Raw genomic sequence first — 114322 nt, 5'->3', positions numbered from 1 at the left:
ATGCGAGAATTTCATTCTCGCCCGTTGGATTGCGCTTGGAGATGCGGTCCAACGCGCAGCACACGACCCACACCGATGGCAGTGCACGACCGAGCGAGGAGTCCCGTGAAGACCGACGACCTGATACTCGTGAGCATCGACGACCACGTCGTCGAGCCACTGGACATGTTCGACAACCACGTCCCCCGCAAATGGGCCGAGTACGCACCCCGGGTGGTCGCGGACGAGAAGGGCATCGACCGCTGGATTTACCGCGACCGGCCGACCGGCGTCGCCGGACTCAACGCCGTGGTCACCTGGCCGGCCGAGGAGTGGGGCCGCGACCCGGCCGGCTACGCCGAGATGCGCCCAGCCGTCTACAACGTGCACGACCGGGTGCGCGACATGGACGTCAACGGTGTGCTCTCCTCCATGTGTTTTCCCACCTTCACCGGCTTCAGCGCCGGACACCTGAGCCGAGGCGGCCAGGACGAGATCACCGTCGCGATGATCTCGGCCTACAACGACTGGCACATCGAGGACTGGGCGGGCGCGTACCCGGGCCGCTTCATCCCGATCGGCATCCTGCCCATGTGGGATCCGCAACTGGCGGTGGCCGAGATCGAGCGCCTCGCCGCGCGCGGTTGTCACTCGGTGACCATGCCGGAACTACCGCACATCGACGGCCTGCCCAGCTATCACGACATCGACTACTGGGCTCCGGTGTTTCATGCCCTGCAGGACAACGACACCGTGATGAATCTGCACATCGGACAGGGTTTCGGCGTGCTGCGGCTGGCTCCGGACGCACCGATCGACAACCTGATGGTGCTGGCGCCGAGCATTTCCCTCATCGCCGCCCAGGATCTGCTGTGGGGACCGGCTTTCCGTCGCTTCCCGAACCTGAGGGTCGCGCTGTCCGAAGGCGGTGTCGGCTGGATCCCGTTCTTCCTCGACCGCTCGGATCGCCACTACACCAATCAGCGCTGGCTGCGTCGCGACTTCGGCGGCAAGCTGCCCAGTGAGGTCTTTCGCGAGCATGTCCTCGCCTGCTATGTCACCGACCGGACCGCGCTGAAGTTCCGCCACGACATCGGCATCGACAACATCGCCTGGGAATGCGATTACCCGCATTCGGATTCGATCTGGCCCAATGCCCCGGAATTCGTGCTCGAGGAGCTCCTCGCCGCAGGTGCCTCCGACTCCGATATCCACCAGATCACCTGGGAGAACGCTTGCAGGCACTTCCGATGGGATCCGTTTCAGGTCGTCCCACGCGAACGCGCCACCGTCGGCGCGTTGCGCGCCACCGCCACCGATGTGGATGTCTCCACCCGCTCGCGCGCCGACTACGCGGCCGCCTACACCCGACAGAACGGATGACCCGACGATGACTACCCGCCTGATGGTTTTCGCGACCCCGCACGACGGCATGGACGACGAGTACAACCGCTGGTACACCGAGGTGCACATCCCCGACATGCTCGCCATCCCCGGTGTGGTCTCGGCCGAACGGCATCAGCTGGTACGCGGTGCACCCGACGAGATGCGCTACCTGTCGGTGTTCGTCCTCGACGCCGAGCCGTCCGCCGTGCTGGCCGAGATCGGCGCGCGGGCCAAGGACGGGCGCATGACGATGTCGGCCTCGGCCGACCCCGCCCGCACCCGCATCACCGTCTGGGACTCGCTCTAACGCTCGCCCCACGCACAGAAGAGCCCGGCACCGTCAGGTGCCGGGCTTCTTCCTTGGGTCACACCGACCGGGCGGGACCCTCGAGGATCGTGACCGCCGCTACCGCCGTCGGCCCACCCAGGTTGTGCGCCAACCCGATTCGCGCACCGTCCACCTGGTTCACCGCGGTGCCGCGCAGTTGCTCGAACAGCTCGACACACTGGGCGATTCCGGTGGCGCCCGGCGGATGACCCTTGGTCTTGAGACCGCCGCTGGGATTGACCGGCAACACACCACCGAGAGCGGTCGCCCCCGTCTCGACGAGCTTGTAGCCCTCGAACCGGTCCGCGAACCCGAGGTCCTCATAGCTCATCAGCTCGATGCCGGTGAAGTAGTCGTGCACCTCGGCCACATCGATATCGGTCGGCGCCACCCCGGCCATCGCGAAGGCACGCCGCGCCGCCCGCAGGGTGGCCGGAAAGGTGGTGAGGTCCGGGCGGTGTTGCAGCATGGTCGAATCCAGCCCAAGCCCCACCCCGCGCACCCACACCGGCGCGTCGGTGTAGCGGTCGACCACGTCCTCGGCGGCGAGCACCAGTGCCGCGGCGCCGTCGCTCTGCGGTGCGCAGTCGTAGACCCCGAACGGGTCGGCCACGATCGGGGCGGCCAGCGCTTGTTCGACGGTGATCTCGAACGGCAAGCGCACCTTCGGATTCCGCGCACCGTGGCGATGATTCTTCACCGCGATCATGGCCAGGTGCTCCCGGGTGGCAGGCGACTCGTGCAGGTACCTGCTCACGTGCAGAGCGAAGCCCGCGGGCGCGAACAGACCGAGCTCGTAGTCCCAGGCGCGGTACCTGGTCATCGACTCCCATTCGCGCAGCATGTCCTTCTCCGCGGTCTCGCGCAGCTTGTCCGCACCGATCACCAGCGCGACGTCCACCGCCCCGGAAGCGATGCCGTACAGGGCATTTCGCACTGCATCGTTGCCTGTGGCACACGAATTCTCGATGTGGGTGACCGGTAGATCGGGCAGGCCGAGCGACTCGGCGAGGATTCCGGCGGCGAACCCGTCGGTATTGCGCAGCGCACCGAACCACGCGGCGTCGATATCGGCGACGCGTAGGCCCTTGTCGACGGAGGCGGCGCACTCGGCGAAGGCCATCGGCAACAGGTCGCCCAATCCGAACGCGAAATGCTCGGCGAACGGGGTCATCCCCGCGCCGACGACGGCAACTCTTCTCATGCCGATTCCCTTTCCGGCCGCACAGCCTGATCTGCGGGCTCGAACGCGTAGCCGTAGTCCGGGACGCCCGAACGAATCGCGACCCGGCGCAACACCATTCGGCCCCGGGTGCCGATATGGATCGTGTCCGCGTCGGCTCCGGTCACCTTCGCCAGGGCGCGCACACCCACGTCGTCGAGTTCCACGATCACCAGCGAGTACGGGCTGCGTTGGCCGGGCACCGGCAGGCGAACGGTGGTGGTGGCGTATACCGTGCCGGTGCGGGGCAGCGGCACCAGGGTGTAATCGGTGGCGAGGGTGCCGTCGGGGCCCAGCCGGTAGCGCGGCGGGAAATTCAGCTCGTCGCTGCCGTCGTGCCTGCCTGCCTCCCAGCGCACCTTGGCTTCGAAGGCGCGTTCGTAGGCAGCCAGCGACAGCGGCAGGTCTGTGCCCGGTTCGACGAGTCCGGCCGGGGGTGCGTGCGTCGGACCCTCCAACCGCCGTACAGGCAGCTGACCGGCGCCGACCGTCACACCGGACAGGCTGGCCTGTTCCACCCCGACCAGCAGTCCGGTGGCGTCGCGATCCACCATCGCGGCCAGCGCGAACAGTGCCGAGGATGCCCCACAGGTCGGCAGCTGCGGTGGCGCGCCACACAGCGCCACCGCCTGCTTGTGTTCCACGCCCGCCACAGCCACCGGGGTGTCGAGCCAAGCCGCCGACAGTGACGCCACCAGGCCGCGCTCGCGCAGCAGCCTGGGGTCGCCATAGTCGTGGACACCGTCGGCGTGCCGGGTGCGCACCGGCAGACTGCGCGCCACCCGCGCGGTGGTGCGCACCTGCACCCCACCGTGGTCGGAGATCCAGGCGGCCGCCGCACCGGCCGGCTCCAGATCGACCCCGATCACCAGGGTGCGCGGCCGCGCCGAGCTCAGCGCGTCCAAGGTCGCCGGGGCGCCACCGAGCCGTTCGGTCACTTCGAGTTCGGGATCGAGGCCGAGTCCGGCGAGCAACACCGCGGTGTTGCTGCTCTCCACCAACGGCAGATCGCGGCTGACCAGCACAACCCGCTCCACCGGCTCACTGCCGCCGAGGGCGGCCCGGCCCGCCGCCACCGCCAAGGTGACCGCGTCCTCGTCGTCACCGACGACCCGGCGGTACCGCTCACCCCAGCACGGTAGATACGTCCCCATCGACGCGATATGCGGCATTGTCGTTCCCTTCCGCCACGGCTAGGTGACCGCGCCCGCGGTCTTGAGCGTGATGATGCGATCCCAGTCGAGCCCCAGCTCGAGCAAGATTTCCTCGGTCTGCGCGGCGAACTCCGGCCCCGGCCGCAGCTGGGGCGGGGCGACATCGAATTGCACAGGGCTGCTGACCAATTCGAGCTCCCCGGCGGGCAACAGGTAGTCGTTGGCCCGGATCTGGGCGTCCGACTGCAGCTGCAGCGAGTCCTGCACCGGTGCCCACGGGCCGGCCAGGGTGGCGAGCCGTTCGGTCCACTCGGCAAGGGTGCGCGTGCCGATCACCTCGCGCAGGATCGCCACCGCCTCGGCGGTGTGCTCGGCGATCGAATCGGCATCGGCGAAACGCGGATCCTCGGCGAGCTCGGGTCGGTCGATATGCCGGCACACATCGGCCCAGAACTTGGCCGGCTGCAGCATGACGAACGACAGATACCGCTGATCGGAGGTGGCGTAGAGACCCGACAGCGGATTGGTCGGGGCACCGTGGACGCCGGGCCGCGGCGCGCGCATCGGCTGCTGCTGCGAGGCCGACAGCGCGATCGTGTGCCCGAGCGCCCACAACCCGCTGCCGAGCAGCGACACATCGACCACCGAGGTCTCGCCCGTGCGTTCACGTTTGAGCAGTGCCGCGGCGATCCCCCCGGCCAGATTGGTGCCGGAGATGGTGTCGCCGAAGGCCGGTCCGGGCGGCTGGATCAGCCCGTCGATGCCCTCCGGGGTGATGGTCGCGGCGATCCCGCCGCGACACCAGAAGGCCGTCATGTCGTAGCCACCCCGAGCGGATTCGGTGCCACGCGGTCCGAGCGCGCTCCCCCGCGCGTAGACGATCCCAGGGTTGACGGCGCGGATGTCGTCGACATCGATGCCGAACTTCGTCCGTGCCGAGGGCAGGAAACTGGTGAGGAACACATCCGCGCCCTTGGCCAGTTCCCGGACCACCTCGCGACCCTCCGGCACCGACATGTCGATACCGATGCTGCGCTTGCCCCGATTGGCGTGTTCCACATTGGGATTCGGATCACCCTCGACGGTGAAGGGACCGACCCGGCGCAACCCGCGCTGCGGATCGCCACCGCTGGCGTGCTCCACCTTCACCACATCGGCGCCCCAATCCGCGAGCACCGCCCCCGCCGACGGCACGAACCCGTACATCGCGACCTCGAGCACCGTGATGCCCGCCAGCGGCCCCCCGCTCATGCGACCACTTCCGCCAGGGTCTTGTACTCGAGGAATTCCTCGAGCCCGGCCACGCCCATCTCCCGGCCGATGCCGGACTGCTTGTAGCCACCGAACGGCGCGTCGGCGTGAAAGTAGTTGCCGCCGTTGATGCTGAAGGTGCCGGTGCGCACCCGCCGCGCCACCGCCTTGGCCCGCTCGGAGTCGGCGCTGAAGACCGCTCCCGACAAACCGTAGATCGAATTGTTGGCGATACGCACGGCGTCGTCGTCATCGGTGTAGGGAATCAGCGCCAGCACCGGACCGAACACCTCTTCCTGCGCGATCTCGCTGTCCGGATCGACGTTCGCCAGCAATGTCGGTGCGTAGAAGAAGCCCGGATCGATCTTCTCGCCGCCGGTGACCAGCTTCGCTCCCGCCGCGACCGCGCGCTGCACCATGGCGTGTACCTTGTCGCGCTGTTTCGCGCTGATCAGCGGCCCCATGTAGGTCTGCGGGTCGTTCGGATCGCCGTGGCGCACATGGGCGAAGTTCGCCGCGACCAGTTCGGCCACCTGATCATGGTCCGCGGCGGGCACCAATAGCCGAGTGGTGAGCGCGCACCCCTGCCCCGCATGGGTCACCACGCTGAACGCGGCGAACATCGCCGAGCTGGTGTAGTCGGCGTCGTCGAGCAGGATCATCGCCGACTTGCCACCCAGCTCGAGGAACACCTTCTTCAGGGTCGCGCTGGCCGCTGCCATGATCTCGCGGCCCACGGGCGTCGAGCCGGTGAAAGTCACCACGTCCACGTCGGGATGGGTGGTCATCCGCTTGCCCACCTCGATGTCGGAGGAGGTCAGCACGTTCACCACCCCCGACGGGATCTCGGTCTCCCCGGCGATGAGCTCACCCAGCGCCAGCGTCGTCAACGGGGTGTCGGGTGCGCCCTTGAGTACCAAGGTGCACCCGGCGGCCAGCGCGGGCGCCAGCTTGGCGAGGGCGAGCTGGTAGGGATAGTTATAGGCGGCGATCGCGGCGACGACACCTGCCGCTTCCTTCTCCACCCAGCGGTGGTGCTGTCTGCCCCGGATCTCCACATTGCCGAGATCCTGTGTCCAGGAATAGGTGTCGAGCAGCTCGGCGTAGTAGCGGACGATCTCGAACGGAGTTTCCAGCTGATTGCCCGCGGTGAGCGATCGGGTGGCGCCGACCTCGGCGATCGTCAGTTCGCGCAGTTCCTCCACATTGGCCCGGAGTGCGCGGTAAAGCTGTTTGAGGCAGCGTGCCCGGAACCGCGGGTTGGTTGCCCAGGTGGTCTCGTCGAAGGCGCGCCGCGCCGCGGCGACAGCGTCGTCCACGTCGCCGACTCCCGCCTCGGGCGCGTACCCGTACACCTCGCCGGTCGCGGGATCGAGCGAAGCGAGCGTCTGCCCGGTCTCGCGCAACTGCCCGTCGACAAGCATCCGCCGTGTCGCCGTCCCCGCCACTTCCTGCGTTGACATCCGGCCTCCTCCTGGGACCACAGTCCCTTGGAAATATCATTCTCTCTTTCGAGAATGATACATACACTCGGGGGAACTGTAGCAAGGATCGGCCACTTGAAGCGGGTGATTCGATCACCATCCCCCACCCGGATCGAATTCCATCTACAACCCTTGCCAACCAGAATCGAGCGAGAGTACGATTCTCATAATCGAAATGGAGATTCTTTGTGAAGACAGCGGTTGTCACCGGGGGCGCCTCCGGTATCGGGCTCGGAATCGCCGAACGCCTGCGCGGCGACGGATTCCACGTCGCCACCCTCGACCTACAGCCTGCGGCCGACGACGACTTCGGCTTCCGGGCCGACGTCACCGACCCCGCCCAGGTGGCGGCGGCACTCGACGCGGTGCGGGCGAAGTTCGGCCCGGTCACCGTGCTGGTGAACTCGGCGGGCCTGGACGGTTTCAAGCGATTCTCGAAGTTGTCGTTCGCGGAATGGCAGCGCGTCATCGATGTGAATCTGCACGGTGTCTTCCACACCATCCAGGCCGTGCTGCCGGATATGGTCGACGCGGGCTGGGGCCGCATCGTCAACATCTCCTCCTCGAGCACCCACTCCGGCCAGCCCTTCATGGCGCACTACGTCGCGGCCAAGTCGGCCGTCAACGGCCTCACCAAAGCCCTCGCGCTGGAGTTGGGCCCGGCAGGCATCACCGTCAACGCGGTGCCGCCGGGGTTCATCGACACCCCGATGCTGCGCAAGAACGAACAGGCGCAACGACTCGGCGGGACGGTCGAGGAACACATCGAACGCACTCCCGTGCGCCGGGTCGGCACGCCCGCCGATATCGCCGCCGCCTGCGCGTTCCTGATCTCCGAGGAAGCCTCCTACATCACCGGGCAGATCTTCGGTGTCAACGGCGGGCGCAACACATGAACACCGAACACTGTGAACGAGAGGAACTTCCGTGGGACGCGTAGCAGGCAAAGTCGCCTTCGTCACCGGGGCCGCCCGCGGTCAGGGCCGCAGCCATGCGGTCCGGCTGGCCGAAGAGGGCGCCGACATCATCGCCGTGGACATCTGTCAGGACGTGGACACCATCGGCTACGCGCTGTCGCGGCCCGAGGATCTGGAGGAGACGGCGCGGCTGGTCGAGAAGACGGGGCGCCGAATCCTGGCCCAGCAGGCCGACGTTCGCGACGCAGGCGCGTTGCGCGCCGTCGTCGAACAGGGGGTGGCCGAATTCGGTCACCTCGACATCGTGATCGCCCAGGCAGGCATCGCGGGAATGAAGGGCACGCCGCAGTGGCAGGCCTGGTCCGATGTCATCGACACCAACCTGATCGGCGTCATCAACACCATCCAGGTCGCGCTGCCGCACCTGCGCGAAGGCGCGTCGATCATCGCGACCGGTTCGGTCGCCGCTCTGATGGACATCGGCAAGGTCGACCAGCCCGGCCGGGATCCGGGCGGGGTCGCCTATGTCGTCGCCAAGCGTGGCCTGTCGGAGTACGTGCACCATCTGGCGCTGCACATCGCGCCACAACGCATCCGTGCCAACGTGATCCACCCGACCAACTGCGACACCCCGATGCTGCAGAGCGAACCGATGTACCGCTCGTTCCGCCCCGACCTCGAACACCCGACGCGCGCCGACGCCGAACCCGTGTTCAGCGTGCAGCAGGCGATGCCGATCCCGTTCGTCGAACCCCGCGACATCAGCGACGCCGTGCTGTTCCTCGCCTCCGACGAGTCGCGGTTCGTCACCGGGACGCAGCTGCGCGTCGACGCCGGCGGCTACCTGAAGTGGTACGAGTACCACATCTGAGAGGAAGATCCATCGTGAAGGTCCACGTCGACCCGCAGCGCTGCCAGGGGCACACCCTGTGCGCCATGATCGCGCCGCAGTCGTTCGAACTCAGTGACATCGACGGCCACTCCACCCCCGTCACCGAGCAGGTACCCGCCGACCAGCTCGAGCAGGTCCGTGAAGCCGCGCACTCGTGCCCCGAGCGCGCTATCTCCCTGGCAGAACACGAGGTCACCACATGACCGACGACGACCGCAAACAGCCCCGATTCCATTTCGACCGCTACGCACCGGAATACCGCGAACAGTTCCAGGACATCACCGAGACCATGCATCGCGAGTGCCCGATCGCCTGGACCGACACCTACGACGGTCACTGGGTCGCCGCCGGCAATCGTGAGGTCTTCGAACTGGCGCGGTGCCCGCACGTGTCCAACGACCACGATCCGCACGGCGACCGCAAGGGCTACCGGGGAATCTCCATCCCGCCCGCACCCCGGGCCCGGGGTATCCGCGGCGGCATCCTCGAAATGGACGAACCCGAACACAGGGAACTGCGTTCGGCCCTGAACCCCTATCTTTCGCCTGCCGCCGTGCGGCGCTGGGAGCCGTTCGTCGACGAAGTCGTGCGGGCGGCCATCGACGAGCACATCGAAAGCGGCCGTATCGATTTCGTCGACCATCTGGCCAATGTGGTACCCGCCGTGCTCACCCTCGGCATGCTCGGGGTGCCGCTGGCGAAGTGGACCATCTACAACGAGCCGGTGCACGCCGCCGTCTACACTCCACCGGATTCGCCGGACTATCCGCGCGTCGCGGAGATGCACCGGACCATGGGCCTGGACCTGCTCACCACGATGGCCGAGATCAGGGCGACGCCACGTCCCGGCCTCATCCACGCGGTCTGCGCCGCCCAGGTCAACGGGGAACCGTTGCCGGACATGGAGATCCTCGGCATGCTCAGCCTGCTCATCGGCGGCGGCTTCGACACCACGACCGCGCTCACCGCGCACGCGCTGGAATGGCTGTCGGAGAACCCCGACGAGCGCGCCGCGCTCAGCCGCGACCGTGACGCGCTGCTCGATTCGGCCACCGAGGAATTCCTGCGCTACTACACGCCCGCACCGGGTGACGGGCGAACCATCGCCGCCGACTTCGAGGCGGCGGGTGCCTCGTTCCGCGAGGGTGAGCGCCTGTGGCTGTCCTGGGCGATGGCCAACCGCGACCCCGCGGTGTTCACCGACCCGGAGAAGGTCGTGCTCGACCGGAAGGGCAACCGGCACTACAGCTTCGGGCTCGGCATCCACCGCTGCATCGGTTCCAATGTGGCGCGCACGGTGTTCAAGCGGATGCTGCTCGCGGTGCTGGACCGGATGCCCGACTACCAGGCTGTAACCGAGGAGACCGTCCACTACGACACCATCGCGGTGATCCAGGGTATGCGGCACCTCCCGGCGACCTTCACCCCCGGCCCGCGCCTCGGGCCGGGACTCGACGAAACGCTGGCGAAGTTGCAGCAGGTCGTCGACGAACAGCGGCTCGCCGAGCCGGTCACCCAGAACCGCGCCAGCGCACAGATCTGAAACTCGGACACACAAAGGAGACGGCGGTGGCGGTGGACAGCACCGAGGGGCCAGGCGGCGAACCGGCCGCACCCCCGTCCGGGCGGCCGCTGCCGCAACTCGGCCCCGACAACGAATTCTTCTGGACCGCAGGCGCCGACGGTGTCCTGCGGATCCAGGAGTGCCGGTCGTGTACCGCGCTGCTGCATCCCCCGCAGCCGGTCTGCCGCTACTGCCGCGGCCGCGACCTCGGGATCCGCGCGGTCTCGGGCCGCGCCACCCTCATCGCCTTCACCGTGAACCACCGCTTCGCCGTGCCGGGGCTCGACCCGCCGTACGTGGTGGCAACCGTCGCGATCGCCGAGGACCCTCGGGTGCGGCTGACCACCAATATCGTGGCAGCCGAACCAGATTCGCTCGAGCTCGGGATCCCGGTGGAGGTGACCTTCCAGCCCGACGGCGACGTCTGGCTGCCCCTGTTCCGGCCGGCGCCGGGTGAGCACGCGCCGCAACCGCTCCCGGTGGACGAGATAGCCCCCGAGACCTATGCCACCCGGATGCGACCGATGTTGCGCGGCACCAAGTTCGAGGACAGCGTCGCCCTCACCGGGATCGGCATGTCCCAGCTCGGGCGGCGTCTCATGGTGCCCGCGCTCTCGCTCACCGTCACCGCCTGCGAGCGTGCGGTCGCCGATGCCGGGCTCACCTTCGACGACATCGACGGTCTGTCGTCCTATCCCGGTGGCGGCAATCTCGGCGGCTTCGGCGAGGGCGGCGTGAGCGCCCTCGAAGCCGCGCTCGGCATCCGGCCGACCTGGCACAACGGCGGCATCGAGACCTTCGGCCCCGGTGGTTCGGTGATCGCCGCCATGACCGCGGTCGCGGCGGGCCTGGCCCGGCACGTGCTGTGCTTCCGCACGGTCTGGGAATCCACGTTCACCGAACTGATGAAGGCAGGCCGGATCAGCACGAGCGGCGGCCGCACCACCAGCTGGCTGACACCGTTCGGTGCCACCTCCGCCGCACACACCCTCGCCCAGAAGGCCCAGCGCCACTTCCACGAATACGGCACCAGCAGACAGACATTGGGTTGGATCGCACTCAATCAGCGGGCCAACGCCGCACTCGACCCCACCGCGGTCTATCGCAGCCCGATGACCATGGACGACTACCTCGGCGCCCGGCCGGTCACCAGCCCGTTCGGGCTCTACGACTGCGATGTGCCGTGCGACGGCGCGGTCGCGGTCGTCGTCTCCGCCGCCGACACCGTAAGCGACCTGGCCGCCACCCCGGTCTTCGTCGAGGCGGTCGGCACCCAGATCGTCGAGCGCATCGAATGGGACCAGAGCACCCTCACCCACGAGCCACAGGTACTCGGCCCGGCCGCGCACCTGTGGACACGCACCGATCTGCGCCCGCGCGATGTCGACGTGGCCGAACTCTACGACGGCTTCACCTTCAACTGCCTGTCCTGGCTCGAGGCACTCGGCTTCTGTGGCATCGGCGAAGCGGCCGACTTCCTCGACGGCGGCAAGAACATCGCCCGCGACGGGCTGATCCCGGTGAACACGCACGGCGGGCAGCTCTCACACGGCCGTACCCACGGAATGGGGCTGCTGCACGAGGCCATCGTGCAATTACGCGGCGAGGCCGGCGCGCGGCAGGTGCCCGACGCCAGGGTCGCGGTGGTGTCCAGCGGTGGGCTCACGCCCGGCGGTGCGATGTTGCTGCGCTCGGATTCATGACCGCTGTGGTTCAGAACCAGGAAAGCGAGAAGACGTGACGCTCACGCACTCCGAACTCCGTGCCGCCGACGGCGACGCCCCGGCGACGGTGATCGTCGAGGTCGACGGTGTGCCGGTGTCCGCGCTGCTCGCCGAGGCACCGTCGGCGCGGGCGGTGTTGATCGCCTTGCACGGCGGCTCGACGACCTCGGCCTACTTCGACTGTCCCGGCCATCCCGAGCTCTCGCTCGTCCGGCTGGCCGTGCGGCTCGGCTATACCGTGCTCGCCGTCGACCGACCCGGTTACGGCGCTTCGGCCCCCCACGCCGAACAGTTGGTCCCGGCACCGGTCCGCGTGCAGCTGATGTTCGACGCGATCGCCGCTTTCCTGCGTGATCGTCCGCGTGGTGCGGGCGTCGTGCTCACCGCCCATTCGGCGGGCGCGGAATTGGCGATGCGGATGGCGGGTGATCCTCGATTCGCGGATCTGCTCGGTGTGGAGCTGGCGGGCACCGGCTGCCGCTATCACCCCGAGGGTGCGGGGATTCTGCGGACGGTCGGCCCGGATTCGCCCCGGCCGCCGGGTGTCGGTGACTTGATCTGGAATCCGGCTTCGCTCTATCCGCCCGACGCCCGGCGTGGTGCCGCGATCGCGGTTCCCGCGCCACCGGCCGAAACGACGGCGGTCGTCGATTGGCCGTCGAGGGTCTTCCCGGAGCTGGCCGCCGGGATCGGCGTGCCGGTGCGGTTCACCGTGGGCGACCACGAACGGGTCTGGAGCAACGACGTGGCAGCCCTGGCAGAAGTGGGCGCGATGTTCACCGCCGCACCCCGGGTCGTGCTGAACATCCAGCCCAACAGCGCGCACAACATCAGCGTGGGCAATACGGCCACCGCCTATCACCTGGGCTTGCTCGCCTTCGCCGAAGAATGTCTCGTCGCCGCCGAGCACGGCGGATTCTCGGGTCCCACACCACAATTGGACGGCGGCACCGTGCCGCCGAGGAGGTGAACGCCATGGACGCGACCGATATCGCGCTGCTCCTGCTGCGGGTGGTGGTCGGCGGCACCATAATCGCGCACGGGGTCAACCACTGGCTCGGCGGCGGCGGGATCGCAGGCACCGCGGGCTGGTTCACCGGGCTCGGCCTGCGCCACGGGGTACTGCAGGCGTGGGCGAGTGTGGTCACCGAGATCGGTGCGGGTGTGCTGCTCGTCCTCGGGTTGTTCGTGCCACTCGGCGCCGGTGCGGTGGTGGGCGTGATGCTCGTCGCCGGCCTGCTCGCCCACCGCACACACGGCTTCTTCGTCTTCAAGGAGGGCTACGAATACGTGCTGGTGCTCGCGGTGGTCGCGGTCGCCCTCGGAATCCTCGGACCCGGCAGTGTCTCGCTCGATCACGCACTCGACATCACCGTCACCGGCTGGGCGGGCGGCATTCTCGCGCTCGGCCTCGGTGTCGCCTCGACCATCGGCCTGCTCGCGGCGTTCTATCGCCCGGTGCCGGCTCCTGTCTCGACCGGAACGGAGGCGCACTGATGCGCGTCGGCTTCATCGGACTCGGCAGCCAGGGCGGGCCGATGGCCCGCCGGATCATCGACGCGGGCTTCGCGACCACGCTCTGGGCGCGCCGGTCCGCCTCGCTCGACCCCTACGCCGACACCGCGGCGGCCACCGCCGACTCGCCCGCCGCGCTGGCCGCGGCCAGCGATCTGGTCTGCGTGTGTGTGGTGGGTGACGACGATGTCCGCGAGGTCGTCACCGGCGAGAACGGACTGCTGGCGGGCATGAAGCCCGACACGACCCTGGCCGTGCACTCCACCGTGCACCCGGACACCTGCCGTGATCTCGCGACTCTCGCCGCACGCCAGGGTGTCTCGGTGCTCGACGCTCCGGTGAGCGGTGGTGGTCCGGCTGCCACCGAGGGCAGGCTCCTGGTGATGGTCGGCGGCCCGAGCGCGGCCGTCGAGTTCGCCCGCCCGGTCTTGGCCACCTACGCGGACCCGATCGTGCACCTGGGCGACGTCGGCGCGGGCCAGTGCGCGAAACTGCTCAACAATCTGCTGTTCACCGCGAATCTCGCCACCGCGCAAGGCACTTTGCGACTCGGCGCCGAACTCGGGCTCGACATCGGCCGCCTCGGCGAGGTGATCACCCACGGCACCGCCGACAGTTTCGCTCTCGGCCGAGTGGTGGCTTCGGGCGGCACTCTCGACGGTTTGGCCGCTCGCGCAGGCGATCTGCTCCGTAAGGATGTCGGCCTGCTCGCCGAACTCGCCGCCGCCGCGCACGCAGCACCCGGCATCGAACTGCGTGCCGCCGATGCGGCGCTGGCGGTGATGAACCGCGAACGAACCGCGCGTCGGTAGACAGCCCCGCCATAGTTTCCGACATCGCCGGGTGTGCTGTCGCGTATCGATCGAGGAGAACAGCATGCGCGTGGGATTCATCGGGGCGGGACGGATGGGCGGACCGATGATCGCCCGGCTCGTCGCCGCGGGCCACCCGGTGCGGGCGCTGGCCCGCAATGCCGAGACACGAGCCGCATTGCTCGCCGTCGGTGCCGCGGCCGCCGCGTCCCTCGAGGAGGTGGCCCGGGACGCGCAGGTGCTGATCGTCTGCGTCTTCAGCGATGATCAGGTGCGCGAGATCTGCCTGGACACACCACTTCTCGCTCACCTACCCACAGGCGCACTCGTCCTCGTCCACACCACAGGCAGCCCGGACACAGCAGTAGCCGTCGCGACCGCCGCCACCACCCGGGGCATCGGTGTCGTCGACGCCCCGGTCAGCGGCGGCCCGCACGACATCGCTACGGGCACGCTGACCGTCTTCCTCGGCGGTGCCGACGCCCATCGCAACACCGCGACCGACGTCCTGCGCGCCTACGCCGATCCGATCCTGCCCGTCGGCCGGCTCGGCGACGGGCAGCGCGTGAAGCTGGTCAACAATGTCTTGTTCGCGGCGCAGATCGGTCTCGTCGCCGAAGCTGTCCGTCTCGGCACCCACCTCGGTGTCGCCGAATCCGCGCTCCTGGCCGCACTCCCCCACGCCAGCAGCAGCGGCAACGCCCTCACCCGAATCGCCGCGAAGGGCTCGGTAGCCGAATTCCGTTTCAGCGCCGGTGAATTCCTGCGCAAGGACATCGCTGTGGCGAACGCGGTCATCACCGCACTCGGCGCGGAACTCGGCCTGCTCGAAGCCGCGATCCGCGCCGGTAGTACACAGTCGACGTCTGCCAACCCCAACGCCTGACAATCCGGCATACATAGTGGATTCCGCTGCCTGACACCGGAATCCACCACACTCACTCCACCACGATCGCCTGTTCCGGGCACGCGGATACGGCCTCTTCCACCGCATCGACCAGATCCTCCGGCACCGCGCCCGCCCTCGCCTCGGCATAACCGTCGTCGGTCAGCGTGAAGACCTCCGGGCACGAGCCGAGGCACGCACCGTGGCCACGACAGCGATCGGTATCGACACGCACCTTCATCGGGCCTCACCTTCCACATCGAATTCCAGGTGCAGCGAGGTGAGCCCGCGCAGGATGAAGGTAGGCAGGTAGTGATAGCGCCTGGCCTCGGCAGGCCCGTGCACACTCTCATCGATCCGCAGGTCGGTGGTGCGGTCGAGCAGGCGCTCGATGGCGATCCGAGCTTCCGCGCGCGCCAGCGGTGCGCCGGGGCAGGTGTGCGCGCCGCGGCCGAACGCGATGTGCTGGCGGGCATTCGGCCGCGCGGGGTCGAAGGTGCTCGGGTCGTCGAAACGGCGTGGGTCACGATTGGCGGCGCCGTTGACGACCATCAGCACCGACCCCACCGGCACCTCTACCTCGCCGACGGTCGAGGTCGACTTGGCCAGCCGGAAGTCGCCCTTCACCGGGCTCTCCATCCGCAGCGCTTCCTCGATGAAGTTCTGGATGCGACTCTTGTCCTCGCGCAGGTACTGCTGGATGTCGGGGCGTTCGGCGATCAGTTTCAGCGCCGAACTCAGCAGCCGGACCGTGGTCTCCTGCCCGGCCGAGAACACATTCGCCGCCACCCGCACGACGTCGAGCACCGTCGGCTGCGAGCCGTCCGGGAACGTCGCGGCGGCCAGACTGGTGAGCACATCGTTGCGCGGAGCGCGGCGCCGGTCCTCGATGTAGTCCGAGAACCTGCCGTACAGGAACTCGATCGGGTTGTGCGCCATGCCCTCACCCTCGGTGGAGCCCACGCTGGCACCCTCGCGGTGGGGGTCACGCTGCAGGGTGTGCAGGAACTCGTCCTGGTCGTCCTTGGGCACACCGAGCAGGTCGGCGATCACATAGAGGGTGAAGGGCCCGGCGAACTCGCGCATGCAGTCGCCACCGGTGGCCAGGTAGTGATCGAGCATGCGGTCGGCGATCGACCACATCGCCTCCTCGTTCTCCTTCAACCGCTTCGGCGTGATCAACCGCATCAGCAGCGCCCGGTGGTCGGTGTGCGCAGGCGGATCGAGGGTCGGCAACTGGTCGCTCATCGGCAGGCTGTCGCGATGTTGTGCGATCAGTGCGTCGACGTCGCTGTTCTCGTCGAGTGGAACAGGGAAACCGGGGAACGGACCGGTGACGGCGATACAGGAGGAGAACCGGCCGACATCGTTGTATACCTCGAGCGCCTCGTCGTAGCCGGTCACCATCATCACCTCGTGATGCGGTTCGCGGGCGACCGGGCACTGCTCGCGCAGCGCGTCGAAGTAGGGATAGGGATCTTCGACCAGCTCCTGCCCGAGGAAGAAGTCCAGGTCCTGGAAGTTGTTCACCACGTGACGGTCCCTTCGAGATTCCGGTCGAGGCCCCCAGCGGCTGTTGGCGCCAATCGACATTCCGTGATTGAGAATATGCCTCTCACATGTGAGTATGAGATTTCCACACTGCTCGTCGCACGTCAACCGGAGGACCGATCCCATGCCCGACGACCCCACCGCCGACCAGCGGTTTTTCCAGGCGACCACCCACGATTTCCTCGCCGCGACCGTGCCGACGACCACCGTGCGCGCCCTCGCCGAGGCGCGCGTCGGGTTCGACAAGCACTGGTGGCGCCGCGGCGCCCAGCTCGGCTGGACGGCGATGCTGATTCCCGAAAGTCTCGGCGGCGGTTCGGTATCCGGCCATCCGATGACCGAACTCGTCCTGGTCGCCGAGGAACTGGGGCGGGCAGCCGCACCCGGCCCGTTCGTCACCACCACCGCGGCCCTGGCCGGTCTGCGCACCGCCCACCAGCACGCCGAGACGCTCGCCGCGATCGTGGCAGGCGAGGTCGTGGTGGCCTGGGCGGTGTACGAACCGGGCGCAGGCTTCGACGTGCTCACCGGTGCGGTCACCGGCACCCAGGCGACGCGCACCGCGACCGGTTACCGGCTCAGCGGGGTCAAGGACCGGGTGGAGGCCGCCGATCAGGCCGACCTGTTCCTGGTGACGGCAACCAGCGCCGACGGGCCGGTCCAGCTGCTTGTACCCGCCGAAACACCTGGTGTCACCGTCAGTCCCACCTGGACCATCGATCTCACCCGCCGTACCGGCCGAGTCACCTTCGATGACGTCGAGCTCGGCGCCGACGCGGTGACCCACACGGGCGCCGAGGCGGCGGCCGCGGTACGCGCGCAGGCCGGGGCCGCCGCGCTGGTGACCGCTGCCGAGTCCGCCGGAGCCGCCGACCACGTCCTGGCGCGCACCCTCACCTGGTTGTTCGAGCGCTACACCTTCGGCAGACCGCTGGCCTCGTACCAGGCGCTCAAGCACCGGATGGCCGACAACAAGACGTGGCTGGAGGCCTGCCGGGCCACCTCCTTCGCCGCCGCGGCCGCCTGGGACGCCGAGGCGACCGAGACCGGCGAGTACGTCAGTGTCGCGAAATCGTATGTGGGAGCGAAGGCTCCGGTGATCGCGCAGGACTGCGTGCAACTGCACGGCGGGATCGGTGTCACCTGGGAGCACGACCTGCACCTTTACCTGCGCCGGATCACCCTCGGCCGCGCGCTGTACGGGACACCGGAGGAACACCGCCGTCACATCACCGATCTGCTCGACGCCGCCGCGTGACCCGCACCCACCGAGAGAGGCACACCCGATGACTGCCATCGAAACCGTCGAGGAATTCCGCACCCGGGCGCGGACCTGGCTGAAGGAGCACATGCCGCCCGCCCCGAGCCCCCTGCCCGCATCCGATGAGGAGTTCGCCTGGGACCGCGCCCGCGAACTGCAACGTCTGCTGCACGACGGGGGTTTCGCCGGCATCTGTTTCCCCACCGAATACGGCGGGCTCGGTCTGACCGCCGACCATCAGCGGGCGTTCACCGAGGAGTCGTTGCCCTACGAGATGCCGTTGCTGCTCAATGTGCCGACCCTGTCCATCTGTGCGGCCAGCCTGCTCGATCTGGGCTCCGAGGAGCAGAAGCGGGCGCACCTGCCCGCGGTGCTGCGCGGCGAGGAGATCATGGTGCAGTTCCTGTCCGAACCGCGTGGCGGCTCGGACCTGGCGGGGCTCACCTCACGCGCCGACCGCGACGGTGACCAGTGGATCCTCAACGGCTCCAAGATCTGGAGCTCGGGCGCCTACGCCGCCGACTACGGGCTGTGCCTGGCACGCACGGACTGGTCGGTGCCCAAACATCAAGGGCTCACCCTGTTCCTGGTGCCGGTGCACGCCGAGGGTGTCACCGTGCAGCGCATCAAGCAGGTCACCGGGTCGACGGAGTTCTGTCAGGAGTTCTTCGACGATGTGGTGCTGCCCGCCGACGCGGTGGTCGGTCAGGTGGACGGTGGCTGGGAAGCGGCCTCGCGCTTGCTTTTTCACGAGCGCGCGGCGCTCGGCGGCGCTTCCCCCTATTCCAGCGGGGCCCGCCCCTACCTCGGCGGCGAGGCCGACCGGCTGTTCGACATGGCGAAAGCGATGGGACGCCTGAGTAATTCGGGCGTGCGCGAGGACATCGGCGAGGCGAGGGCGATGAACGTCGTGCGCGACCAGCTCATCGCCCACGTCACCCAAGCGATCACCACCGGCGCCCTGCCGCCCGCCGCCGGTGCCATCCCGCGTCTGTTCTCGGCCGAGAACGGCTGGCTGCAAACCGACACGGCCCTACGCATCGCCGGTGCCGACGGCGCCACCTATACCCCCGGCGCCGCGGCGGACACCGAAACCGTCGGTCTTGACTACCTGTTCCGCGCGGCTTGGAGCTTGGCAGGCGGCAGCACGGAGATCGCCCGCAACGTCATCAGCGAGCGAGTCCTCGGCATGCCGCGCGAGGCCACCGGCGACCGTGACGTGCCCTTCGACCAGGTTCCCCACGGACGATGAGCTCGGGTGGGCGGATGGCTGCGCATGGTCCTCCGCCCACCGGGCGGAGGTGCGCTACGGGCAGGTCAGCGGTCGGCCCAGCGGGAGTTCGCCTCTGGGCGAAAGCGCGTGGGCCCTCCTGCGCGTCCGCGCTGCGATAGCAGGCTTCGGCGGCGCAGCGGGCGGCCTGTAGCGCGGCGGAGCGGCCCATTTCGGTGGCAAGCATGACGGTGTCACGCGCCGCGCGCACCGAAAGCGGCGATCACGCGAGCCAAGTCTAAGGCGATCGAGAGCAGGTCCTCAGGTTCGGCATGTCGGTTCACCAAGCCGAATGTCGTAGGCGCGTCGCCCACCGGATCCGTGCCTGGTACGTCTCGATCAACGACGGCTTCGACTTCGGTTGTCCTTCGGCGGTTGCCGCAAGAGTGGCAACGGGCGCGAGTGGGGTGCGTTCGAGTTCGACGATTATCTCGAGGTGAAAGGCATCCTCGGATACGCATCCGCGGAATAGCGCGCGGGTCAGATCCCCGCGCCCGGATCGAGTAGCTGTTCCCGGACTTCCATCCAGTTCTGTGCTGTCAGCCGACGGAAGGCGGAGACGACGAGTTCGCCGAGTGGCAGCGCCGGGTCGATGAGCCACTGGGCTTGTAGCTCGTCCCACGCGGCAAGGAACTGGCGGGCAGCGGCACGCGGATCGAGGTGCGGATGGGCACTGCCCCTGTTCTGACGGTGCCAGATCAGTTCGGCCCAGGTCTCGACCGCGCGGGCGTAGTGGCCGGTGAAGAATTCGTGCGCCGGATGGTCGGGGGTCGGTGGCCTGCGCGGCCAGCACGGTGTAGAGCCGGGGGATTTTGGCCGGCGCTGCCCAGTTGTCGAGGAAGCGGCCCCACCTCAAAGGCAAGATCTGCGAGTGCATCTCGCTCTGACTGGGAGGTCATCTGCGACGCTGTCCAGGGTTCAAGCGCACTATGACGGGTTCCGCTGCAATGGCTTCGGCGGAACCCGTTGAGCTGTCGACTGTTTGAGCTGCCAGCGGAGGGTCGCGTGGAATGATCAGACGACGTATCCCATCCGGCAGCGGCAACCGAGGAACATCACGCGCGTGAGCACACCACCGTCTAGTCCTGCACCTGCTGCGTCGCCCGACCCGGCGGCGCCACCAGCACCCGACCCCACGCCGGAGAATTCACCTGCGCCGGCTTCGCCCTCTCCGGGAGGCTGGCGGGGTGTAGCACTGTCCACCGGTCGCGCGCTGCACAAGATGATGGTGTGGGACGGGTGGGTGAAAGCCGCGGCGTTGGCCACCGCTGCGACCGCCGTGGCGGCGGTGCTGTTCACCGGAAAGTCCCTGCGGGCGACAGAGAATCAGTACGGGCTCACACAGCGGACGTGGTTCACCGACCGATTCACCAAGGCAACCGAGCAGATCGGCAGCGAAAAGTTGAACGTCCGGTTGGGTGGCATCTACTCGCTGGAGTGGCTGGCTCGGGACTCCTCATCTCCCGAGCAGGCATCGAATCAGTCGATGATCTTCGAGGTCATTAGCGGTTTCGTTCGCACTCACCGTGCCCCGCCCAAGTCTGATCTCGGTCCTTGCGAGGTCAGCGGCATCGTCGACCTCGACGTCCAGGCGGCATTGACGGTCATCGGTCGACGGAACACCGCCCATGACGGCCCGGACCCCATCAACCTTGCCGACAGCAACCTGCGATACGCCTCGATGCGGTCAGCCAAGCTGCGCGGTGTGATCCTCTCCGGCACCGACCTGACGTGTGGGCAGGTCGTAGACGTGGATTTGAGCTGACCAACGTGAAGCTGCACAACGTTCGTCACAGCCCGAAGACCAAATGGCCGATCGGATTCGAACCTCCACCGAGCCGTTGAAAGTGGGCAGCTGACCCCAGGTCAACGGGCGATCGGTTTTCCGTCCCAGTGCCCGCCTTCACACCGGGCGTAGTTCCAGTCGTCGCCGGGCGCGATGATGGTGCCATCATCGCGGACCGCCTCCCCGCCGTACCTTTCGCACTCCTCGACCGTCACTGCGGGCGGGTCGCTGGCGACAGCTACGCCGCTCCCGAGCGATGCCACCGCTACGACGGCGAAAATTCCGACCATGAACGAGCGCGTCTTGTTCATAAGCTGTCCTCCCGAACTGCGATCTGGATCACAAAGGTACTTGCAAATGTAAGTGCATATGAACGCCCCCTCCTGAGCTGCGGCTGACAAAACCCGGGCTAACGGAGCCACGAGCGTGATGAGGCTTGCGGTCACGACTTCGGCCGGTAGCGCTGCCGCCCAGCACTGGCCCTCAGGCCCGATCCAGACGAGCGCAGCCGCGCGAGGTCTTCGGGCGCGAACAGATTCGCGGCCGGGCCGCTGAGCCGCGGAGCGGGCTCGGCCACGAACCCGGCGAGCACGCGGGCGATCTCATGGTCGTAGCCGTGCTGGATGATCGGGCGGATCCGCGTCACGGTGCGCTGATATACCGAGGTAGCGACAGCCCGGAAGTCCTCGTGGAGAACGGCAATCGGCAGTTGTTCCGGGATCCGTTTCGGTCTGCCGGGTCAGGAGAGGCCGAGATCCCTGGCGATGATCATTTTCATCACCTCGCTGGTGCCCGCGTAGATTCTGGCTACGCGGGCATCGGTGTAGAGCCGACTGATGGGGTATTCCATCATGTAGCCGTAGCCGCCGAACAGTTGCAGGCAACGGTCGACGGTGCGGGCCTGGACCTCGGTGCAGAACAGTTTCGCGCGGGCGGCGTCGGCGCCGGACAGGACGCCGTCGACCAAGTCCGCGACGGCTCGGTCGACCATGGTCTGGGCGGCTTCGACCTCGGTGGACAGGGCGGCCAGTTCGAATTTGGTGTTCTGGAACGAGGCGACCGGGGTGCCGAAAGCCTTACGCTCCCTGGTGTATTCGACGGTGGCGGTAATGGCGGCGCGGGCCTGGGCGACCGAGCCGACCGCGACGGTGATCCGTTCCTGCGGCAGATTGTGGCCGAGGTAGCCGAACGCGGCGCCCTCCTCGCCCAGCCGGTTGGTCACCGGCACCAGGACATCGGTGAAGGATAGTTCCATGGTGTCCTGGACCTTGCAACCCATCTTCTCCAGTTCGCGGCCCCGCTCGAAGCCGGGCATGCCGTCCTCGACGACGAGCAGGGTGAGCCCCGCCCTCCGGTTGCCGGGGTCGGTGGCGGTGCGGGCCACGACGATCACCAGGTCGGCGAGCAGACCGCCGGTGATGAAGGTCTTGGCGCCGTTGAGGACGTAGTGGTCGCCGTCGCGAACGGCACTGGTACGCATGCCCGCCAGGTCCGAGCCAGTGCCGGGTTCGGTCATGGCGACGGCGGTGAGCAGGGTGCCGTTCGCCAGGCCGGGGAACCAGCGCTGCCGCTGATCCGCGTCGGCGTACTCGAGGAAGTAGGGCAGGATCACGTCCAGCTGGGTGCGGACGGTGCCGAGGGTGACCAGGGCGCGGGCCGCCTCCTCTTGCAGGACCACGTTGTAGCGGTAGTCGCGCAGGCCCGCGCCGCCGAATTCCTCGGGCAGCGCGATGCCGAGCAGGCCCAGTTCGCCCATCTCACCGAAGACCTCGCGGGGCATGCGGCCGTCGCGCTCCCACTGCGCGTAGTTGGGTGCGATGCGCTTTTCGATGAAACCGCGTGCCAGTTCGCGGAAGGACTCGTGGTCGGGGGTGAACAGTTCGCGGCGCATGAGGCTCCCTCAGACGAGTTCGACGATGGTGGCGTTGGCGGTGCCGCCGCCCTCGCACATGGTCTGCAGGCCGTAGCGAATCCCGTTGTCGCGCAAGTGATGCACCATGCGGGTCAGCAGGATCGCACCCGAACCGCCGAGGGGATGACCGAGTGCGATGGCCCCGCCGAGCGGGTTGAGCCGGGCGGGATCGGCGCCGGTTTCGGCGAGCCAGGCCAGCGGCACCGGGGCGAAGGCCTCGTTCACCTCGTACACACCGATCTCGTCGAGGGTGAGCCCGGCTCGGCGCAGCACTTTCTCGGTGGCCGGGATCGGGCCGGTCAGCATGAGCACCGGGTCCGACCCTGCCACCGCGCCCGCGCGATACCGGGCCAAGGGGGTCAGGCCGAGTTCGCGGGCCTTCTCCGGGGTGGTGAGCAGCAGGGCGGCGGCACCGTCGGAGATCTGGGAGGAGTTGCCTGCGTGGATGACTCCGTCGTCGCGGAACGCCAGCTTCAGTTTCGCGAGCTTGTCGACGGTGCTGCCCCGACGGATGCCCTCGTCGGTGTCGACGACGCCGTCCTCGGTGTGCACGGGCACGATCTGCTCGGTGAAAGCGCCCGCATCCTGGGCCGCGGCGGCACGCTCGTGCGACAGCACGGAGAACTCGTCGAGCCGGGACCGATCGAAGCCCCATTTCTGCGCGATGAGTTCGGCCGAGATGCCCTGGTTGAAGGCGAATCCATCGTAGCGAGCCAGGGCCTGCAGACCATACGGCGCGCCACCGGCTTTCGCCGCACCGAGGGGCACCCGGCTCATCGACTCGACGCCACCGGCGACCACCACATCGGCCATCCCCGACATCACCGCCTGCGCGGCGAAGTCGACGGCCTGCTGGCTGGAACCGCAGGCACGGTTGACGGTGGTGCCGGGCACGCTCTCGGGCCAGCCCGCCGCCAGCACCGCGTAGCGGCCGATATTGCTCGACTGGTCGCCCACCTGGGAGACGCAACCCCACACCACGTCGTCGACGACGGCCGGATCGAGGCCGGTGCGTTCGGCCAGCGCGGTGAGGACGTGGGCGGACAGGTCCGCCGGGTGGACCCCGGCCAGTCCGCCGTTGCGTTTACCAACCGCGGTGCGGGCGGCACCGGCGATGACTACTTCGGGCATGTCTATCTCCCGTTCTCGGAACTCGTGGGACGGATCGGTGGACGGTGCACCGTCCAGCGCCCGGTGAACTGTGGTTCGCGCTTCTCGGCGAACGCGGCGAACGCTTCCGGGGCGTCGGCGGTGGCGAAATTCAAGCCCTGGGCACGGGCTTCGGCGGCGACTGCCTGGCGCAGCGTGGTGTCGACACCCTCGTGCAGCAGGGCTTTGGACTGGGCGAGGGCGACCGGTGCTCCTGCGGCCAGCCGGGACGCGAGTTCGTCGGTGAAAGTGTCGATCTCGCCGGCGGACCGCACCCAGGTGACCAAGCCGAGTTCCAATGCCTCAGTGGCACCGATGGTTTCGGCCAGCAGGGTCAGCCGCTTGGCCTGCTGCATGCCGACGAGCCTCGGCAGCAGCCACGAACCACCCAGGTCCATCGTCAGTCCGCGGGCCGTGAATACCTGAGCGAAGGTCGATTCCGGAGTGGCGACCACCAGATCGCAGCCAAGTGCCAGATTCCAGCCCGCGCCGATCGCCGGGCCGCGCACCTTGGCAACCGTAGGCAGCGGCAGTTCGTGCAGCAGTGTCGCCACGTCGCTGAGCGGGCGCATCCGGTAGACGGGGTGGGTGTTGTCGGGGACCGAGATATCGGCACCAGAACAGAACGCGCTCCCCGACCCGGTGAGGACCAGCGCGCGCACGGTGCGGTCGGTCGCGACCGCGCGCAGCGCGTCGGCCAATTCGGCGAAGAGGTTGGCGTCGATGGCGTTGCGCCGGTGCGGGCGGTTCAGCGTCAGCGTGCGCACGCCCGCGTGGTCGGTGCACAGCAGGACCGAACCCGACGCTTCTTCGTCGCTCACCGGACGGCCTCCGACTGCGCAATGACTGTTCCTGCGCCGGGGCGCGGTTCAGGTGTGAGGACGAACTCGAGGGTCGATCCGCCGATTCGTCGATCGCTCGACGCCAGGCGCTTGCTCCCGATCATGTGGACATCCCGATCCGGGTGGGGCCGCCGATCACGCCGGCCCTGCGCAGTTCGTCGATATCCGTTGCAGCGCAGCCGATCTCCGTTAGGAGACGGTCGGTTTCGGCACCGAGGGCTGGGACCGGACCCATCGGGGGGTCGTAGTCGGCGATCACGGCGGGCGGAAGCAGGGACGGGATCGGTCCTGCCGGGGTGTCGATGTCGCGCCAGCGGTCACGCTCGGTGAGTTGCGGGTGGTCCAGCACCTCGCTGGGGCGGTTGTAGCGGGCGTTGCCGATGCCCGCGTCGTCGGCGATGCGCTGGATGTCGGCCAGATCGTGACGGATGCACCAGGCGGTGATCGCGTCGTCGAGTGCGGCGCGGTGGCGTGTGCGGCCGGGGTTGGTGTGAAATCTCGGGTCGGCGGCCAGGTCGTCGCGTTGCAAGATGGTGGTGGCGAGGCGCTGCCATTCGCGGTCGTTGGTGGTGCCGAGGACCACGGTCTGGCCGTCGGCGGTGGGGTAGGCACCGTAGGGGGCGACCGCCGGTGAGCTCATGCCGAGCGGTTCCTGGTCGATACCGGCGTGGCGAGCGTAGGTCAGGTGATAGCCCATCATCTCGGCCATGGTGTCGAACAGGCTCAGGCCGATGCTCGCCCCCGCCGGTTTCAGCGAACCCCGAGCCGTGTCGCGGCGGTACAGGGCGGTGACGATGGCCAGCGCGGCGTAGAGACCGGTGGTCACATCCGCCACGGGTGGGCCGGGTTTCGCCGGCTGACCGGCTGTCCCGGTAACCGCGCAGACACCGGCCTCGGCCTGCACGAGCAGATCGTAGGCACGTTTGTGCGACAGCGGACCGGACCGCCCGAAACCGTCGATCTCGAGTGCGACCAGGTCCGGGTAGCGGTCGGCCACCTCCTCGGGTGCCAGGCCGAGACGGGCGGTGGCGCCGGGGGCGAGATTGGACACCAGCACGTCGGCGCGCTCGAGCAGGCGGTGCAGAATTTCCAGTCCCGCAGCGGTTTTCAGGTCGAGCGCCACCGATTCCTTGCCGCGGTTGACCCACACGAAATGCGCCGCCTGTCCGTGCACGACATCGTCGTAGTGCCGGGCGAAATCGCCACCGGCCGGGTTCTCGATCTTGATCACCCTGGCCCCGAAATCGGCCAGCGCCCGCGTGCACATCGGCGCCGAGACGGCCTGCTCGAGGGTGACGACGGTGATCCCGGCCAGTGGCGCGGGTCGCTGCGACATCAGATCACCGTGCCGCCGTCCACCGGCAGCACCTGCCCGGTGATGAAGGAGGCGGCGTCGGAGGCCAGGAACACGAACGCGCCCGCGACTTCCTCCGGTTCGGCCCAGCGGCGCAACAGGATTCGATCCAGCATCTGGGGAGCGAACCGGTCGTCGGTGCGAATGGTGTGCGTCATCGGGGTCGCTGCGAGCGGGGCGAGCGCGTTCACCAGGATCTGTTTGCGGGCCAGTTCCTTGGCCAGGGACTTGGTGATGCCGATGACTGCGGCCTTGGCCGCCGAGTAGTTGACCTGGCCGAGCGTGCCGACCAGGCCCGCCGCCGAGGTGACGTTGATGATGCGGCCGGTGCCATCGGTGGGCAGGTACGGCAGCGCGGCCTGCACGCACCCGATCGTGCCGAGGGCGTGGATGTCGAACAGGCGCCGCACCGATTCGGCGGTGGTTTTGGCAATCATGGCCGGTGCGGTGACACCCGCATTGTTCACCAGGATGTGCAGCACGCCACCGGTCAGGCTCGCCGCCCGTTCCGCCGCCTCGGCCGCGGCCGCGCTGTCGGTGACATCGAACGCGAAACTGGCTGCGGTGCCACCGTTTCTGGTGATCGTCTCCGCGACGGCGGCCGCGGCCGCGGCGTCCAAGTCGGTGACGAGGACAGCGGCGCCTGCGGTGGCCAGCGCTTGGGCGACCGCGGCGCCGATACCGCCCGCCGCGCCGGTCACCAGGGCGGATCGGCCGGTGAGGTCGAACAGGGTCGATGGTGCCATCAGTAGCTCCTCGGCAGTCCAAGGGCGTGGGTGCCCAAATAGTTCAGGATCATTTCCTGGCTGACCGGCGCGATCCGCATCACGCGCGCCTCCCGGAAGTAGCGGGCAACGTGGTACTCCTCGGCGTACCCCATCCCGCCGTGGGTCTGCAGGGCTCGGTCGGCGGCGGTGAAACCGGCGTCGGCGCACAAGTATTTGGCCGTATTCGCCTCGCGCCCAGCGGGTTTGCCGTTGTCGTAGCGCCAGGTCGCCTTGCGCAGCATCAGTTCGGCGGCGTCGAGGCGGGCCACGGAATCGGCGAGGGGGAACTGGATGCCCTGATTGCTGCCGATGGGCCGGTCGAAGACTACCCGTTCCTTGGCGTAACGCACCGCCCGGTCCAGCGCGACGCGGCCGAGACCGAGCGCTTCGGCCGCGATAAGCATGCGCTCGGGGTTGAGTCCGTCGAGCAGATAGCGAAAGCCCTGCCCCTCCTCCCCGACCCGGTCCTCGACGGGGACGCGCAGGTCGTCGATGAACAGCTCGTTGGAGCTCACCGCGTTGCGGCCCATTTTGGCGATCGGCCGGATGTCGACGCGGGCGCGATCGAGATCGGTCAGGAACAGCGTCATCCCGTCGGTCTTCTTGGCGACGTGGTCGTACGGGGTGGTCCGGGTGAGCAGCAAGATCTTCTCGGACTCCAGGGCCTTGGAGATCCACACCTTGCGGCCGTTGATCACGTAGTGGTCGCCGTCGCGGCGCGCGGAGGTGGTGATGCGCGGAGTGTCCAGTCCCGCACCGGGTTCGGTGACACCGAAGCACACGTGCAACTCCCCCGCCGCCACCCGCGGCAGGGTGCGCCGCTTGAGCTCCTCCGAGCCGTGCACCACCACCGGCTGCATCCCGAAGATGGACATGTGGATCGAGCTCGCGGCGTTCATCCCGCCGCCGGAGCGCGACACCTCCTCGGCCAGCAGGGTGGCCTCGGTGATGCCGAGACCGTGCCCGCCGTACTCCTCGGGAATGGTGATGCCGAGCCAGCCGCCGCTCGCGATGGCCTGGTAGAACTCGACCGGGAATTCGTGCTCGCGGTCCTTCTCCAGCCAGTACTGGTCGTCGAACTTGCGACATAGTTCGGCAACGGACGAGCGGATTAGTTCCTGGTCCTCGGACAGGTCGAAATGCATGCCGTCGGGCACGGTGGAGTCCCTTCTGTCAGTCGGACGAGCCGGACTGCACCGGCTCCCGGTTCCATCGCTGCGCCGCGCCGTCGAGGTCGTAGGCCTGGCGCGCCAGCCAGAACCGCAGGAAGTTGGTCAGCGAATAACGCAGGAACAGCGCGGATCCGGCGACGGTCGCGCTCACCGCGATCAAGGCGAGCACGATGGCGTCGCGCTGAGCGAGCGGATCGGTGGTGCCGTGCGACATCAGGTAGGCGAGCACGGCCAGCACCGGCCCGGCCACCATCAGCACGGCGCCGGTGCGCAACCACAGCCCGGAGCGGCCTGCCGCTGGGTCGGGGATGTCGAGGTCAGCCAGCTCGCGGGCGAAACGCTCCGCGCGGGATTCGGTCATGAGGGGTCACTTCCTAGATAGAGCGCAGCCAGTTCGCTGCGGATTCCGCTGTCCGGGTGTCCTTGGCGCACAACGCGTCCGCGCACCAGGACCGCCGCGTGGTCGGCGATGTCGAGCACCGCGGCGGCGAACTGCTCGACCACGAGTACCGCCACACCCGATCGCGCGATCTCGGCGACCTGCGCGTAGAGCCGTTCGACCACGAGCGGGGCAAGTCCCATCGAGAGTTCGTCGAGCAGCAGCACCGCCGGGTCGGTGGCCAGACCCCGTGCCAGCGCGAGCATCTGCTGCTCGCCGCCGGACATGGTGCCCGCAACCTGGCTCGCCTTGGTGTGCAGGACCGGGAACCGGTCGAACGCGATCTGCTCGATCTCGGCGCGCCGCCTGCCGGTGCCGGTCATCATCCACAGGTTTTCGCGCACAGTGAGATTCGGGAAGATGCCGCGGCCTTCGGGAATGAGGCACACCCCTGCGGCCGCCAGATCGCGGGCGGCCGCGCCGGTGACCTCGCGTCCGCCCAGGTGCAGGCTGCCGCCGATGAGTGCATGGATACCCGCCACGACGTTCAGCGCGGTGGACTTGCCGGCACCGTTGGGTCCGAGCAGGGCGAGGACCTGTCCTGGTGCGACCGCGAGGTCGACACCGTGCAGGACGGTGATGGCGCCGTAGGCGGCGCGCGCACCGCGCAGCGCCATCAGTGCGGCCTGCTGTCCTGTCGTCATCGTGGTCACAGGTCCCCCAGGTACGCGGCGAGTACCGCGGGGTCGGTTCGGATGGTCGCGGGTGGGCCTGCGGCGATGATCTTGCCCAGATCGAGGACATAGACCTGGTCGCAGACGTTCATCACCAGGCCCATGTCGTGTTCGACCAGCAGGACCGCGGTGCCCTCGTCGGCGAGGGCGCGCAGCAGTTCGCCGAAGCGTTCGGTCTCGGTGTGGTCCTGGCCCGCGGCGGGCTCGTCGAGCAGGATCACGCTCGGCCGGGCGGCGACCGCGCGCCCGACTTCGACGAGTCTTGCTGTGCCGGTGGGTAATTCGTCAGCCGAGGTGTCGGAAACGGCGGCCAGACCAAACCGGTCGATGATGTCGTCGACGAGTTGCCCGGCGCGGCGGCGGTCGGGACCGAGCTCGGCGGCGACCAGGAGGTTGTCGCGCACGCTGAGCCTGCCGAACAGTTCCAGGCGCTGGAATGTGCGGGCCAGACCGTGCCGGGCCCGACGTGCCGGGCCGAGCCGGGTGACATCGCGGCCGCCGAGCGCGACCCGCCCCTGCACGGGGGTACGCAGCCCGCAGATCACATCGAACAGCGTGCTCTTGCCCGCCCCGTTGGGGCCGATCAAGCCGGTGATCGTCCCGGCTTCGGCGCACAACGCCGCCGAGTCCAGGGCGAGGTGACCGCCGAAGGCGACGGTGACCTCGTCAACTCGCAGTAGCGACGGCACGGTCGAGCACCTCCCTGTCCTCGGCGTTCCACGGCCGCCGGATCCCCCACCACTCGACCGGCACGACCGCCGGGTCGACCGGCGGCCTGGTCCGGGCCGCGTGCCAGATCCGCGCCGCCACGATGGCGAGTGCGGCACCGCCGGTGAAGGCCCAGCCGTCGATCGTGTCGAGCAGACGCAACCCCCACAGCGCGAGCACGGTGACGCCGAGCAACGGCGCGACCAACGGGTCGCGCAGCATGGGGAACCACTCGCGCCGCATCGGGGCGATCGCGCCGTCCTTCAGCACGCCGCCGCCGAAGAGGATCCCGCCGAGGGCGGGCAGCACCTGCGACAGGTTGAGCAACCCCGGCCACAGCACCGGGATGACATTGAGCGGGCCCGCGAACACCAGGCCGGTGAACAGGCCCGCCCCGATCGCACCGAGCCCGGCGATGGTGACGATCAGGAAGATCGGCAGCCCGGCGACCATGTTGAACTGGTCGGGTGCCACGGCCTGGTGCTGCATCCCGTAGAGCGCACCGCCCAGTCCCGCGATCGCCGCCGACAGCGCGAACACCGCCACCCTGGCCAGCAGCAGGCTGCCGCCGAGGGTCGCGTAGGCGGCCTCGCTGTCGCGCAGCGCGATCAGGCGCCTGCCGAACCGGCTGCGCCGCAACAGCGCGACCCCGAACCCAGCCGTCGCAAGGCAGACCGCCGCGAACACGGTGATCCCGGCGGTGGTGTCCACCCGCCAGCCGAACAGATTCGGCCCGGCGATCGACACCGAGCCTTGATCGAACAGGGCGATCCGCACACCGAGCACCTCGAACGCAGGCAGCGTGAAGATCCAGCGATCGAGGACGACAGCGAAGGCCGCGGTGGCCAATGCCATGTACACACCCGAGAGCCGAAGCGCCGGAATCGCGATCACGGCACCGACCAGCCCGGCCACACCCATGGCGGCGAACAGTGCCCACCACTGCCCGTCCGGCCCCAGGTGTCCGTAAGCCACCGCGCCGATCCCGGCCAGACCCAGCTGGCACAGCGAGATCTGGCCGGCGAACCCCAGCAGCGGGACGTACGACAGGGCGATCACGCCCCAGGCGAACATGGCGCCGTAGGTGATCAGGTCCGGCTCGCTGAGCATCGAAGCCAGCAGCAACCCCAGCGCGACCACGACCGCCGCGAATGCCACCGAGCCGCCGATCGTGGGTAGCGGCACCGCACCCACCTTCCGGTCGCGCCCACGCAACCGTCCGTGCGGGAACAGCATCAGCGCCGCGAACAACAGCAGGGCAGGAGCGGCCAGGCGCAGACCCGGCAGGTACTCGTTCTGCGGGAGATACCCGGTGAGGTAGCTCTCCAGCAGGCCGACCGCCACCGCGCCGACGAACACCATCGGCAGATTGCGTAACCGGCCGAAAATGGCCGCGGTGTAGGCGCTCACGATGAGCAGCGACAGTTGCGCCGCGTCGAGGGTGACCATCGGGGCGATGAGGATGCCGCCGATCGCGGCCAGTTCGATGCCGAGGATCCAGGCGATCCGGTTGGCGCGGCGCGGGTCGGCACCGGTGAGCCCGACCAGCGCTCGGTCATCCACGGTGGCCCGCATCTCCACCCCGGTCCTGGTGCGGTACAGCAGGATTCGCAAGCCAAGCGCCACGGCGATCGCGACCACGATGGTCAGCGCCTGATGCCAGGTCAGCGTCACCACGCCGAGGTCGATCGACGGCTGGTCGGCGAAGAACCTTGGTAGCGAACGGGATTCGTTCGGGTTCCAGATCCAGCGGGCCACCACGATCAGTCCGCTGAGCAAGGCGATCGTCATCACGAGCTTCTCCGCGTCCCCCAGCCCCAGGGTAGGGGCCAGGGTCCGGCCGAAGAACAACCCGAACGCCGGGGCGAACACCAGCAGCACCGCAGCCAGCGCCAGTGGGACCGGCCAGCCCCAGCCGACCGACAGCTGCCAGTAGACGAAGGCCGAGACCATCCCCGCCGCTCCGTGGGCGAAGTTGAACACCCCGGTCGTGGTGTAGGTGAGCACCAGGCCGCTGCCGATCACAGCGTAGATCGCGGCCGTGCTCAGGCCGACGATGCCGAAGGCGAGGAACTGTTCCATCGGTGGTTGGTTCCCGCTACTTCAACTCGGCAAGCGTCTTGCCGACATCGGCCAGCTTCGCCGGCTGACCGAAATCGCCGCGATACCGGTACGGGGTGAAGCCACACCGGTACAGACCATCGGTGTTCGGCGCGAACTTCGCCGACTTCCAGCCGTCGGGGCCCGCCTGCACCACATTGAAGCAGCGAGTCTGCTCCGACATCGGCTTGGACAGATCCACCGGTGCCTGCAGACCGCCCGCCGTCCATGCGGTCTCCTTCGCCGCGGCGTTGTACACGCACGCGCGAGTCAGTTCAGCGCCGCAACTGGTGGCCGCCTTGGCGAACAGCAGCCAGGACTGGAACGAGCGCAGCACCTGGAAGGTGATGTCGCTGCCCGGAGAGTACTGCTGGAACAGGTCTTTGACCTTTTGCACCGCGGGGACCCGGTCGGCCGCGTCCAGCGGTGCCGTTCCGCTCATGTCCAAAAAGTTGTTCTGCGTGCCGAGCGAACTCTTGGCACCGTCGAGGAAGACCTTGTTGTAGGAGTTGGCGTTGGCGTCGACCCAGTCGAGCTTGTAGTTCATGCTGGTCAGCACGTCTTGCAGTTTGGCGAGGTAGCGGAAGTCGCCGTAGAAGATGAGGCCCTTCACCCCGGCCGACTTGATCGCCTGGGCGTAGGGGGTCCAGTCCGAGACACCGGAGATCGGGTACAGGTCGCTGTAGGTGATCGTGGCGCCCGCCGCGGTGAGCGACTCGGTGAGCTTCTCCCCCATGACCTTGGTGATCGGCGAGTCGCCGTTGATCATGCCGATGGCGCCCTTCGACCCGGGATACGCCTCGTTGATCAGCCAATCCTGAAATCCCGTATAGGGATTCACGTTCTCCGACACGGCCGAGCCGAAGCCGAGCTGCAGATCCGAGCCCGTGTTGGCGGTCTGGGAGACCTGGGCGGGAAACTCGGGCAGCAGACACGACAGCCGGTCCTTGACGCCGAGGCCGTCGAGCGCGGCGCTGCCACCGACCAGCACGAAGTCCTCCCGGCACGCCTCGAGCATGCGCTGACGGACCTCCATGAGCTTGGTGTCGCGCAGGTTGGTGACGATCCTGCGGCCGTTGATCCCGCCCGCCGCGTTGCACCAGGACGTGAAAACCTTGGCGGCGTCGACGAAGTCGGGGTTCTTGGTGAAGCCGATGTCGGAGAAGACGCCCACCTCGATCTCGGTCGCGGTGACGCCCTGCGCCTGCGAAATGCCCGGTGTGCCCGGGGAGCAGACATCGGTGAGCGTGCCGAAGTCGCCGGAGGCCGCCGGTGCCGGAGCGCCCGGCCCGTCCTCGCGTGCACCGCTGTCGCGGCCACAGCCCGCCGCCAGAAGCGCGACCGCCAGCAGGGCGACAACTGTTCGCTGTGGTTTCACGGTTTCCTCCTCCATGGGTGGCTCGGCACGCCGATCGGCCGCCGCACACCCGTGCTCCTCATCGAGCAGCGCGGGCTCCAGCCCGCTACTACGGAAACTATCTTCTCAGAATCGGATAATCAATATGCGGGTTTGAGAGAGTAGGAATCTGTCAGGTCGGCGACCACAGGGCACCGATTACAGTCTCGACGCCCGCGCTACTCGCGTTGACAGGCGCAGACCTGCCTGGAAACCTGTTAGCCAGTTTTGGAGAATGCTATTCTCATTTCGGCGCCGCGGTCCGGTGCCGTCACGAAAGGGAGTTCCTTGGCACACTTCACCAAACCAGCGGCGGGGAGCTGGACACAGAACTATCCGGAGCTGGGTACCGCCCCGGTGGACTACACCGACTCCATCGACCCGGCCTTCTACGAGGACGAGCGCCAGGCGATCTTCCGCAAGAGCTGGCTCAATGTGGGCCGGGTGAACAAGCTGCCCAAGGTGGGCAGCTACTTCACCAAAGAGCTTGCCTGCGTGGGCACCTCGCTCATCATCGTCAAGGACAAGGACGCGGTGGTTCGCGCGTTCCACAACATCTGCCGCCACCGCGGCAACAAGCTGGTGTGGGACGACTACCCCAACGAGGAGACCGCGGGCACCTGCAGGCAGTTCACCTGCAAGTACCACGCCTGGCGCTACGGCCTCGACGGCGAACTCACCTTCGTGCAGCAGGAAGGCGAGTTCTTCGACCTGGACAAGAGCAAATTCGGGCTCAAGCCGGTGCGCTGCGAGGTGTGGGAGGGCTTCATCTTCGTCACCCTCGACGACAACGCCAAGCCGCTCACCGAGTACCTGGGCCCCATGATCAAGGGCCTCGAGGGCTATCCGTTCGCCGAGATGAGCGAGGTCTACAGCTACAAGGCCGATATCGGGGCCAACTGGAAGCTGTTCATCGACGCCTTCGCCGAGTTCTATCACGCACCCGTGCTGCATCAGAAGCAGGCGGTCAAGGACGAGGCCGACAAACTGGCCGGGTACGGCTTCGAGGCGCTGCACTACGAGATTGCCACCCCGCACTCGATGGTGTCGTCATGGGGTGGCATGGCCCCGCCGAAGGACCCGATGATGGTCAAACCGCTCGAGCGTGAACTGCGCAGCGGGCTGTTCGGACCATGGGACCGCCCCGATATCGAGGGCCTCGACCCGCTGCCGCCCGGCCTGAACCCGGCCGGCCACAAGGCCTGGGGAGTGGACGAATTCGAGATCTTCCCGAACTTCTCCCTGCTGTTCTGGGCACCGGGCTGGTTCCTGACCTACCACTACTGGCCGACCGCGGTCGATCGCCACATCTTCGAAGCGAATCTGTACTTCGTGCCTGCCAAGAACGGACGCGAACGGCTCGCCCAGGAGCTGGCCGCGGTCACCTTCAAGGAGTACGCGCTGCAGGACGCGAACACCCTGGAAGCCACCCAGACCATGATCGCCACCCGTGAGGTCACCGACTTCCCGCTCAACGATCAGGAGATCCTGCTCCGCCACCTGCACAAGACCGCCCAGCAGATCGTCAAGGAGTACCGCGATGGCGCCAACTGACCAGACCAAGCCGCTGCCCGCCGAGTTCGCCGACCTGGAACGGTTCGCCGACTGGATCCTGGCCACCGAACCCGAGCGCTACGCCAAGCGGCTGGCCTCGACGATGGAGGAGATGCAGGAGCTCTACGACACCGTCTTCCCGCGCATGCAAGCCGCGCTCGACTTCGTCGACAAGCACGACTGGAACGACCTGCCCGACGATGCCCGGCACCTGTTCCACCTGCTGCAGTCGCTGGTGATGGTGTCGTTCCCGATCGAGGTCTGGAAGCAGGCGCGCGTGCCCGATTCCGGTGCCGCGTACCTGGACGTCGTGCGCGAACCGGTGGTCTGACGCGGTGGCCACGCTCACCCTGCGCGCGGCCGGGCTGCTCGACATCGATGCCGGGCGGATCGTGCGGCCCGGCATCCTGCGGATCGAGGACGACCGGATCGTCGGTGTCGGCGGCGACCCGGTCGGCGAGGTCATCGAGCTGGGCGAGGTCGTCCTGCTGCCCGGCCTGATGGACATGGAAGTGAACCTGCTGATGGGCGGGCGCGGTGAGACCGGGCTGGCCTCGAGCGTGAAAGACGATCCGGCGCTGCGGATGCTGCGTGCGGTGGGCAACGCCCGCCGCACGCTGCGAGCGGGCTTCACGACCGTGCGCAACCTCGGCCTGTTCGTCAAGACCGGCGGCTACCTGCTCGATGTGGCGCTGGGCAAGGCCATCGACGCGGGTTGGATCGACGGGCCGCGGATCGTGCCCGCCGGGCACGCGATCACCCCGACCGGCGGGCACCTCGACCCGACCATGTTCGCCGCGTTCGCCCCCGACGTGCTGCACCTGACCCTCGAGGAAGGCATCGCCAACGGGGTCGACGAGGTGCGCAAGGCGGTGCGCTACCAGATCAAGCACGGCGCGCAGTTGATCAAGATCTGTGTGTCCGGCGGCGTCATGTCGCTCACCGGAGCGCCTGGGGCGCAACACTATTCGGACGAAGAACTGCGCGCGATCGTCGACGAGGCGCATCGGCGCGGGCTGCGGGTCGCCGCGCACACCCACGGCGCCGACGCGGTGAAGCACGCCGTGGCCGCCGGGATCGATTGCATCGAACACGGCTTCCTCATCGACGACGAAGCCATCGACCTGATGGTCGCGCACGGCACCTGGCTGGTGCCGACCACCCGGCTGGCCGACGCCATGGACGTCTCCAAAGCCGACCCGGCGCTGCAGGCCAAGGCGGCCGTCATGTTCCCCAAGGCCCGCACCTCGGTGCTTTCCGCATACAAGGCGGGGGTGAAGATCGCCGTCGGCACCGACGCGCCCGCCATCCCGCACGGGCGCAACGCCGACGAACTGGTCGCGCTCGTCGAGCGCGGGCTGCCCACCCTTGATGTGTTGCGCGCGGCCACTATTCGCGGCGCGGAACTCATCGGGGTGGACGACCGAGGCCGCCTGGCCGAAGGCCAGCTCGCCGATGTCATCGCCGTCCCCGGTAACCCACTCGACGACATCACGCTCACCAGGGACGTGCGGTTCGTGATGAAAGGCGGAAAGATCTATGTCCAGAAGTGACGACCTGCTCGAAATCCAGCAGGTACTCGCCCGCTACGCGGTGAATATCACCAAGGGCGACATCCCGGGCCTGCTCGCAGTGTTCACTCCCGACGGCACCTACAGCGCCTTCGGCGACGCCTACAGCGTGGAGTTGTTCCCCGAGCTGGTCGCCGCCGCACCGAAAGGCCTGTTCCTCACCGGAACTCCGGCTCTCGAGATCGACGGCGACACTGCGACCGGCACGCAGCCGCTGTGCTTCGTCGACCACAGCACCCACGACATGCGCATCGGGTATTACACCGACACCCTGATCCGCACGGACGACGGCTGGCGGCTGAGGACCCGGCGGATGACCTTCATCCGCCGCAACGGCGACCACGATTCCGGGATCCCGCACGCTTTCGAGCGTTCCCGGACATGACCGTGGGCCCCGAGGTGGCTGCCCTGCACGGCATCGCCGAATTCCGTACCGGTCTGCGTACCTGGCTCGATGCCAACGATCTGAGTCCCGGCTCCGACCACTCCTTGGACGCTCAGGTGACACAGTTGCTGCGCGTGCGCCGCGCGCTGTTCGACGCGGACTGGATGCGCTACGGCTGGCCGGGCGAGATCGGCGGTCTCGGCGGCCCGGCCGCGCTGCGCGCCGTGCTCGGGGAGGAGGTCGCCACCCGCGACCTCGCCGAACCGGGCATCTGGTCGATGATCGAAGTACTTGCGCCGACCATGATCTCCTATGCCCCACCCGCATTGGCCGCCGAGATGGTGCCGCTGCTGCTGTCGGGGCGCGAACAGTGGTGCCAGGGCTTCTCGGAACCGGGCTCCGGTAGCGATCTCGCTTCGCTGAGCACGAAAGCCATTCCACGGGACGGTCATTGGGTGATCTCCGGGCAGAAGGTGTGGACCAGCCTCGCCCAGTACGCGGCCCGCTGCGTGCTGCTCACCCGCACGGGCCCGGGCCACGACGGCATCACCGCCTTCTTCCTCGACATGGACTCACCGGGAATCACGGTGCGCCCCTTGCGGACCATGCACGGGGTGGACGAGTTCGCCGAGGTGTTCTTCGACGATGTGGTCGTGCCCGGCGATCGTCTGCTCGGTGCGCCGGGCGATGGCTGGCGGATCGCCATGGATCTGCTGCCGCACGAACGGTCCACCTGCTTCTGGCATCGCATCGCCTACCTGTTCACCCGGCTGGAAAACGTGCTCGCACAGGGTGATCCCAGTGCCGAGGACGACCGCGATCTCGGCGCCGCCTTTCTCGCCCTGCACACCGTGCGCTGCCGATCCCTCGGCACCCAGCGCAGGCTGGCCGCCGGTGCCAAGCTCGGACCCGAGACCTCTGTCGACAAGGTGTTGCTCGCCGGCGCCGAACAACAACTCTTCGACCTCGCCCGCGACCTGTTGCCGGGTGCGGTCGAGCTCGACGACGGCCCGTGGCGCACCGAATTCCTGTACTCGCGGGCGGCGACGATCTACGGCGGCACCGCCGAGATCCAGCGCAATATCATCGCCCGCCGACTCCTCGACCTCGGGAAGGAATGAGGATGACCGTGGACTCCGGCCTCGACGCGGCCGAACTGGCTCTGCTCACCGAGGCGGTGCGCCGGACCATGACCGAGCACACCGGTGCGGCGCTGACCGCTGCGCTGGTCGACCTCGGCTGGCCCGAAATACTCACGGAAGCACCCGAACTCGCCGGACCGGTGTTCTTCCGAATACTCGGCGATACCGGTGCGCACGCTCCACTGCTGCTCGATGTCATCGACCGCGACGGTGCCGTGGGCCTTGTGCTGCCGTTCGCCGGGGGACGGTGGGTGCGGTGGGACCGCGACGGGGTCGGTGGCCCCTCGCTCGACAGTGACTTGCCCCTGCACGCGATGCCCGATGGTTCAGCCTTGTCCGACCGCGACCTCGCCGACGGCAGGCGGCTGCTCGGCTGGTGGCTCCTCGGCACCGGCCACGCCATGCTCGCTCTGGCCCGAACCCACGCCGTCGAGCGCACCCAATTCGGCCGGCCCCTCGCCTCGTTTCAGGCCGTGCGGCACCGCCTGGCCGAAACGCTGGTCGCGCTGAACGGCGCCGAGGCCGCACTGCTCGTCGCCGATGACGCCGGACAGGATGTGCCCACCGCCGGGCACATCGGACCCGGGGGTGTCGGATCAGCTGCCGCCAGCGACACTTCGAACACGACCGGTGCTGCGACTCTCGGCGGTCCCGGCCCGGACCCGGTGGCCGAGGACCAGGTCCTCGCGGCGATGCTGGCCAAAGCGGCCGCGGGGCAAGCGGCACTCACCGCCGCGCGGCACTGTCAGCAGGTACTCGGTGGGATCGGCTTCACCGCCGAACACCCACTGCACCGGCATGTGCGGCGCGCCGTGGTTCTGGACGGACTGCTCGGCAGCTCGCGCGAGCTGACCCGGGCGATCGGAGAATCGATCCGGCTGTCGGGCAATGCCATTCGGATCGCAAACCTCTGATCCCCCACCGGACACCGTCCATCTCCGGGACACCCGACCAGGCACATGGCGTCGCATCCGCGCGGCGTCCGGCGTAGCGGTGACCAGGGCACAGAACGGCCCGGCACCGGACAGCCCGCCGCGACCTACCACGCCACGACGGCGGTGGCGAAGGTGACGTCGATGCGGTCGTGCTGTGCCGGGACCGGGCCGTCGACCAGCCGGTCTCAGCAGGTGGCCGGGGTTTGACCCTGCAGCGCCTGCAGCGCGCAGAACGTGGACTTGGCGACCTTCCAGGACTGGCCCTCCTTGACGGCCTGTCCGGTCTGGTCGGGCAGCATCGGATTACCACCCATCAGCAAGGTGTAGGTGACATCGGCGGTGGTGTCACCGGTGGGTTTCACCGCGCTCACCGTGACCGAGGTGCCCTGGGCCTGGGGAGTCTGGGCCTGGCCTTCCAGAATCGACCGGAACGCTTCCCCACCCTCGACCAGCGCGACGCGGTCGTTCGTCGGGGCCTTGCCGTCGAAGAAGGTCGTGTAGGCCGCGGTGACGGCCTGGGTGGTTGCCGCGTCGGCACCACCCGCGGCGGCGGTGGTCACCACCGCCGAAGTGGTGGCCGGGGCCGTGGTCGAGCCGTCGTCGGAACCACAGCCGACCAACACGGCGGCCAGAGCGAGACCACAACAGGCCGCGGTGGTGCGGCGCAGGAATGCAGACATGAAACTTCCTCGTTTCGACGAGCGCCGCGGGCGACGCTAGGTGAGTTTGGCCTTCATCTCGTCCATGTCGACCAGAATCGGATAACCGTTGACGCTCAACGCATTTCCGTGCCCGGTCTGATGGATGTCGAAGACCGACTGGATGGCGGCGTAGAAGCCCTGCACATCCAGCGTCTGGTTGACCGCACGCTTGGCCTGGCGCAAGCCGAAGGCGGGCATGGCCGCGATCCTGGTCGCCAGCTGCCGGGTGTGGCTGTCGAGTTCGTCCCGTGCGACGACCGCGTTCACCATGCCGACCTGACGTGCCTCCTCGGCCGTCACCGGGCGGCCGGTGAACAGGATCTCCTTGGCTTTGCGCGCGCCGAGTTCCCAGGTGTGACCGTGGTATTCGACGCCGCCGATGCCCATGAGCACGACCGGATCGGAGAACAGCGCGTCCTCGGCGGCCACGATCAGATCGCACGGCCAGCACAGCAGCAGCCCACCGGCGATACAGCGGCCCTGCACGGCCGCGATCGATGGCTTGGGTACGTTGCGCCACCGCATCGAGTACTCCAGGTAGCGGCGTGTCTCCAGCTCGTAGATCCGGTCGAGAGTGATCGTGCTCGGGTCGGGCCACGATCGGTCCTTCAGGTCGTGGCCGGCCGAGAAATGTTTGCCCTCGGCCCTGAGCACGATCACCGCGACGTCCGGGGAGTCGGCGGCGCGCCGCCACGCGGCGTCCAGCTCGTCGAGCAGCTCGCCGTTCTGGGCGTTGGCGGCATCCGGCCGATCCAGGGTGATCGTCGCGATGCGATCGGCGACTTCGTAGCGGATGTACAAAAGATGCTCCTTGCCGGGCGGGAAACGATCAGATGAGAATATCATTCTCACGACTGAAAGTAACAGTCTCAGAAGGGCGGCGAAATGCGGCACATGGCTACACAGTTAAACGATGTTCTCCGGTACAGTGCATTCATGTTCTCTTCGAATGACCGGGGATCGAGGTGCCCGTGACCAGCCCGAGCGAGAAGCCGGCCTGGAAGCAGCGCGCGGTCGAAAGATCGTTACGCACGGCGACGCTGCGCGCCGAGGAGCGGGTCCAGCGATTCCTCGACGCCGCGCAGGCCATCATCACCGAGAAGGGCACCACCGACTTCACGGTGCAGGAGGTCGTCGACCGCTCCCGTCAGTCACTGCGCAGCTTCTACCTGCAGTTCGACGGCAAGCACGAGCTGCTGCTCGCACTGTTCGAGGACGCGCTGTCGCGTACCTCCGAACAGCTGCGCGCCGCCGCCGACGGGCAGACCGATCCGATGGACAAGCTGCAGGTCGCCGTCGAGTTGCTGTTCGAACTGTGCAGGCCCGATCCCGCCGCGCAACGGCCGCTGTTCACCGACTTCGCGCCGCAACTGCTGGTATCGCATCCCGGGCACGTCAAGGTGGCGCATGCCCCGGTTCTCGCGTTGTTCGTGGAGTTGATGGACCTCGCCAAGGCGGCCGGGGAGATCAGCGCCGACATGAACACCCGCCGGGCGGCGGCCATGGTGATGCAGACCGTTATGTTCACCGCCCAGTCCACCGGCGCGGTCGACGAGGAAACCCAGCACCCGATCACGTCCGCCGAGGTATGGAACTTCTGCGCACACGGGTTCGCCCGCGCGTGAAACCGCCCCGGGGCGGCACGACGAGAAAACCGGCGGGACGGTAGTACACCGTCCCGCCGGTTCCCGTCAGGCCGACGGCACTTCGATGACCGTCGCCGACCCCATCCCGCCGCCCGCGCACAGCGCGGCGATGCCGAAACCCCCACCACGACGGCGCAATTCGTGCACCATCGTGACAATCATCCGGGCTCCGGTCGCGGCCACCGGATGACCGAGTGAACAGCCGCTGCCGCTGTAGTTCACGATCTCCGGGTCCAGATCCAGCGCCCGGATCGCCGCCAGCGGCACCGAGGCGAACGCCTCGTTGATCTCGATCAGCCGCACCGACCCCAGCGAGATACCCGCTCTGGCAGCCGCCTTCGTGATCGCCTCGATCGGGGCAAGTCCGGTGACCGCCGGGTCGACACCGACCGAAGCCCAGGCACGGATGTAGCCGAGCGCGGGCAAGCCGAGCCGGTCGGAGGCGATCGCCAAGGCAGCCGCACCGTCGTTGGCACCGGAGGCATTGCCCGCGGTGATCGAGAAGCCGTCGATCTCCGGGTGCAGGACTTTCAGCGACGCCAGCCGTTCGAGGCTGGTGTCGCGACGTGGACTCTCGTCGGTGTCGAACAGTCCATGTGGTGTGTCGACCGCGATGATCTCGTTCTTGAACAGACCGCCATCGATGGCCGCGATCGCGTTGCGGTGCGAACGCAGCGCCCACCGATCCAGATCGTCGCGGGTGAGCCCGGCCCGCACCGCGGTGTTCCAGCCGACGGTGATCGACATGTCCATCGCAGGCGCATCCGGACGGTCGGGGTGACTCGGCGAGACCCACGGATCGATCCATTCGTCGGGCCCGACCTTGAATCGCGCACGCGGGGCGGTGGAATCGCTGTTCACCCCGCCCGCGATCACGAGTTCGTCCATGCCCGCCCGGATTCCGGCCGCCGCCGTCTGCACGGCAGCCATCCCCGCGGCACAGTGGCGATTCTGCGCGACCCCTGGCACCGCCGTGAGTCCGGCCGTGACGGCGGCGTGGCGGGCCAGCACACCGCCGCCGTAACGACCCTCGCCGAGGATCACGTCATCGATCCGGTCGGCGTCGAGCTCGTCGGCGACCGCGGCGACGACGTGATGGGCGAGGTCGAAGGCGGTGGTGTCGCGCAGCGTCCCCTTTCGGGCGGTGCCGATCGGTGTCCGCAGGGCGGAGACGATGACGGCTTCGGGCATGAGGGCCTCCTCGGTGGATCGCCCGCAAAGGGCTGACTGACACTAGTGAGAATAGTATTCTCACCCTAAGAGATCATTATTCACAAGGAAGGTTGCGGGATGCAGATCAGTGGAAGTGCCGCGCTGGTGGTCGGCGGGACCGGTGGCCTCGGCGAGGCGACCGTGCGCCGACTGCACGCCGCGGGCGCGAAAGTCGTGGTCGCCGATGTCGCCGACGACAAGGGCAGGCAACTCGTCGACGAACTCGGTATCCGTTACGTGCATACCGACGCAACTCAGGAGGATTCGGTGCGCGCCGCCGTGGCCGAAGCGCAATCCCTCGGGCCGCTGCGTATCTCGGTCGACACCCACGGCGGACCGGCCACCGGCGGGCGGCTGATCGGCAAGGACGGCTCGCCGCTCGACCTGACGGGTTTCCGCACCACGATCGAGTTCTATCTGACCGCGGTGTTCAACGTGCTCCGGCTGTCCGCCGAGGCGATGGCCACCGCCGAACCACTGGAGGAAGGTGCCCGAGGGGTGATCGTGAACACCGCCTCGATCGCCGCCTACGAAGGTCAGATCGGACAGCTCCCCTATGCCGCGGCCAAGGGCGGTGTCGCCGCGATGACGCTGGTGGCCGCGCGCGATTTGTCCCCGCTCGGAATCCGGGTGGTCACCATCGCTCCCGGCACCGTCAATACGCCCGCCTACGGAAAGTCCGCCGACAAGCTCGAGAGCTACTGGGGGCCGCGGGTGCCGTTCCCCAAGCGGATGGGGCGCTCCGACGAATACGCCAAGCTGGCCACGGCGATCGTCGAGAACGACTATCTCAACGGTGAAGTCATCCGCCTCGACGGTGCTCTGCGGTTCCCGCCGCGGTAGGCCACGGTGTGGGCGAAGGACGGAAGGCCCTTCGCCCCACAGCCGCTATTTGTCCGCGGTGAGCCGCGCGATCACGGAACGGAACGCCTCGGTCTGGAACGACAGATCTTCCGCCGTGGTCGCATAGTCGAGAGTGGCTACCACCGCACGTTCCAGGTGCAGGTTCAACAGTCGTTTCGTGCTCTCCACCGCCTGCTCGGGCAGCTCGAGCACCCGCTTGGCGCAGGCGAGCGCCGCGGCCAGCGGATCGGCGACGACATGGTTCACCAACCCCATCTCCCTGGCCCTTTCCGCGGGAATCTTGGCACCGGTCAAGGCGTATTCCTTGGCCAGCAGCAGACTCGTGTGCAGCGGCCAGGTGAGCGGGCCGCCGTCGGCGGCCACCAAACCGACCTGCACGTGCGGGTCCTTGAGATAGGCGTCCTCGGCGATGTAGGCGATATCGCTCAGCGCCACCAGACTGCAGCCGAGCCCGACGGCAGGCCCGTTGACCGCGGCGATCACGGGCACCCGGCAGCGCACCATGCCGAGCACGATCTCCCGCCCGTGCGCGATGGTCTTCGCACGCAACTCGGCGTCGCGCGACAGCTCGGCGAGGTACGCGAAATCACCGCCGGCCGAGAAGGCCTTTCCGGCTCCCGTGAGAACCGCCGCCCTGGCCGAGCGGTCGGCGGCGAGCCGGGGCCACAGCGCGGCTAGACCCGAGTGCAGCGCGTCGTCGACGGCGTTGAGGGCCTCGGGGCGGTTCAGTGTGATGATCCGAAGTGGTCCGTCGGCCTCGACGCTGATCTCCGGTGGCATGTCGTACATTTCAGACTCCTAGGTCGAGGATTCGGGAAGCGATGATGTTCTTCTGGATCTGCGACGTCCCGCCCATCACGCTCTGCGCACGGCTGTAGAGATAGCTGCCGAACATGTCGTCGTCGCCGGTGCCGGCCACCGCCAGTGCCGCATGTCCGACCGCCTGCTCCACCCAGGTCATCAGCAGCTTGTCCAGTGATCCGTTCGGTCCGTGCACGATGCCGTCGAGCTGTTCGGAGAGCCTGCGCCGCACATGCAGCCGCAGCATTTCCGATTCGACTGCGGCCCAGGCGAGTTCGTCGGGCTTGCGGCCACTGACCCGCGCTTCGAGTTGCCGCACCGTTTTCGCGTAGCGGGCCGCGAAACCGAGGGTGGAGGGTTCCCGTTCGTGCCCGACCACGGTCATGGCGAGTTTCCAGCCGTCGCCGGGGCCGCCGACCATCCGGTCGGCGGGTACTCGGGCGCCGTCGAAGCGGACCTGCCCGAATTCCCGGGTGACACCGCTGATCATCCGCAGCGGCCGCTGCTCGACCCCGGGTTGGTGCATCGAGACGATGAACGCCGAAATACCTTTGTGCCGTGGGGCATCCGGGTCGGTGCGGGCCAGCAGCAGGCACCAGTCGGCGACATCGGAGTAGCTGGTCCAGATCTTGTGCCCGTGCAGAACATAGTCGTCGCCGTCGCGGGTCGCCGTCGTGCGCAGGGCGGCCAAATCCGAACCCGCGTCGGGCTCGCTGAAGCCTTGGCACCACCGCTGCGACCCGTCGATCATGCCGGGCAGAAACTGTTGCTGCAGTGCGGGACTCGCGTGCCTGCCCAGCCCGTGCACCAGATAGCCGAGACTCGGCCTGGCCGGGGCGCCCGCCCTGGTCAGTTCGTCGTCGAGGATGACGTCGTAGACCGGAGCCAGTGCGTGCCCGCCGAATTCCTTCGGCCAGGACAGCCCGAAGAATCCTGCCTCGTACAGCGCCCGATGCCAGTCCCCCGCGCGGGCCCAGTACTCGTCGCCGGACGAGGGGAAGGCGCCGGCCACCTCGGCGAGCCAGTCCCGCAGCCGGGCACGGAAGGCGGCTTCCTCGGGCGAATCACGATAGTCCACTGTCGATGTCCTCCAGTCGTGCCGGGAACAGTTCGGTCGCTGTCAGTACCCGGCGCAGATAGATGTGGGCCAGGCAATCCCAGGTGTTGCCGATGCCGCCATGTACCTGGATCGAGGTCTCGCACACCGCACGGGCGGCGCGGGCGGTGTAGACCTTGGCGACACGCGCCGCGCGCAGAGCCTCGGCGGGCGATAGTTCGTCGACGGCCCAGGCGGCGTAGCGCAGCACGCTGATCGAGCCTTCGATCAGTGCCAGGCTCTCCGCGAGCAGGTGCGCGACCGCCTGATACGACCCGATCGGTCGGCCGTACTGGGCACGGACCTTCGCGTAGTCGACGGCCAGGCGGTGGGTGCCGCGGGCCGCACCGAGCAGGTCGGCGGTCGTCGCGGTGGCGGCCAGCGCCTGCCACTGCGTGAGCTGGTCGGGTGACAGTTCGCCGACCAGTTCCGGTGTGCCGGCGAACCGGGCGCTGTGCCGGGTGGGATCGGCGCCGGGCAGCGGTGCGCCGACGCCCGCGGCGTAGAGCTGCCGATCGTCGATCACCAGCACCTGGTCGCGGGCCGCTGAGTCGACCACGCGGCCGTTCACCCCGATCGTCCATCTGCCCTGCTCGGCACCGCGCAGATCGTCGGCGAGAACCGGGCCGAGGAATGCGACGTCCACGAGTCCGCGGGCGAATTCCTCGACGACCAAGGCGATTTCGACGCCGGAAGCACCATCGGAACGCAAGGTGCGCCAGCCCGCGGCATCGACCGCCTTCTCGAGGCGACCCCGCCTGCCCGGGTCGTCGAGGTCGGCGACGGAGCCGGGGCCGAGCTCGTCGGCCAGCCGGGCGGCAGCATCACGCAGCTGACGCTGCTCACTGGTCAGTCGGACGTCCATGACGCTCCTCGAGGACTCGGCGAAGCACCTTGCCCGAGGGCAGGCGCGGGATCTCGGATACGAACACGACGCGCCGGGGCCGTTTGTAGGCGGCCAGCCGGTCACCGACGAGACCGATCAGCTCCTCGGCGGTGACGCCGTCGAGCACGGCGACCGCGGCGACAACCGCTTCCCCGTCGCGCTCGTCGGGTGTGCCGAACACCGCGCAATCGGTGACGAGCGGATGCTCGTGCAGCACCGCCTCGATCTCGGCGGGCGCCACCTGGAAGCCACGGACCTTGATCATCTCCTTGGCCCGGTCGGTGATCCTGATCCAGCCCTCGGCGTCGACGGTGCCGACGTCACCGGTGCGATACCAGGACCCGTCGAAGGCACTCGCGGTCGCGTCGGCGGGCAGGTAGCCGGCCATCACCGAGGCCGAACGGCACTGGATCTCACCGGTTTCCTCTGTCCCCACCGGTTTGCCGGTGTCCAGATCGACCACCCGGATCTCGACGCCGGGGGCGGCCTTGCCGACGGAGTCCAGGCGGGCGCCGCCCAGTGGGTTGCAGGCGATGACCGGAAGTTCGCTGGCGCCGTAGGCGGGCACCCAGGGCACACCGGTACGCGCGGTCACCGTTTCGGCGATGCTCGCGGTGACGGGGGTCGCGCCCCACATGATGTAGCGCAGCGAACTCAGGTCGTAGCGTTCGAGTTCCGGGTGCGCGGCCAGGGCGAGCGCGATCGGCGCGACGGCCATCTCGACGGTGATGCGCTCGTCCTGGATGCAGGTCAGCATGGTGTTCAGGTCGAAGCGCCGGTGCAGCCGCATCCACGCGCCTGCACGCAGCGCGGTGAGGATGTTGAGCAGACCGAGGATGTGCGAGGGCGGGGTCGCGATCTGGATCCGGTCGGCGCCGGTGAGCTCGAGCACCTGGGTCCACTGCCGGATGGCGGTGTCGAGCGAGGCGTGGGTGTGGCGCACCGCCTTCGGCATCCCGGTGGTGCCGGAACTGAAGACCAGCACCGCATCGTCCTCCGGGTTCGGCACTGCCGCTGCCGATTTCGATGCGGGGAGGGGTTCGTCGAGGTGGCGCATCGGCAGCAGCTCCCCGAGCACGGAACTGTCACCGAGGGCAGCCACCGGGTTCGTGAGGCTCAGGGCGTGGGCGACCTCGTCGCGTTTCCAGGCCGGGCTGATCAGCACGACGCAGGCACCGAGGCGCCAGACCGCCAGCACCGCGACGACGAATTCGGGACGGTTGGACGACATCAGCGCCACCCGGTCGCCGGTCCGCACACCACGGCCGGCGAGCTCGTCGGCCAACCCGGCAGCGAGGGCGTCGAGTTCGTCCGCGGCATAGGCCTGTTCCTCGAATACGAGAGCGCACGGCGCGGTATCGGCCATCTTGGAGGGTTCCCGTCTCATGAGAGAGAATACTATTCTCATTTCGATAGAACCTTAATACCAGGAGGACGCGGTCCATGGCGACACTCTCTTCATTTCTGCGAGCGACCGTGACCCGGGTGGTGGCGGAGAGCCCCGACGCACGGACCTTCGTGCTCACCCCGCACGACGGGCCAATCAGCTACCGGGCGGGGCAGTTCTGTACGTTCCGCGTCACTGTGGGTGGCACCGCGCTGTACCGCTCGTACTCGATGTCCAGCGCGCCGGAGACCGACACCGAGCTGATGACCACGGTCAAACGGGTACCGGGCGGTGCGGTGTCGAACTGGATGATCGACACCATCAGCGCCGGTGACGAAGTGGAACTGTCCAAGGCTGCGGGCCGATTCTGCCTGCGCGACACCGAGGTAGCGCTCCTGGGTTTCAGCGGCGGCAGCGGCATCACTCCGATCCTGTCGTTGACGAAGGCGGCGCTGGCGAGCACCACCCGGCGGGTCCGACTGCTGTGCGCCGACCGTGACCGAGCCTCGATGCTCTTCGACGACGCGCTCGCCGACCTGGTCACCCACTACCCCGGCCGGCTCGAGGTGGTCCGGCACCTCGACAGCGAGAGCGGATTCCTCACCCCGGCGGCCATCCGCGACTTCGTCGGCGCCGACACCGACGGCGATCACTACATCTGCGGGCCCGAAGCCTTCATGGAGCTGGTGGAAAAGGCCGTCCCCGGCCCCGGAGTGGTGTTCAGCGAGCGGTTCGCACCGGCGAACGCGGCTCCAGCAGTGGATTCGTCCGCGCCACAAGACGATTCCGGTGGCACTGTCACGGTGATCCTGAACCGCAAGAAGCGCGAGGTGCCCCGCAAGGCGGGTGAGACCCTGCTCGAAAGCGCTCGCCGCGGTGGTCTGGCTCCGCCGTTCTCGTGCGAACAGGGCAACTGTGCCACCTGCATCGCCAAGGTCGTCTCGGGACACGCGACCATGCGGCACAACGACGCGCTCACCGACGACGAGGTCGCCGACGGCTATGTGCTCACCTGCCAGGCGGTGCCCGACACCACCGATCTCACCGTCGACTACGAGTGACACCGGTTGTGCCCTGGCGAAATCCGCCGGGGCACAGCCGGTCACGCCGTCAGCGCAGTTGCCGGGCCAGGTCGGCGATCATCTCCCTGGTGCGCTGCTTGGACGCGATCAGCGCCTCACGGTCCGCGCCGATCGGCAACAGCCGCACCGAGATGTCGGTGGCACCGGCATCGGCGTAGCGGCGCAAGCCCGCCGCGATATCGTCCTCGTCGCCCGCCAGGCACAGATCCCCGATGGTGCGTGCGTCGCCCTGCTCGAGCAGACGCTGATAATTCGGCGAGACCTCCGCTTCGCCGAGAATTCGATTCGCCCGTTCGCGCGCCTCGTCGACTTGCCCTGGCGCACAAAGGCATACCGGCAGCCCTGCGACCACGCGCGGGGCAGGCCTGCCCGCTTCGGCGGCCGCCTTGCTGATCTTGGGCACCACGTGCTCGGCGACCGCGCGTTCGTCTGCCATCCAGAGCACGGTCCCGTCGGTCCGCTCCCCCGCAATCCGCAGCATCGCCGGCCCCAGCGCTGCCACCAGCACCGGCACCGGGGCGACCGGGCCGAGGTCGAGCGGGTTGTGCACCGAGAAGGTGTCGTTGTCCACGTCGACCGAGCCTGGCCCGGCGAGGCCCGCGGTGAGCACCTCGAGGTAGTCCCTGGTGTAGGCGGCGGGCTTGTCGTAGGGCAGGCCGAGCATGTCACGCACGATCCAGTGGTGCGACGGCCCGACGCCGAGCGCGAGCCTGCCGCCCGCGGCCGCGTGCGCCGACAGCGCCTGCCTGGCCAAGGCGATCGGGTGCTGCGCCTGCAGCGGCACGACCGCGGTGCCGAGTTCGATACGCGAGGTGGCCAGGCCCATAGCCGTGACCGTGATCAGCGCGTCGAAGTCGCTGGGTATCTGGGGGATCCACGCGGTGTACAGTCCCGCCGATTCGGCCCAGGCGATATCGCGCAGCATGCGCTCGAGCTTGCGTCCGGAGTCGCCCTTCTCCGGGCCGATCATCACACCGATGCGCACGTTTCCTCCAGGTGGTTCGCGACTGAATATGGAACTTGCCTAAACTGAGAACAGAATTTCTGTTCACGAGAATACGATGCCGCGACCCGGCGGCACCAGAGGAGCATCCATGTCCGACCAGTCCCAGCCGCTGCACGGCCGCACCGTGCTCGTCTCCGGCGCCAGCCGCGGCATCGGCGCCGCCATCGCGGTGGCCGCCGCCGAACAGGGCGCCGACGTCGTCCTGCTGGCCAAGACCTCCGAACCACACCCCCGGCTGCCCGGCACGGTGCACACTGTCGCGGCCGAGGTCGAGGGCGCCGGTGGCCGTGCCGCCGCCGTGGTCGGCGACGTACGCAAGCCGGAGGATGTCGCGCGCGCCGTGTCGGTGGCGCTCGAGCGATTCGGCGGAATCGATGTCTGCGTGCACAACGCGGGTGCCATCGCCACCGAGCCCACCGAAGCGCTGTCGATCAAGCGCTTCGATCTCATGCACGACATCAATGTGCGCGCCACGTTCCTGCTCACCACCGCGTGCCTGCCCGCCCTGCGCAAGTCGGCCGATCCGCACGTGCTCAGCATCTCGCCGCCGATCAATCTCGCACCGCGCTGGCTCGGTGCGCACCCGGCCTACACCCAGTCCAAATACGCCATGACCCTGCTCAGCCAGGGCTGGGCGGCCGAATTCGACGCTGCCGGAATCGGATTCAGCTGCCTGTGGCCGCAGACCTACATCGCCACCTCAGCCGTCGCGGCCCTCGACAATGCCGCCGACCAACTCGCCGCCGCACGCAGCCCACGGATCATGGCCGACGCCGCCGTCGCCATCCTCGGCCAACCCGCCCGCAGCGTCACCGGACAGTGCTTCCTCGACGTCGAAGCGCTCGCGCGTTTCGCCGGGATCGACGATTTCGCCCGCTACGGCGGCGGCCCCACCCCCACCCGGGACCTGTTCGTGGACTGACACCACGAAAGCGGCGGCCGGGTTGCCCCGCCGCCGCTTTCGCTCGCTCGATGGCTCAGAGCTGAGCCCAGACCGACTTGGTCTTCATGTAGGCCTCGACGCCCTCGCGCCCGAATTCGTGACCCCACCCGGACTGCTTGTACCCACCGAACGGCACGGCGTGATCGAAGACCAGCTGGCAGTTCAGCGAGACGGTGCCCGCCTGCAGCCGCTTGGCGAGCCGGTGCGCACGGCTGAGGTTGGTGGTCCAGGCGGTCGCGGCCAGACCGTAGGAGGTGTCGTTGGCCAACGCGACCGCCTCGTCCTCGTCGTCGAACGGCAGAATCGTCACCACGGGGCCGAAGATCTCCTCGCGGTAGAGCCTGCTGGTGGCGGGATCGACATTGGTCAGCACCGTGGGATGGACGAAGTAGCCGCTGCGATCCAGGCGGTGCCCGCCGGTGACGACCTCGACACCGTCGGCTTTGCCCTCGTCGATATAGCCCATCACGCGGCCGAGTTGCTTGGCGCTGATCAGCGGGCCGATCATGGTGCCCTCTTCCTTGGGCCCGCCGAGCTTCAGGTTGTTCGCCACCGTGGCGATGCCCTCGACGACGCGTTCGTAGACGCCGCGCTGCACGAAGATCCGCGAACCGCAGACGCACCCCTGACCGGAGTGGATGAAGATGCCCATCGAGGCCATCATCACCGCCATGTCCAGGTCCGCGTCGTCGAAGATGAGCACCGGTGACTTGCCGCCGAGTTCCAGCATCACCTTCTTCAGGTTGCCCGCCGACGCCTGCACGATCTGTTTGCCCACCTCGGTGGATCCGGTGAAGGCCACCTTCTCGACATCGGGATGCGCCGTGATCGCGGCACCCGCGGTGTGCCCGTAACCGGTCAGCAGGTTCACCACTCCGTCGGGCACACCTGCCTCGGCGATGAGCCGGTCGATCAACAGCGCCGACAGCGGCGTCTCCTCGGCCGGTTTCACCACGCTGCTACAGCCGGCAGCCAGCGCCGGGGCCAGTTTCGCGCAGGCGTTGAAGACTGGCCCGTTCCACGGGAAGATCAGGCCGACCACGCCGTAGGGCTCTTTCAGCGTGTAGGCGTGCATGTTCGCGTAGGCGCCGGAGACGCCACCGGTCATCTGCACCTCGTAGGCCGAGCCGCTGAGCTTGGTGCACCAGCCCGCGTAGTAGCGGAAGAACTCGGCGCAGGTCGGAACGATCATCTGTGCCTGCGCAAGTGGCATACCTGTATTGAGCGAATCCAGTTCTGCCAACTCCTGGACATTCGCATCCATGAGGTCGGCGATACGCCACATGATCTTGGCTCGCTCACGACCGGGCAACCCCTGCCAGACGCCGGACTCGAACGAGGCCTTCGCACGGGCAACGGCTTCGTCCACCGCCTCGGGTCCACAGTCGGTGAACTCGGTGATCTGCTCCTCGGTCACCGGGTCGATGATCGGGATGACCTCGCCCTTTCCGGGTCGCTCACGTATTTCGTCCAGTACCGATCGCAGCGTCATCGCAATCCCCTTCGGCGTCACGGCCTCGTGCACACAAGTCCTGCAGACAGGCTTAGCATCGAGACGAAACCGTGGTCAAGAGGATCGTTCTAATTTTTGATAATTATATTCTCGCGAATGTGGTTCCCGGAGTGTCCCAGGCCCACCAGGTCAACCGCCCAGGTACGCGGGTTCGGAAAGGTTCCGCCTTATCGCCCCGGAGCCGGTGAAGTTGTAGTACGACTCACTTCGTGGATGAAGCTCAGGGCGCAGGTCCGGTCACCGACTGGTGGGCCTACGCGCACCGGCACCCGCTGCGGTATCGCCTGGCGGTCCTGGCGACCGACGCTCGCGAGGTGGTGACCCACGCCGGCGGCTGGCTGTTCGACCGCTCGATGGCGGGGTGGGACGTGAATGTCGTTCTCGCCGATGTCACCGACCTGCGGCCGCTGCAGATCCTCGGCGCGACCGTCCTCGAACTCGAAGGACCACTCTCGGTTCCGGTGCATCACAGCTGGCCCGATGTGCTGGCGGTCGCACCGGATCTGCTCCGGACCGACCACCGCGTGCACGACGGCGTGCTGAATTGCCTGGACAACGATCTGGTCGAGGTCGTGTTGTGGGGTTCGGTACCCACAGAGTTCCGTCGGCACGTCGAGGGGATGAGCCATCGGCTCACCGGCGCGGCACGCGCGTTCAAAGCCCGCGCACTGGCCGCGACCGACGGCGCAATCGGGCCGATGTCGGCGATCGAAGGGTTCCACAGCAACACGGCGTCGCACGCGGCGGCCAGGGGCGCGATCGGCCTGCCGTCGGCCCGCTGACCTCCCGCCGCCCGTCAGGCCGAGGACGGCTGCGCACCGCGCGTGGCGTTGCGCTCCAGCCACTCGGTGAGCGAGCGGCCCGCGTCGAGCACATGCCGTTCGGCGATGGCCCGGGCCCGCGGCGCGTCCCGTGCGGTGAGGGCGTCGATGAGCTGGCCGTGATCGTCGAGCGAGTGCTGCTCGTGCTCCGGGAACAGGCGCAGGAAGTTCGAGGGGACCACCCGCACCGCCTGCTTGATCTGGGTCAGCAACCGCGGTGAGTGCGCGGCCCGATGGATCTCCTGGTGCAGCCGCCAGTTGGCGTCGCCGATCGCGTCGTCTCCCGCGCTGGCCGCGACCTCGGCGGCCAGTGCGCGCAAACGTTCCAGCTCAGGGGTGCTCGCACGCTGCGCGGCCCAGGCCGCGGCCTGCCCCGTGAGCACGCCGAGGATGGTGAAGCTGTCCATGATGTCGGCCGGACTGATCCCGATGACCGTGATCCCGCTGCGCGGGGCGACCCGGACCAGCCCCTCATAAGACAGCTCGAGGAGTGCCTCGCGCACCGGAGTGCGGCTGGTGGCGAATTCGTCGGTGATCGCGTCCAGATCGAGGCGCGTTCCCGCGGGCAGTGCCCCGGTGAGGATGCGATCGCGCAGCTCGCGGGCCGCCCGTTCCCGAACGGTCCCTGCGATATCGGTGGCCATCCGCGCATCCTAACAGGACAGAAGTACCAGGTTTGATATCTGATATACCAGATGTTACATTCCAATTATGGCGATGAGACACGGCGACCGGATGACGTTGGTCGCATTCATGCAGGCGGGCAACACCTCGGTCTACTCGGGTTCCTGGCGGCACCCGGCCACCGAGCACGGCTATCTCGACGCGTCGTATTACGCGAAGGTCGGGCGGCAGTTGGAGGAGGGCTGCTTCGATCTGATGTTCTTCGACGACCGGCTGGCGATGCCCGGCATCTACGGCGGTTCGGTCGACGAGGCGGTCCGCACGGGCGCCCGCCCGGTGAAGCTGGACCTGGGTGTGGTCCTCGGCGTCTTGGCGCAGAGCACCTCACACATCGGCCTCGGCGCGACCTACTCCACGACCTACTACGCGCCCTTCCACGTCGCGCGCACCTTCGCGACCCTCGATCACCTCTCCGGCGGCCGGGCGGGCTGGAACGTGGTGACCTCGGTCAACGACAGCGAGGCGCAGAACTTCGGCATGGACGCCCACCTCGGGCACGACGAACGCTACGACCGCGCCGACGAATTCCTCGAGGTGGTCAGCGGCCTGTGGGATACCTGGGACGACGACGCGATCGTGCACGACCGCGCGGCGGGCGTCTTCGCCGATCCCGCCAAGGTGCACGAACTGCGCCACGCGGGCCGCTTCTTCTCCACCCGCGGACCGCTGACCGTCCCGCGTACGCCGCAGGGCCGACCGGTGATCATCCAGGCGGGCTCGTCCGGCCGTGGCCGCGAATTCGCCTCGCGCTGGGCGGAATTAATCTTCACCGGCGATCCGGGTCTCGAGGTGGCGCGCGATCACTACGCCGACCAGAAGGCCCGGATCTCCGATGCGGGCCGCGACCCGGCCTCGGTGCGCATCTGCCCGATGGCGTACGCGGTGGTCGGTGAATCCGAGCAGCACGCCAAGGAGCGCGAGGCCATGCTCCTGGAGGATCTCGTGCATCCGATGGCGTCACTGACGTTGCTTTCGGAGCTGATGAACTACGACTTCGCCCAGCACGATCTCGACGACCCGGTCACCGACGAGCTGATCGCTTCGGTCTCGGGAATCCGTGGCCTCGTACAGAACCTCCGGACCCACATCGGCGGCACCGTCACCGTGCGTGACCTCGCGGGTCACCGCGCCACCCTGTTGCAGGGCCCGCGGTTCGTCGGCACCGGCGAGCAGGTCGCCGACCAGATGGCCGAGTGGTTCCACGGTGACGCCTGCGACGGTTTCGTGCTGGCGGCCACCCATATGCCGGGTTCCTTCGAGGACGTCACCCGGATGGTCGTGCCCCGGTTGCAGCAGCGCGGGCTGTTCCGCACGTCCTATGACGGCACGACCCTGCGCGAGCACCTCGGTCTGCACCGTCCTGTCCCCAGCCGCACCGGCACCGCGGTGTGACATGAGCAAGGCCATGCTCGACGGGCTGCGGGTACTCGACCTAGCCACGCTCGCGGCGGCTCCGCTGGCCGCGACCTACCTTGGCGAATTCGGCGCCGAGGTGATCAAGGTCGAACAGCCGACCGGCGGCGACCCGATCAGGACCTGGGGCGCGCAGCGCGACGACGTCGGGCTGATGTGGAAGTCGGTGTCGCGCAACAAGAAATCGATCACCTTGGACCTGCGTGTCACCGAAGGCCAAGACCTGCTGCGCCGGCTCGTCACGACCGCCGATGTGGTGGTGACCAACACCCGCCCGCAGACATTGCGCAAGTGGGACCTGGACTATCCGAAGCTGCGCGCGGTGAACGAGCGCATCGTGATGCTGCACATCACCGGCTTCGGACTGACCGGGCCCAAGAGCGAGCGACCCGGGTTCGGCACGCTCGGCGAGGCGATGAGCGGATTTGCCCACATCACCGGCGAAGCGCAGGGTCCGCCGACTTTGCCCCCATTCATGCTGGCCGACGGCGTGGCCTCACTCAATGCCGCCTACGCCGTGCTCATGGCGCTCTATCACCGCGACGTGCACGGCGGACCGGGACAACTGATCGACATCAACCTGGTCGACCCACTCACCCGGCTGCTCGAGCAGACGCTGCTCAGCTACGACCAGCTCGGCATCGTGGCACAGCGCGCGGGCAATCGCTGGGACATCTCCGCGCCCCGCAACACCTATCGCACCGCCGACGGCAAGTGGCTGGCGATGTCGGGCAGTTCACCCGCGTTGGCGCTGCGCGTGTTTCGTGCCATCGGCCGAGCCGATCTGATCGACGACGCCGACTTCGCCGACCCACAGAACCGGCTCGCCCGGGCACGCGAAGTCGACGACATCGTCGCGGCCTGGGTGTCGCAGCAGACCCTCACCGAAGCGATGAAGATCTTTGATGCCGAACAGGTCGCCGCGGCGCCGGTCTACGACATCGCCGATCTGGTGCAGGACGAGCAACTGCGTCACCGCGAGGTGTTCGTTCCGGTCGACGACGACGAACTCGGCACGATGACCGTGCAGGCGCCGGTGCCACGGTTCTCCGCTGCGCAGGGCCGAGTCGCCCACCTCGGACCGCGCCTCGGCGCGCACAACACCGAGGTCTACGGCGAACTGCTCGGGCTGAGCGGCGACGACATCGACGACCTACGCCGTCGCGGCGTGCTGTGAGTCACCCACCACCACAAAGGATTCCACGATGACCCTGTTGATCCGGCGCTCCGAGCTCGCGCTCCCGGCCTGCAACGACCACATGTTCGCCAAGGCCCTGGGCTGCGGTGCGGACCTGGTGTTCCTCGATCTCGAGGACGCCACCCCCGAAGCGCTCAAGGAGCAGTCCCGCGAGAAGGCGATCACCGCGCTGACCGAACTGGATTGGGGGCGAACCGTGCCCGCGATCCGGATCAACGCGCTCGACACCCGCTGGTGCCATGACGACATCATCGAAGTGGTCAGTCGCGCGGGTGCGCACCTGCACACGATCGTGGTGCCCAAGGCACGCACCGCCCGCGATGTGTGGTGGGTCGATGTGCTGCTCACTCAGCTCGAGGACAAGCTCGGCCTGGAGCACCGGATCCGCCTCGAAGTGCTGATCGAGGAGGTCGAGGGACTCGCCAATGCCGAGGCGATCGCGGTCGCGAGTCCGCGCGTGGACGCCCTCATCTTCGGTGTCGGCGATTTCTCGCTGTCGCAGGGCGCCCGGGTGGACACCAATTTCGAACCGCTCGGCGACTACCCTGGCGACTTCTGGCACTACGCCCGCAACAAGGTCCTCGTCGCGGCCCGCATCGCCGGCATCGACGCCATCGACGCACCCTTCCCCGACTACGGCAATCTCGCGGGCTACGAGCGCGATGCCCGCCGCGCGTCGCTGCTCGGCTACACCGGCAAATGGGCGATCCACCCGAACCAGGTGCCCATCGCCAATACCGTCTACTCCCCCACGCCCGCCGAAATCGCCCTGGCCGAACGCAATATCGCCGCCTATCGCGCCGCCGAGGCGGACGGACGCGGCGCCGTCGGCGTCGACGGGGTACTCGTCGACGCGGCGCACATCAAGATGGCCGCGGCGACCCTGGCCCGGGCCGCCGCGATCGATCCCCACCGCGCTGCAGGCAGCCCGGTGCCGGTCGGCAACTGAGCTTGGGTACCCAAGTCGAGCGGCGCGTCACCGTACCCGGTCGCGCCGCTCGCCTTCGACCTCGCGCAAGAACGCTTCGATGAGTTCGATGACCTCGGCGTGACCGGTATCGACGTCGAAAGTTTCCTCCATCCGAAGGAAGCGCGAGACGCTCGACATCAGCAGCACGAGGGCACCGGGTGTGTAACCGACCGCGCTCGAGTCGTAACCGGCCAGAATCTTGGCCACCGCATCGAGTTGCAGCGCGCGGAATCGCCGGGAGGACGCGGCGATCTCGGCCCTGATCGCCTTTCTGTGGTTCGCCAGGGCGACGAATTCCATCGTCAAGGCGGTGTGGGACTGGTCGTGGATGGCGTCCCACAGCGCCCACAGCGGCTGCGCCGCATCCAAGGCACGCAGTTGCCTTTCGTAGCTGCGGTCGGCGCCGCGCTGGAACAACTCGATGAACAAGTTGTCCATATTGCTGAAGTAGTAGTAGACGAGCGCGGGATTCACACCGGCTCTGGTGCCGAGGCGCCGGGAGCTGACGGCCGCGTAACCCTCCTCCAGCATGATCTGCTCGGCCGCGTCCAGCAGCGCGGTACGGGACGTGGAGTTCTCGGCGTCGGAGCTGCGCTCGGCTTTCACCTGGGGACCTGTCTGTCGTGCGAGGGGCAGTCGGCCCACCGCATGGTTCGTGGTTCGTTTCGCCGACCGCGCCCAGTGGTGCTGGGGTGCACCAATTTACGGCCACAAGTGGCCGCGAACTCCGGCAAGGCCGGTTCACGAGCCGACTCTTGACAGTCGTGAGCGCCGTCACGTATATCTTAATCACTCGCTCAAATTGAGCAGTCGATTAACATCCCGGAACAGGCCTTATCCGGCATTCCGGCAGCCCCCGACGGCCCGACGGCCGTCACGATCCCCCCCTTCGGCGCGTGGTTCCCCACTGCGCCGGGCACGTCGCCATCCCACGACGGACGCGGCGAATCGCCCGCCTTGCCGACGAGCAGAGGACACCGACATGAGCAGCACAGCCCCGATATCCGCAGAGCGCGGAAGCCGACGAACGACAGCGAGTCGGGTCGCCGTGGTGACCGGTGGAGCGTCGGGCATGGGCCGCTCGATCTGCGCGGCACTCGCCGATGCCGGGCATCGGGTCGCCGTGCTCGACGTCGACGGCGCCGCCGCGCAGCGCGTGGCCGAACAGCTGACCACCAGCGGTGCGACGGCGATGGCGTGCACCGTCGACGTCACCGATCGCGACGCGGTCCGCGAGGCGATGGCCAAGGTGCGGGCCGAGTTCGGCGCGATCGAAATCCTGGTCACCAGTGCGGGATCCGTCGACTTCGCGCCCTTCACCGAGATCGCGCCATCGGCATGGAACCGCGTCGTCGATGTGAATCTCAACGGGGTCTTCCACTGCGCGCAGGCCGTCGTCGCGGACATGGTTGCGGTCGGATGGGGCCGGATCGTGACGATCTCGTCGTCGAGCGCACAGCGCGGTTCGCCGGGCATGGTGCACTACACCGCGGCCAAGGGCGCCGTCGTGGCGATGACCAAGGCGCTGGCGCGCGAATACGCGGCGGCGGGAATCACGGTCAACACGATTCCGCCCTCGGGCATCGATACCCCCATGTCGCGCCAGTCGCAGGCGTCCGGGCATCTCCCGGACAACGCCACCATGACCAGAGCGATCCCGGTGGGGCGCTTGGGAACCGGTGAAGACATCGCCGCGGCATGCGCGTTCCTGTGCTCGGAACAGGCCGGCTACATCACCGGCCAGGTACTCGGCGTGAACGGTGGGTCGGTGATATGAGCGATTCCGCCGCTCCCCGGCTGGCACCGCTGCCGGTGCGGGACTGGGACACCGACACCCGGGCCATGTTCCGCGGACATCTCTCCTCGGCCGAGAAGTACCTGTCCGGCGCACCGGACGCCCCGGCCATGCCGGGCATTCTCGGGATACTGGCCCATCACACCGCGCTCGCGAGTGCCTGGCTCGCCTACAACGGCCTGCTATTGGAGCGACCGACGGTCGATCCGTGCGATCGCGAGCTGGTGATCCTGCGCGTGGCCTGGCGCAGCGGCTCGGATTACGAATGGGCACAGCATGTTCGGATCGCCACCGGTCTCGGCGTCACCCCCGCACAGATCGACGCGGTCCGGCACGGACCGCAGGCCCCGGTGTGGTCGGCGGTGCAGCGCTGCCTGCTCGCCATGACCGACCAACTGCTGGACCGGCATCGCGTCGACGACGCCACCTGGGCGCAACTGGCACAGCATTTCGACAATCGGCAGCTGATCGAGCTGTTGTTCATCGCCGGCTCGTATCTGTGCCTGGCGCTGGTGCTCAACAGTGTTGCCTTGCAACCGGACCCGGAACGGGAGGAACGATCATGAGCGAACTCGTCAGCGAACCAGCCACTGGTCATCAATGGCCGAGGCCCGCCGAGGGCAGCTGGACCGAGCACTATCGGGACCTCGGCACCTCGATGATGTCGTTCGAGGACTCGGTGTCGCCGGAGTTCTTCGAACTCGAGCGCTCCGCGATCTTCACACGTGCCTGGCTCAATGTCGGCCGGGTGGAGCAGCTGCCACGCACCGGCAGCTATTTCACCAAGGAACTCGATGTCGTGCGCACCTCGCTCATCATCGTGCGCGACCGTGACGGTGCGATCAACGCGTTCCACAATGTGTGCCGCCATCGCGGCAACAAACTCGTCTGGAACGAATTCCCCAAGGAGGAGACCTCGGGGGTCTGCCGTCAGTTCACCTGCAAGTATCACGGCTGGCGCTACGGTCTCGACGGCTCGCTCGGTTTCGTCCAGCAGGAAGGCGAGTTCTTCGACCTCGACAAGTCGGAACTGGGACTGGCCCCGGTGCATTGCGATGTGTGGGCCGGGTTCATCTTCGTCAATCTCGACACCACACCCCGACAGAGCCTGCGGGAATTCCTCGGCCCGATGATCACCGATCTGGACGGCTACCCGTTCGACAAGATGACCGAATGGTATGAGTTCAAGGCCGACAACCAGAGCAACTGGAAATTATTCGCCGACGCGTTCCAGGAGTACTACCACGTTCCGGGGTTGCATTCCCAGCAGATCCCCAGCGCGGTACGTACGCCGGGCAAAGGCTTCGAATGCGCGCATTTCCAGCTCGACGGCCCGCATCGGATGGTCTCCACCGGCGGTGCGCGACGCTGGACGTTGCCGGCGGAGTTCATGTATCCGATCGAACGCCTCACCCGCAGCGGATTGGTCGGCCCGTGGGAGTCCCCCGAGCTGGGCGAGCCACCGAAAGGCTTGAATCCGGGGCGGGTCGAGCCGTGGGGCATCGACAACTTCCAGATCTTTCCCAATATCGAGATCCTCATCTACCGCGGCTGGTATCTGCTCTACCGCTATTGGCCCACCTCCTACAACACCCACCGATTCGAGGGAATGCTGTGCTTCCAGCCCGCACGGACGGTCCGTGAACGGGTCGAGCACGAGGTCGCCTCGGTGGTTTTCAAGGAGTTCGCCCTCCAGGACGCCGGGATGCTCACCGGCACCCAGACCGCGCTGGAGTCGGCCTACCGCACCGCCGGGATGACCCATTTCCCGGTCAACGATCAGGAAATCCTTGTGCGCCATTTCCACAAGGTCGTCGCCGACTGGGTCGACGAGTACCGCACCGAACTCGCCGGAGCAGACCACCGATGACATCGACCATGCTGCCGCCCGCCTTCGCCGACCTCGAGCGGTTCGCCGCCACATGGTGTCTGGCCACCGAATCCGAACGCTATGCCCGCCGCCTGGCCAGTCCGATGCAGGAGCTGATCGACTTCTACGACGCGTGCTTTCCGCGGGTCGAGGACGCCCTGTCCTATTGCGACAAATACCAGCTCGACGAATTGCCCGAGGACGCCGTTCACCTTCTGCACCTGGTGTATTCGCTGATCATGGTCGCGATGGCGGTGGAGATCTTCCAGCAACCCAAGCCCGTCGACAGCGCCGACGCCGAACTCGAACGCGTCGCGGCCCCCTGGCCGTGAGACCCGAAGGAATCCCACCATGACGATCACCATCGAGAAACTCGGCCGCGCCGTCGGCGCCGAAGTCGTCGGCGTACGACGAGAGCAGTTGCTCGCCGATCGCGATGTCGCCGACACCGTGATGCAGGCCCTCGAGGAAAACGGAGTGCTGGTCTTTCGCGGTCTGCACCTCGACCCCGAGACCCAGGTCGCGTTCTGCCGCCTGCTCGGGCAGGTGGACACCTCGCCGGGCCATCATCCGGTACCCGGCATCTACCGGGTCAGCCTCGACACCGCCAAGAACTCCTCGGCGAGCTATCTGCGCGCCACCTTCGACTGGCACATCGACGGCTGCACCCCCGAGGACGACGCCTACCCGCAGATGGCGACGGTCCTCACCGCCAAAGCGGTGGCCACCAGTGGCGGCGAGACCGAATTCGCCAGCGCGTACAAGGCTTTCGACGATCTCAGCGCCGAAGAACAGACCTCGCTGCGGTCGTTGCGCGTGGTCCATTCGCTCGAGGCGTCCCAGCGCGGCGTCACCGCGGAGCCGACACCGGAGCAACTGGCGGCCTGGCGCAAACGCCCGACCAAAGTGCATCCCCTGATCTGGACGCACAAGTCCGGCCGCCGTTCGCTGGTGCTCGGCGCCTCGACCGACCACGTTGTCGGCATGCCCGTCGAGGAAGGCCGGGCCCTGCTCGACAGCCTGCTGCGGCGGTGCACCACCCCGGATCGCGTCTACCGCCACACCTGGTCGGTCGGCGACACGGTGATCTGGGACAACCGCGGTGTCATCCACCGCGCCGCACCGTATCCGGCGGGCTCGCCACGAGAAATGCTGCGCACCACGGTGCTCGGTGAAGAACCGATCGAATAGGAACTCATCATGCCTCGTTGGCCCAAGCCCGCCGAAGGTAGCTGGACTCAGCACTACCCCGAACTCGGCACCGAACCGATGTCCTACGAAGATTCGATCTCGCCGGAGTTCTTCGAACTCGAGCGCGCCGCGATCTTCAAACGCGCCTGGCTCAATGTCGGGCGGATCGAACAACTGCCCCGCACCGGCAGCTATTTCACCAGGGAGATCCACGCCGCGCACACCTCGCTCATCCTGGTCCGCGATCGCGACGGCGGGGTGAACGCCTTCCACAACATCTGCCGGCATCGGGGAAACAAGCTGGTGTGGAACGAATTCCCGCGCGAGGAGACAGCGGGCACGTGCCGCCAGTTCACCTGTAAATACCACGGCTGGCGCTACGGGCTCGACGGATCGCTGACCTTCGTGCAGCAGGAGAGCGAATTCTTCGACCTCGACAAGAACGCCCTCGGGCTCGCGCGGGTGCACTGTGAGGTGTGGTCGGGATTCATCTTCGTCAACCTGGCCGCCGAGCCACGTCAGACGTTGCGGGAATTCCTCGGCCCGATGGTGACCGGCCTGGAGGGTTATCCCTTCGACAAGCTGACCGAACGCTATTCCTACCGGGCCGAGGTCGGCGCCAACTGGAAGCTCTATCTCGACGCGTTCCAGGAGTTCTATCACGCACCGGTGCTGCACGGGAAACAGACGCCGGACAATTTCTCCGTTGCCGCGCAGCAGGCCGGATTCGAGGCGCCGCACTACCAGCTCGACGGACCGCATCGCCTGGTCAGCACGTCCGGGGTCGTCACCTGGGAGCTCGATCCGACGATGCGCAAGCCGATGGAAGACATCACCCGCAGTGGCCTGTTCGGCCCCTGGGATGTCCCCGATCTCGGTCCGATGCCTGCCGGGCTCAACCCCGCCGGCTGCGAACCGTGGGGGCTCGATTCGTTCCAGTTGTGGCCGAATTTCACCATTCTGCTCTGGTCGGCGGGCTGGTATCTGACCTATCAGTACTGGCCGACCTCGCACAACACCCACATCTTCGAGGGCAACCTGTATTTCACGCCCGCGCGCACACCTCGCGACCGGGTCGCGCACGAAATGGCGGCCGTCACCTTCAAAGAGTATGGGCTGCAAGATTCTTCGACGCTCGAGGCGACGCAGATCATGCTCGAATCCCGTGCGGTCACCACTTTCCAGCTCAACGACCAGGAAATCCTGCTGCGGCACCTGCACAAGGTCGCCGCCGACTGGGTCGGCGACTACCAGCGCGAACGCGCGGAGGTCAACCGATGAACCGAAACCTCTTGCCTCCCGAATTCGCCGATCTCGAGGAATTCGCCGCGGTGTGGTGTCTGGCGAGCGAACCCGAACGCTACGAACAGCGCCTGAATTCGACGGTCGCCGAGATGCAGCGGTTCTACGACGCGATCACCGCGCGCGCCGAGGACGCGCTCACCTATTGCGACAAGTTCGCGATCGACGAGCTGCCCGAGGACGCGAAGAACCTGATGTATCTGCTGTATTCGATGATTCAAGTGTCCTTTCCCGTGGAGGTGTGGCACCAGCCGCGCATTCCCGACACCGGGGTGGCGTCGTTGCCGTGCGTCATCGAGCCGAGCCTATGAGCGGGCAGGTCGTGCTGCGCGCCGCGGCGTGGGTCGAGGTCGAGACCGGGCAGCGGCACACCCCGGCGGTGGTCGTCGTCGACGGCAACCTGATCGCGGCGATCGACCCGGCCGAGGTGCCCGCGGGTGCCCGGGTGATCGACCTGGGTGAGCTCACACTGTTGCCCGGGTTGATGGACATGGAGGTCAACCTGCTCATCGGCGGGCCCGATACTCCCTCGGGATTGCCGAACCCGATGCACGGGGTGCAGGACGATCCGGTGTACCGGACTCTGCGCGCCTCGGTGAACGCCCGCGTCACCCTGCACGCCGGTTTCACAACCGTCCGCAATCTCGGACTGATGGTGAAAACCGGGGGCTACCTGCTCGATGCCGATCTGCACCGCGCGATCGAACAGGGCTGGCTCGACGGCCCACGCATCGTTGCCGCCGGGCACGCGATCACCCCGACCGGTGGTCATCTCGACCCGACCATGTTCCAGCGCCTTGCCCCCCACATCATGCCGGTGACAGTCGAGGAAGGCCGAGCCAACGGCGTGCCTCAGGTTCGTGAATCCGTGCGCTACCAGATCAAATACGGCGCCGAAGTCATCAAGATCTCGGCCTCGGGCGGGGTGATGTCGCACGGCACCGTCGCTGGTGCCCAGCAGTACTCCGACGAGGAACTGGCCGCGATCGTCGACGAAGCACACCGCGCCGGGGTGCGGGTCGCCGCGCACGCCCACGGCGACGCAGGCATCCGCGCCTGCCTGCGCGCCGGGGTCGACTGCATCGAACACGGTTCCCTGGCCGAGGACGACACCATCGCCCAGATGGTCGAACAGGGTACGTACTTGGTCCCGACGAGCTACCTCTCCGAAGGGCTCGACGTCTCCAAAGCCGCACCGGCGCTACAGAAGAAGGCGGCCGAAGTGTTCCCCCGGGCCAGGGAAACGCTGCGCAAGGCCATCCGCGCCGGGGTCAAGATCGCCTGTGGCACCGACGCCCCCGCTGTCCCGCACGGCAGCAACGCCAAAGAACTGTGGGCGCTGGTCGACCGCGGCATGACGCCTGCCCAGGCGCTGCGTGCGGCCACGATCACCAGTGCCGAACTGATCGGCGTGGACGATCGCGGACGCTTGGCGCCGGGTCTGCTCGCCGACATCATCGCCGTGCCGGGTGATCCGACCCGCGACATCACGACCCTCGACGACGTGCGGTTCGTGATGAAGGACGGTCGCGTCCACAAGTCGCCGTAGTCGACGAAAACCGCTCACCCCCACAGAGATCCGAGGTAGCAATGTCGCCACGTCAGCAGCTCTACATCGGCGGCGAATGGGTCGACTCCACAGGCGGTGAGACGATCGAGGTGATCTCACCGCACACCGAACAGGTCATCGCCCGGGTCGCCGCACCGACCCACGCCGACATCGACCGGGCCGTCGCGGACGCGCGCGCCGCCTTCGACACCGGACCGTGGCCACACACCGACCCGCGGGAGCGGGTGGCGATCATGCGCACGCTCGCCGACCACTACAACGCGCGCGAAGACGAACTGGCACAACTGATCACCGCCGAGATGGGGGCGCCGATCACCTTCGCGCGCTCGGCACACGCCAAGCTGCCCGGCGTCTTGATGCGCGCGTTCGCCGACACCGCCGTCGGATTCCTCTGGGAACAGACCAGGGCAGGGTTCCTCGGGGGCGAGGTCGTCGTCCGCCACGAACCGGTCGGCGTGGTCGCCGCGATCGTGCCCTGGAACATGCCGATGTTCCTGACGGTCGCCAAGCTGATCCCGGCGCTGCTCGCCGGCTGCACGGTGGTGCTCAAGCCGTCGCCGGAAACACCACTGGACGCCCACCACATGGCCGAACTGCTCGATACGGTCGGCGTGCCACCCGGGGTGGTCAGCATCCTGCCCGGCGGGCGCGAGGTCGGCCGGTACCTGGTCGCGCATCCAGGGGTCGACAAGGTCTCGTTCACCGGTTCCACCGCGGCGGGCAGGCAGGTGGCGCAGGTCTGCGGCGCTGCGCTGCGCCGGGTCAGCCTCGAACTCGGCGGCAAGTCCGCCGCGCTCGTGCTCGACGATGCCGATCCCGACGCCGTCGCCACCGGCATGATGGTCGCCGGGCTGATGAACGGCGGCCAGGCCTGCGTCGCCCAGACCCGGGTCCTGGTCCCCCGGCGCCGCAGGCACGAATTCGCCGACGCGATCGCGAACGCGATCGAAAAGCTCACCGTGGGAGACCCTTTCGACCCGGCGACCCGCGTCGGCCCGCTCGTCTCCCACCACCAGCAGCAGCGGGTGCGCGAATACATCGAGCTGGGACGGCGCGAAGGAGCCCGGCTGCTTCTCGGCGGCACCGACCTGCCCGAGGGCGTCGCACGCGGCTGGTACGTCCGGCCGACGCTGTTCACCGACGTGGACAACACCATGCGCATCGCACAGGAAGAGATCTTCGGCCCTGTCCTGAGTGTCATCGCCTACACCGACGACGAGCACGCCGTGTGTCTGGCCAACGACAGCGAGTACGGGCTCTCCGGCTCGGTGTGGTCTCCCGACCTCGAACGCGCCACCGCGATCGCCCGCCGGATACGCACCGGCACCGTCGGGATCAACGAGCCGTACAGCATGGATCCCGTCGCACCGTTCGGCGGCGTCAAGAACAGTGGTATCGGCCGCGAATTCGGTGTCGAGGGCCTCGCCGGCTACCTCGATCCCGTCTCGCTCTCGCTGCGCCCCGCGGCAGGTCGACCGAACGAAGCACCCGGCACATGATCGGCCGGGCGGGCCGATCAGGGCAGCTTGATCGCCGACATGTACATCTCGAGCATCGGCCCGTACAGGTCGACGCCGTCGACCTCGGTGCCGAGCACCACCGTCGGTGTGGTGTGGATGAGTATGCGCGCCAACGTCAGTGGCGGAACCAGCGAGGTCGCCCCCAGCCGCTCGAGATTCTCGACGATGAACCGTCCGAGGACTTCCACTGTCTCTTCGCGCCGGGCCTCGACCCGTTCCCGGATCTCGGGATTGCGCAGCAGATACAACGTGAATTCCATCCCGAGCGCGGCGTGCTGGGTGCCACGCTCGCCGCCGAGCCTGCGCCACAATTCGCCGACCCGGTCCAGTTCCCGCGCCCCCATACTCGACGCCGCCGTCAGCACCTCGGTGAAGGTGTCGAAGTACCGCTGCATGTATCGGTCGTTCACCTCAAGGAAGAGCTCTTCCTTGGTGGCGAAATGCTTGTAGATCGCACCCTTGGTGTAACCGGCGGCATGGGCGATGTCGTCGAGCGTCGCTGCCGCGAAACCCTTTTCGGCGAAAACCTCCTGGGCGGCATCCAGGAGCAAGCCCCTGGTGTGTTCGAGTCTGCGCTCCCTGGTCCAACGCTCAGCCATATCGGCGAGTATTCCACGAATCTCAGAAACCCACTGGTATCTCAGATTCTCACTGGTATATTTCTGGGTGTACGAATACTTCAGGAGGGTGACCGATGACTCCCCCATCGACTACCGCGGCCATCGCCGATCTCATTCCGATTCCCGAGCGCGAAGCAGCTCGTCGGACCACACCGATTCACCAAGGAGGTGCGCTGTGAGCGGACCATCGGAGCCGAACAAGGGAACAACGATCACCGAGCCGGTGGGCAACCTCGCGGGCCTCGGCGCGAAAGTTCAATCGACCAGCAAAGCTGTCAAGATCTGGGCCACCCTCGGTGGTCTCATTCTCGCGCTCCAGATATATGTCTGGCTGCGCTGGATCACCGGGCCGAATTTCGAACGCGTACCCACCGGCCCCAGCGATCCGCCCACCTTCATGAAGGTGATCCTCACCGTCTGGACCGGCGTGATCCTGCTCGGCCTGCCGGTCGGCATCTATTTCTTCATCATCCGGCCCTGGCGGCGGGAACGCCGGATCACGCTCGACGGCATGCTGCTGGTGGCCTGCGGGCTGATGTTCTTCCAGGACCCGTTGCTGAACTACTTCAATACCTGGAGTACCTACAACACCTGGATGTTCAATATGGGCTCCTGGGTGCAGGATGTTCCGGGCTGGCAATCCTATGGTGAGCCGGGCGCCATGATGGCCGAGCCGATCCTGATGAACGCTCCCGGTTACTCCTACGGCGTCCTGCTGTGCACGATTCTCGGCTGCTGGGTGATGCGCAAGACCAAACAGCGGTTTCCGAATATAAACAATATGGGACTGATCGGGGTACTGATCGTCTGGACATTCTTCTTCGATCTCGTCATCGAAGGTCTGTTCCTGATGCCGATGGGACTCTTCACCTATCCGGGCGCGCTGCAGGACTGGTCGATCAACGCCGGCACCTATTACCAATGGCCACTGTACGAAGGACTCATGTGGGGCGGGGTCCAGGCCGGTCTCTGCGCACTGCGCTATTTCACCGACGACCGCGGCCGGACTTTCGTCGAACGTGGCCTGGATCAGATTCAGGGCGGCTTCGTGAAACAGCAGTTCACCCGTTTCCTGGCGATTTTCGCGGCGGTGAGCACCTTCTTCTTCGTGTGCTACAACGTTCCGGCCCAGTTCTTCGCCCTGCACACCGATCCGTGGCCCGAGGATATCCAGAAGCGCTCGTATTTCAATATGGGTATCTGTGGTGAGGGCACCGATCGGCTGTGCCCGCATCCGGATCTGCCGGTCCCGTTCCGCCACAGCGGCTACATCGATTCCAACGGGCGGCTTGTCCTGCCCGAGGGTGCCGAATTGCCGAAGATCGTTCCCTTCGCCGACACCGACAAAGGAAATTGAGATGACGAGTCGATCCAGCGCTGTGCTCGACGTGCCGCACACGCCGTTCTACCGGCCGATCGGTGACGAAGTCGAGGTGTTCCGCGCGGCGGCCGCGGGCGGGCTGCCACTGCTGCTCAAGGGCCCCACCGGATGTGGCAAGACCCGGTTCGTGGAGACCATGGCCGCCGAGCTCGGCCGGGAACTGATCACCGTGGCCGGCCACGAGGACATGACCTCGGCGGATCTGGTCGGCCGGTTCCTGCTCAAAGGCGGCGAAACCGTCTGGGTGGACGGTCCGCTGACGCGGGCCGTGCGGGCCGGTGCCATCTTCTATCTGGACGAGGTCGTCGAAGCGCGCCAGGACACCACGGTGGTGATCCATCCGCTCGCCGATCACCGCCGCGAACTCCCGGTCGACCGGCTCGGCGTCACCTTGCCCGCCGCACCCGGCTTCCAGCTGGTGATCTCCTACAACCCGGGTTACCAGAGCGTTCTCAAGAACCTCAAGGAGTCGACCCGTCAGCGGTTCGTCGCCATCGAACTCGGCTTCCCGCCGCCCGAGATCGAGCGCGAGGTGGTCGCGCACGAAGCGGGGGTCGACGCCGAGACCGCGCGGACGCTGGTCGCGCTCGGCGGCGCCATCCGCAACCTGGCCAACTCGCCGCTGCGCGAGGTGTCTTCGACCCGGATGCTGATTCTGGCCGGCGGTCTCGTCGCCGGTGGGCTGAACCTGCGCAGCGCCGTGCAATCGGCCGTGGTGCAGGCCCTGACCGACGACGCCGATATCGTGCGGGCGCTCGGCGAACTCGTCGACGCGGTCGTGCCACGATCATGACCGGCGACGAACCCGACGGGGTCGGCAGGTTCCGGCTCCTGGCCACCTACATCGCCGGCAGCTCTGTGGATCTCGCAGAGCTGCCGGCGGGCCAGGCCTCTTACACGAACGGTCGGCTGATCTTCGTTTCCGGTACCGATCAACGCCGGGAAATGCTGGTGCAGAGCGCCTTGCTCGGGGCAGGGAGTCTGGAACCGGCCCTGGTGAAGTCGCTGCGGGGGCGGCCCACGACGGCACGCCGATATCTGGCTCTGGAAGGGCGACGCGCACTCGCCGAACTCGCCGAGCGGCTGCCGCTCGCGGCAACCCTCGGCCTCGACCAGCAGCCGCACACCACCTCGGCCGCGCAATCCCTCGCGGTCGCCAAGAGCAAGACCGCGGTCGCCGATCCCCCGGACTGGTTCGGCACCATCAAACCCTCCCAGCTGCTGTCGGCCGAGCCCGGACCCGGCGCGCGGGCAACCGATCGCGAGCTGCACCTGGAATTCGATCTCAGCGACATCCCCGAGGCCGATGACGAGGTGGCCGATTCCGTCGAGAAGTCCGATGAGAGCAAGATCCTGAAGCTGTTCGAGAATCCGCTCTTCAGCGGCAAGTCGGTGATGGACTTCTTCCGCAAGACCATGGGCAACTCCCGCTCGGACGGGGATGGGCAGGCGGGCGCTGAGGCGCCGGTCAGCGCGGTGCGCCGCGCCCGGATGGTCGGGCCGAACGCCCGGCCGCTGCCGACCCGGATCAGATTCACCGACGCCGACAGGCCGGGCGCGGCCGCGGGTATCGGCGGTGCCCTGCATCCGGAGTGGGATGTTTTCAACGACCGGTACAAGGCCGATTGGTGTCGCGTGGTCGACTTCCCGCTCACGGTCGCCGCCGATATCTCGGCCGCGCGGGTGCCGCACGACGATGTGCTCCGGCGCAGGCTCGCGCGGGTCGGCCTCGGCCCGAAGGTGTTGCGCGGCAGGCCCGACGGGGACGAGCTCGATCTCGAGGCGCTCATCGATCTGTTCGTGGACCTGCGGTCGGGATATTCGCGACCGGAGAACGTGTACCTGGAACATCGCAAGCTCGAACGCAATCTCGGCGTGCTGATCCTGGTCGACGCATCCGGCTCGGCGACCGATGCCGACCCCGACGGACTGTCGGTGCACGAGCATCAGCGACGCGCGGCGGCCACCCTGGCCGTCACGCTCGAAGAGCTCGGCGATCGGGTGGCGGTGTACGCCTTCCGGTCCGAGGGCCGCCACGCGGTGCAGCTGCCCGCGATCAAGACCTTCGACCAGCGCTTCGGCGCCGTCGGCCGGGCCAGGCTCACTCAGCTCCAACCCTCGAACTACACCCGGCTGGGAGCAGGCATCCGCGGTGCGGGCGACATTCTCAAAAATGAAGCGGGAACCCAGAACCGGCTGTTGATCGTGCTGTCGGACGGCTGCCCCTACGACGACGGTTACGAAGGCCGCTACGCCGAAGCCGATGCCGCCAAGGCGCTCGAGGAACTGCGCGCCGACGGCGTCGCCTGCCTGTGCCTGTCCATCGGCGCCACCACCTCCGCCGACGCCTTGCAGCGCGTCTTCGGTACTGCGGGTCACGCCGACGCCGCGACGCTGAGCGAATTGAGTCCCCGCATGGACGAACTGTTCCTCGCCTCACTGCGGGAACTGGCCGCACCCACACCGCGGTAGCACGACGTAGCCACCGGAAAGAGAAGGCTCGCAATGGAATCCAGTGAATCGGCGGTCGCCGAGATCAAGGACTGGTCGAAGGGGTACACCCGTCGCCATCCCGTCGCCTCGCTGCGGACCGTCGGGCGGCAGGTCGAACTCGGCCGCCACGCCTTCCGTTTCCTCGTCACCGACATCGCCACCCGACGTTTCCCGTTCACCGAATTCGTCGGGCAGGCGGTGTTCATGGTGAAGACCTCCCTACTGCCGACGGTCGCCGTGGCGTTGCCGATCAGCGCAACACTGTCCATCCAATTCGGTTTGCTCGCCGGGCAAGTGGGTGCCACGGCGCTGGCCGGTGCCGCGAGCGGGCTGGCTGTGATCCGCCAGTCGGCGCCCCTGGTGACGGCGATCCTGCTGGCGGCGGCGGTCGGTTCGGCACTGTGCGCCGATCTGGGGTCGCGCAAGATCCGCGAGGAGATCGACGCGATGGAAGTGATGGGTGTTTCGGTACTGCGCAGGCTGGTGGTACCTCGGCTGGCCGCCGGAATCCTCATCGCCATGGCACTCACCGCGGTCAGCTGCTTCGTCGGATTCCTCGCCGGCTATCTGTTCAATGTCTATGTCCAGGACGGCACACCGGGCAGCTATCTGGAGACGTTCTCCTCTTTCGCGACCGCGGGTGATCTGTACCTGGCGATGGTCAAGGCCGCGGTATTCGGGATGATCGTCGTCGTCATCGCCTGCGAGAAGGGCCTCAACACCAAGGGCGGGCCCGGTGGCGTGGCGAACTCGGTGAATGCCGCGGTGGTGGCTTCCATCGTGGTGCTGATGGTGGTCAACCTCGGATTCACCCAGCTCTACACCATGTTGTTCCCGAGGACGACACTGTAATGGCCAGCGTCTACCGTCCCCCGGTGCTTCGTGCCGTACTCACCGTCACGAGCGGACCGTGGCGCGGAGTCATCCTGCTGGGGCACATGTTCACCTTCTTCGTGCGCGCCGTGGTCTCGATACCGATCGCGCTGCGGCAGTACAGCCGCGAATCGCTGCGGATCCTCTCGGATGTGACCTGGGGCAACGGCTCACTCATCGTCGGCGGTGGCACCGCGGGCGTGATGATCATCCTCGGCGCCGCCGCGGGCGGCATCGTCGGCATCGAGGGATTCAACGCATTGAAGCTGCTCGGCATGGAGCCCGCGACCGGGATGATCGCCGCGACGGCGGCGACCCGCGAATTGGCCCCGATCATGGCCTCGATCGCCTTCGCCGCGCAGGCGGGCTGCCGGTTCACCGCCCAACTGGGCGCCATGCGGATCGCGGAGGAAATCGATGCTCTCGACGCGATCGCCATCCGCCCCGTGCCGTTCCTCGTCTCGACCCGCCTGATCGCCTCGATCGTGGCGGTGATCCCGTTGTTCCTGGCCGCGCTGGCCGCGGACTACCTCGCCGTCGAACTGTTCGTCGGCCTGGTCGGCGGCCAATCGTTCGGCACCTACGCCCACTATTTCGACCTCGTGCTCAGCGGCACCGATGTCGTGTACTCACTGCTGAAGGCGATCGTGTTCGTCATCATCACCACCACGATCCAGTGCTACTTCGGCTATTACGCACGGGGTGGTCCGCAGGGCGTCGGGGTCGCGGCGGGCCGGGCGATGCGCGCGAGCATCACCGTGATGATCTCGGTGAATCTGCTGATGACGTTGGCGCTGTGGGGTTTCGACGCCAGTTCCAGGATCAGCGGGTAGCCATGTCGATTGTGTTCGAATCCGACGACAGGCATCTGAGCAATGCCGGACTGTTCGTGCGCGGTGTCGCCGCGCTGGCCGTCGTCGTCGCCACCGTCGCGGCAATGATCGCCAGGTCCGAGGGTGCGTTCGCCGAGACGGTTCAGGTCACCGCGCTACTGGTCGATGTCGGCGACGGCCTGCCGAAACGCTCCGATGTCAAATACCGTGGCGTGCTGGTCGGCACCGTGCGGGAGGTGGTCCCCGCCGATGGTGGCCACCCGAATCAGGTGCGCCTCGAACTGATCCCCGAGCACGCGGTGGGTATCCCGGCGACGGTGACCGCACGAGTCGTGCCGAGCAATGTGTTCGCGGTGCCGTCGATCCAGCTCATCGACAACGGCCCCGGTGCCGCACTGGCCGACGGGGCGACGATTCCGGAGGACAACAGCCGGGCCGGTGTCCAGCTGCAGACCTCGCTCACCGCGTTGAGCCGCATCGCCGACGCGGTGGGGCGGCCCGATTCCGATCCGACCGTCGGAATCCTGGAAACGGTCGAGCGCGCGACCCGGGGCCGCGGCTCCGATGCGCTGGCGGCGGCCACCCAGCTCGAGCGCATCGTGCGGGCCTATCGCGCGGAGATGACCGGCCAGGACGAGACCGCCTCCTTGCTCACCGGCTTGTCCGAGGCGGTGCACGGACTCCAGGAATCCGCCCCTGATTTGCTGTCCGCACTGCACGACGCGGTCGGGCCGATGCGCAGCGTCGCCGAGCAACGACAGCGCTTGACCGAACTGCTCACCGGCGCCATCACCACCACCGAATCGGTCGGCACCGCGCTGACCAACCGGACCGACACCATCATCGACCTCAATTCCCGGCTGGGTCCGGTCCTGCACGTCTTCGCCGCGGGCAGCGGCAACTTCGTCCAGATGACCACGTCACAGACCCGGATCGCGCACGTGTTCGTCCACGACTTCTGGCACCCGGAAACACAAAGCGGTACCGCGAAGGTGATCGTCGAACTCACCCCGCACAAGCAGTACACCAGCACCGACTGCCCCCGATACGGCGAACTCGCCGGCGCCAGCTGTGCCACCGGGCCCGCCGCGGGCCCACCGGTCATCGGTGCCGCCGACCAACCGGTGACCATGCTCGACCGGCGCGCGGTCCTGGCCGAAACCCTCGGTGTGGCACCGGAAGCCGTCGATCTCGCCGACCTGCTCGGCCTGAATGCACCCGCCCCATCAGCTGCCGGAGGACCTCGGTGAAACACAGACGTGACCTCGCCGGACTGACCGCATTCCTGCTCGTCGCCGCCCTGCTGACCTGGATGGTCCGGGTGACCCTGCAACGCGACGTCACCGGCGACACACACTCGTATTCCGCTGTGTTCAGCGATGTCTCGGGCCTGCGGGTCGGTGACGACGTCCGGGTCGCCGGGGTCCAGGTGGGCCGGGTCGACTCGATCGATATCCACGGCCCGAATGCCCTTGTCGGCTTCCGGCTCCAACGAGACCAGCCGGTCTACGGCAACACCATCGCCTCGGTGATCTATCAGAATCTGATCGGGCAGCGCTACCTCGGGCTGAGCCGGGCCGTCACCGGCGACCCCGCCCCGCTGGCACCCGGCACGCAGATCCCGCTCGAGCGCACCGAACCGTCTTTCGACCTGTCCGGGCTGCTCAACGGATTCCAGCCGTTGTTCAGCACCCTCGACCCCGACGACGTCGACAATCTGACCGCAGCGCTGATCCGGGCACTGCAGGGCGACGACGGCGCGCTCGCCGCACTCATCACCGAGACCGCGACCCTCGTCCAGTCGTTCGCGGGGCCCGACCAGATCCTCGGCACGCTGATCGACAACCTCTCGGTGGTGATGACCACGCTCGCGGGGCAGAGCGCCGGGATCCAGACCACACTGTCGCAGACCCGCAAGATCTTCGACGCACTCGACGCCCGTCGCGACACGCTCTTGGATCAGACTGCCAAGATATCCACCGTCGTCGCCGACGCGGCAGCCGTGATCGACGGAGCCGGCCCGTCGCTGACCGAATTCATGAACCGTGAACCCGGCTTCGCCCGCCACTTCGTCGACGGGAAGGACCGTTTCGCGTTCCTCGGTTTCAACCTTCCGCTGCTGTTCCAGTCCATGATCCGGGCCACGGACGCGGGTGCGTTCGTCAACGCCTATGTGTGCGACATCGGGTTCAGCATCATTCCGGGCATCGATCCGGTGATCTCACAGGTTCTGAGCGCCGCCTCCCCGACCGGTCGTCCTCAGCACTCCGCGATCTGCAGGTAGGACCATCATGACCAAGCCACCGAGCGCTCTCGCCCGACTGCTCCCGCGTGTGGGCTCCAGCGCGATCGCCACCGACAGATCGCTGCGCACCGGCCTCGTCGCCGTGCTCACCATGACGCTGGTGCTGCTCGTGCTGGTCGTGGTGAACTCGATGCACCTGGGCACCCGAACCGTTCGGGCCGATTTCGTCCAAGCCGCCGGGATCGCCGCCGGTGACCCCGTGACCTGGGCGGGCATTCCGGTGGGCACGGTGACCGCTACCCGGCTGGCCGGTGAGCACGTCGAAGTGACCCTGCGGGTCGAGAACACGGTCGATCTCGGCGCCGACACCGCGGCCGCGATCAAACTCACCACGCTGCTCGGCTCGCGCTATGTCGAACTGCGCTCGAACGGCGACGGACAACTTCCCGGCAATCGTATTCCGTTGTCGCAGACCAGCGTTCCCTACGACCTGGAAACCGCGCTGCAGGACGCCACCACCACCTTCGACCAACTCGACGCCGACCGGATCGCCGAATCGATGACCGCACTGTCGCGCGGGCTCGACGGCGTTCCGTCGCTGGTCCCCGGCGTCCTGCGCGACATCCGGTCGCTGTCGAATGTCATCGCGACCCGGCGCGAACAGATCGGCACCCTGCTCACCAGCACCGACCAGGTCAGCACGGTCATCCGTAGTCAGCAGGCCGAACTGGGCTCGGTCGTCGACCGAGGCGGCGCGGTGTTACGCCAGATCCTCGCTCGCCAGGACGCGCTGCGCCGGCTACTCGACGCGACGACCACCCTGGTCCGGCGTCTGGAACCCCTGGTGGTCGGCGAGCACGCCGAGATCGAACAACTACTCACCGACCTGCGCGACATGACCGCGATGATGGCCCGCAACGACGAACTGCTGCGCAGCATCCTGCACATCCTCCCGGTGCCGTGGCGCATGTTCGCCAATGCCACCGGCACCGGGGCCGAACTCAACGCCAACGCCCCCGACGGCGCGTTCGTCGACTCGTGGATGTGCGCGCTGAGTGCGCTCGCCGTCGAGGCGGGCCGCTCCCCCTACCTCCAGGACTGCCGATGAGAGCACTGCTGTCGCCCCTGAAACTACTCGCGCTCACCCTGCTCGCCGCCTGCCTCACCGGATGTTCACCGGGATCCGGCGCCGAAACCTTCACCCTCACCGCCGAATTCGCGAACGCCAACGGCCTCTACGAGGGCAACCCGGTCTCAGTGCTCGGCATGCGAGTGGGCCGTATCGTCCGGATCGAGGCGCGCGGCACCGAGGTCGCCGTCGAGATGCGCATCGACAGCTCGATCCGACTGCCCGCCGACGTGCGGGCGGTGACGATCTCGGACTCGTTGCTCACCGACCGACACGTCGAACTCACCCCGGTCTATCGCGGTGGCCCCACCCTGCCCGCGGGAGCGGTACTCGACATGGCGCACACGAAATCCCCGGTCGAATTCGACGCGCTGCTTTCCATGGCACAGAAGCTGTCCGAGTCGCTGGGTGGCGACGGAAGCGGAGCGGGCCCGGTCGCCGACCTGATCGATCTCGGTGCCGCCACGACCGATGGCAACGGCGACGACATGCGCGCCGCGCTCGGCGAACTGTCCCGCGCACTGCAACTGGACACTGACAACGGCGCCGCGACCCGCAACGCGATCACCACGGTCGTCACCAATCTCGACGAGCTGACCGCGGCCGCGGCTCGCAACGACACGACGCTGCGCGAATTCGGCAGTGCCGTGGCGCAACTCAGCGATTTCCTGGCCGACCAGCAGCTGGGAACCGGCACGACCGGTGCCGCGCTGAACCGGATCATCGGTCAGGTCGCCGAGCTGCTGCGCCGCCACCAGGGCACCATTTCCGGTCTCACCACCGATGCCGCCACCGTGACCGGCTCGCTGGCCGCCTACGACTACAACCTGGCTCAGTTCCTCGATGTGTTCCCGATGGTCGTCGACAACGCCTACAACTCTGTCGACCAGAACGTGCGCGCCCTGCGCGCCGGGGTGGACGTCAACCGGTTGCTGCTCGACGGCCAGATGGTCAAGGAGGTCTGCAATCTGCTGCAGTTGCACAACCTCGGCTGCGCCACCGGAACGATGCGGGACATGGGACCGGATTTCGGGATCACCGCCATCCTGGCGGGAATAGCGGAGAAGAGCGGCCGATGATGCGACGAATCACGAAGGCGGCGCTCGCGACCACGCTCACGGTGTGCGTCGCCGGATGTGCCACCGGACTCGACCAGCTGCCGCTGCCCGCACCGGGTCTCGGCGGCGACACCTACACACTCACAGCGACATTCGCCAATGCGCTCAACCTCCCGACCAAGGCGAAGGTGACGCTCAACGGCGCCGACATCGGTCAGGTCGAGTCCATGACCGCCCGCGACTACACCGCCGTGGTGACCCTGCGCATCACCGCGGCCGTGCGTCTCCCCGCGGGAACGACGGCCGAGCTGCGCTCGGCGACGCCGATGGGCGATGTGTTCGTCGCGATGAAGCCGCCACCGATCGTCGAGCCGGGCACCCCCGCCCTCACCGACGGCAGCGCGATCGCCTTGGAATCGACGTCGGCGGCCTCGACTATCGAGGAAATGCTCACCCGCGCATCGCTTCTCGTCAACGGTGGCACTATCCAGTACCTCACCACGGTGGTCTCGGCGCTCAGCGAATACGTTGGTGGGCGCGGCGACCGGCTCGCCGCGCTGCTCGACGAGACAAGATCGCTACTCGGCAGCCTCGGCGACCGCACCGACCAGATCAACGGCGTCCTGCATGCCACCGCCGACCTCAGCGAGACTGTCGCCGCCGAGCAGGCCACGCTGCACGATGCGGTCGCCGCCGCGGGCCCGGCCGTCGAGGTGCTCGCCGAGAACACCGATTCGCTGGTCACCCTGGTCGATCGCGTCCACACCATCGCCACCCAGCTCGCCCGATTCCCGAGTGTGCAGGGCACCAACACCACCAGCATGGCCGCCGACATCAATCAATTGGCGGCCGGGCTGAATGCCGCGGCCACCAATCCCGACGCCGATCTCGACACCGTCAACAACATGGTGAAGATCGTGTTGAAGATGATCAGCGGCCCCAACGGCCACGTCGCGGTCGACGTCGCCCAACTGGCCGTCCCCGACCCTGCCGACCCCGGCGGCGCGGGGGGCAGGGCACCCGACATCACCGACTGGACCGCCTTCGTCGGTTCGCTGCAGCACATGCTCGCCCGGCTCGGGAGCCGCCTGACAGGACCACCACGGTGACCGCGACCAGTCGTCGCAGCCGAACCGAAGCGCCTGCCCGGCTGCTCGTCGCCACGGTGCGCGCCGGTCACCGGCATCGGTCCGCTGTGTCGTTGCTCGGTCTGCTCGCGATCCTTCTCGGCGCCTGCACGCACCTGCTCGTCGCAACCTTCGATATCGATCCGCTGAGTCAGCCGTACCGGGTGCGGGTCGAGCTGGTGCAGTCCGGTGGGCTGCTGCCCGGGCAGGAAGTCACCCTGCGCGGGGTGCGAGTGGGCAGTGTCGAGTCGGTGCGGGTCGTCGACGAAAAGGTGATCGCCGTGGCCGCGATCGATGAGGACGTCCGAATCTCGGTGTCCGGACAGGTCCGGGTCGCCGCGCTCTCGGCGGCCGGCGAGCAATACCTCGATTTCCTGCCCGCGAGCAACGACGGCCCCTACCTCGCCGAGGGCGCGGTGATCACGACCGACCGCACCACCACCCCGGTGCCGATGGCCGACATGCTGCAAAGTCTCAGTGGCACGCTCGCCCAGATCGACCCCGAACGGCTCGCGACGATCTCGCGCGAACTGGGCGTCGGTCAGGCGGGCCCCGACAAACTAGCGGCGATCATCGACGGCGGCACCTTCCTCGTCGCCACGCTCGACGCGGTGCTGCCGAACACCGTGAATCTGCTGCGCAACAGCCGCGTCGTGGTCACGTCCCTGCACGATGGCCGCGGCACCTTGCGCGCCACGTCCGCCGACCTCGCGGCGGTGCTTGCCGGTACCGCGTCGATGACCGGCGGCTACGAACAACTGCTCACCGCGACACCGCCCATGCTCACCGAGCTCGACACCGTCCTGGCCACGAACTCGCCGACCATGGTGCAACTGCTCGGCAACCTCGTCACCGTCTCCCAGGTCGCCTACTCACGTATCCCCGCCCTCGAGGAGTTCTTCTTCCCCCGCCAACGGGGTGGGTCGGCGCTCGATGCGGTGGCCTCGGCGTTTCACGACGGTGGCGTGTGGGCGCTGGCCAGCATCTACCCGCGCTACGCCTGCGACTACAACGTGCCACGTCATCCCGGTTCGGTGCCCGACTATCCGGCGCCCTACCTCAATGCCGACTGCACCGACCCCGACCCCACCCTCATGCCGCGCGGCGCCCGCAACGCGCCACGACCGGCCGACGATCCCGTTCGCCCGCCGCCACCGGCCGACCCGCTGGAAACCGCCACGCCTGCCCCGGTGGGGCCGCAGACGGTGCCCACTCCGTATGGCGGCTCCTACATTCCCGGCCCGCGGTAACCGCGTCCGTCGCGGAAGGCGCCCTTCGGAAGTTTCAGTGCCGGCGCGGCAGGTCGCATCGACATCCTCGGCGAGCGAGTGCGCGGATCAGCGGCGGGCGGCAACAGCCCAACGCTGAATACCTCTGTGGCGCCGACATTCTCACCGGGATACCCGGCCGCCTCGACGGCCCGCGCCTTGAACGCACGAGCCGCCTGGCTCACCTGATGGTCCGCGCGCTCGACGCGTTCGGCGATGCCGACGGGCAGCGGGTCGCCCCAGAGTGCCACCTCGGCGACACCGTGCTCGAGGCAGTGCAGAATCCCGTCGCGCACCCGGTGGTCGGTGGCACACATCCGCGCCGGCGCGGCGAGCGCGTGCGGCCAGATCTCGTGCCTCGGCTCGGCCAGGGAGCGCTCGAGATCGAGCACCGTCGCCCCGAGGATCCGCAGCGGGCGGATATCGGAATGGTCCATGACCAGAACGGTCACCTCCCAGCCCGCGGTCGCCTGGTCGAAGAGCCAGCCCCCAGCGTGCCGCACGACCTCCTGCGCGTTCGGCGCGACAACGGCCAGCCGGTAGCGCAGTGGGTGTCGACGGGCGTGGGCTCGCCAGCGAACGGAGTCGACGATTGCAGCCATGGTTCCCATCCCAACCTCGAGCTCGAAGATCTCGGCGAGGTCCGTCGACGACGGATTTCGACAAGCCGGGACCTTCGCGATTCATACGGTAATCCGATTACTCATCGCGCCGCAGCCGTCTCAGCCAACCGAATTGTGACCTGTGCCACATCAATAGCTGTGCTGCGGCAGCGAACCTTCCGCTATCGCTATGGCCTCGTGGCACTGTCGACAGGAGACTCATTTCCACCGGTTTCAGCACAGGCGGCGAGGTCGGTGTCCTCGGTCGCGACAGCACCGGGCTCTCCGGCGGACGCGGCGATGCGTCGGCCCGGCGCCCAGGCCGCGATCAGGACGGCCGCACCGATCGTCAGGACCCCCAGCACGGTCGCTGAGTCCCGCATGCCGTGCAGGAAGGCGACTTTCGCGAAGTCACCCAGTTGCTGCGCCGCCGGTCCGATCTGCGCCACCACCTCGAGGGCCGCTGCGAGCGAGTCGCCGACAGGTTCGCGGGCCGCCTCGGGGAGGCTCGGCAGGGCGGGCGCGATGCGCTCACCGTATCCCGCGGCGAGCACGCTGCCCGAGATCGCGATACCGATGGCGGCACCGACTTCGCGAGCCGCATCGTTCACCGCGGCCGCGACACCGTGCTTCGCCACCGGCGTGCCGTCGACGATCGCAGCCGTGGCGGGCGCGGTACACAGCCCGATTCCCGCGCTCATCAGGACCAGGGGGCCGAGCACGTCGAGGTAGGACGTGTGCACATCGACCTGCGCGATCAGCAACATCCCGGCACCGATCGCCACCAAACCGGCGAAGGCGGGAATTCGCAGCCCGAACCGGGTCGCCAGCCGCGGCGCGATGACGGAGACCGCCACCATCGGCAAACCCATCGGTGCCAGCGCGAAGGCCGCGACCAGCGGGCGATAGCCGAGGATCAGCTGAAAATACTGCACGACAAGCATGAACAAGCCGAAGGTGACCAGGAACTGCACCGTCACGATCGCGGTGCCACTGCCGAAGCCCCGGTCGGCGAACAGCCGCACATCGATCAGTGGATGTGCCACCCGCCGCTCGACGACCACGAACGCGACACCGAGCACCACGCCGATGACGCTCGCGCCGAGCACCATCGGATCGAGCCAGCCGCGCGCGGGCACTTCGATGGCGGCGACCACGATCGCGCCGACGGCCAGGGCGCTGGTGAGCGTTCCGAGCGGGTCCATCGCGGGCCGGGAGGTCTCGACCGACTCGGGAAGGGTGAGGGCCGCCACCGCGAGCACCGCGCCCGCGATCGCCATCCCGACGAAAATCGAGACCCACGACCAGCTTTCGCTCAGCACTCCCGAGCCGAGAATGCCGAGGATCGCGCCGACGCCCGCCACTCCCGCCCACAATCCGACGGCGCCACCGCGTCGTTGCGGTGGCAAACCGGCGGTGATCAGCGACAGCGTGGACGGCATCACCAGTGCCGCACCGACTCCGGTGATCACTCGCGCCACGACCAGCCACAGCGGACTGTCGAGCACCAGGGGCGCCGTCGAGGCGACCGCGAAGATGAGCAGACCGACGACGAGGACGATGCGCCTGCCGTACCTGTCACCCAGTGCGCCGCCGGGCAGCACCAAGCAGGCCAGCGCCAGGGTGTAGCCGTCGACGATCCAGGTGAGTTCGGACTGGCTCGCACCGGTGTCGGCCGCGATCTCCGGCAACGTGGTGTACAGGGCGGCCATCGAGGCGGTGACGAGAACGACCGCGAGACAGGACAATGTCAGCACGCGACGCTGAATCGAGGACAATCGGGCGCGTTCCGTGGCAACCATATGCCCCTCCGCTACTATCAGTATCGCTTCGCTACAAGATGTAGCATAAGTTCGCCGGAGGAGATAGACCCATGAAGGAGTACTCGGCGAGATGAGCGCATTGGACGCCGAAGAGGTCGACCCGCGCCGGGTGCGGTCGCGGGCCCGGCTGCTCGATGCCGCGACCGCGCTGCTGCGGGACGGCGGCCTGGAGGCCGTAACGATCGACGGCGTCACCAAACTGTCCGGGGTCGCGAGAACCACCCTGTACCGGCACTTCGACAATGCGATCCAGTTGCGTGCCGCCACCATCGAACGGCTACTACCCTCGGCGATACCGACCCCACCCGACGGCCCGCTGCGCGATCGCCTCGTCACCCTGCTCGAGCACCAGGCCGACGCGATCAGGGAGACGCCCCTGCAGCTGTCGACCCTTGCATGGTTGGCGACAGGCTCGGATCAGGCGGACAGCCCGGCCATCACGTCACTGCGCGGGCGCCTGATCGACCAGTACCGTGCGCCGTTCGACCAGGTGCTCGAAACCCCCGAAGCCCGTGCACAATTGGGCGAATTCGACACCTATTTCGTGCTCTCGCAATTGATCGGTCCGCTCGTGTTCGCCAAACTCCTCGGCCTGCGCGAGTCGACCCCGGCGGATTGCGCCCGGATCGTCGACGATTTTCTGGCCGCGCGCGCCATCGACACCGCCGACGACTCCGGGTAGCACCTCAGATCAGGACGCCCACATCGGTGCGCACCAAGGCATCCAGCGCACGCTCGGCCATCGCGGCAATGGTCATGGACGGATTGCACGCGGCGGTATTGCCGGGCATCAGGGCTCCGTCGAGCACGTAGAGCCCACGCTGTCCGAGCACGCGACCGTCCAGATCGCACACACTGCCCATATTCGCCCCACCCAGCGGATGCCAGGTGGAGGGGAAGATCGCATTCGTGTCGATCACCTGCGCGCTCGGACCCGCGACGCGACGGATCGCGGCATCGATGTGTGCCTGAATGCCTCGATCACCCTCGTAGGGCCAGCGCAGTCGCGCGTCGTCGGACGCGGCGTCGTAGACGAAGTCACCGCGCCCGTCGCTCACGCCGTACCCGACGAGCATGGTGCTGCCCGCGTCCAGCGACAGCGGGGGAATCGAGGCTTGGATGAAGGTGAACGCCGCCTGCGGGTCGTCCCAGTTCTTGCTGCCGAACACGACCGGACCACCTTGTGCGGCACCGAAACCCGCCGAGGGATCGCGCCACACGTAGATGCGGTCGGCATTGGTGCCCCAGCCCTTGCCCAGGTCGTCCGGCAGGTCGGGGATGGCGCCCTTGGCGCCTGCCCGCACCAGCATGCGAGTGGTGTTCAGGCTGCCCGCAGCCAGCACGAGCGTGCGGGTGGTGATGATCTTGTTCTCCAGCACGACACCACCGGTGTCGATACGGTCGACCCGCACCACCCAGCGGCCGTCGGGAGCCCGCTCGATATCGGTGACCTCGTGCAAGGTCTGCACCTCCACCTTCCCCGTCGCCTCGGCGGCCGCGATGTAGGTGACATCGACGGAGTTCTTCCCGCCGTTGTTCACCCCCATCGCCCCGTCCCCGTTGGTGTAGGACGGTTTCATCTCGCCGCGCAGTTCGGCCAGCGCGTAGTTCCAGTCGATCGGCATGGGAATCTTCGACAGCGGCAGCCCGGCACCGCGAACTCGCTCCGCGAAGATCCGCGCGGCGGCATACGGTGCGCTGTCGATCAGTTCGTCCGGCGCGGTCGCCAGCCCGAGCATGCGCGCGACTCGCGGGTAGAACACCTGATCCATGCGCTCCCAGTCGATTCCGGCCGGGAAGTGCGCCTCGAACACCTCGCGAGTCGGCTGCAGCGACATGCCCTGGTAGACCAACGAGCCACCACCGAGTCCGGCCGCGCACAGGGCGGTCATTCCGGTGCCGGAGACCGCTTCGACCAGTCCGGCGTAGGGCTCGAACAGCAAGGGGGTGCCGAACAGTGTGGGGCTGGATCGGTGCCACAGCAGCCGCTTGTCCGGTTGGGTGGCCCGGGGGAAGGTCTCCGAGTTCGGGCCGGTGGCCCAGCGCCTGCCGCGCTCGAGCAACAAGACCGGAACGCCTGCCTGTGCCAAGCGCAGCGCGGCGACACCGCCGCCGAATCCCGAGCCGATCACCACCGCCCGACGCTCTTCCCTGGTGAGTGGGATACCGCCGGTACGTGCGGCGATCCCGGCGTCGGCGGCGCCACGCGCCGAAGCGAGGAGCAATCCGGCACCTGCGGCACCGCCGAGGAGGGCGCGGCGGGTCATCATCGGCATGTCGAAACCTTCATCGTGTCGTCGTGGCACGGGTCGATCCCGCGCCGTTCCAGCAGTAGGGAAACCAGCCCGAGTTCCTGGCCCTGGGTGCGCACCATCTCACGCGCCGAGCGTTCGACCTCGCCGCCGCTGAGTACGGCGTCCACCGCCGCGGCCATGTCGATGCCGCCCGCGTGATGACGGCGCATCAACCGCAGGAAGACGATCTCGGCCTCGGTGCCACGCGCGGCGCTCAGCTCGTCCAGTTCGGCGGCGGATGCCGTACCTGGCATCACCGGCACCGACTGCTCGGTCGAATGCCGTTGCCCGTGATGGTCATTCGACATCCACGTCATCGGCCGGTCGTTGGTGACCGGTGCGCCGACCAGCCGGAGCCAGCCGAGGAACATGCCCATCTCGGTGCGTTGAGTGTCGGCGATCTGCCGGGCGAGCCCGACCACGAAGGGGTCGGCACCGGCATCGAGTCGCTGGGTGAGAATCACCGCCTGCGTGTGGTGGGCGAGCATGTCCTGGATGAAACCGATCTCGGTCTCGGTGAGGACCCTCGGCGAGCTCGTGTCGTCTGGCAGCGCGGGACGCAGCGCTGCCCCCATGGCGAGCAGCAGCAGCGCGAGGGCGCCGAAACCGGCGTAGCGGAAAGCGTTGTGCCAGCTCATGATCCGGTTGTCGAGTCCTGGTCCGGCGGCGGGGTGTAAACCTCGGGTGACAGCTCGAGTGCCAGGAATCCGTTGTCGGCGCAGGTGGTCCAGAGTTGGTTGCCGCGCCATTCCGGTGGCGAGAAGCACCAGTCGGTCGACAGGTCACCGAAAGCCACGGTGCCGGTGCGCGCGCTGAGCGCCTGGGCGGGGTCGAACACGCCGCGCAGGACCGATTGGGCCACCGCGGGCGCCGCGAGCACCGGCACGCCGATGATCGAGGCGAGCGCGTGGGGGGAATTCGTGAGTTGGGTGTTCTTGCCGGTGCGGGCGGGCGGGTTGAAATAGCCGATCTCCCGGACGTTTTCGGGATCGCGCACATCGAACACGCGAATCCCCGACGAGGTCCAGCCGCAGGCGAGTGCGGTCGGGTCGGCGGGCCGGTCGGCGGCGCAGTAGTGCGCGTCGTAGGAGAACAGGGATCCACCAGCGGCCGAGGCGAGCATCGAGTCCTGGTTCTCGGGCAGGTTGATCTCGAGTTCGATCGAACCGGTGATCCGCGGATGACGGTCGTCGGAGACGTCGATCAGTTTCACTCCGCCGGAACCCGCCTCGTCGACGGCGAACACATAGGGCACGCCCCCGTAGGTCACCGGAACTGTGTGCTGGGTGGCCCACCCGTCCGACCAGGTCAGGTCGGCAAGTTCGACCACGTGGGGAGACGGGTCGCGGCGCTGCACCGCGCTGATGTCGAGCACCTTCATGCCGCCGAGGTTGTTCGCCAGGTAAAGGCGATTGCCGTCCGGGGAAACACCTAACCCGTGCATGGACAGGCCGGGCATCCCCTGCCACACCACTCGGGGATTCGCTGGGTCGATCAGGTCGACGGCGCTGAGCAAGCCGGGTGCTGTACCCGAACTCCAGTAGGTGCGGCCGTCCGGCGAGAAACCACCCTCGTGGGCGGTGATCGGCAGCGGCAGCGCGAGATCGGTCCCGGTGCCCGGATTGAGCAGGCGCGGGTGCGCGCAATCACTGATGTCGTAGATCGACAGCAGGCCGACTCCGGTGAGCGCGGGCACACCCGCGCCGACCAGTAGTTTGCGGTTCTTGTTGACCTTCAAGCTTTCCCACGTGCCCGCCAGCATCGCCGGCTCGGTGAGCGTGGCGGTGTGCACGGGTGCGGAAGGGTCGCGCACGTCGAGGACGTGGACGCCCGCGTCGGGGCCGAGCAGGTCACCGGGGAAGAAGGTACCGACGTAGGCGCAGTGGTCGAAGGTGATGGAGGTGATGCCACCGCCGCGTCCGCCCGCCGCGCCGAGCAGCCGCATATTGCACCGGTATCCGTCGCGGGAACGTCCGCTGTCACGATCGGCGGCGGGAACGTCGCCCTGCAGGCCGGATTCGGGCATCGACCCCGGCAGGCAGTCGACACGCCCGGCGGCCGGTTGGGAGTTGGCGCTCACCGCGCCCATCGACACCACCAGCGCGGCGGTGAGTATCAGCCCGGCGCGCCAGTGCGCACGGGTGGAAAAAGTCATCATGTGCTCCGTCGCCGCCCAGGTGAGGGCGCCTTTCTCGTAGAGTAACCATGTTACTGTTCGACGACGGTAGCACCCGCAGCCGGAAGCCGGAACGGAATCGAGCGAAATCGAAAAGACTGATGCCTGCAGAGGAGAAGCCGGTTATCGCGAGCTTCCGAAAATGATCTAGGCGTGACGGCCGGGACCGTACGGTCCGGCAAACGACGGATCGACTGTCGGCATCGGATCGGTGCCGCGCCACGCCGCGCCGACATCGGGGCGCCTGGGATCACCGTGCAGAGTCAGCCGGTGGATCGCCCGCTCCAGGATCGGCAGAATATCGGTGACCGCGATGTCCTTGTCGACAAATCGACCGGTCAAGGCATAGATCATGTTCGTGAGAACCAGCGCGATGTCCTCGACGTACTCCCGGTCCATCCCGGCGAACAACGCCTCGGCGAACGGCCACACCGCATCCACACCCTGCGCGTCCAGCTTCCGCCCAGTCGCGCTTCGGCGTGCGTGATGGTAGGCCTCGAGCATACGGGGGTTGCGCTCCCACGGCTCGAACACGTGGCGCAGCACCCGCATCAGCGCGTCCGGCATGGGCTCGTCGGGCCGCGGCCGGTCGAGTTCCGCGTAGCTATTGACATCCATCCACCGCGCGACTGCCGCGACGATCAACTCGTCACGGGTGGCGAATTTCTTGTACACCGTAGCCAGTGAAACCCGCGCCCGTCGCGCCACTTCTTTCACCTGCAACGCGTCATAGCCGTCCGACATCAGCATGTCGATCACGACATTGATGATCTCCGTCGAAGAATCCGCGTCAGGTGCCCGTCCCACTCCGTTACGTTAACCTCGCCGACCGACCGACACCCACCGCTTCCTGCGATCCCTCCCGTCTGATTGCGGCAATCCCTTCACACGGTGCGGCCACAATTGCGCACATAGGCGCAACCGCCGCGCATCCACCGCTCGTCCAGAGCACACCGGGGACGGTGACTTCGTTGGCGCGAGCGATGAAAGTTGGGGGCTGCGATGATCTCTCGCACGAGGCGTGGACTCACAGGGAACGACCGAGCCCAGGCTCGATTCGGTCGGCACCGAACAGCAGCGTGAGGTTGCGCAGGCCGGCCTGCGCCCGCCGACGGATGGTCCGGGCGGCCATGGGCAACAGCGTCCACCGCAGCAGCCGGTTGCGCTGGCGGCTGTACATCCGCCAGCGGATCACGCAGTTTTCGGCGTCGACTCCTTCGAGGTCGAGTTCCATGCACGGAAGAAGCAGCGCGAGGTCCCTTTCGGTGACCAGTCGCACCGGCGGGCACGCCTCGAGTACGCGCAGCGAGATCGCCACTGTGCGACCTGTCGGCAGGGTGCCCCGCTCGAGATAGTGCTTTCCCACTACCCCGGGAGGCAGCTCGTCGGCGGCGGTGACCGCCTCGACCCCGGGGAACCAGCGCGCGAAGTTCTCCAGGTCGGCGACGTAGGTGAAGACGGCCATGATCGAACACGGCAGGGTTGTTTCGGAATCGGCCAGCAGGTGCATCGGGCTCCTTCACGGTCGGCCGACCGAGACTAAGGTGTAGACCGAGTTCCACAGTCAAGCGCGAGATCCATGCTGATCGGTGAACCGGTACCGATGCCTCCGACGGGCTGCGTGCCCAGATGGCCGCAGCACGCCCGGAAGGGATCACGTCAGTCCCGGTAGGGGGCGACGCGCCGCTGGTGCACATGTTCACCTCGGGCACAACCGGCAAACCCAAGGGAGTCGTGCACCCGGTTCGCTATGCCGCTGGCTGGCAGAGTTACCTCGAGTACGGGCTCGGAGTAGGGCCGGAAAATACGTTCTGGTGTGGTGCGGATCCTGGTTGGGCCTATGGCCTCTACACCGCGATCGTGGCGCCGCTCGCCGCCGGCGTGCCGACCATCCTGCTGCGCGGGGGCTTCTCGCCGGAGGCCACCTGGGCCCTCCTGCACGAACTCGAGGTGACCGACTTCGCCGCCGCCCCAACGGTCTTCCGCGGCTTGCGGGCCTCCACGGCAAAGGTCCCTGAAGGACTCGTACTGCAACGGTTGTCCAGCGCCGGGGAGCCGCTGACCCCGGAAGTGAACGAGTGGGCCACACGCGCACTTGGGTTGCGAGTGCACGATCACTACGGCCAGACCGAACTCGGTATGCCTATCGGCTTCCCGCACCATCCGCAGCTGGAACAGCCGGTGCGGGACGGGGCTATGGGACCCGCACTACCGGGCTGGACAATGACCGTGCTCGACGAGGACCGCGACGAACCCGCCCTCCCGGAGAGCCTGGGCGCTTGGCCGTCGTCGTCGCCAAGAGCCCATTCATGACGTTCCACCGCTATGTCGGTGGTGCTGGGATCGATCGCTACCGGGCGAACGGCGCCTACTTCCTGACCGGTGATCTGGCCTCGATCGACGGCGATGGCACCATCCGATTCTCCTCCCGCGACGACGATGTGATCATCATGGCCGGCTATCGGATCGGCCCATTCGATATCGAATCGACCCTGCTCCGCCACCCGGTAGTCAACGAATGCGCTGTCGTCGCCGCGCCCGACGAGGTTCGCGGCGAGGTGGTGGAAGCTTTCATCGTCCTTGCCCACGACACCAACAAATCCGATGAACTCGTGAGCGAGCTGCAGACGTGGTCACCCTTGCCCTCGAAACAGCTCGCCAGGGCATCACCGCCAACGCCATCGCCCCGGGACTCATCGATACCCCGATGCTCGCCTCGATGAACGCCCCCGCCCGCGAGAAGCTCATAGCCAAAGTTCCACAGCGCCGCACCGGCACACCGTCCGACATCGCCGAAGCCGCCGCCTACCTCTGTTCGCCCGCCGCAGGCTATGTCAGCGGGGTCGTCCTCGACGTCGACGGCGGACTCGGCATCGGCTCGTCCATTCGCTGAGCCCGGCACCGCCCGAAGCACCTCACAGGTCCGAATCATCGCGAAGACCGCGGTTCTGCGCACACACCCCCACTCTTGCACGGACCAGGCGATCACTGAGCTCCCGTGCGCTATCCGAAAATGAAAGAGAGACAACGATGTCCGGCATGGAGATTGAATTCGACGTCGAGGCCACGATGCGCGACGGCACCATCCTTCGCGCCATACATTGCCGCGCCCACCCGAAGGCGGCGAACGGTTCATCCGCCCGCATCGGCTGCAACGTCGGAAGCCGTGACTTACGGTCCTCCTGTCGAGATCACCTGTGGGTTCCGAAGTCGCGACTCTTCCGCGAGCCGGCGCCTGGACAGCTGCACCATTCGGCTGATCGAGGACCCGCACCCGGCGTTGGCCGATGGCTTCGCGGTCGTGTGGACCGCCGCTGAAATCGGCTGCTTCCTTCGACAACGACTGACCTGGTCCTGGATCTACGGTGACTGGCGCGTGCGATCCGAGGAAGAGCAACCTCGGGTGGCCCGTACGGGAGTGGCGCCCTCAGCGCCCGGCACGGAAGCCCGCGCAGCGCGGCGTGCACGCTGACATCCATGTGCTCACCTCTGCGGCGGTCGTTTCGATCACCAGATCCTTCGGGGGCGACTCGGGATCGGCGAGCTCGACGTTCCAGTCCCCCGCCAGCGCGACGTTTCCACCGACGACCTGCGACCCGCTTTGGTCCGCAGGTCCGGTGTCGGCGGCCTTATCCCGTGGCCGCCGGACGGTAGGACTTGATCAACTCACGCCGCATGATCTTGCCGCTCGATGTCTTCGGCAGATCGGCGACGAACTGGACCATCCGCGGTCGCTTGTAAGCAGCCAAATGCTGAGCGGAGAACTCGATGATGTCGGCTTCGGTTATCTGTGATCCGCTCGTGCGGACGATGTATGCGCAGGCGAGCTCGCCCTTGACCGAATCCGGCACCGCGCCCACCGCCACCATCGCGATATCGGGGTGCGCGCTCAGGACCCGCTCGATCTCGGCGGGGTAGATGTTGTAGCCGCCGGTGATGATCAAGTCCTTCAGGCGGTCGATGACGAACAAGAAGCCGCCGTCATCTCGCCGCGCGACGTCACCGGTCCTCAACCATCCGTCATCATCGAGTACGTCGATGGTGGCGGCATCGTTGTTGAAGTAGCCCTTCATCACGATCGGCCCCCGGATCAGCAATTCACCGGCCTCACCCCTGGCCGCTTCACGCGTGGGGTCGTGTAGGTCGGCAAGACGTACCTCGACGCCCGGCAACGGAACTCCGATGGAGCCTTTCGGTCCCTGCGCGTACAAGGGGTGGGTCGTGCCCAGGCCGGAGATCTCGGTCATGCCCCACAGCTCGATGAGCGGGGCACCCGAGGCCGCCTCCCAACGTTCGATCGTGGACTCCGGCATGGTCTGACCACCAACTGTCGACCGTGTCAACGTCGACAGATCCGCGTCGACGATCGACGGATCAGCAAGCATGGCGGCGTACATTGCCGGTACGCCCTCGAACATGGTCGCCCGGTGTCGGCCGATCATGGCAAGGGCTCCCTCCGGGCTGAAGCGTTCCATCAGTACAACTGTGCCGCCCACGAGCCACGTGGAGTTGATCGCGACATTGCCGTAGACATGCGCCGCAGGCAAAGCGGTGACGATCACGTCCCGTGGCGTCCGTCCGTGCATAGTGGCAGTCAGCCCGAAGTTCTGGATAACGGCGCGATTGCTCTGAACAGCACCCTTGGGATGACCGGTGGTACCCGAGGTGTAGCCGATTGTCGAAGTGTCGTCGAGTTTCGGCGGCTCCGCGGCGAATTCGGTGGGTGTGGATATCAACGCCTGGAAGGCCGTTGTGCCGGGAATCTCGCGGGGCCCGAACACGATGACCGCGCAGGACTGCGGTATTCGGGATACCGCCTCGACGAGCTTGCCTGCCTGCTCTTCGCCGACGAACACCGCTGCCGAGCGGCAGTCCTGCAGAACATAGGCCACCTCGTCTGTCGTCAGCATCACGTTCACGGGATTGACCACGGCACCGGCCTTGAGCACCCCGTGGTAGGTCACCAGCCACTCCCAACGATTCTGCGAATACAGAGAGACCGTCTGGCCCTCCGTGATACCTCGAGCGCGCAGTGCCCCGGCTATCCGGTCGCTCGCGATGTCGAGTTCGGCGTATGTCATCGTCCGATCTGCCGTCACGAGGGCTATCTTGTCTGCGAAGCGGATAACAGCGTGGGGAAGAATCTGGGCTGGTCCGGTCAGCATCATTTTTCTCACTTCCGGGCTGAGTCTGGGGCAATGACGGGGACCGAGCAGCGTCGGTGGTGGTATCGGGCATGGACGAGTACTCGATCGGCTGCGTCCTGCGGGCCAGGTCTGATCTCCGCACCACCTGATGGCCATCGCATCTGCTCGCCAGGGGCTGCTCTCTGCACCGACTACCTCGTGTCGGTGGCGGCCGAAGTCAGCCGCCGACCTGACGACGTTGTTGCCCCAAGCCGGGTTGCGACCCACGCTCCGGCGTCGCTGATCGAACGATCGGCCTCCGGCGCGCGCCCGGCCATGAACTGGTAGACGTGCTGCTGCCCGGGCTCGACGACGAAGGTCACATCGATGCCGACGGCGCGAGCACGTTCAGCAAACCGCTCGCCGTTGTCGTAGAGACATTCGATGTCGCTCGCGGTCATGTAGATCGGCGGGAAGCCGGTGAGGTCGGCGTGCAGCGGATTGGCGCGCCCGTCGGCTGCGGCGCCGGTGTCCTGGATGTACGCCGCTGCCATCTCCTCGCACAGCGGACGCTGCGCGAGGGCGTCGAAACGGGCGTTGGTGTCGAGGGTGCCGGGCAAGGATTCGAGGTCGAGCCAGGGCGAGAACGCCACCACCGCGGCAGGGACTTCGACCCCGCTGTCACGCAGGCGAACTACGGTGGACAAGGCCAGGCACGCGCCCGCCGAGTCACCGGCAAAGGCGATCTTCGCAGCAGCGAATCCCTGATCAAGAAGCCATCTGTAGGCAGCCTCGGCGTCATCGATCGGAGCGGGATAGGAGACCTCCGGAGCACGCCGGTAGTCGAGGACGAGCACCTTGTGCCCGGCTGCCTTGGCGAGGTGGCCGGCCAACTTGCGGTGGCTGAACGGGCTCTGGACCACGAAGCCGCCGCCGTGGAAGTAGAGGACGACCCCGTCCTCGTCGGCGTCGGTGGGCTCGCAGACGATGGCGGGCCGCCCACCGGCGTTCACCTCGTCGTAGGTGACACCGGCAGGCTCGGCTGCCAACAGGTGTACCTGATCCAGCAGCGAACGACGAAGCGTCATATCTATGTCACCCGCCGCCGCGAGGATTGCTCCGATCTCCTCGTACTTCGCCTTGATGGCTGCGGACTGTGGACTGGGCATGGCTTCTCCTACTGCTTTCCGAGGGGTGACACGTGCCGGAATTGGTTACGAAAGCTGGCGGTGTCTGCTCCGAGTGGTCCCGGGTGCTCGATTGCGCGCTCGGGGATCGGCCACGGTGATGCGCCGAATCCCAGGACCGGCGACACCTGGCCTTCGCCGTTGAGCGCGTGGCGCAGCACATGCCGGCTGTGCCAGCACGGGTCGTTCGCGACGTCGTCCAGTTCGCGCACCGGCTGGGCCGCGATTCCCTCCGCACCGAGGAGGGCCGTCCAGTGCGCGCGATCGTGCTGCCGAAGGACGGTCGCGATCTCATCCGCCAAAGCCGTCGGCGAGCCGTCAGGTGCCAACCCGAGCGTGCGACGCAGAGCGCCTGCCTGGCCGGGGGCGGCGAGGAAGAGCCAACCGTCGGAAGCCTGGTAGAGACGCTGTGTGGGGCTCCAGCCGACGGCGTCCACGCCGGTCGGCTCCGGCAGCCGGGCCTTCGGGTTCTCGACGTCGAAGAGGTAGATGGCTTGATGCAGGGTGGCGACATTCGTCAGTGACGTGCCGATTTCCTGGCCCCGGCCGGTCCTGGCACGGTGGAACAGGCCGAGCACGGCGGCAAGCGCGCCCATAATGCCGGTGCCGACGTCGGAAATCAGGTACGGCTGGTACATCGGCCATCCCTGCTCGCCGCCGTAGCGCAAGGAGAGACCGGTGACGGCAACGGCTTGGTTCTCATGACCGCGTCGGTGCCGCCACGGCCCGGTGCGCCCATAGGCGCTCATCGAGACGTAGACGAGGTCCGGACGGGCGTCCCGTAGGTCGCCGTACCCGAGGCCGTATCGCTCGATGGCGCCGTACGCGTAATTCTGCAGCAGAACGTCACAGTGGTCCGCAGCTGCGCGCACCAGCGCGAACTCGTCGGGATCCTGCAGGTTCAGGAACGCCGTCTGTTTGCCTCGGTTGGTGTAGGACCCGTGGAAGCCGTTGTTGCCGTCCGGCGCGGGATTCGCCACCTTGACGACCTCGGCACCGAGGTCGGCGAGTAGACGGCCGGAGACCGGCCCGGCGACGACCTGCGAAAGCTCGAGCACGGAGACACCGGTCAACGGAAGCTCCTCCTCGGCGCAGGCGATCACCGTGCCGTCGCGGGCGGGCTCTTCGAGCACACCATGCACAGAGTCATGGTCGGTCCCGGGCAGCGACCTGGGTGTCATTGTCGCCGGAGTCTCGCTGAAATCGATGGCGACTCCGGCCATCGCAAGAGGGCCGAATTCCGGATCGTCGAGCTGGACAACAGTTCTGGACTCTCGCGCGTGCTCGTTAGCCAGCCAGTCCGCCGCCGTGCGGACCTGGACCGCCGAACTGCCGATCTCCTGGAAGATCCGCTCCCAGTGCGCCGCAGGCCTGGTCCCGATCAACTCGACAAATTTGCGCTCCGCCACCCTCTTGAGCACTGGATCGGTGAAAACCTTCGGCATGTCACCGAGCCCGGCGGCACACCAGGAGTCCCATTCGCCTGCCGCTGTCAGCAGCTGCTGAACGAAACGCGGGTAGGAGACCTGGTCGACGAACTGGCCGTCGGAGCAGCGGTACGAGCCGAGGAAGGCCTTCGGCAAATCCTCACGGGGGCTGACGAAGTCCGGCATCTCGAGATGAAACCCGACCACTTCGAGCATCGCCTCGGCGAGTGGTACCTCCAGACGTGCACCGCCGCCGGTCCGTTCGCGACGGTAGAGCGCGCTTGCGATCTTGAGAGTGGCAAGTAGAGCAGCGGTTGTCGAGGAAATCGGAAGGCCGGTGAAAACAGGGCGGCTCGGGTCGTCGATAGTGGCCGCCGCTCGCGCCTTCCAGTCCCAATGATCACGGAGACGGCGATAGCCCGCCGTCGCGCTCATGACGACACCCTCCCAACCCGGTGTGGGCGAACGAGGATCGGTGGCCGCGAATCCTGGAAGGGAGCAGTAGATGAGCCCAGGATGGGCGGCGGTCATTTCGGCTGCGCCGAGACCGAACCTGTCCATCACTCCGGGACGGAAGTTCTCGATGACAACGTCGGATCGCATGCACAACTCCCGGGCGGTCACCCGGTCGTCATCACGACCGAGATCCAACACCGCCCGCCGTTTTCCTCTGTTGAGGAATGCGTCGGGGAGGCCAGCGAGCCGCGGGCCGCCTGGCGGGTCGATATGCACGACGTCCGCGCCGTTCTGAGCCAGAATCTCGCCGACCAGAGGTCCGGCAACGAAATGGCCGAAGTCGATGACGCGAATACCATCGAGCACCGCGGGCATCGTCGCCCTCCTTCTGCAGCGGGTGGATACAGGCATCGCATCCGACGCCGACGGCCAGCCTAAGATGCGCCGGAACTGGCTGCGTGTCCTGAAATCGCGCCGCGATATCCAGTTGTCGCGTATCGGCGTTCCGCTCCGTGAGCTGCGATTCTGCACGCATGTACTGCTGCCCAGGACGCCGCTGTGGACCCCAGGAGCTTCTCCGCCGCAGTTGCGACGTCAGTTTCCGACGTAGCCGCTCTCGTACAGCGAACTCGAGGCCGAGTCACTCCCGGGCCGGTACCGAGCAACCCATGCTGCGATCTGTGTACGGGAAGTGAAGCCTAGTTTGGCCAACACGTGCTCAACGTGTCCCTCGACCGTTCTCCTGGACACGGAAAGACGTCCGGCGATATCGCGATTACTGAGGCCGCGGCCCACAAGAAGAGCAATTTCCTTCTCGCGCGGGGTCAGCCGCAGCTCGGGCCCCTCGCCGACGGGAGCGGCGGATTGCTCACCCAGCGCATAGCCGATCGCCTCATCGAGCGGCATACGCAGGCCCCGCTGAAACGCGGACCGATACGGCCGCTCCCCAATATGGCGCGCGGCGCGCACACACTGATCCCGGTAGCGCGCCAGAGCGGGGATATTCGTCAGCGAAATTCCCAGCCTACTCCAGATGGACTCCGCCGCGCCGACGAGCGTCGCGGCCCGCTCGTACCGTTTGGCGGCGGACTCGACGCAGGCCAGGCCCTCGATACACTCAGCCAGACCCAACCGGTCATCGAAGGTCCGCTTGATTTGCAGACTCTTGCGGAAATGGTCGGCAGCTCGTTCGTTGTCGCCGCGTTGCCATGCGTCGAAACCGACGGCACACAGGCAGTACGACCAATGCCATTCCTCGCCTGTCGGGCGAGCTCGGCACTCCTCGAAAACGCTGTCGACTCCGTCGTGGTCTCCGATGAATGCCAGTGTCAGCCCGAGCAGGACCAGAGAGAGGTACCTCCCGCGGTCGTCATGAGCATGTTCGAAGTACCGGAGCGACTCACGGAAGAGGTCGACCGACGTGGCCAGATCGTCGACGACGAGCGCGGCAAAGGCCCTCGCCTGGGCGATATAGGCAAGTCCGGCTTTGTCATCCGTGCTCCGCGCAATCGTGTCGGCCAGGTCGAGTAGCTCCGAAGCGGTTGTGGACGAGCCCTGCATGGCAGCGAGACTGGAGGCGACATAGAGGCCTCTGGTCTTCTGCTCATCGCTCCCCTCGTATCTTTCGAGTAGCTGTTCGAACCAGTGGCGTCCCTCGCTCACGAGGCCGCGGGTGATCCAGTAGAGGTACAGAGAACTCGCCATGCTCAGGCCCACGCCGGCCTGACTCGGATCGGAGCTGCAGAATTCCAGTGCCACGCGGATGTTGGCGTGGTCTCTGCGCAATCGCCCCACGCTGTCGGCTTGCCCCTCCCCCACCCAGTTGGCGAAGATCTTCGAGATCGTCTCAGCATAGAAATCACGGTGTCGTGTCTGCCAGGCAGACCACTCTCCGGCATCGGTCAACTGCTCGGCACCGTACTGCCGGATGGTTTCGAGCAGACGGTAGCGAACATGACCGACTTGCTCATCCCTGATCAGGATCGACTTATCGACAAGCGAGGCGAGCAGCCCGAAGATCACAGAGGCCGGCAACCGTTCATCCGAGCAAATGCTTTCTGCGGCATCGAGTTCGATGCCGCCCGAGAACACCGACAGCCGGGTCCAGAGGAGCTGCTCGTCATGAGAGCAGAGGTCGTAGCTCCAGGTGATCAGTGCCCGAAGTGTCTGCTGGCGAGCAGGTGCGTTGCGGCTACCGGCGGTGAGCAAGCTGTACCTGTCGGTCAGACGGGTCAGGATCTGATCCAGGGAGAGCGCACGGAGCCGCACCGCGGCCAGTTCCAGAGCCAACGGTAAGCCGTCGAGCGTGTGGCAGAGCGAGGCAACCATGACGTAGTTGTCCTCAGTGAGACGGAAGTCTGGCACCGCTGAGGTAGCTCTGTCCAAGAAGAGATTCACCGCGTCGTACTGCGGCAACTCGGACAGGGTCACGGCGTCGGTTCCGGGGGTGGACATCGGTGGAACAGACAAAGTGCTCTCACCGGCGATCATGAGAGGTTCCCTGCTCGTGGCCAGGATCCACAAGCGGGGGCAGGCCGCCAGCAACGAGCTGGCGAGTCCGGCGCACGCTTCGAGCAGGTGTTCGCAGTTGTCCAAGACGAGCACCAGTTGCTTGTCGGCGAGATGGGCGGCGACCGTATCGAGTGCCGTGCGCTGCGAATGCTCACGCAGGCCCAGCGTCTCCGCGACAGCGTGCCCGAGCAGGTCCTCGTCACCGAGTTCCGCCAGTGAGACGAAGCAGGCGCCGTCTCGCAGTTCTCGGCTCATCGCGTGGGCGAGGCGAATTGCGATGCGCGACTTGCCGACCCCGCCCACACCCGTCAGCGTCACCAACCTGGTGTGGGTGAACAGACGCTTGACATCTGACAGTTCTCGCCGTCGACCGACAAAGCGCGTGGCTTCCGCGGGCACATTGTTCATCGGGATGGAAGCGCTCGCGCTCATCGGAGGATTCTAGACCGCTGAGCGAGCTTCGGTCGCGCCTCGACCGAAGACAGACCGAATCCAGGTAGTCACCCCTCGGTCTTCCCGGTGCCGGGCGGCAGTGGCCTGTGCCACAGTGATGCCTGCCGGACATCCCGGAATCCGGTTCGCACGGCGGAATCGAGCAAGCGACCTGCCTCGACTGTTCGCCCGGAACCGACCGACTTCCGCGGCCGGGGGTGGCCGCCGCGACCACGGTGTTGCGGCCACGCCGGTGAGGCCAGCCGAATAGGGCCTCCGGTCACCGCTAGTCGACTATCCCGACACGTACGAAGGTATCGAGGTGAATCAATTGGTGTCTGTCACACCGACAACGTCCAATGAGATTTTGAATGCCGTCATCGCCGGTGGCGTTCAAAATCCCTTTCCGCTCTACGAGCAGCTGCGCGAGCTGGGCAACGGAGTCCACTGGTCCGAACTTCTCAATGGATGGTTTCTGACCAGGGCCGAAGACAGTCGGGCGATGCTCTCCGACCCGGAATCCTTCTCGAACGACATGCTCGAGGTCACCGGGGCGGGAATCCACAACCCTGACGACCTGCGCCAGCGGCGATTCGCCGATATCCAATCCAAGTTCCTTTTCTTCGTCGATCCGCCCCGCCATCCCGTCATCCGTTCGATCTTCCGCAGCGCGTTCACCCCGGGGGCGATCGCGGGATGGCGGCCCGTGGTGGAACGCATCACGGACGAGTTGCTCGCTGGGTTCTCGGCGGGTGACGAGGTGGATTTCATGGAGGAACTCGCCGGCATCGTGCCAGTCGAGGTCATCGCCACTGTGCTCGGTGTACCCGAGGAAGATCATGTGCGCTTCCGGGGATGGTCCGAGGCGCTGGTTCGGGCCAACAACCCCGCGGTACAGGGCCCGGATAGAGACGAGGCCATTGCTACAAGCATGGAGCTCGTCGACTATATGTCCGCGATTGCGGAGCAACGCAAGGCAGACCCGCAGGACGACCTGATCTCCACGGTGGTGAATACGCCGACACGCGATGGGGATCCGCTCGACACCACCGAAGCGCTTGCCCAGCTGGTCGTCCTGTTGGCAGCAGGGAACGAAACCACATCGAATCTGCTGGGCAACGGGATCACGATTCTTCTGGACTATCCGCAGGTCAAACGCCGGCTCATCGCCGATCCGTCGCTGATGAAATCAGCGGTCGAGGAGATGCTCCGGTATGACCCGCCTTTCCATCTCGATTTCAGGAAAGCTGTCAAGGACACCGCGATATCGGGAACCGCCATCGCCGCGGGGACGCCGGTCTATTCCCTGCTTCCCGCTGCGAATCGCGATCCGCGCGCATTCGACAATCCGCTCGACTTCGATATCGAGCGGAAGAACAATCGGCACCTCGCCTTCAGTCACGGTATCCACTTCTGCGTGGGTGCTCCGCTGGCGCGGCTCGAAGGCGAAGTCGTCTTCGCCAAGTTGCTACAGAAATTCCCGGACATCGACCGAGGGACCGCAGAGCCCGTCCGACGGACCGCCAACATCATTTCGCGTGGTTGGGAGAAAAGGCCGGTGCGGCTGTGACGCCGACTGTCGACCCCGATGTGACCGTGACGGTGCATCCGGAGCGTTGCATGGGAAGCGGAATCTGCCGCCGCGCCGCGCCTGCCGTCTTCGGCGCGGACAACGAAGGCTGGGTGACGCTGCTCGACGCCACGCCAGACCGCGAACTGGTCGACGGCGTGCTCGAGGCGTCGGAGGAGTGTCCGACCGCGGCCATCGACGTCGAATTACGCCAGTCATCGGGCGGGGAGGCACAGGGCACATGAATCGCATCGAAACGGACGTTCTTATCGTCGGGGCCGGGCCCGTCGGACTCTATGGCGCCTATTGTGCGGGATTCCGCGGCCTGCGGACCGTGGTGGTCGACGCTCTCGAAGAGGCTGGTGGCCAGATCACGGCGCTCTACCCGGAGAAGGAGATCTCGGACATCGCCGCTGTCCCCGGCGAACGCGGTCGCAACCTGGTAGCCGCACTGCTGCGACAGGCGAAAACTTACGACCCCGAGTTCCTACTGGGCCGAACGGCGGTCGACCTGGATCGCATCGACCCCGATCATCCGGTGGTCGAGCTGTCGGACGGAACCACTGTTCGAACCCGTGCTGTCGTATTGACCGTTGGGGTCGGATCCTTCGTTCCGCGTCCTCTGACCGCGGCGATGAGCTGGCAGGGAAATGGAGTCCACTACTTCGTGCCCGATCCGGCGACGCACCGGGGCCAGCGCGTGCTGATCGTCGGTGGCGGAGACAGCGCGGTGGATTGGGCACATGCACTGGTGCCGGTTGCGGACAGCGTCGTGCTGGTCCACCGGCGAGCACGGTTCCGGGCTCATGCCGCGAACGTGACTGCCCTCGCCGACAGCGGGGTGAAGGTGCTGACTTGCACCGAGGTCGACGAACTACATGGAGACGACAAGATCCACGCGGTCACGCTGCGCAGTGACGACGGACTGATCCAGTCCCTCGAGGTGGATGCCGTAATCGCGGCCCTCGGCTTCATCAGTGAACTCGGTCCGATCCGACAGTGGGGAATGGAATTCAGGGGTAGGTCCGTACTAGTCGATCAGCGCATGAGAACGAACCTTCCCCGCATCTACGCGGCAGGTGATGTCAGCGACTACGAGGGGAAGGTCCGGCTGCTCTCCGTGGGCTTCGGAGAGGTGGCAACAGCGATCGGCAACGCTGCCGTGGAGATCGACCCGGACCAGCCCCTCTTCCCCGGCCATTCGACGGACCGCGACGCGGCGCACAGTCCGGAGAGCGCGGTGATCCCGTGACTTCCGGGACCGCAGGGCCGGCGGTATGCGCACGCGGCGGTCCCCGGGCCCGCGGCGGAGTGCTTGCGCAGAACTCTCATCGATCTATGTGATGTGAGTCATACCTTGTGCAATCGGCGCAAGAACGCCCCGCCTCGCGAACGTAAGTTGAACTCACTCGCTGAATTCGAGCGGCGATCAACTCCAGTCACCGACGGAAACGCTTACTCAACCGCCGTCCGCTGGCGGGGCCTTGCGGCGATGCACCGAAGCGTAATTTCCCTACAGGAAGGAGCCCTACAAACTAGGCCGAGATATTCAATGTCATTCTTCCATTCGATTTGGCTTGACGCGCACGTAAGAAAAGTAGATCTCATGACCTTCATCATCGGGGAGCCCTGCATTGACGTCCTGGACAAATCCTGTATGGACATATGTCCGATGGACTGCATCTACACCGGGCTCCGCAAGAACTACATCAACCCCGTGGAGTGCATCGACTGCTCGGCATGCGCCGATGTCTGCCCGGTCGACGCCATTTTTCCGGCGTCTCGAGCGGTCACAGAAGAGCAACGCGCCTTCGCGGACGATTCTGATCTTTTCTTCGACTCGATCCTTTCAGGCCGTGAAGAACCGCTCGGCAGTATAGGCGGCTCGGCGAAGGTCGGCGACATCGGCGCGGACACGCCTCTGGTGGCGGGTCATCCTAAGGTGGTGTCCTGACAGTGGGCGGCGTCCAGACGGTATGCGAGATGCCGAGCGACATTTCGCACGGCCTTGTCGAGAAGATGTCGATCGCTCATCCCGAGGCAGCCCTGCAAGCCATCACGCAGGCGTATGCGCCATCGAAGCTCGATGTGTTCGGCACCGCCGGGGACTTCGATCTTCGTCTGCACGTGTTGCGGCTGCCGGGGATCACTTACGGACACATACAGTTCGGCACCGATGTGCGGGTCACGGCCCTTCCGCCGTCGTGCTACGTCGTCTGCTTCGCGCCTACCGGCGGAGTCCGAGTCGCGGCAACCCGAACGAATCAGCAGGTCACCGGCCAGCGCGGCGCCGTCCTGTACCCCCACGAGGCGACCTTCTTCGAAGATTGGAGTCCCGCCTCGGAACTCGTTTCCCTGCGTATCGAGGACGATCATCTCGAGCGAGGGCTCGTCCAGCTGATCGGGCACCCGATTCGAGAGCCGATCCGATTCGAGGCCGGCTGTGATCTGGAGAATGCCCAGACCGCCTCCTTCCGACGAGCACTCCAGCTCCTCGAAGCTGAACTGCAGAACCCTAGCGCGCTTGCACACGACGACCGCGGGGCCGAACTGCTGGCCGATTTCGTGACCACGTCCCTATTGCTTTCTCAACCCAACAATTATTCCGAGATGATTCATAAACCACGGAAGGCTGTGCCGTTGGGAGCCGTCCGAGCAGCTCAGGAGCTGATGGATGCGGATCCCATGTCGATCAATACCGTCGGCGAGCTAGCAAACAGGGTCCACACGAGCGTGCGATCCTTGGAGCAGGGATTCCGGACGCACCTGGATACGACACCGATGACGTATCTGCGCCGCACTCGTTTGGCTCATGCCCACCGAGAACTCCAGGTGGCAGCTTCCTCGAACTGCACGGTCAGACGGATCGCGCACCGATGGGGATTCCAGCACCTCGGCCGATTCGCTAGGTGCTATCGCGAGGCGTTCGGGGAACTCCCCGCGGAGACGCTGAGGTCCGGCCGCCGGTAAACGGCCCGCTCGCTGGGCACGGCACTCTTGACACCGGCACTCGGGCAGAAGTGCGGAAAGTGGATAGATCCCGGCGAATTCGAGATGTCCACCAGCCTCGCGGCCACGTAGCGTCACGGCTGTTCGAGCGCAAGGAGCCCGCAGTCCTTCGGGGGGTTGATTCCGTGACCGCGACGCTCGTGGCAACCGATCTCGCGCATCTTCTCTCACTCAAATGGATCTCGAAAGGTCGCGCATATGCACTTCACCCATGACACCCTCCCCCAGCGGGTCATCTTCGCATCTGGTCAGGCGGCGGCAGGGGTCGAGGCAGAGGTCCAGCGACTCGGCGCCGGCCGTGTCATGGTTCTCGCGGCACCCGCTGAAGCCGCGTTGGCGGAGCGCGTCACTGCCGCGATCCCAGTAGCACTCGCACACGACGAGGTCGTGATGCACGTCCCTGTCGAGACCGCCGAGCGGGCACGGGCAGCGGCCGCGGCACACCGAGTAGACGCCGTTGTCTCTGTCGGCGGCGGCTCCACCACCGGCTTGGCCAAGGCCATCGCCTTGACCACCGACCTGCCGGTTGTTGCCGTGCCGACGACGTATGCAGGTAGCGAGGCAACAGATGTCTGGGGTCTCACCGAAGGACAGGTCAAGACCACCGGCAGTGACCCGAGGGTGCTGCCGCGGTCGATCGTGTACGACGCCACCTTGACCCTCGGACTTCCGAAGGAAATGACCGTCGCTTCAGGCCTGAACGCGATGGCGCACTGCGTCGATTCCCTGTGGGCACCGCGCGCGGATCCGATCAACGCAGCGATGGCGACCGAGGGCGCCCGCGCGCTCGCCTCAGGGCTGCGTCGAGTCACCCACGATCCCGCTGATCTGCAGGGACGCGAGCAAACCCTCTACGGCGCGTATCTCGCCGCGGTGGCGTTCGCGTCGGCAGGCTCGGGTCTGCACCACAAGATCTGTCATGTCCTGGGAGGACGCTACAACCTTCCTCACGCCCAGACGCACGCGGTGGTACTGCCCTATGTCCTTGCTTTCAACGCGCCGAATGCCCTGGAAGCACAGGTTCGGCTCGCGGGAGCATTCGATTCGGGCTCGGCGCTCGACGGCTTGGAAGCTCTTCGTGACGCACTGGACGCTCCCAGGTGTCTGCGCGAGTACGGCTTGGCCGAGGAGGACCTCCTCGACGCGGTCGGCGCCATTCTTCCAGTCGTGCCGCCGTCAAACCCCACTCCTGCCACCGCCGAGAACATCGGCGTCCTACTTCGCGCAGCCTGGGAAGGAACCCTCCCGTGAACGACATCTCAGCCGAGCAGCGAAAACGCGAACAGGAGCTAATCGATCGAGTTGTCCGCTCGTTCGACAATTGTCAGGAACCCCGGCTCAAACAGTTGATGCAGGCCACCGTCCGGCATCTGCATGCGTTCCTCACGGAGGTTCGACTGACCGAAGCGGAATGGACCGAAGCAATCGCCTTCCTCACCGCCGTCGGGCACACAACCGATGACAAGAGGCAGGAGTTCATCCTGTTGTCCGACACCCTTGGTGCCTCGATGCAGACCATCACCATCAACAACGAAGCCTCCGGCGATGCCACGGAAGCGACGGTCTTCGGCCCGTTCTTCCTGGAAAACAGCCCCGAAGTCGAGTTCGGCGGCGACATCGCGTTCGGAGCCGCGGGACAGCCATGCTGGGTCGAAGGCACTGTCACAGGCACGGACGGAACGCCGATCCCGGCCGCTCGAATCGAGGTGTGGGAGGCGGACGAGGACGGGCTCTACGACGTGCAGTACAGCGACGGCCGGCCTTCGGCCCGGGCGCACCTCTTCAGTGATTCCGATGGCCGATACGCATTCTGGGGAATCACGCCGGTGCCCTACCCGATCCCGCATGACGGCCCGGTTGGGCGGATGCTCGAGGCGACCGGCCGACAACCCATGCGTGCTTCGCACCTGCATTTCATGGTGACGGCCCCCGGATACCGTCGCCTCGTGACCCACATCTTCCCGGTCGGCGATCCGCTACTGGCCTCCGACACTGTGTTCGGGGTTCGCGAATCGTTGGTCAAGGACTTCGTGCCTGTCGAGGCCGGCACACCGACACCGGATGGACGAGAACTCGGCGACCGGAGCTGGTCCCGGGTGCACTTCGACATCATCTTGGCCCCGCAGCGCGAATGAGGCGGCTGGTTCACTAGGCACCCCGGAAATCCGGCGCCGGCACCTGCCGCCGCGGACGCGGCCGGGCGGTAGCGGCGCATGGAGGCCTGGCATCGAGGTTGGGATGATGCAACCAGGCGTCCCGCTGTACCTTTCTACTGTGAACTCGTTGTAGGACCCACAACACGACCCTCAGCTCGGCCATTGGCGACACGGGCGCCGATATCCGCTGATCAGGCCCCACCATAACCGTTCCACCGCCCCAAACCGACTTGGAGGGAGACATGGCGGTCTCCGCATCGTGGGTTCGAGGTCTTCGCGTCCCGGACGACGAAATCTTGCCGCCTGTATGCACAGAAGCGACCATCGGGCCTATCCGTGACGTCGTGGGTGCAGACGCCGTCGATTGGGCTGTGCGTGTCGCTGCGGAGGCCGCCCAGAGCCCGGTGACGGGGTCGAAAGGACTGTTGGCGGGCCGCAGTCTGACGTCCGTTCAGCGACTCGGTTTCGAGTTCGGATTCCTGTCCATCTTGGACAGCCTGTACCGAGGCGAACCCGTACCGCCGTTCCTGAACGCGGACGGCAACAAGTACATCGCAGACCTCATTCAGCGGCGCATTCCTCTGACACAGTTGCTGGCCCAGATCCGTCAAGGCCATGCATATGTGGCCGAGCGGCTCATGAACGCTTGTCGCAAGCTCGTACCTGCGGATGAGCACGCCGAGCAGTTACAGCGCATCTCCCGGGTCCTGTTCGAGTACGTCGACGGACTCATCGCCGAGGTCGGACCCGCCTTCGAAGCGGCAGAACAGGACTGGGGCGCTTCGGTATACGCCGCACGAGCGAAGGCGCTCGAACGTGTCCTCGACGGGGACGATTCGGAACTGGGCGAAGTGAGTCATCGGCTGGCCTACGACATCGCGCACCGACATCACGTCGGCATCGCTGTCTACCAGGAGACCTCAGACGAATCGGATGCCCGTCTTGTCGAGGCAGCGCATCACGTTCTCTCCACCCTCGGGGCCAAGCAGACACTGATCGTGCCTCGCGGTCTTGTGACCCTGTGGGCCTGGGGCAATTCGACGGGTCCGTTGGATGTCCGTCGGCTGCCACAATCGAGTGGGCTCAAAATCGCGGTTGGCCGCCCCGGATACGGTCCGGCGGGCTTTCGACGCACGCACGAACAAGCCCTCGAGGTTCACCGCATAACGCAACTGCGCCGCGAGCCCGGTGATTCGATCTGCTCGTACGACGACGTGAGCCTTCTCAGTCTCCTCATGAAGGAGCCGGCGAAGGCCGCGGAGTTCGCCGCCTTCGAACTAGGTGATCTGATCAAAGACGACGCCAAGACGGCAGATTTGAGACTGACTCTCAGCACATACCTGGAGAACCACAGCCCCAATGTGACGGCGGCGAAGTTGCATATCGCGAGGAACACGGTCACCTATCGACTCAGACGAGCGTCCGAGATCCTCGGACGCTCATTGGACGAACGGCCACTAGAAACTTGGACTGCTCTCCTGCTCCACGACTACACGCTCGAGCGCCCGTCCCTCGATTGAACACGGGCGGCGCGCCCGGTCGGCTCGATGCGAGACATCGCGCCGACCGGGCACCTGAGTCAGCGCGGATTGCTGACGACCGGAACTCTCAAGGACGAGAGGTATCCCGGACCGGAGTGGATGATGTGCGTTCCGGCGTTCTCCGTACGCGGGGTTTCCGCAGCCAAGCGGCCTCCGAGAACGAGTGGATTATCCGGCCCATTGACATCGACGCCGGTACCGCGGACATTCCATCCAGCCACGGTCAGCCGCAGCTGCTGTCCAGCCTCGATGAAGTAGCCCCGCGGAGTGAGACCGATGTCTACCGGGACGATCTCACCAGGACTCAGTTTCCGATTGCCACGGAAGGTGTGAACCGGCAGGAAGTCGGTGGACAGCTCTCGATCCAGCTCACGCAGCGACACCCGCAGACGGCCGGGCGCTCCAGGCGGTGAGACAGGGTAGCTATCGGCCATGTCCAAGTGCGGAGCCAGCAGGTTACCGTCGGCATCGAGTTTTTCGACGAGGAGGAACAAGTCCATGTCGTCGGCATCCTGCGCTTCGACCCACAACCGCACCGACATGTAACCCAACAGGGTTGTGTCTTCGTCGAATTCGATCGTGAAGGTCGTGGATCCGTCCACGCCGGGGTAGCGAGCTGATGACAGCTCCGCCGGTGCTGTCGTCGACAGGGCCCCTTGGCCGGCGTCGAGATAGAGCTCCTGGTAGCGCGTCTCGGGTACCGGCCACTGCGTGTACGGCACGTCGATGAAGTCCTCACCGCCGGCGTTGATGATGCAGGCCCGCACCTGCGGGGTTTCCTCCCACCCGTTGTCGATGTCCTTCAGGAAACGGTCGAAGAATCGCAGAACGTCGTTCTGATAGTACTCGTTGTACTGGTCATTCCATTCCTGTGTGTTGTTGATCCGCAACCACTTCTGGGTCGAGCCCAGCCGCCGAAACGCCTCCGGGCCACCCATGGAGTGCAGGCCGGTCACCCCGTCGACGACGACGTAGGCGGGTACCGTGACGTCGGAGAGATCAGGCGTCTTGTCCTCCCAGTAGTCGTTCAGCAGTGGCTCCCGAACGCTCATCGCCCCGATCTGCTCCGTGGTGCCGGTCTCGGCGGGCAAGATGTTGTTGATGAAGTCGAAGAACCCGGGGTCGGGGATGCCTCCCCACACCATGTGGGTGCGATAGATATCGTAGATGCCGTTCCACGGTGCGATCGCCGCGAGGTGCGGAGGTCTCGTGGCGGCGATGCCCCATTGCGAGATCGCCAGCCAGGATGCGCCGTAGAGGGCGACCTTGCCGTTGCTCCACGACTGACTCGCCGCCCACTCGATCACGTCGTAACCGTCGTGGGAGTCCACCGAACCCCAGTAATGAATGTCGCCACCGGACCTGCCGACGCCGCGAACATCCGGGTTGACCAGCGCATACCCCTTGGCCAGCCAGAACGCGCCGTCGGCGCCTTCGAACTTTCCCAAGCCCGAGAAGTTCTCGGGCAGCACCCCACTGGGCGGGGGCGTGGGCAGCGACTTCCCGTAGGAGCTCCAGCTGACGATGGCAGGCAGGTCCTCGTCCTGGCCCGCTGGGCGCAGGACATCGGTGTAGATGACCACCCCGTCGCGCAGCGTGATCGGGACGTCCTGCTCCCACACGACATCACAGGACAGTGGCCGCCCTCCTTCGATCAGCACCGCGCCGGACTTCAGGTGGATCGTCTCGCGGCCGGCTCTGTAGCCCTCGGGCAACGGCGTCGACGGCGCGAACTCGACGTTCCACTCCGGCGGGTACGCCGATCGCCGCAGCGTTTCTTGATGTTCGATGGTCATCGTTGCTCCGTCCTTCGGTCTGCAGGCGCAGTCCGATATCGGTGGGGGAATTCGACGAATGCCGAGAGTCCCGATCGACTAAATGCCCGCGCGCGAATTCTGAGGTCGGTATCGCGTCCCCGGTCTACCGGCAAGCGAACCATTCTTCAGCCGATATCGGTCGATGGGATGAACACGAATTTACGCTCGGCCGCACAGGGAGGTCTTGCGCCGATTGCGCAAGCTATGATTCAAGTCACAAGCTCAGCTGTGAGTTATGCGCAAGGAACTCACTCCGCGTGGTCGGTAGGTTTCGTGGAGGGATAGTTCATCTGCTGGGGTGAACGCGACCATGCTCGAACAGCAGTCCCCCGGCGTCTGATTGAACCCGCCACCATTGCGAGAGAATGTCGAGACCATCTCATGAAAGCTGCACGGCTACACGCTCGAGGCGCTGCCTTCGTCATCGAAGATCTGCCCACGCCGGTTCCCGGTCCGGGAGAGGTGCTGATCAGAGTCGCGGGTGCGGGCGCCTGCCACTCCGACCTACATATCAAAGCGGGAGAGATCCCGGGGCTCCCCCTGCCCCAAACGCTCGGCCACGAGAACGCCGGCTGGATCGAGGATTTCGGGCCCGGGGCCGAAGGAAGTGATTTCGAGGTCGGCGATGCAGTTGTCGTTTTCGGTGCTTGGGGATGCGGTCACTGCCGGTACTGTCTCGGCGGACACGAGCAGCTCTGCAATCCCTTCCTCTGGAGCGGAATGGGACCAGCTGGGGGTTACGCGGAGTATCTACTGGTACCTTCCGTTCGACATATCCTGCCGATAGGTGACCTAGACCCGGTACTCGCCGCACCCCTGACGGATGCTGGACTCACCCCGTACTCCGCGGTCAAGAAGACCTTGCCGTTCCTTGTTCCCGGTACGAGCGCCGTGCTGATCGGTGCGGGCGGGCTCGGACAGTACGGTATCCAGTTCTTGAAACTGCTCTCGCCGGCGAAGGTCATCGTTGTCGAGACCGACGCCGCGAAACGCGAACTAGCGCTCTCCCTCGGCGCCGATGTGGTTGTCGACCCTCGCACCGACGGCGCGGACGGCGTGATCAAGGAGCACACGGGTGACGCCGGCGCCGCCGCCGTTCTCGATTTCGTCGGAGTCGACTCCACCATGGCGCTCGGCGCGGGAACACTCGGCCCTCAGGGTATCTTCGTCCTCGTTGGTCTTGCGGGAGGCAGCCTGCCGTTCTCCTTCCAAGGAGTTCCCTCAGAGGCGACATGGACGACAAGCAACTGGGGTTCGCAGAACGAGCTGGCGGAGGTCCTCGAGCTCGCACGGCGTGGTGAGCTCGTCTCCAATATCGAGCAGTACCCTCTTTCCGCCATCAACGATGTCTTCGACCGCCTCGAGCGCGGATTGGTGACCGGTCGAGCTGTACTGGTGCCCTGACGCGCAGCGTCACCGGACGGAACGGTCCGCAGTAGCCGACCACCGGACGCCGAGATGCCACGCGAACCCGCACCGGCATCTCGGCGGCGACCATCGGCAGAGGAGATCAGCCTCGAGCGTGACGAGTCACTGCGCGAGCACACCACCATCGGTGACCAGTGTCTGCCCGGTCATGAAGTTGGACGCCGGGCTTGCCAGGAACAACGCAGGTCCCCGGATCTCCTCCGCCTCAGCCAACCGGCCCATGGGCGTGATCGCCGTGAGCACGGCAACGAAATCCGCATCGGAGGTAGCGCCCTCACCCAGTCGTGTTCCGAGGTGGAATCCCGGGCAGAGTGCATTGACCTGGATATTCTGTTTGCCGTATTCGAGCGCCATCTCGCGGGTGAAGTTGATTACCGCACCTTTGGCCGCGCTGTAGGCCGGGATGGGAACCACATTCGCCCCTCCGACCATCCCCCAGATGGACGCGATATTGATGATCTTTCCGCCGCCCTGCGCCTCCAGGTACGGAAGAGACTCGTTGCAGCAGTAGAAGACTCCGTGCAGGTCGATATCGATAACCCGGTGCCAGTCCGCAGAATTGTACCGCCCGACCCGGGACGGACTCGGATCCGCGATCCCCGCGTTGTTGACGAGTATGTCGATATGTCCTAAGTGGTCGTGCGCTTCTCGGATGGTTGCGCGGACTTGCTCCTCGACGCTGACGTCGCATTCCAGGGGGAGTGCCCCACGGCCTTCGGATTCGACCATATCTGCTGTTCGCCTCGCAGCGTCGGCATCCTTGTCGACACAGACGACATCCGCACCAGCCTCCGAAAGCGTGACGGCGATCTGGGCACCCAGGCCGGATCCAGCACCGGTTATGACAGCGACCTTGCCGGTCAGATCGAAGAGTTCCTTGTTTTTCATTGGGTCTCCTTGAAGTGAACTGCAACCTGCGGCGCGCCGGCCACCGCGGTCTATCGCCCGATTGCTCGGTACGCCGAAACGCCCTATTCACACTGCGACCCTCCTGCCCGCTGTGCCGGCAAGGAGGGTCACAGTGTTTGAGAGAGGAGGTCTACCCGAACATCAGCATTCCGCCGTTGACGCTGATGCTCTGTCCCGTGAGGTAGCTCGACAGCTCGCTCGCGAGGAAGACGACCACGTCGCCCACTTCACGCGGCGTACCCATTCGAGCGAGCGGGATCGTCGCGACGGTGGCGTCGATCATGGCCCGGCCTTCCGGTGTGGAACGTGCGAGATCGACCATCGGCGTCTCGATGATTCCTGGAGTGATGACGTTGACTCGAATGCCCGACGAAGCGAGCTCCTTCGCCATCGATTTGCTCACCGAGTTCACCGCGCCCTTGGCACCGGCGTAGACGGCGATCCCGGGCTCACCGAAACGCGCCGAGTCGGAACCGATGTTGACGATCGCACCGCCACCAGCCCGCTGCATACGGGGAACGCATGCCTTCACTCCGTGCAGGACGCCCTTGAAGTCGACGTCGAGCGTGTGGTCCCAGTCGGCCGGGGAGCTGTCGACGAAGGGCCCCGGGGGCACGACGACACCGGCATTGTTGACCAGAATGTCGATCGATCCCCACGCCTTGTCGATTTCGTCGACAACCGCATCGAAGGCGTCGTAGTCGGTGACGTCGACCTCCCAGCTCTGCGCCGATCCGCCCGAGGCATTGATCTCGCCGACGAGCTCTTTCGCCGGACCGGACGCGCGATCGAGAACTGCGACTCTGGCGCCTTCACGCACCAGGCACCACGCTATTCCGGCCCCGATACCCTGCCCTCCGCCGGTGACGAGGGCTACCTTATCCTTCAGCAGCACGAATCTCCTCCGATCAGATCATGTCGTTGCCATTGGCGGTGTACGGGGGGATGCGCTGGTAGATGTCCCAGTGCTCGACAAGCTTCCCGTCCTCGACGCGGAAGATGTCCATGAAAACGTGCCGCAGCGACTGGGGATCGGTGGGCTGCGGCTCGTCGGCCCAATGGAACCCCGTCGTCTCGGCCTGCATCCACACCAGGTCGTCCTCGGCAGCCATCCGGCGGACCGTGAACGAGAAGCCCTCACACAGTGCGGCATTTCGCCCGAACTCGAGGAATCCCTCACGTCCGTTCACCAGCCGCGGGTTGTGCTGCTTGTACTTCTCAGCGTCGCAGTAGGTGTCGAATGCCGCCTCGGGGCCGCTGCTGAGGAGCGTGTCCACGAAGCCTTGTACGAGCTTCTTGTTTTCCTCGGGGGTGGTCACTTGTGTGCTCTCTTTCTCTTTCTCCGAATCGCCCTACATGCATTTGGTTCGTGACGGCAGTCACAGCTGGGCGCTGATCGACGACTGTATCGGGCACCACGACGACAAAATGTCCTGAAATCGCCACGCAATAGCCAGAAGGCGCAGCTGCCGCGGAAGAAGCCGCTCGTTTCCGGTCGGCGTCGAAGGAGCGCGTTCGGTGGACATGGTCGAGCGATCTACGGATATCCGGTTCCATTAGACCGGCCTAGTGTCACCGCAACGGCGTCCGACCTGTGACGACCGCCTCACACAAGTCGGAGACGTGAATCAACCGGCTCGAAGTCGTAAAGGAGAATTACAGTGGTCGACGTGGACGTTCTGGTTGTCGGAGGCGGTCCATCCGGGACTACGGTTGCCGCGGAGATCGCCCGCACCGGAGCAAGCGTTCTCGTTCTCGAGAAGCGCGCCCATGCTCCCATTCCGCGGGCCGGGACCGTGCTGCCCCGACCGCTGGAGCTCTTCGATGCTCGTGGAATCGCCGGACGGTTCATCCGGCGTACGTGTGAGCAGAATCCCCATCCTTTCCAGACCTGGCATATCTGGGCCGGGATGCATCCGGTCGACTGGACATCTCGGGAATCCCGGTTCGGGTTCACCCTGTTCCTGTCCCAGCACGAGTCCGAAGTCATCCTGCGCGACTGGGCGATCGAACTAGGCGTAGAGACGAGGTTCGAGTGCGAAGTCGAATCTGTTCTGGACCGCGGAGGCGAGGTCGAAGTCCTCTGGCGCTCCCCCGACGGGCAACAGCACACCACGACCTCCCGCTATGTCATCGGTGCCGACGGCGGCCGAAGTCGGGTACGCGAAGCCGTCGGAATCGATTTCGTCGGCCGACCGGCAACATTCACGGGAATCATCGCGACCGCTGAGCTCGACTTTCCCTGGCAGGGGGGAATGAAAGTGGCTCACAACGTGCACGGCTGGGTGGCTGCTTACCCCTTCGGCCCTGGTCTCACTCGTTTCACCATGGTGCACGCACAGGGACGTTCAGCGCGCCAGGATGAGCCGGTGACGAGCGACGAGGTTGCCCGTTACGCGAGTGAGATCCTCGGAGAGGAAGTGAAGATTCCGGGACTCGCGGGTGCCAGCAGGTACGGGGATGCGCAGTATGTCGCGGAGAGTTTCCGTACGGGGCGGGTATTCCTCGTGGGTGAGGCCGCGCGCATCCACTATCCGGCGAGCGGCGTCGGCATGAACTACTGCATTCAGGACGCCTTCAATCTCGGTTGGAAGCTCGGGCACGTCATCGGTGGACTGGCCGAAGAAAGCCTGCTCGACTCCTACGAATCCGAACGACGCCCGATCTGTGAGGATCTTCTACGCAGCGTCGACTCACAGGTTGCGATCCAGTTCGATTTCAGTCCCGAAGGCCTGGCATTCAAAGACCGCTTCGAGAAGCACATGATCACAACTCCCCAAGTCACGGCACAGCTGTGGCGCGAGCTCAACGGCCTCGAGAGGGCCTACCCTTCGCCGGAGGGCAGTCACCCCTCGGTCGGTTTTCCATCGCCCGATCTCGATCTTCTCCTGCGCGATGGCGGGAGCGTGCGCCTGTACGAATCGCTTCGCGAGACCCCCTTCGTCGTGCTGGATGTAAGCGGAACCGGAGTACTTCGAGGCCTCGATCTCGAAGGCCTACCGGCGTCTGTACTGGAAGCGCATCCGGTTCGCAGGCCGGGCGGTCTCGAGGGCGTCTCGGCGCTCATCATCCGGCCCGACACCTATGTTGCGTGGGCGACGACTGCTTCCGAGGTCGACCACGGCGAAGTGCGAGCAGAGCTTCGGCGGATGCTGGCGCCCGCTCACTAATTCAGCAACCGGGCCCGAGGACACGGTCTGCTCGGGCCCGGTAAGAATCCCTCGGGCTTGGAAGATCGTATCCGACCTCGACGACGATATCTTCTTGCGTCTGAAGCCCTCCAATTGCGTTCGGCGCAACCACGGTATGAACCCCACAAGGCTCACGAAAGGCCCCCGCTGGAGACCCGGAGTGCCGTCGACGCCTGCAACCGGAAGAAGCGGGGCCACTTACAGGCTGGTGGTTTTAGGTTGCCCTCCGGATGCTCCGAGTCGATGCGAAAGATCCTGTAGCACAACGTCTTGCGCCGCCATCAGTCGTCTGATGACGGTGAGGCATCGGAGCAGGTGTGGTTCGGACCTTCCGGCCCGGTAGGCCAGAGCCAGCCCGATCGTTGTCGTCGGTCGCAGAGGCCGGTAGGTGACGCCGGCGAGGGCGAGCGCGGAGACCGGCTCGGGCACGACCGCCACGCCGAGGCCACCGGCGACGAGGGTGACCAGTGTCGAGGTTTCGGTGACTTGGTACTGAATCCGCGGCTGGATACCGGCGTCGCGCAGCAGGCGCGTCACCACGCCGTACATGACCGATTCCCGCAGTGGTGGCGGCGGCGGTCGCCATCACCGGTCCGAAGTTGCGAGCGGTCTTGCGGTAGACAAGATTGCCGAGCGCATCGGCGCGGTGTGCGCCGATCAGGGCGATGTCGCCGCGCAGCGGCATCTCCAGAACGTATCGGCGTGGCTCAGGTGGCCGAGATCGTGCCCGCCGGAAGCCTCGATCCCGAGACGATCGTGACGCCCGGGATCTACGTCGACCGGATAGTTCAAGTTCAGGCTCGTCACTACACCGTGCAGGGAGCTCGCTGACATGGCATTGACCTCCGACCAGCTCGCAGCCCGTATCGCACATGACATCCCACGGGGCGCCTACGTCAACCTCGGTATCGGACAACCCACCAAGATCGCCGACCACCTGACCCCAGAACTCGGCGTCATCCTGCACACCGAGAACGGCATGCTCGGCATGGGTCCGGCCGCGAAAGGCGATGATATCGACGCCGACCTCACCAACGCGGGCAAAGTGCCGGTCACCGAACTACCCGGCGCGGCTTACTTCCACCAT

General features: G+C 66.8%; 110 protein-coding genes and 3 pseudogenes (1 of these 113 running past the window's edge). 65 read left to right on the top strand and 48 right to left on the bottom strand.

Features of this window, described 5'->3' with window-relative positions:
- Positions 1 to 105 precede the first annotated feature (105 nt).
- Positions 106 to 1362 (top strand): amidohydrolase family protein, encoded by a 1257-nt coding sequence (locus AB0I35_RS16340; RefSeq protein WP_357396791.1) that lies wholly within the window; start codon positions 106 to 108, stop codon positions 1360 to 1362.
- A gap of 7 nt (positions 1363 to 1369) precedes the next feature.
- Positions 1370 to 1672, top strand: coding sequence for a hypothetical protein (locus tag AB0I35_RS16335; RefSeq protein WP_357396790.1), 303 nt, complete (start codon positions 1370 to 1372; stop codon positions 1670 to 1672).
- A gap of 58 nt (positions 1673 to 1730) precedes the next feature.
- On the opposite strand, the gene AB0I35_RS16330 is transcribed toward AB0I35_RS16335, so the two are convergent.
- Genes AB0I35_RS16330 through AB0I35_RS16315 form a run of 4 tightly spaced genes read right to left on the bottom strand, consistent with a single transcriptional unit; the run spans position 1731 to position 6783 of the window.
- Positions 1731 to 2897, bottom strand: a complete 1167-nt coding sequence (locus AB0I35_RS16330) for a thiolase family protein (protein WP_357396789.1) — start codon at positions 2895 to 2897, stop codon at positions 1731 to 1733.
- Complete coding sequence (locus AB0I35_RS16325) at positions 2894 to 4087, bottom strand: OB-fold domain-containing protein (RefSeq protein ID WP_357396787.1); 1194 nt, start codon at positions 4085 to 4087, stop codon at positions 2894 to 2896. The genes AB0I35_RS16330 and AB0I35_RS16325 overlap by 4 nt, the downstream gene beginning before the upstream one ends.
- A gap of 21 nt (positions 4088 to 4108) precedes the next feature.
- Entirely contained in the window at positions 4109 to 5320 is a 1212-nt protein-coding gene (locus AB0I35_RS16320) for a CoA transferase (protein WP_357396786.1), read from the bottom strand.
- Positions 5317 to 6783 (bottom strand): aldehyde dehydrogenase family protein, encoded by a 1467-nt coding sequence (locus tag AB0I35_RS16315; protein ID WP_357396785.1) that lies wholly within the window; start codon positions 6781 to 6783, stop codon positions 5317 to 5319. Before AB0I35_RS16315 ends, AB0I35_RS16320 begins: the two co-directional genes overlap by 4 nt.
- A 209-nt stretch (positions 6784 to 6992) precedes the next feature.
- Here AB0I35_RS16315 and AB0I35_RS16310 point away from each other — a divergent pair, with 209 nt between their 5' ends.
- The 9 genes from AB0I35_RS16310 (at position 6993) to AB0I35_RS16270 (ending at position 15114) form a co-directional block, all read left to right on the top strand.
- Positions 6993 to 7700, top strand: coding sequence for an SDR family NAD(P)-dependent oxidoreductase (locus tag AB0I35_RS16310; RefSeq protein WP_357396784.1), 708 nt, complete (start codon positions 6993 to 6995; stop codon positions 7698 to 7700).
- 31 nt (positions 7701 to 7731) lie between these two features.
- Positions 7732 to 8592 carry a mycofactocin-coupled SDR family oxidoreductase gene (locus tag AB0I35_RS16305; protein WP_357396782.1) on the top strand — a complete coding sequence of 287 codons (861 nt, stop codon included), beginning with the start codon at positions 7732 to 7734 and terminating at the stop codon, positions 8590 to 8592.
- Positions 8593 to 8606: 14 nt separating this feature from the next.
- Entirely contained in the window at positions 8607 to 8816 is a 210-nt protein-coding gene (locus AB0I35_RS16300) for a ferredoxin (RefSeq protein ID WP_357396781.1), read from the top strand.
- Entirely contained in the window at positions 8813 to 10156 is a 1344-nt protein-coding gene (locus AB0I35_RS16295; RefSeq protein ID WP_357396779.1) for a cytochrome P450, read from the top strand. The genes AB0I35_RS16300 and AB0I35_RS16295 overlap by 4 nt, the downstream gene beginning before the upstream one ends.
- Before the next feature lie 32 nt (positions 10157 to 10188).
- On the top strand, positions 10189 to 11880 hold the full coding sequence (locus AB0I35_RS16290; RefSeq protein WP_357397014.1) for an OB-fold domain-containing protein: 1692 nt from the start codon (positions 10189 to 10191) through the stop codon (positions 11878 to 11880).
- Positions 11881 to 11914: 34 nt separating this feature from the next.
- Positions 11915 to 12871, top strand: a complete 957-nt coding sequence (locus AB0I35_RS16285) for an alpha/beta fold hydrolase (RefSeq protein ID WP_357396778.1) — start codon at positions 11915 to 11917, stop codon at positions 12869 to 12871.
- 5 nt (positions 12872 to 12876) lie between these two features.
- Complete coding sequence (locus AB0I35_RS16280) at positions 12877 to 13398, top strand: DoxX family protein (RefSeq protein ID WP_357396776.1); 522 nt, start codon at positions 12877 to 12879, stop codon at positions 13396 to 13398.
- The gene (locus AB0I35_RS16275; RefSeq protein ID WP_357396775.1) at positions 13398 to 14228 is read left to right on the top strand and encodes an NAD(P)-dependent oxidoreductase; all 831 of its coding nucleotides are present in this window, start codon (positions 13398 to 13400) and stop codon (positions 14226 to 14228) included. The genes AB0I35_RS16280 and AB0I35_RS16275 overlap by 1 nt, the downstream gene beginning before the upstream one ends.
- Positions 14229 to 14292: 64 nt before the next feature.
- On the top strand, positions 14293 to 15114 hold the full coding sequence (locus tag AB0I35_RS16270) for an NAD(P)-dependent oxidoreductase (protein ID WP_357396774.1): 822 nt from the start codon (positions 14293 to 14295) through the stop codon (positions 15112 to 15114).
- Positions 15115 to 15166: 52 nt separating this feature from the next.
- On the opposite strand, the gene AB0I35_RS16265 is transcribed toward AB0I35_RS16270, so the two are convergent.
- Together AB0I35_RS16265 and AB0I35_RS16260 are read right to left on the bottom strand one after the other, a co-directional pair.
- Positions 15167 to 15355, bottom strand: coding sequence for a ferredoxin (locus tag AB0I35_RS16265; protein WP_357396773.1), 189 nt, complete (start codon positions 15353 to 15355; stop codon positions 15167 to 15169).
- On the bottom strand, positions 15352 to 16647 hold the full coding sequence (locus AB0I35_RS16260; RefSeq protein WP_357396772.1) for a cytochrome P450: 1296 nt from the start codon (positions 16645 to 16647) through the stop codon (positions 15352 to 15354). Before AB0I35_RS16260 ends, AB0I35_RS16265 begins: the two co-directional genes overlap by 4 nt.
- Positions 16648 to 16789: 142 nt before the next feature.
- Here AB0I35_RS16260 and AB0I35_RS16255 point away from each other — a divergent pair, with 142 nt between their 5' ends.
- The 3 genes from AB0I35_RS16255 (at position 16790) to AB0I35_RS16245 (ending at position 20961) form a co-directional block, all read left to right on the top strand.
- The gene (locus AB0I35_RS16255; protein WP_357396771.1) at positions 16790 to 17923 is read left to right on the top strand and encodes an acyl-CoA dehydrogenase family protein; all 1134 of its coding nucleotides are present in this window, start codon (positions 16790 to 16792) and stop codon (positions 17921 to 17923) included.
- A 28-nt stretch (positions 17924 to 17951) separates the two neighbouring features.
- Positions 17952 to 19178: an acyl-CoA dehydrogenase family protein gene (locus AB0I35_RS16250; protein WP_357396770.1), complete on the top strand. Its 1227-nt coding sequence runs from the start codon at positions 17952 to 17954 to the stop codon at positions 19176 to 19178.
- Between the two features lie 1240 nt (positions 19179 to 20418).
- Positions 20419 to 20961 (top strand): pentapeptide repeat-containing protein, encoded by a 543-nt coding sequence (locus AB0I35_RS16245; RefSeq protein ID WP_357396768.1) that lies wholly within the window; start codon positions 20419 to 20421, stop codon positions 20959 to 20961.
- A 101-nt stretch (positions 20962 to 21062) separates the two neighbouring features.
- Here AB0I35_RS16245 and AB0I35_RS16240 read toward each other — a convergent pair whose 3' ends face one another.
- From AB0I35_RS16240 to AB0I35_RS16180, 13 genes are all read right to left on the bottom strand, one after another.
- Complete coding sequence (locus tag AB0I35_RS16240) at positions 21063 to 21293, bottom strand: hypothetical protein (protein WP_357396767.1); 231 nt, start codon at positions 21291 to 21293, stop codon at positions 21063 to 21065.
- Between the two features lie 131 nt (positions 21294 to 21424).
- Entirely contained in the window at positions 21425 to 21628 is a 204-nt protein-coding gene (locus AB0I35_RS16235; protein ID WP_357396765.1) for a hypothetical protein, read from the bottom strand.
- A 93-nt stretch (positions 21629 to 21721) separates the two neighbouring features.
- A complete protein-coding gene (locus tag AB0I35_RS16230) occupies positions 21722 to 22873 on the bottom strand; it encodes an acyl-CoA dehydrogenase family protein (protein WP_357396764.1) in 1152 nt (383 codons plus the stop codon).
- A gap of 9 nt (positions 22874 to 22882) precedes the next feature.
- Positions 22883 to 24025: a thiolase family protein gene (locus AB0I35_RS16225; RefSeq protein WP_357396762.1), complete on the bottom strand. Its 1143-nt coding sequence runs from the start codon at positions 24023 to 24025 to the stop codon at positions 22883 to 22885.
- Between the two features lie 2 nt (positions 24026 to 24027).
- A complete protein-coding gene (locus AB0I35_RS16220) occupies positions 24028 to 24864 on the bottom strand; it encodes an enoyl-CoA hydratase-related protein (RefSeq protein ID WP_357396761.1) in 837 nt (278 codons plus the stop codon).
- 121 nt (positions 24865 to 24985) lie between these two features.
- Entirely contained in the window at positions 24986 to 26221 is a 1236-nt protein-coding gene (locus AB0I35_RS16215) for a CaiB/BaiF CoA-transferase family protein (RefSeq protein WP_357396759.1), read from the bottom strand.
- The gene (locus AB0I35_RS16210; protein ID WP_357396758.1) at positions 26221 to 26985 is read right to left on the bottom strand and encodes an SDR family NAD(P)-dependent oxidoreductase; all 765 of its coding nucleotides are present in this window, start codon (positions 26983 to 26985) and stop codon (positions 26221 to 26223) included. Before AB0I35_RS16210 ends, AB0I35_RS16215 begins: the two co-directional genes overlap by 1 nt.
- Positions 26985 to 28151 carry an acyl-CoA dehydrogenase family protein gene (locus AB0I35_RS16205; RefSeq protein WP_357397013.1) on the bottom strand — a complete coding sequence of 389 codons (1167 nt, stop codon included), beginning with the start codon at positions 28149 to 28151 and terminating at the stop codon, positions 26985 to 26987. The genes AB0I35_RS16210 and AB0I35_RS16205 overlap by 1 nt, the downstream gene beginning before the upstream one ends.
- A gap of 28 nt (positions 28152 to 28179) precedes the next feature.
- Complete coding sequence (locus AB0I35_RS16200; RefSeq protein ID WP_357396756.1) at positions 28180 to 28539, bottom strand: hypothetical protein; 360 nt, start codon at positions 28537 to 28539, stop codon at positions 28180 to 28182.
- On the bottom strand, positions 28536 to 29261 hold the full coding sequence (locus AB0I35_RS16195) for an ABC transporter ATP-binding protein (protein ID WP_357396754.1): 726 nt from the start codon (positions 29259 to 29261) through the stop codon (positions 28536 to 28538). The genes AB0I35_RS16200 and AB0I35_RS16195 overlap by 4 nt, the downstream gene beginning before the upstream one ends.
- Before the next feature lie 5 nt (positions 29262 to 29266).
- Positions 29267 to 29980 carry an ABC transporter ATP-binding protein gene (locus AB0I35_RS16190; protein WP_357396752.1) on the bottom strand — a complete coding sequence of 238 codons (714 nt, stop codon included), beginning with the start codon at positions 29978 to 29980 and terminating at the stop codon, positions 29267 to 29269.
- Positions 29958 to 32081: an ABC transporter permease gene (locus tag AB0I35_RS16185; protein ID WP_357396750.1), complete on the bottom strand. Its 2124-nt coding sequence runs from the start codon at positions 32079 to 32081 to the stop codon at positions 29958 to 29960. The genes AB0I35_RS16190 and AB0I35_RS16185 overlap by 23 nt, the downstream gene beginning before the upstream one ends.
- Before the next feature lie 16 nt (positions 32082 to 32097).
- The gene (locus AB0I35_RS16180) at positions 32098 to 33477 is read right to left on the bottom strand and encodes an ABC transporter substrate-binding protein (protein ID WP_357396749.1); all 1380 of its coding nucleotides are present in this window, start codon (positions 33475 to 33477) and stop codon (positions 32098 to 32100) included.
- Positions 33478 to 33783: 306 nt separating this feature from the next.
- On the opposite strand from AB0I35_RS16180, the gene AB0I35_RS16175 reads away from it, so the two are divergent.
- From AB0I35_RS16175 to AB0I35_RS16150, 6 genes are read left to right on the top strand one after another with little or no spacing between them, the layout of a single operon-like run.
- Positions 33784 to 35049, top strand: a complete 1266-nt coding sequence (locus tag AB0I35_RS16175; protein ID WP_357396747.1) for an aromatic ring-hydroxylating dioxygenase subunit alpha — start codon at positions 33784 to 33786, stop codon at positions 35047 to 35049.
- Entirely contained in the window at positions 35036 to 35380 is a 345-nt protein-coding gene (locus AB0I35_RS16170; RefSeq protein ID WP_357396746.1) for a hypothetical protein, read from the top strand. Before AB0I35_RS16175 ends, AB0I35_RS16170 begins: the two co-directional genes overlap by 14 nt.
- A 4-nt stretch (positions 35381 to 35384) precedes the next feature.
- Positions 35385 to 36602 (top strand): amidohydrolase family protein, encoded by a 1218-nt coding sequence (locus tag AB0I35_RS16165; RefSeq protein WP_357396745.1) that lies wholly within the window; start codon positions 35385 to 35387, stop codon positions 36600 to 36602.
- On the top strand, positions 36589 to 37005 hold the full coding sequence (locus AB0I35_RS16160; protein WP_357396744.1) for a nuclear transport factor 2 family protein: 417 nt from the start codon (positions 36589 to 36591) through the stop codon (positions 37003 to 37005). The genes AB0I35_RS16165 and AB0I35_RS16160 overlap by 14 nt, the downstream gene beginning before the upstream one ends.
- Positions 37002 to 38126, top strand: a complete 1125-nt coding sequence (locus tag AB0I35_RS16155; RefSeq protein WP_357396743.1) for an acyl-CoA dehydrogenase family protein — start codon at positions 37002 to 37004, stop codon at positions 38124 to 38126. Before AB0I35_RS16160 ends, AB0I35_RS16155 begins: the two co-directional genes overlap by 4 nt.
- 2 nt (positions 38127 to 38128) lie before the next feature.
- The gene (locus AB0I35_RS16150; RefSeq protein WP_357396742.1) at positions 38129 to 39061 is read left to right on the top strand and encodes an acyl-CoA dehydrogenase family protein; all 933 of its coding nucleotides are present in this window, start codon (positions 38129 to 38131) and stop codon (positions 39059 to 39061) included.
- 206 nt (positions 39062 to 39267) lie between these two features.
- On the opposite strand, the gene AB0I35_RS16145 is transcribed toward AB0I35_RS16150, so the two are convergent.
- Together AB0I35_RS16145 and AB0I35_RS16140 are read right to left on the bottom strand one after the other, a co-directional pair.
- On the bottom strand, positions 39268 to 39762 hold the full coding sequence (locus tag AB0I35_RS16145) for a hypothetical protein (RefSeq protein ID WP_357396741.1): 495 nt from the start codon (positions 39760 to 39762) through the stop codon (positions 39268 to 39270).
- 36 nt (positions 39763 to 39798) lie between these two features.
- Entirely contained in the window at positions 39799 to 40584 is a 786-nt protein-coding gene (locus AB0I35_RS16140) for an enoyl-CoA hydratase (protein ID WP_357396740.1), read from the bottom strand.
- Between the two features lie 170 nt (positions 40585 to 40754).
- On the opposite strand from AB0I35_RS16140, the gene AB0I35_RS16135 reads away from it, so the two are divergent.
- Positions 40755 to 41408, top strand: coding sequence for a TetR/AcrR family transcriptional regulator (locus AB0I35_RS16135; RefSeq protein ID WP_357396739.1), 654 nt, complete (start codon positions 40755 to 40757; stop codon positions 41406 to 41408).
- Between the two features lie 66 nt (positions 41409 to 41474).
- Here AB0I35_RS16135 and AB0I35_RS16130 read toward each other — a convergent pair whose 3' ends face one another.
- Positions 41475 to 42620, bottom strand: a complete 1146-nt coding sequence (locus AB0I35_RS16130; protein ID WP_357396738.1) for a thiolase family protein — start codon at positions 42618 to 42620, stop codon at positions 41475 to 41477.
- Between the two features lie 99 nt (positions 42621 to 42719).
- On the opposite strand from AB0I35_RS16130, the gene AB0I35_RS16125 reads away from it, so the two are divergent.
- Positions 42720 to 43484 (top strand): SDR family NAD(P)-dependent oxidoreductase, encoded by a 765-nt coding sequence (locus AB0I35_RS16125; RefSeq protein WP_357396737.1) that lies wholly within the window; start codon positions 42720 to 42722, stop codon positions 43482 to 43484.
- Positions 43485 to 43529: 45 nt separating this feature from the next.
- Here AB0I35_RS16125 and AB0I35_RS16120 read toward each other — a convergent pair whose 3' ends face one another.
- Genes AB0I35_RS16120 through AB0I35_RS16105 form a run of 4 tightly spaced genes read right to left on the bottom strand, consistent with a single transcriptional unit; the run spans position 43530 to position 47654 of the window.
- Positions 43530 to 44294, bottom strand: a complete 765-nt coding sequence (locus AB0I35_RS16120; protein ID WP_357396736.1) for an enoyl-CoA hydratase/isomerase family protein — start codon at positions 44292 to 44294, stop codon at positions 43530 to 43532.
- Position 44295: 1 nt separating this feature from the next.
- Positions 44296 to 45384, bottom strand: a complete 1089-nt coding sequence (locus tag AB0I35_RS16115; protein WP_357396735.1) for an acyl-CoA dehydrogenase family protein — start codon at positions 45382 to 45384, stop codon at positions 44296 to 44298.
- Complete coding sequence (locus AB0I35_RS16110) at positions 45371 to 46267, bottom strand: acyl-CoA dehydrogenase family protein (protein WP_357396734.1); 897 nt, start codon at positions 46265 to 46267, stop codon at positions 45371 to 45373. The genes AB0I35_RS16115 and AB0I35_RS16110 overlap by 14 nt, the downstream gene beginning before the upstream one ends.
- The gene (locus tag AB0I35_RS16105; RefSeq protein WP_357397012.1) at positions 46245 to 47654 is read right to left on the bottom strand and encodes an AMP-binding protein; all 1410 of its coding nucleotides are present in this window, start codon (positions 47652 to 47654) and stop codon (positions 46245 to 46247) included. Before AB0I35_RS16105 ends, AB0I35_RS16110 begins: the two co-directional genes overlap by 23 nt.
- Before the next feature lie 77 nt (positions 47655 to 47731).
- Between AB0I35_RS16105 and AB0I35_RS16100 the strand changes: the two genes are divergently transcribed.
- Complete coding sequence (locus AB0I35_RS16100; protein ID WP_357396733.1) at positions 47732 to 48736, top strand: ferredoxin--NADP reductase; 1005 nt, start codon at positions 47732 to 47734, stop codon at positions 48734 to 48736.
- Between the two features lie 49 nt (positions 48737 to 48785).
- Here the strand turns inward: AB0I35_RS16100 and AB0I35_RS16095 are convergent, their stop codons facing one another.
- Complete coding sequence (locus AB0I35_RS16095; protein ID WP_357396732.1) at positions 48786 to 49742, bottom strand: LLM class F420-dependent oxidoreductase; 957 nt, start codon at positions 49740 to 49742, stop codon at positions 48786 to 48788.
- Between the two features lie 109 nt (positions 49743 to 49851).
- On the opposite strand from AB0I35_RS16095, the gene AB0I35_RS16090 reads away from it, so the two are divergent.
- Positions 49852 to 50685 (top strand): SDR family oxidoreductase, encoded by an 834-nt coding sequence (locus AB0I35_RS16090; protein WP_357396731.1) that lies wholly within the window; start codon positions 49852 to 49854, stop codon positions 50683 to 50685.
- A gap of 55 nt (positions 50686 to 50740) precedes the next feature.
- Here AB0I35_RS16090 and AB0I35_RS16085 read toward each other — a convergent pair whose 3' ends face one another.
- Positions 50741 to 52198 carry an aldehyde dehydrogenase family protein gene (locus tag AB0I35_RS16085; RefSeq protein WP_357396730.1) on the bottom strand — a complete coding sequence of 486 codons (1458 nt, stop codon included), beginning with the start codon at positions 52196 to 52198 and terminating at the stop codon, positions 50741 to 50743.
- A 230-nt stretch (positions 52199 to 52428) separates the two neighbouring features.
- Between AB0I35_RS16085 and AB0I35_RS16080 the strand changes: the two genes are divergently transcribed.
- Positions 52429 to 53001, top strand: a complete 573-nt coding sequence (locus AB0I35_RS16080) for a hypothetical protein (protein WP_357396729.1) — start codon at positions 52429 to 52431, stop codon at positions 52999 to 53001.
- A 14-nt stretch (positions 53002 to 53015) separates the two neighbouring features.
- On the opposite strand, the gene AB0I35_RS16075 is transcribed toward AB0I35_RS16080, so the two are convergent.
- Positions 53016 to 53684 carry a GntR family transcriptional regulator gene (locus AB0I35_RS16075; RefSeq protein ID WP_357396728.1) on the bottom strand — a complete coding sequence of 223 codons (669 nt, stop codon included), beginning with the start codon at positions 53682 to 53684 and terminating at the stop codon, positions 53016 to 53018.
- A gap of 67 nt (positions 53685 to 53751) precedes the next feature.
- Between AB0I35_RS16075 and AB0I35_RS16070 the strand changes: the two genes are divergently transcribed.
- The 3 genes from AB0I35_RS16070 to AB0I35_RS16060 are packed head-to-tail and all read left to right on the top strand — an operon-like array spanning position 53752 to position 57284.
- Complete coding sequence (locus AB0I35_RS16070) at positions 53752 to 55116, top strand: LLM class flavin-dependent oxidoreductase (protein WP_357396726.1); 1365 nt, start codon at positions 53752 to 53754, stop codon at positions 55114 to 55116.
- A 13-nt stretch (positions 55117 to 55129) separates the two neighbouring features.
- Positions 55130 to 56314, top strand: coding sequence for a CoA transferase (locus AB0I35_RS16065; protein ID WP_357397011.1), 1185 nt, complete (start codon positions 55130 to 55132; stop codon positions 56312 to 56314).
- Positions 56315 to 56342: 28 nt separating this feature from the next.
- Positions 56343 to 57284, top strand: a complete 942-nt coding sequence (locus AB0I35_RS16060; protein WP_357396725.1) for a CoA ester lyase — start codon at positions 56343 to 56345, stop codon at positions 57282 to 57284.
- A 27-nt stretch (positions 57285 to 57311) separates the two neighbouring features.
- Here the strand turns inward: AB0I35_RS16060 and AB0I35_RS16055 are convergent, their stop codons facing one another.
- Entirely contained in the window at positions 57312 to 57911 is a 600-nt protein-coding gene (locus AB0I35_RS16055) for a helix-turn-helix domain-containing protein (RefSeq protein ID WP_357396724.1), read from the bottom strand.
- A gap of 376 nt (positions 57912 to 58287) precedes the next feature.
- Here AB0I35_RS16055 and AB0I35_RS16050 point away from each other — a divergent pair, with 376 nt between their 5' ends.
- The 9 genes from AB0I35_RS16050 to AB0I35_RS16010 are packed head-to-tail and all read left to right on the top strand — an operon-like array spanning position 58288 to position 66532.
- Positions 58288 to 59082 (top strand): SDR family NAD(P)-dependent oxidoreductase, encoded by a 795-nt coding sequence (locus tag AB0I35_RS16050; RefSeq protein ID WP_357396723.1) that lies wholly within the window; start codon positions 58288 to 58290, stop codon positions 59080 to 59082.
- Positions 59079 to 59666 (top strand): carboxymuconolactone decarboxylase family protein, encoded by a 588-nt coding sequence (locus AB0I35_RS16045; protein WP_357396721.1) that lies wholly within the window; start codon positions 59079 to 59081, stop codon positions 59664 to 59666. Before AB0I35_RS16050 ends, AB0I35_RS16045 begins: the two co-directional genes overlap by 4 nt.
- A complete protein-coding gene (locus AB0I35_RS16040; protein WP_357396720.1) occupies positions 59663 to 60970 on the top strand; it encodes an aromatic ring-hydroxylating dioxygenase subunit alpha in 1308 nt (435 codons plus the stop codon). Before AB0I35_RS16045 ends, AB0I35_RS16040 begins: the two co-directional genes overlap by 4 nt.
- Positions 60967 to 61302, top strand: coding sequence for a hypothetical protein (locus AB0I35_RS16035; protein WP_357396719.1), 336 nt, complete (start codon positions 60967 to 60969; stop codon positions 61300 to 61302). The genes AB0I35_RS16040 and AB0I35_RS16035 overlap by 4 nt, the downstream gene beginning before the upstream one ends.
- A gap of 19 nt (positions 61303 to 61321) precedes the next feature.
- Positions 61322 to 62161 carry a TauD/TfdA family dioxygenase gene (locus tag AB0I35_RS16030; RefSeq protein ID WP_357396718.1) on the top strand — a complete coding sequence of 280 codons (840 nt, stop codon included), beginning with the start codon at positions 61322 to 61324 and terminating at the stop codon, positions 62159 to 62161.
- 9 nt (positions 62162 to 62170) lie between these two features.
- Positions 62171 to 63442 (top strand): aromatic ring-hydroxylating dioxygenase subunit alpha, encoded by a 1272-nt coding sequence (locus AB0I35_RS16025; protein WP_357396717.1) that lies wholly within the window; start codon positions 62171 to 62173, stop codon positions 63440 to 63442.
- Entirely contained in the window at positions 63439 to 63774 is a 336-nt protein-coding gene (locus AB0I35_RS16020; RefSeq protein ID WP_357396716.1) for a hypothetical protein, read from the top strand. Before AB0I35_RS16025 ends, AB0I35_RS16020 begins: the two co-directional genes overlap by 4 nt.
- Positions 63771 to 65012 (top strand): amidohydrolase family protein, encoded by a 1242-nt coding sequence (locus tag AB0I35_RS16015; RefSeq protein ID WP_357396714.1) that lies wholly within the window; start codon positions 63771 to 63773, stop codon positions 65010 to 65012. Before AB0I35_RS16020 ends, AB0I35_RS16015 begins: the two co-directional genes overlap by 4 nt.
- A 41-nt stretch (positions 65013 to 65053) precedes the next feature.
- On the top strand, positions 65054 to 66532 hold the full coding sequence (locus AB0I35_RS16010; RefSeq protein WP_357396713.1) for an aldehyde dehydrogenase: 1479 nt from the start codon (positions 65054 to 65056) through the stop codon (positions 66530 to 66532).
- Positions 66533 to 66549: 17 nt separating this feature from the next.
- On the opposite strand, the gene AB0I35_RS16005 is transcribed toward AB0I35_RS16010, so the two are convergent.
- Positions 66550 to 67152: a TetR family transcriptional regulator gene (locus AB0I35_RS16005; RefSeq protein WP_357396712.1), complete on the bottom strand. Its 603-nt coding sequence runs from the start codon at positions 67150 to 67152 to the stop codon at positions 66550 to 66552.
- A 244-nt stretch (positions 67153 to 67396) separates the two neighbouring features.
- Here AB0I35_RS16005 and AB0I35_RS16000 point away from each other — a divergent pair, with 244 nt between their 5' ends.
- Genes AB0I35_RS16000 through AB0I35_RS15950 form a run of 11 tightly spaced genes read left to right on the top strand, consistent with a single transcriptional unit; the run spans position 67397 to position 79562 of the window.
- A complete protein-coding gene (locus AB0I35_RS16000; RefSeq protein ID WP_357397010.1) occupies positions 67397 to 68530 on the top strand; it encodes a spirocyclase AveC family protein in 1134 nt (377 codons plus the stop codon).
- Between the two features lies 1 nt (position 68531).
- Positions 68532 to 69347, top strand: a complete 816-nt coding sequence (locus AB0I35_RS15995) for a CbbQ/NirQ/NorQ/GpvN family protein (protein WP_357396711.1) — start codon at positions 68532 to 68534, stop codon at positions 69345 to 69347.
- Positions 69344 to 71026 (top strand): VWA domain-containing protein, encoded by a 1683-nt coding sequence (locus AB0I35_RS15990; RefSeq protein ID WP_357396710.1) that lies wholly within the window; start codon positions 69344 to 69346, stop codon positions 71024 to 71026. The genes AB0I35_RS15995 and AB0I35_RS15990 overlap by 4 nt, the downstream gene beginning before the upstream one ends.
- Positions 71027 to 71059: 33 nt before the next feature.
- Positions 71060 to 71899 (top strand): ABC transporter permease, encoded by an 840-nt coding sequence (locus AB0I35_RS15985; protein WP_357396708.1) that lies wholly within the window; start codon positions 71060 to 71062, stop codon positions 71897 to 71899.
- Positions 71899 to 72753: an ABC transporter permease gene (locus AB0I35_RS15980; protein ID WP_357396705.1), complete on the top strand. Its 855-nt coding sequence runs from the start codon at positions 71899 to 71901 to the stop codon at positions 72751 to 72753. Before AB0I35_RS15985 ends, AB0I35_RS15980 begins: the two co-directional genes overlap by 1 nt.
- Before the next feature lie 2 nt (positions 72754 to 72755).
- Positions 72756 to 74003: an MCE family protein gene (locus AB0I35_RS15975; protein ID WP_357396704.1), complete on the top strand. Its 1248-nt coding sequence runs from the start codon at positions 72756 to 72758 to the stop codon at positions 74001 to 74003.
- Complete coding sequence (locus AB0I35_RS15970; protein ID WP_357396703.1) at positions 74000 to 75037, top strand: MlaD family protein; 1038 nt, start codon at positions 74000 to 74002, stop codon at positions 75035 to 75037. Before AB0I35_RS15975 ends, AB0I35_RS15970 begins: the two co-directional genes overlap by 4 nt.
- A 7-nt stretch (positions 75038 to 75044) precedes the next feature.
- Positions 75045 to 76106: an MCE family protein gene (locus AB0I35_RS15965; protein WP_357396701.1), complete on the top strand. Its 1062-nt coding sequence runs from the start codon at positions 75045 to 75047 to the stop codon at positions 76104 to 76106.
- Entirely contained in the window at positions 76103 to 77206 is a 1104-nt protein-coding gene (locus tag AB0I35_RS15960) for an MCE family protein (RefSeq protein WP_357396699.1), read from the top strand. The genes AB0I35_RS15965 and AB0I35_RS15960 overlap by 4 nt, the downstream gene beginning before the upstream one ends.
- Positions 77203 to 78294, top strand: coding sequence for an MCE family protein (locus AB0I35_RS15955; protein WP_357396698.1), 1092 nt, complete (start codon positions 77203 to 77205; stop codon positions 78292 to 78294). The genes AB0I35_RS15960 and AB0I35_RS15955 overlap by 4 nt, the downstream gene beginning before the upstream one ends.
- Positions 78291 to 79562, top strand: coding sequence for an MlaD family protein (locus AB0I35_RS15950; protein ID WP_357396697.1), 1272 nt, complete (start codon positions 78291 to 78293; stop codon positions 79560 to 79562). The genes AB0I35_RS15955 and AB0I35_RS15950 overlap by 4 nt, the downstream gene beginning before the upstream one ends.
- Here the strand turns inward: AB0I35_RS15950 and AB0I35_RS15945 are convergent.
- Together AB0I35_RS15945 and AB0I35_RS15940 are read right to left on the bottom strand one after the other, a co-directional pair.
- Entirely contained in the window at positions 79541 to 80182 is a 642-nt protein-coding gene (locus AB0I35_RS15945; RefSeq protein WP_357396695.1) for a hypothetical protein, read from the bottom strand. The two genes, AB0I35_RS15950 and AB0I35_RS15945, sit on opposite strands and share 22 nt — an antisense overlap.
- A 188-nt stretch (positions 80183 to 80370) precedes the next feature.
- Positions 80371 to 81984, bottom strand: a complete 1614-nt coding sequence (locus AB0I35_RS15940; RefSeq protein ID WP_357396694.1) for an MFS transporter — start codon at positions 81982 to 81984, stop codon at positions 80371 to 80373.
- A gap of 91 nt (positions 81985 to 82075) precedes the next feature.
- Here AB0I35_RS15940 and AB0I35_RS15935 point away from each other — a divergent pair, with 91 nt between their 5' ends.
- On the top strand, positions 82076 to 82687 hold the full coding sequence (locus tag AB0I35_RS15935) for a TetR/AcrR family transcriptional regulator (RefSeq protein WP_357396692.1): 612 nt from the start codon (positions 82076 to 82078) through the stop codon (positions 82685 to 82687).
- A 4-nt stretch (positions 82688 to 82691) separates the two neighbouring features.
- Here the strand turns inward: AB0I35_RS15935 and AB0I35_RS15930 are convergent, their stop codons facing one another.
- The 5 genes from AB0I35_RS15930 to AB0I35_RS15910 form a co-directional block, all read right to left on the bottom strand.
- On the bottom strand, positions 82692 to 84281 hold the full coding sequence (locus AB0I35_RS15930) for a GMC oxidoreductase (RefSeq protein ID WP_357396691.1): 1590 nt from the start codon (positions 84279 to 84281) through the stop codon (positions 82692 to 82694).
- Entirely contained in the window at positions 84272 to 84937 is a 666-nt protein-coding gene (locus AB0I35_RS15925; RefSeq protein ID WP_357396690.1) for a DUF305 domain-containing protein, read from the bottom strand. Before AB0I35_RS15925 ends, AB0I35_RS15930 begins: the two co-directional genes overlap by 10 nt.
- Positions 84934 to 86388 carry a hypothetical protein gene (locus AB0I35_RS15920; protein ID WP_357397009.1) on the bottom strand — a complete coding sequence of 485 codons (1455 nt, stop codon included), beginning with the start codon at positions 86386 to 86388 and terminating at the stop codon, positions 84934 to 84936. The genes AB0I35_RS15925 and AB0I35_RS15920 overlap by 4 nt, the downstream gene beginning before the upstream one ends.
- Positions 86389 to 86622: 234 nt before the next feature.
- Positions 86623 to 87225, bottom strand: coding sequence for a TetR family transcriptional regulator (locus AB0I35_RS15915; protein ID WP_357397008.1), 603 nt, complete (start codon positions 87223 to 87225; stop codon positions 86623 to 86625).
- A gap of 277 nt (positions 87226 to 87502) precedes the next feature.
- Positions 87503 to 87985, bottom strand: a complete 483-nt coding sequence (locus AB0I35_RS15910; RefSeq protein WP_357396689.1) for an SRPBCC family protein — start codon at positions 87983 to 87985, stop codon at positions 87503 to 87505.
- A 119-nt stretch (positions 87986 to 88104) separates the two neighbouring features.
- Here AB0I35_RS15910 and AB0I35_RS15905 point away from each other — a divergent pair, with 119 nt between their 5' ends.
- From AB0I35_RS15905 to AB0I35_RS15895, 3 genes are read left to right on the top strand one after another with little or no spacing between them, the layout of a single operon-like run.
- On the top strand, positions 88105 to 88788 hold the full coding sequence (locus AB0I35_RS15905; RefSeq protein WP_357396688.1) for an AMP-binding protein: 684 nt from the start codon (positions 88105 to 88107) through the stop codon (positions 88786 to 88788).
- Complete coding sequence (locus AB0I35_RS15900) at positions 88755 to 89198, top strand: hypothetical protein (protein WP_357396687.1); 444 nt, start codon at positions 88755 to 88757, stop codon at positions 89196 to 89198. The genes AB0I35_RS15905 and AB0I35_RS15900 overlap by 34 nt, the downstream gene beginning before the upstream one ends.
- A complete protein-coding gene (locus tag AB0I35_RS15895) occupies positions 89105 to 89368 on the top strand; it encodes an SDR family oxidoreductase (protein ID WP_357396686.1) in 264 nt (87 codons plus the stop codon). Before AB0I35_RS15900 ends, AB0I35_RS15895 begins: the two co-directional genes overlap by 94 nt.
- A gap of 736 nt (positions 89369 to 90104) precedes the next feature.
- On the opposite strand, the gene AB0I35_RS15890 is transcribed toward AB0I35_RS15895, so the two are convergent.
- The 4 genes from AB0I35_RS15890 to AB0I35_RS15875 all read right to left on the bottom strand — a co-directional run bounded on the left by AB0I35_RS15890 (position 90105) and on the right by AB0I35_RS15875 (position 97614).
- Positions 90105 to 91643, bottom strand: a complete 1539-nt coding sequence (locus tag AB0I35_RS15890; protein ID WP_357396684.1) for an AMP-binding protein — start codon at positions 91641 to 91643, stop codon at positions 90105 to 90107.
- 170 nt (positions 91644 to 91813) lie between these two features.
- On the bottom strand, positions 91814 to 92770 hold the full coding sequence (locus tag AB0I35_RS15885) for an alpha/beta hydrolase (RefSeq protein WP_357396683.1): 957 nt from the start codon (positions 92768 to 92770) through the stop codon (positions 91814 to 91816).
- An 8-nt stretch (positions 92771 to 92778) separates the two neighbouring features.
- Positions 92779 to 95202, bottom strand: coding sequence for a CoA transferase (locus tag AB0I35_RS15880; protein ID WP_357396681.1), 2424 nt, complete (start codon positions 95200 to 95202; stop codon positions 92779 to 92781).
- 63 nt (positions 95203 to 95265) lie between these two features.
- Positions 95266 to 97614 (bottom strand): LuxR C-terminal-related transcriptional regulator, encoded by a 2349-nt coding sequence (locus AB0I35_RS15875; protein ID WP_357396680.1) that lies wholly within the window; start codon positions 97612 to 97614, stop codon positions 95266 to 95268.
- A gap of 322 nt (positions 97615 to 97936) precedes the next feature.
- On the opposite strand from AB0I35_RS15875, the gene AB0I35_RS15870 reads away from it, so the two are divergent.
- From AB0I35_RS15870 to AB0I35_RS15835, 8 genes are all read left to right on the top strand, one after another.
- A complete protein-coding gene (locus AB0I35_RS15870) occupies positions 97937 to 99184 on the top strand; it encodes a cytochrome P450 (protein ID WP_357396678.1) in 1248 nt (415 codons plus the stop codon).
- Positions 99181 to 99429 carry a ferredoxin gene (locus AB0I35_RS15865; RefSeq protein WP_357396677.1) on the top strand — a complete coding sequence of 83 codons (249 nt, stop codon included), beginning with the start codon at positions 99181 to 99183 and terminating at the stop codon, positions 99427 to 99429. The genes AB0I35_RS15870 and AB0I35_RS15865 overlap by 4 nt, the downstream gene beginning before the upstream one ends.
- A complete protein-coding gene (locus AB0I35_RS15860) occupies positions 99426 to 100436 on the top strand; it encodes an NAD(P)/FAD-dependent oxidoreductase (RefSeq protein ID WP_357396676.1) in 1011 nt (336 codons plus the stop codon). Before AB0I35_RS15865 ends, AB0I35_RS15860 begins: the two co-directional genes overlap by 4 nt.
- A gap of 354 nt (positions 100437 to 100790) precedes the next feature.
- A complete protein-coding gene (locus AB0I35_RS15855) occupies positions 100791 to 101138 on the top strand; it encodes a ferredoxin family protein (RefSeq protein ID WP_357396675.1) in 348 nt (115 codons plus the stop codon).
- 29 nt (positions 101139 to 101167) lie between these two features.
- Positions 101168 to 102154, top strand: a complete 987-nt coding sequence (locus tag AB0I35_RS15850) for an AraC family transcriptional regulator (protein WP_357396674.1) — start codon at positions 101168 to 101170, stop codon at positions 102152 to 102154.
- A 237-nt stretch (positions 102155 to 102391) separates the two neighbouring features.
- On the top strand, positions 102392 to 103444 hold the full coding sequence (locus AB0I35_RS15845; protein ID WP_357396673.1) for a maleylacetate reductase: 1053 nt from the start codon (positions 102392 to 102394) through the stop codon (positions 103442 to 103444).
- Positions 103441 to 104328, top strand: coding sequence for an intradiol ring-cleavage dioxygenase (locus AB0I35_RS15840; RefSeq protein WP_357396671.1), 888 nt, complete (start codon positions 103441 to 103443; stop codon positions 104326 to 104328). The genes AB0I35_RS15845 and AB0I35_RS15840 overlap by 4 nt, the downstream gene beginning before the upstream one ends.
- A gap of 365 nt (positions 104329 to 104693) precedes the next feature.
- The gene (locus AB0I35_RS15835) at positions 104694 to 105869 is read left to right on the top strand and encodes a helix-turn-helix domain-containing protein (protein ID WP_357396670.1); all 1176 of its coding nucleotides are present in this window, start codon (positions 104694 to 104696) and stop codon (positions 105867 to 105869) included.
- Positions 105870 to 105928: 59 nt separating this feature from the next.
- On the opposite strand, the gene AB0I35_RS15830 is transcribed toward AB0I35_RS15835, so the two are convergent.
- Positions 105929 to 107686 (bottom strand): CocE/NonD family hydrolase, encoded by a 1758-nt coding sequence (locus AB0I35_RS15830; protein WP_357396669.1) that lies wholly within the window; start codon positions 107684 to 107686, stop codon positions 105929 to 105931.
- 402 nt (positions 107687 to 108088) lie between these two features.
- On the opposite strand from AB0I35_RS15830, the pseudogene AB0I35_RS15825 reads away from it, so the two are divergent.
- Together AB0I35_RS15825 and AB0I35_RS15820 are read left to right on the top strand one after the other, a co-directional pair.
- Positions 108089 to 108412: pseudogene (locus AB0I35_RS15825) on the top strand (alcohol dehydrogenase catalytic domain-containing protein); the annotation flags it as partial.
- A 15-nt stretch (positions 108413 to 108427) separates the two neighbouring features.
- A complete protein-coding gene (locus AB0I35_RS15820) occupies positions 108428 to 109111 on the top strand; it encodes a zinc-binding dehydrogenase (RefSeq protein WP_357397007.1) in 684 nt (227 codons plus the stop codon).
- A gap of 126 nt (positions 109112 to 109237) precedes the next feature.
- Here the strand turns inward: AB0I35_RS15820 and AB0I35_RS15815 are convergent, their stop codons facing one another.
- The 3 genes from AB0I35_RS15815 to AB0I35_RS15805 form a co-directional block, all read right to left on the bottom strand.
- Positions 109238 to 110023, bottom strand: coding sequence for an SDR family oxidoreductase (locus AB0I35_RS15815; protein ID WP_357396668.1), 786 nt, complete (start codon positions 110021 to 110023; stop codon positions 109238 to 109240).
- Between the two features lie 151 nt (positions 110024 to 110174).
- On the bottom strand, positions 110175 to 110939 hold the full coding sequence (locus AB0I35_RS15810) for an SDR family NAD(P)-dependent oxidoreductase (RefSeq protein WP_357396667.1): 765 nt from the start codon (positions 110937 to 110939) through the stop codon (positions 110175 to 110177).
- A gap of 13 nt (positions 110940 to 110952) precedes the next feature.
- The gene (locus tag AB0I35_RS15805) at positions 110953 to 111363 is read right to left on the bottom strand and encodes an ester cyclase (protein WP_357396666.1); all 411 of its coding nucleotides are present in this window, start codon (positions 111361 to 111363) and stop codon (positions 110953 to 110955) included.
- A gap of 342 nt (positions 111364 to 111705) precedes the next feature.
- Between AB0I35_RS15805 and AB0I35_RS15800 the strand changes: the two genes are divergently transcribed.
- The gene (locus AB0I35_RS15800) at positions 111706 to 113214 is read left to right on the top strand and encodes an FAD-dependent monooxygenase (RefSeq protein WP_357396665.1); all 1509 of its coding nucleotides are present in this window, start codon (positions 111706 to 111708) and stop codon (positions 113212 to 113214) included.
- 219 nt (positions 113215 to 113433) lie between these two features.
- On the opposite strand, the gene AB0I35_RS15795 is transcribed toward AB0I35_RS15800, so the two are convergent.
- Complete coding sequence (locus AB0I35_RS15795; RefSeq protein ID WP_357396664.1) at positions 113434 to 113784, bottom strand: LysR substrate-binding domain-containing protein; 351 nt, start codon at positions 113782 to 113784, stop codon at positions 113434 to 113436.
- Between the two features lie 13 nt (positions 113785 to 113797).
- Positions 113798 to 113944, bottom strand: a pseudogene (locus AB0I35_RS15790) (CoA-transferase); the annotation flags it as partial.
- On the opposite strand from AB0I35_RS15790, the pseudogene AB0I35_RS15785 reads away from it, so the two are divergent.
- Together AB0I35_RS15785 and AB0I35_RS15780 are read left to right on the top strand one after the other, a co-directional pair.
- Positions 113938 to 114066, top strand: a pseudogene (locus tag AB0I35_RS15785) (CoA-transferase); the annotation flags it as partial. The pseudogenes AB0I35_RS15790 and AB0I35_RS15785 overlap by 7 nt on opposite strands.
- Position 114067: 1 nt before the next feature.
- Positions 114068 to 114322: the 5' portion of a 3-oxoacid CoA-transferase subunit B gene (locus AB0I35_RS15780; protein ID WP_357396663.1), read on the top strand. The gene runs 411 nt beyond the window's last position; the window shows 255 of its 666 coding nt (coding positions 1-255); its start codon is at positions 114068 to 114070; its stop codon lies beyond the right edge, outside the window.

The sequence above is a fragment of the Nocardia sp. NPDC050378 genome (assembly GCF_040655675.1).
In the GTDB taxonomy this organism is placed as follows: domain Bacteria; phylum Actinomycetota; class Actinomycetes; order Mycobacteriales; family Mycobacteriaceae; genus Nocardia; species Nocardia coubleae.
Note: the sequence above shows the minus strand (reverse complement) of the source record. Positions and strands in the feature narration are given on the sequence as shown.

Excerpts from the sequence above, each read along its gene's own strand:
- AB0I35_RS16335 (WP_357396790.1), top strand. The coding sequence starts at position 1,370 with ATGACTACCCGCCTGATGGTTTTCGCGACCCCGCACGACGGCATGGAC.
- AB0I35_RS16330 (WP_357396789.1), bottom strand. The coding sequence starts at position 2,897 with ATGAGAAGAGTTGCCGTCGTCGGCGCGGGGATGACCCCGTTCGCCGAG.
- AB0I35_RS16325 (WP_357396787.1), bottom strand. The coding sequence starts at position 4,087 with ATGCCGCATATCGCGTCGATGGGGACGTATCTACCGTGCTGGGGTGAG.
- AB0I35_RS16320 (WP_357396786.1), bottom strand. The coding sequence starts at position 5,320 with ATGAGCGGGGGGCCGCTGGCGGGCATCACGGTGCTCGAGGTCGCGATG.
- AB0I35_RS16315 (WP_357396785.1), bottom strand. The coding sequence starts at position 6,783 with ATGTCAACGCAGGAAGTGGCGGGGACGGCGACACGGCGGATGCTTGTC.
- AB0I35_RS16295 (WP_357396779.1), top strand. The coding sequence starts at position 8,813 with ATGACCGACGACGACCGCAAACAGCCCCGATTCCATTTCGACCGCTAC.
- AB0I35_RS16280 (WP_357396776.1), top strand. The coding sequence starts at position 12,877 with ATGGACGCGACCGATATCGCGCTGCTCCTGCTGCGGGTGGTGGTCGGC.
- AB0I35_RS16275 (WP_357396775.1), top strand. The coding sequence starts at position 13,398 with ATGCGCGTCGGCTTCATCGGACTCGGCAGCCAGGGCGGGCCGATGGCC.
- AB0I35_RS16270 (WP_357396774.1), top strand. The coding sequence starts at position 14,293 with ATGCGCGTGGGATTCATCGGGGCGGGACGGATGGGCGGACCGATGATC.
- AB0I35_RS16265 (WP_357396773.1), bottom strand. The coding sequence starts at position 15,355 with ATGAAGGTGCGTGTCGATACCGATCGCTGTCGTGGCCACGGTGCGTGC.
- AB0I35_RS16255 (WP_357396771.1), top strand. The coding sequence starts at position 16,790 with ATGCCCGACGACCCCACCGCCGACCAGCGGTTTTTCCAGGCGACCACC.
- AB0I35_RS16250 (WP_357396770.1), top strand. The coding sequence starts at position 17,952 with ATGACTGCCATCGAAACCGTCGAGGAATTCCGCACCCGGGCGCGGACC.
- AB0I35_RS16245 (WP_357396768.1), top strand. The coding sequence starts at position 20,419 with ATGATGGTGTGGGACGGGTGGGTGAAAGCCGCGGCGTTGGCCACCGCT.
- AB0I35_RS16240 (WP_357396767.1), bottom strand. The coding sequence starts at position 21,293 with ATGAACAAGACGCGCTCGTTCATGGTCGGAATTTTCGCCGTCGTAGCG.
- AB0I35_RS16230 (WP_357396764.1), bottom strand. The coding sequence starts at position 22,873 with ATGCGCCGCGAACTGTTCACCCCCGACCACGAGTCCTTCCGCGAACTG.
- AB0I35_RS16225 (WP_357396762.1), bottom strand. The coding sequence starts at position 24,025 with ATGCCCGAAGTAGTCATCGCCGGTGCCGCCCGCACCGCGGTTGGTAAA.
- AB0I35_RS16215 (WP_357396759.1), bottom strand. The coding sequence starts at position 26,221 with ATGTCGCAGCGACCCGCGCCACTGGCCGGGATCACCGTCGTCACCCTC.
- AB0I35_RS16210 (WP_357396758.1), bottom strand. The coding sequence starts at position 26,985 with ATGGCACCATCGACCCTGTTCGACCTCACCGGCCGATCCGCCCTGGTG.
- AB0I35_RS16205 (WP_357397013.1), bottom strand. The coding sequence starts at position 28,151 with ATGCATTTCGACCTGTCCGAGGACCAGGAACTAATCCGCTCGTCCGTT.
- AB0I35_RS16200 (WP_357396756.1), bottom strand. The coding sequence starts at position 28,539 with ATGACCGAATCCCGCGCGGAGCGTTTCGCCCGCGAGCTGGCTGACCTC.
- AB0I35_RS16195 (WP_357396754.1), bottom strand. The coding sequence starts at position 29,261 with ATGACGACAGGACAGCAGGCCGCACTGATGGCGCTGCGCGGTGCGCGC.
- AB0I35_RS16185 (WP_357396750.1), bottom strand. The coding sequence starts at position 32,081 with ATGGAACAGTTCCTCGCCTTCGGCATCGTCGGCCTGAGCACGGCCGCG.
- AB0I35_RS16170 (WP_357396746.1), top strand. The coding sequence starts at position 35,036 with ATGGCGCCAACTGACCAGACCAAGCCGCTGCCCGCCGAGTTCGCCGAC.
- AB0I35_RS16160 (WP_357396744.1), top strand. The coding sequence starts at position 36,589 with ATGTCCAGAAGTGACGACCTGCTCGAAATCCAGCAGGTACTCGCCCGC.
- AB0I35_RS16155 (WP_357396743.1), top strand. The coding sequence starts at position 37,002 with ATGACCGTGGGCCCCGAGGTGGCTGCCCTGCACGGCATCGCCGAATTC.
- AB0I35_RS16150 (WP_357396742.1), top strand. The coding sequence starts at position 38,129 with ATGACCGTGGACTCCGGCCTCGACGCGGCCGAACTGGCTCTGCTCACC.
- AB0I35_RS16145 (WP_357396741.1), bottom strand. The coding sequence starts at position 39,762 with ATGTCTGCATTCCTGCGCCGCACCACCGCGGCCTGTTGTGGTCTCGCT.
- AB0I35_RS16130 (WP_357396738.1), bottom strand. The coding sequence starts at position 42,620 with ATGCCCGAAGCCGTCATCGTCTCCGCCCTGCGGACACCGATCGGCACC.
- AB0I35_RS16125 (WP_357396737.1), top strand. The coding sequence starts at position 42,720 with ATGCAGATCAGTGGAAGTGCCGCGCTGGTGGTCGGCGGGACCGGTGGC.
- AB0I35_RS16120 (WP_357396736.1), bottom strand. The coding sequence starts at position 44,294 with ATGTACGACATGCCACCGGAGATCAGCGTCGAGGCCGACGGACCACTT.
- AB0I35_RS16110 (WP_357396734.1), bottom strand. The coding sequence starts at position 46,267 with ATGGACGTCCGACTGACCAGTGAGCAGCGTCAGCTGCGTGATGCTGCC.
- AB0I35_RS16105 (WP_357397012.1), bottom strand. The coding sequence starts at position 47,654 with ATGGCCGATACCGCGCCGTGCGCTCTCGTATTCGAGGAACAGGCCTAT.
- AB0I35_RS16100 (WP_357396733.1), top strand. The coding sequence starts at position 47,732 with ATGGCGACACTCTCTTCATTTCTGCGAGCGACCGTGACCCGGGTGGTG.
- AB0I35_RS16090 (WP_357396731.1), top strand. The coding sequence starts at position 49,852 with ATGTCCGACCAGTCCCAGCCGCTGCACGGCCGCACCGTGCTCGTCTCC.
- AB0I35_RS16085 (WP_357396730.1), bottom strand. The coding sequence starts at position 52,198 with ATGACGCTGCGATCGGTACTGGACGAAATACGTGAGCGACCCGGAAAG.
- AB0I35_RS16075 (WP_357396728.1), bottom strand. The coding sequence starts at position 53,684 with ATGGCCACCGATATCGCAGGGACCGTTCGGGAACGGGCGGCCCGCGAG.
- AB0I35_RS16070 (WP_357396726.1), top strand. The coding sequence starts at position 53,752 with ATGGCGATGAGACACGGCGACCGGATGACGTTGGTCGCATTCATGCAG.
- AB0I35_RS16065 (WP_357397011.1), top strand. The coding sequence starts at position 55,130 with ATGCTCGACGGGCTGCGGGTACTCGACCTAGCCACGCTCGCGGCGGCT.
- AB0I35_RS16060 (WP_357396725.1), top strand. The coding sequence starts at position 56,343 with ATGACCCTGTTGATCCGGCGCTCCGAGCTCGCGCTCCCGGCCTGCAAC.
- AB0I35_RS16050 (WP_357396723.1), top strand. The coding sequence starts at position 58,288 with ATGAGCAGCACAGCCCCGATATCCGCAGAGCGCGGAAGCCGACGAACG.
- AB0I35_RS16045 (WP_357396721.1), top strand. The coding sequence starts at position 59,079 with ATGAGCGATTCCGCCGCTCCCCGGCTGGCACCGCTGCCGGTGCGGGAC.
- AB0I35_RS16040 (WP_357396720.1), top strand. The coding sequence starts at position 59,663 with ATGAGCGAACTCGTCAGCGAACCAGCCACTGGTCATCAATGGCCGAGG.
- AB0I35_RS16035 (WP_357396719.1), top strand. The coding sequence starts at position 60,967 with ATGACATCGACCATGCTGCCGCCCGCCTTCGCCGACCTCGAGCGGTTC.
- AB0I35_RS16030 (WP_357396718.1), top strand. The coding sequence starts at position 61,322 with ATGACGATCACCATCGAGAAACTCGGCCGCGCCGTCGGCGCCGAAGTC.
- AB0I35_RS16025 (WP_357396717.1), top strand. The coding sequence starts at position 62,171 with ATGCCTCGTTGGCCCAAGCCCGCCGAAGGTAGCTGGACTCAGCACTAC.
- AB0I35_RS16020 (WP_357396716.1), top strand. The coding sequence starts at position 63,439 with ATGAACCGAAACCTCTTGCCTCCCGAATTCGCCGATCTCGAGGAATTC.
- AB0I35_RS16015 (WP_357396714.1), top strand. The coding sequence starts at position 63,771 with ATGAGCGGGCAGGTCGTGCTGCGCGCCGCGGCGTGGGTCGAGGTCGAG.
- AB0I35_RS16010 (WP_357396713.1), top strand. The coding sequence starts at position 65,054 with ATGTCGCCACGTCAGCAGCTCTACATCGGCGGCGAATGGGTCGACTCC.
- AB0I35_RS16005 (WP_357396712.1), bottom strand. The coding sequence starts at position 67,152 with ATGGCTGAGCGTTGGACCAGGGAGCGCAGACTCGAACACACCAGGGGC.
- AB0I35_RS15995 (WP_357396711.1), top strand. The coding sequence starts at position 68,532 with ATGACGAGTCGATCCAGCGCTGTGCTCGACGTGCCGCACACGCCGTTC.
- AB0I35_RS15990 (WP_357396710.1), top strand. The coding sequence starts at position 69,344 with ATGACCGGCGACGAACCCGACGGGGTCGGCAGGTTCCGGCTCCTGGCC.
- AB0I35_RS15985 (WP_357396708.1), top strand. The coding sequence starts at position 71,060 with ATGGAATCCAGTGAATCGGCGGTCGCCGAGATCAAGGACTGGTCGAAG.
- AB0I35_RS15980 (WP_357396705.1), top strand. The coding sequence starts at position 71,899 with ATGGCCAGCGTCTACCGTCCCCCGGTGCTTCGTGCCGTACTCACCGTC.
- AB0I35_RS15975 (WP_357396704.1), top strand. The coding sequence starts at position 72,756 with ATGTCGATTGTGTTCGAATCCGACGACAGGCATCTGAGCAATGCCGGA.
- AB0I35_RS15965 (WP_357396701.1), top strand. The coding sequence starts at position 75,045 with ATGACCAAGCCACCGAGCGCTCTCGCCCGACTGCTCCCGCGTGTGGGC.
- AB0I35_RS15960 (WP_357396699.1), top strand. The coding sequence starts at position 76,103 with ATGAGAGCACTGCTGTCGCCCCTGAAACTACTCGCGCTCACCCTGCTC.
- AB0I35_RS15955 (WP_357396698.1), top strand. The coding sequence starts at position 77,203 with ATGATGCGACGAATCACGAAGGCGGCGCTCGCGACCACGCTCACGGTG.
- AB0I35_RS15945 (WP_357396695.1), bottom strand. The coding sequence starts at position 80,182 with ATGGCTGCAATCGTCGACTCCGTTCGCTGGCGAGCCCACGCCCGTCGA.
- AB0I35_RS15940 (WP_357396694.1), bottom strand. The coding sequence starts at position 81,984 with ATGGTTGCCACGGAACGCGCCCGATTGTCCTCGATTCAGCGTCGCGTG.
- AB0I35_RS15935 (WP_357396692.1), top strand. The coding sequence starts at position 82,076 with ATGAGCGCATTGGACGCCGAAGAGGTCGACCCGCGCCGGGTGCGGTCG.
- AB0I35_RS15930 (WP_357396691.1), bottom strand. The coding sequence starts at position 84,281 with ATGCCGATGATGACCCGCCGCGCCCTCCTCGGCGGTGCCGCAGGTGCC.
- AB0I35_RS15925 (WP_357396690.1), bottom strand. The coding sequence starts at position 84,937 with ATGAGCTGGCACAACGCTTTCCGCTACGCCGGTTTCGGCGCCCTCGCG.
- AB0I35_RS15920 (WP_357397009.1), bottom strand. The coding sequence starts at position 86,388 with ATGGGCGCGGTGAGCGCCAACTCCCAACCGGCCGCCGGGCGTGTCGAC.
- AB0I35_RS15915 (WP_357397008.1), bottom strand. The coding sequence starts at position 87,225 with ATGCTGATGTCGGACGGCTATGACGCGTTGCAGGTGAAAGAAGTGGCG.
- AB0I35_RS15910 (WP_357396689.1), bottom strand. The coding sequence starts at position 87,985 with ATGCACCTGCTGGCCGATTCCGAAACAACCCTGCCGTGTTCGATCATG.
- AB0I35_RS15905 (WP_357396688.1), top strand. The coding sequence starts at position 88,105 with ATGGCCGCAGCACGCCCGGAAGGGATCACGTCAGTCCCGGTAGGGGGC.
- AB0I35_RS15890 (WP_357396684.1), bottom strand. The coding sequence starts at position 91,643 with ATGATGCTGACCGGACCAGCCCAGATTCTTCCCCACGCTGTTATCCGC.
- AB0I35_RS15885 (WP_357396683.1), bottom strand. The coding sequence starts at position 92,770 with ATGCCCAGTCCACAGTCCGCAGCCATCAAGGCGAAGTACGAGGAGATC.
- AB0I35_RS15875 (WP_357396680.1), bottom strand. The coding sequence starts at position 97,614 with ATGAGCGCGAGCGCTTCCATCCCGATGAACAATGTGCCCGCGGAAGCC.
- AB0I35_RS15860 (WP_357396676.1), top strand. The coding sequence starts at position 99,426 with ATGAATCGCATCGAAACGGACGTTCTTATCGTCGGGGCCGGGCCCGTC.
- AB0I35_RS15855 (WP_357396675.1), top strand. The coding sequence starts at position 100,791 with ATGACCTTCATCATCGGGGAGCCCTGCATTGACGTCCTGGACAAATCC.
- AB0I35_RS15850 (WP_357396674.1), top strand. The coding sequence starts at position 101,168 with ATGCCGAGCGACATTTCGCACGGCCTTGTCGAGAAGATGTCGATCGCT.
- AB0I35_RS15845 (WP_357396673.1), top strand. The coding sequence starts at position 102,392 with ATGCACTTCACCCATGACACCCTCCCCCAGCGGGTCATCTTCGCATCT.
- AB0I35_RS15830 (WP_357396669.1), bottom strand. The coding sequence starts at position 107,686 with ATGACCATCGAACATCAAGAAACGCTGCGGCGATCGGCGTACCCGCCG.
- AB0I35_RS15820 (WP_357397007.1), top strand. The coding sequence starts at position 108,428 with ATGGGACCAGCTGGGGGTTACGCGGAGTATCTACTGGTACCTTCCGTT.
- AB0I35_RS15815 (WP_357396668.1), bottom strand. The coding sequence starts at position 110,023 with ATGAAAAACAAGGAACTCTTCGATCTGACCGGCAAGGTCGCTGTCATA.
- AB0I35_RS15795 (WP_357396664.1), bottom strand. The coding sequence starts at position 113,784 with ATGTACGGCGTGGTGACGCGCCTGCTGCGCGACGCCGGTATCCAGCCG.